This window comes from Streptomyces litchfieldiae (genome assembly GCF_031845365.1).
GTDB classification, from domain to species: Bacteria; Actinomycetota; Actinomycetes; order Streptomycetales; family Streptomycetaceae; genus Streptomyces; species Streptomyces litchfieldiae.
This window is the reverse complement of record NZ_JAVREL010000028.1, coordinates 1-84,048: the sequence shown is the minus strand read 5'-3', so window position 1 is coordinate 84,048 and position 84,048 is coordinate 1. Positions and strand designations below refer to the sequence as shown.

Below are 84,048 nucleotides of genomic sequence, written 5' to 3'. Positions count from 1 at the left end.
ACCTGATGCGCGAGTCCAGCGGTGACCCCCTCACCATCAACCTCTGGGACACCAACGCCGAGAAGAACATCCCCTCCAAGGGCCTCCTCCAGGTCATCGACCCCACCTTCGAGCAGTACCACGTCGACGGCACCAGCAAGAACATCTACGACCCCGTCGCCAACATCGTCGCCGCCTGCAACTACGCCGCCGACCGCTACGGCACCATGGACAACGTCGACAGCGCCTACTGACCCAGACAACCAAACAGCAACAACCACACACCAGCCCCGGGACCACCACCCGGGGCCCACCCACACCACCAATCAGCGCAGCAGCGCCGCCGTGAACGACTCGCGATGGGCCGCCTGCCAGGACTGCATGCGGTCCCAGCGCTCCCAGCCGCCGTTCTCCGCCATCGCCTGCACGTAGACGGGGTCGCCCGCGGCGATGCGTCCCGCCACGAAGGCCCGGCCGCGCTCGGTGGCCTCCTCGATCACCCGGGGCAGCACGGCGCGCTCGGACGTGGACAGACCGTAGCCGTCCGCGAGCAGCCGCAGCCGGGCCGGGGCGTCCAGCCCGGCCGGGTAGGAGCCGGACGCGGAAACGGGGTCCAGCATCGGCACCCAGTAGCGGGCGGTCATCGCCACGTCCCAGACGGGACGCCCGGGAGCCGCCAGGTCGAAGTCGATCAACGCGGCGGCCCGGCCGTCCCGGAAGACGACGTTCTCCGGGCAGACGTCGTTGTGGCACAGCACCTCCCCGCCCTCCGGATCCGCCAGTTCACGAGCCCAGCCCGCGTCGGCATCGACCGGAACGGCGGCGCCGGCCTCGTGCAGCCGCCGCAGCAGACTCCCCACCGACCTCAGGGCGGTGTCCGTCATCGCCCAGGCCGGGAACGGCGGCAGCGCCACCTCGCCCGGCAGATACGTCAGCTCCTCGCGTCCGCCGGCGAGAATCCGTACCGGAGCCGGGGCCGCGTCGAAGCCGCGCTGCCGCAGGGCGCCGAGAAAGGCGTGGATCGCGGGCGCGTTGCGTGGCGCGGGGCGTTCCACCAGCTCGCCCCGGCGCATCACCGCGCCCGCGTTCGCCATGCCGCCGGCCAGCACCTCAGGATCGGTCCTCATCTTGATCACGCTACCGCAGGGACCACCGGCGGCCGTCCGGCCCGGTCACTCGTCGACGCGGTCCAGCAGTTCGCCGAGGTCCACGAACTTGAAGCCGGTTGCGGCGCGTTCACCGTCGCCCGGGGTGTCGTGGCCGTCCTGGACGACGAGCAGCCCGTTCGGATACCTGCTGCCCAGCGGGGCGTTGAGCACGGCGGCGCCGTCGCATTCCTCGGAGCCGTCCAGCGTTCCGGGGGCGGTGACGCGGAAGCCGCCCTCGTAGGCGTTGCCGTCCTCCGGGTCGCGGTCGTAGAGGGCGAAGGTGTTGTCGCCCTGGCTGGAGGCCAGCAGGTATCCGTCGCCGCCGGGCTGGGTGAGCACGGTCAGGCCCTCGACGTCGGCCGCCAGCCGGGAGCCGCCGCTGCCGGGGTCGGTGCCCGCGACGCACTCCTCGGTCTCCTCGTCGTAGGTGCCGGGCACGCCGTACTCACGGACCCGGTCGATCAGCCGCGGCGTGGAGGTGAGATCCGCCCGCACGCGCCAGATGCCGACGTCCTCCTGCCCCATGTAGAGCATGCCGCTGGCCGGGTCGACGACCATGCCCTCCACCGCGGCAGCTCGCCCGGCTCGCCGCAGGGCGTCCATGTGGAGCCGTCGGGGAGCCGGAAGGCGGACGGCAGATCCACGCTGCGGATCGTGCGGTAGCCGACGGTGCCGTCGGCGGTAGGAAGCAGTTCCAGCAACGCCACGCTCGTCCGCTCCCGGCGGCTGACCAGGGCGAACGACCGGCCGCTGGCCCGGTCCGTCCAGGTCGCCAGGCCATAGGCGGTCCGCTGCTCGTTGATCTCCTCCTGATCGGCGGAGAACATGGGCGCCACCGCGGGGTCGGTGACATCGGTGAGCGGACCGTCGGCCGCGCCGGGGTCGATGCGGTAGAACCGTAGCCGGTCCTGGCCCCGGTCCGTCGTCACCGCCAGGTCGGCCCAGCCCGACGACAGCCGCACGCGACGCACGAGATCCACGTTGTTGAACCGGCCCGGGGCGTCGTCCGGCCGCCCGGGGGCGGGCGCGGCGATCGACTGGACCTCGCGGGCGTCGAGGTCGTAGACGCGCAGCCCGCCCTCCTTGGCCGTCGCGATCACCAGGCTGCGGTCGGGGTCGGCGGCGTTGCGCCAGATCGCGGGGGCGTCCGCGTCGGCGTTGCCACCCGCCTCGTCGTCGTACAGGGTGGCGGTCTCGGCCCGGGGGGTGATGGCGGGCAACGCCTCGGCGGTGTGGTGGTGGGCGGCGGCGGGACGGCGGCGAGCGCGGCGAGGGCGGTGACCAGCGGGAGCACGGCGGTGCGGGCGGTCCGGTTCCTGATCACGGGGCTGCTCCATCATGTCGGGAACATGGCGATGAACAGCCGTGAGCCTGGGGCGGCGGGGTGTCGGTGTCCCGCCCGGTGTGCGTGGGCCGGGTGTACGGGCCGTGAATTCACCGGCGGGTGGCGGCGCTTCCCCGGTGGCGCGGTCGCTAGGTGGTGGGGCGGAAGCCGGCGATCGTGGCCTCGACCATGCGCGCGACCGGTTCGAGCTGGGTACGCGTGGGGCGGCCGGGGACCTTGAGGTTCTGCCAGACGACCACGAAGTTCATGCCGCGGTTGATGTCGTGGACGATGAGGGCCTCCGAGACGGCCTGTTCGATGACGCCGGCGCTGTTCGGCTTGAAAGGGCCGATTCCCACCTTCGAGTGGCTGGCCTCCAGGCCGCCCCTGGGCCAGATGCCGCGGTCGTGGAACCAGCTCCGGGCGCCGCCCGCCAGCATCTGGAACAGATCGACGGGGCCGCTCTCCAGGCTCCCGTCGAACATGCGGGTGAAGAGCCGGGCCATGTCGATCGCCGTGGTGGCCTGGGCGACGGCGCCGTCGTTCGTGGAGGCGATCCGGACGGGTGTCCACTGGCCCTGGTAGTCGCCGGCCAGCCAGATGCCCCGCTCGTTCGTCTGGTCGAAGAATCCGTCGTCCCCGGCCTTGGCGTTCATGAAGCCGAACGCGACTCCGTGGACGCAGGCCGCCGCGGGGGCGTTCTCCTGGTGGATGAGCATGCCCGTCGAGTCGCCGTGGTAGCCGGGCGTGAAGTCGACATCGACCGGCTTTCCGGTGGCGTCGGTCGGGGCCTGGAGAACGGTCCGGTAGGCGGGGAGGATCTTGGTGTCGTCGGCGCCGTGCTGGGCCATGATCTTCACCGGGGTGTGGCTTTTGATGCCCGAGTCGAACGCGCCGGCGAGTTGCGCGAACAGGGCGTCGACCGAGGGCGGTTTGTTGTCCAGGCGGAGCTGTTTCGCGAAGAACCGCAGCGTGTGCGCGGCGTACACCGCCAGGAGCTTGACCAGGCTGGCCGAGTAGTGGACCTCGCCCGCGCGGTGGCCGGCCCAGGCGCGGGTCTCGATTCCCTCCTCCAGGGCGACGACCGTGAGCGCGGTCCGTTCCAGCGCGGTGACGTCGCCGCCCGTGAGGCCGCCGAGGAAGGCGTTGAGCGCGTCCTGCATGCTCCGGTTGCGGTCGGCGGCGCCCTCCGGCTGGAGGTTGTCCGCGTAGGCGCCGGTGAAGAGATCCACCACGGCGATCCACTCCTTCACGGCCGTTCCCTGCGCGGCACCGGGGCCGGTGGCCTGTGCCGATCACACCCGGGGTCCGCCGCGGCGGCCACCGGGAGAGGGCGAACGGATGACGGCCGCGACGGACACCCCAAAAGCATGAAAAGCGGATCATCCCGCTCTCAATGGGGGGCGGCACCGGGCATGCTGCCCGTAGGCGAAGGAGGCGCGACCTGCGCGCGGGCCGGGGGCTGGCGGCGGCCCGGCCGGTGGCGTGGCGTTACCTGGTCGAACGCGGCGGCACCGCCGTGGCGCTGGCCGACACCGTGGAACGGCCGCGGGACGTCGAGGGCGGCGGCGGCCATGTGCTGGCCCAGGTGAACTACGGGCCGTTCGTGTCGGGGATCGCCCGGGCGCTGGCGGCGGCGGAGCGGGCCGACGAGGCGGCGGAGGTGGAGCCCCGCGTGCTGCATGTGCCGGCGCTGCGCCTGGTGGCGGTGTGGCTGCACCAACTGGGCGGCGAGGACCGTCTCGTCCCGGCCGAGCCGTCCCCCGAGGGCATCGAGGCGAACGTGGCGCGGCCGGCCGGGGAGCTGCTGGCCCAACTCGCCGAACGGGCGCGGGCGGTGCCCGAACGTGCCCCCGACGACCAGCTCGGCGGCTGAGATCCGGGCGGGCGGCCGGTCAACTCACCGGCGCCGACCGCCGGTTGGGGGAGGGCCACGGCCCGGCGCACCCGGAATCCGGGGGCGTCCGCCCATCCCGGCGTGACAGCATGCGGGCCATGGCTCCCGATTCGCTGCCGGCCCGCGCCCGTTCTCTCTGGGAGACGGCGGCCGCCACGCCGGTGTCCTTTCCGCCGCGCGGTGGACTCGCCGTGGCCGTCTCGCCCGACTCGGGCCTGTGCCCGCCCTCCTGGGCCGGCATCGTGGTGCTGGACGGCGCGGCCATCGCCACCGCGCCGACCGCGCACGCCGCCGGGGTCCTGCGCGCGGCGCTGGGCGCGTTGCCCGTCGCGTCGCTCACCGACCTCGCGATGGTCCGGACCCGGGTGGCGGTCGCGGATGTCCTCGGCCCGGCCACCCTGGCCTATCTCTCCCCCGCCGCCTTCCGCCCGGCGGCCGGCGGGGAGAGTGCCGAGCACCTGGACCCCGGCCACCCGGAGGTGGCCGGGCTGCTGCGGGCCGCGGGGCGGGAAGACGCCGACGAGAGCGGACTGGCCGGGATCGACTCCCCCGCGTTCGTGCTGCGCGCGGGCGCGGAGGTGGTCGCCGCCGCCGGTTACGAGGTGTGGCCCACGTCCGTCGCGCACATCTCCGTGCTGACCGCACCCGGGTGGCGGGGCCGCGGTCTGGCCCGGCGGGCGGCGTCGGCGGCCACCGCCCACGCGCTGGCGGCCGGGCTGCTCCCCCAGTGGCGGGCCCGCCCGGCGGCCTCCCGCCGGGTGGCGCGGGCGCTGGGCTTCACCGAGCTGGGCGGTCAGTTGAGCCTGCGGCCGGGCGGCGGCCGGAACGGGTGACCGGGGGCCTCAGCGCCGGTCGACGCGCAGGAACAGCAGGTCGAGGAGGGTGTCGGCCTCCGCGGGCGGGCGGCGCATGGCCGGTGGCAGGGGGCAGGCGCCGGCGGCGGTGAGGTGGTGGGCGACGTCCCAGATGAACTCGTGGGCGATCACCACGGTGGCGATCCGGTGGTCCGGGGAGACCAGGGCCCCGGCCGCCGTGGCCTCGGGCCCGCTCAGCGCGTCGGCGGCGCGGTCGGCGAGCCGCCGGGCGTGCCGGTCCAGCGGGCCGCCGGTGCCGACGACCGGCAGCGCGGGCCGGCCGTCGGGGCGGCGCAGCCGCCATGTCCGGCCGTTCCGGTCGGTCACCCCGGCCGGGCGGTCCGGGTGGCCGTGCCCGGTCAGGCTCCGGGCGGCGGCGCGCAGGCCGGGCGCGTCGGCGAGGGCGGCCAGCCGGTCGGTGGTGGCGGGGGTCCACACCAGCGTGAGGGTCGCGCCGTCGCAGTCGACGAAGTTGGTGCCCGCGGCGCCCTCGCGCGCCGGGTGGAGTGCCCAGAACGCCCCGTTCCACCAGGGACGTTGGGGCGAGAGCGCCGTGTCGGGCACGGCGAGGCGGTCCCAGAGCAGCCCGTCGAGCGCGTGGCCGAAGACCACCGCGTAGGTGCTGTCGGCGAGGCCCTGGCGGGCCAGTTCGGCGCCGAGAGCGCGCGCCTCCGCCTCGGCGGACTCGGCGGTGCGGTGGGCGAGCGCGCCGAGGCGCTCCCGCAGGGCCCGCATGGTGGCGGGGCCGAGTACGGGGAAGGCGGTGCGGACGGTGTCGCCCCGTCGCTCCACCAGGCCGAATTCGGCGAGGAGTTGGAGCTGGTCGTCGGTGCAGCGCACGCCGCGCCGCGCCAGCTCCGTCACCGTTGTCCCGGCGCGGGCCTCGTACAGCAGGCGGCCGTTGTCACCCTCGGCGACCAGCGCGTGCGGGGTGCGGCGCGCGGTGGGCGCGAAGCAGTGCAGCGCCCAGCGCGCCAAGTCCCGTGGCGCGGCGTCTTCCTGGGGCGAGTGGTCCGAGGTCACGGCGTCACCGTACCCCGGCGGGGCGGAAGGGCGTGACCGGATCAGCCGCGGCCGCTGCCCAGGGAGGCCAGGTAGGCGTTGTAGTCGGCGAGGTCGCGGTCGCCGGTCCGGTCGGCGACGCGGTCGAGGCGGCGGGCCTTGCGCTGCTCGGAGAGGTACCACTGGATGACCAGCGCGACGAGGACGACGACGGTGGGGATCTCGCTGAACGCCCAGGCCATGCCGCCGGCCGCGGACTGGTCGCCCACCGCGTCGACGGCGAGCGAGGCGGGCGGGTCGGCGAAGGCGTCCACCATCGGCTCGGAGCCCATCATGAGCGCGATGCCGAAGAACGCGTGGAACGGCATCGTCGCGAACAGCTCCAGCATCCGCATGAGGTGGCCGGGGCGGTGCGGGCCGGGGTCGACGCCCATGATGGGCCAGAAGAACACCAGGCCAACGGCGAGGAAGTGCAGCATCATCGCCACGTGTCCGGCGCGCGAGCCCATCAGGAAGTCGAAGAGCGGGGTGAAGTACAGCCCGTAGAGGCTGGCGACGAACAGGGTGATGGTGAACAGCGGGCTGGTCATCAGCCGGATGTAGCGGCTGTGCAGCAGCGCGACGAGCAGCTCGCGGGGGCCGCGGCGGTCGCGGCCCGCCGCGGGCAGCGCGCGCAGCGCGAGGGTGACCGGGGCGCCGAGCAGCAGCAGGATCGGCGAGACCATGCTGATGATCATGTGCTGGGTCATGTGGGCGCTGAACAGGACCATGCCGTAGTCGTTCAGGCCGGTGCAGGTGACGGCGGCGATCGAGAGGACACCGAGGGCGAACGACAGCGCCCGCCCGAGGGACCAGGTGTCGCCGCGGCGGCGCAGGCGCACCACGCCCCAGGCGTAGAGGGCCAGGACGGCGAGGCAGCCGGTGAGGAAGACGCCGTCGGGGCTGAACTCCAGGGCCCGGCCGAAGGTGAACGGCGGCAGGTCGGTGCCGCCGCCGTGTCCGTCGTGGGGTGCCATGCGCATGATGTCGCTCCGGGACGTCTTTCAGGCTGCCTGGGTGGCCGCGGCGATCCGCTCGGCGCGCAGGGCCTCGTACCAGCGGTCGTCGACCGGGGGGAGGGCGTTGACGTCCAGGGTCAGCTTGAGGAGCAGGTCGGCGATGAGCGGGTTGCGGGCCAGGACGGGGCCGTGCATGTAGGTGCCGAAGACCGTGCCGGCCCAGGCGCCCTCGGTGCCGTCGCCGTTGCCGTTGCCGTTGCCCAGCCGGACGCGGGCGAACGGGCGGACGCCGGGGCCGAGTTGGGTGATGCCCTGGTGGTTCTCAAAGCCGGTGAGCTGCGGCAGGCGGAGCGTCTCGTCCACGTCGGCGAGGACGTCGCCGACGCAGCGTTCGCCGGTGCCGCGCACGCTGACGACGTCGAGCAGGCCGAGGCCGGGCTCGCGCTGGCCGAGGTCGTTGACGAACTCGTGGCCCAGGATCTGGTAGCCGGCGCAGACGGAGAAGATGATCGCCCCGTTGTCCACGGCGCGGTGCAGCCCGCCGTCGCGGCGCAGGCGCTCGGCGGCGAGGCGCTGGGGGCGGTCCTCGCCGCCGCCGATGAGGTAGATGTCGCCGGAGGTCGGGATGGGCTGGTCGGAGCGGACGTCCACGCGCTCGACGGTCAGGCCGCGCTGCTGGGCGCGGCGCTGGACGACCAGGACGTTGCCCTGGTCGCCGTAGGTGCTGAGCAGGTCGGGGTAGACCCAGACCACGCGCAGGCCGGAGGTGCTCATGAGGGGCCGTCCTTTCTCGGTTGGCGGGCCGGGGGTCAGTTGCCGACGGCGCGGCGGATGTCCTGGAACGCGGTGTAGTTGGCGATGGCCTCGATGCGGCCGGGCGGGGACTGCTCGACGGCCTCCTGGAGGGTGTCGTGGACCCGGAAGTCGACTCCGGCGACCTCGAGGCGGACGGCGAGGTCGAGGCGGCGGTCGCCGATGACGGCGATGGGGTGGCCGGCCAGCCGGCCGTAGTCGACGTCCCACAGCCAGGAGGTGTCGGTGCCGTCGGCGCTGCGGGCGTTGACAGAGAGGATGACGGGGGTGGGCGGCGGGTCGATCAGGGAGAACGTCTCCAGCCAGCCGGCCGGGTTCTTCGCGAGGAGGAGGCGGATGTCGCGGCCCAGGTGGTTGACCACGTCGTAGCGGCCGGCGACGGCGGTGACGGACTGCATCCGCTGGAGGGCGACCTGCGGGTGGATGCCGAAGGCGGCGGCGACGGCCGCGGCGGTGGCGGCGTTGGCGCGGTTGGCCCGGCCGGGGAGCTGGAGATGGATGGGCCAGGCGGAGCCGTGCGGGTCCAGGACGGTCTCGCCGGAGAGGATCCAGCTCGGCGCGGGGCGGCCGAAGCCGCATTCGCCGCAGCTCCAGGTGTCGTCGCCGGGGCGGTGGAGGACGCCGCCGCAGGAGGGGCAGGACCAGGCGTCGTCCTTCCACTCCTGGCCGGCGGCGACCCAGATGACGTTGGCGCTGGAGGACGCCGCCCAGACGACGAGCGGGTCGTCGGCGTTGGCGACGACGGTGGCCTTGCCGCCCTGGAGCCCCTCGCGCCAGCGCTCGGCGAGCATGCGGGTCTCGGCGGCGCGGTCGAGCTGGTCCCGGGAGAGGTTCAGCAGGGCGATGACCTTCGGCGAGACGTCGCGGGCCACGCCCGCGAGGTACTTCTCGTCGACCTCCAGCACGCCGAACCGGGCGCCGGCCCCGGCGGAGAGCGCGGAGGTGATGCCGGCCGGCATGTTGGCGCCCAGGGCGTTGGACACGACCTCGCCGCCGGCGCGCAGGGCCTCGGCGATCAGGCGGGTGGTGGTGGTCTTGCCGTTGGTGGCGGACACGAGGACCACTTCCAGGTGCCCGGCGAGACGGGACAGGAGATCGGGGTCGACCTTGAGGGCCACCTTGCCGCCGATCACGGATCCGCTGCCGCGGCCCGCCGCCCGGGATACGGCTGCCGCCGCCTTGCCGGCCGTCACGGCCAGCCTGGCCCGCGCCGACAGGGGCTGCGCGCTCTCTGTCATCGTCCTTGTTCCTCCTCGCCCTTGGCCTGTGGGCCAGCCTATCGAGGTCGCGGGCGGCTCCCGCACCGCATCGCCTCTTGTGACCGGGAGCGTTCCGGGTCGCTCGCCGGGACGGGTGTTTCCCCCATATGCACTTGTCAGTGGAAAAAATGCTCTTTGTGCGTCTTAGAGTGCTTGCGGGGAATGCCGCTCGGCCGCTCATCCGCATCGGGAGTGCTCATGATCTTGTCCATCTCGGGGGTCTTCCTCCTCGGCGTCGTCGTCTTCCTGTTCTTCCGCAAGGACGGGCTCAAGCTGTCCCACGCGGTGGTGTGTTCGCTGTTCGGGTTCTATCTGGCGGGCACGGCGGTCGCGCCCAGCATCCAGGCGGGCGGGGCCAGCCTGGCCAGCCTGCTGGGCGGGATCACGCTGTAGGCCCTGCCGATGAACGCGTTGCTGGTGGTGTTCCGGGGGCTGCGGCTGCTGGCGGCGGCGGGCCGCCGGCGGTGGTGCGGGCTGCCGCGGGAGCGGCGGGTGCCGGTGCTGCTGCCGGCCGTGGCCGTTCCGGTGCTGGTGGTGCTGCTGCTGCCGTTCGGGCCGGCGCTGGTCGCCGCCGCGGTGCTGGGCGCGGCGGCGTGGGCGGGGTGGCGGGCCGAACGGGCGGCGCGGGCGCTGCGGGCTGCGGTCGGGGAGCGGCTGGCGGTGCTGTATTCGGCGCTGGTGCCGTACTTCTCGCTGGCCGGCGACCCGTCCCCGGAGCCGCTGTACGCGCACGGCGGGGCGTGGCAGCGGTGTTTTCCGCAGGTGGAGACGGCGGACGACGGGCGGATCGTGCGGCTGCGGCTGCGGTATCCGGCGTTCTTCCCGGACGGGGACGCGAAGTGCCGGGCGCGGGTGGAGCGGACGCTGGCCGGAAAGGCGGGGCGGGGGCGGGAGTTCCGTTTCGGGTGGGACGAGGAGAGCGGGGAGCTGGAGATGGCGGCGGTGGATCCGCCGCCGACGGGGATCTGCGCGCAGCGGTTCGTGACGGGGCCCGGTGAGACGGTGCTGGGGTTCACGGACGCGGACGCGGTGGACCGCACGGTTCCGGTGCTGGGCGGGGTGGAGTACGCGGAGCGGGTGAACGCGGCGCCGGTGGTGTGGCGGCCGGGGGCGCGTTCGGGGGAGCCGCATCTGCTGGTGGTGGGGGTGCCGGGGTCGGGGGTGACGTCGTTGCTGCGCTCGGTGGCGCTCCAGGCGCTGCGGGAGGGGGATGTGCTGCTGGTGGAGGGTTCGGGGGCGGGCGAGTTCGCGTGTTTCGAGGGGCGGTCGGGGGTGGCGGCGGAGGCGGCGCCGGGGGGCGCGGTGGCGGCGCTGGAGTGGGCGGCGCGGGAGACGGAACGGCGGCTGCTGGCCGGTGGGGACAAGGGGGCGCGGGCGCTGTGGATCGTGGTGGACCGGCCGGCGCTGCTGCGGCACCTGGCGCGGGTGGAGGGGCTGGGTGATCCGCTGGATTCGCTGCTGGTGCCGCTGCGGTTCGGGCGGGCGGGTCGGGTGACGGTGGTTCTGGGCGAGCACTTCGAGGGGCTGGGTGAGCTGGGCGGCATGGCGCCGTCGTGCGCGCGGGCGCGGGTGGTGCTGGGGGCGGTGTCGGCGGAGCAGGCGGGGGCGGTGCTGGGGGTGCCCGTGGCGGGGCCGGCCGGGCGGGTGCCGCCGGGGCGGGGGCTGGCGCGGCTGGGGGCGGGGCCGGTGTATCGGTTGCAGGTTCCGGCGACGCCGGATCCGGCGGATGACACGGTGGACGAGCGGCTGCGGGGCGCGGTGCTGGCGCTGCTGCCGGACCGGGTGGGGCCGGTGGCGCGCAGCGGCATCTGAACGGCGGGCGGGAAACGGCCGGTTGGGCGGTGGCGGTCAGGCGGCGAGCGCGGCCAGGGGGTCGTCGAGGACGGGCTGCCAGGCGAGTTCGGCGGCGCCGACGAGGCTGTTGTGGTCGAGGGTGCACGGCAGGATGGGGACGCTGCCGCTCCTCCCCCACAGGCTGCGTTCCTCGACGACGGCGCGCAGGCGGTCGGGGTCGGCCTCCAGGAGGCGGCGGTGGAGGCCGCCGAGGATGATGCGGTCGGGGTTGAGGATGTTGACGAGGCCGGCCAGTCCGAGGCCGAGCCGGTCGATGACGGTGTCGGTGGCGGCGCGGGCGGCGGGGTCGGTGGCGTAGTCGGCGCGCAGCAGGTGGTGGGCCTGGTCGAGGAGGGAGCCGGCGGGGTCGGGGGTGCGGCCGGCCGCTTCGAGGAGGGCGAGGGGGTCGGTCTCGACGTCGAGGCAGCCGCGGCTGCCGCAGTGGCAGGGGCGGCCCTGCGGGTCGACGGTGAGGTGGCCGACCTCCAGGGCGAGGCCGGCGCTGCCGGTGTGCAGGCGGCCGTCGAGGACGAGCGCGCCGCCGACGCCGCGGTGGCCGGTGGCCACGCACAGCAGGTGCTGGGCGCCCTGGCCCGCGCCGTGGCGGTGTTCGGCGAGGGCGGCGAGGTTGACGTCGTTGCCGCAGAAGCCGGGGGCGGTGACGCCGGCCTCGGCCAGGCAGGTGGTGAAGATCTCGCGGACGGGGGCGCCGGCGGGCCAGGCGAGGTGGAGCGGGTTGAGGGCGGTGCCGTCGGGCTCGGCGACGGCGGAGGGGACGGCGAGGCCGGCGCCGATGCAGCGGCGGCCGCTGTCGCGCAGGAGTGCCGCCGCGGCGGCGACGACTTCGCCGAGGACCTGGGCGGGGTCGGCGTCCACGGTCATGCAGCCCGGCGCGGTGGCGACGATGCGGCCGCCGAGTCCGACGAGGGCGGCGCGGAAGCCGTCGGCGTGGACCTGGGCGGCGAGGGCGACGGGGCCGTTGTCGGCGATGGCCAGGCGGTGCGAGGGGCGGCCCTGGCTGCCGGGCGCGGCGCTGGGCCGGGAGTCGACGGTGATGAGGCCGAGCGTCTGCAGCTCACCGGCGACGGCGCCCGCGGTGGCGCGGGTGACGCCGAGCTCGGTGGTCAGCACGGCGCGGGTGGGGGCGCGGCCCGTGTGCACGAGTTCGAGCGCGGGGCCGAGGGCGTTCCGGCCTCTGTCGAGCCTGGTCCGGGTGTGGGTCACGCCCCTATTGTTTGCTTTGTGCCTCCGATAAACAAACTGCGGGCGGTTCTGGTGCCGCGGCCGCGCGCCTCGCCGGGGAACCGGCGCCCGGCGGATCCCGCTTTGCGTCAACTGCGCGTCGCGCTGACGGCGTTCTTCGCCCTGGACGGTTTCGTCTTCGCCGGGTGGGTGGTGCGGATCCCCGACATCAAGGACCAGACCGGGGCGTCGCCGAGCGCGCTGGGCGTGGCGCTGCTGGGGGTGTCGGCGGGCGCGGTGGTGACGATGACGCTGACCGGGCGGCTGTGCCAGCGGTTCGGGAACCACCCGGTGACCCTGGCCGCCGGGGTGCTGCTCGCGGTGAGCGTGGCGCTGCCGCCGCACACGCACTCGGCGGCGGCGCTGGGGGCGGTGCTGCTGGTCTTCGGCACGGCGTTCGGCGCGATCAACGTGGCGGCCAACAGCGCGGCGGTCGATCTGGTGGCGGCGCTCGGGCGTCCGGTGATGCCGAGCTTCCACGCGGCGTTCAGCCTGGGCGGGATGCTCGGCGCGGGTCTGGGCGGGCTGGTCGCGGGGCAGTTGAGCGCGGCCCGGCATCTGGCGCTGCTGGCCGGGCTCGGGCTGGTGATCGCGGCGGTGGCGGGGCGGGCGCTGCTGGCCGCCGGGGTACCGGCGCGGCCCGCGGCCGGGGCGGAGCCGGCGGCCGGGACGGGGGCGGCCGGGGCGATGCGGGGCCGGGTGCGCTGGCTGGTGGTGGTGCTCGGGTTCGTCGCGCTGTGCACCACGTACGGGGAGGGCGCGCTGGCGGACTGGAGCGCGCTGCATCTGCGGGAGTCGCTGGACGCGAGCACGGGCGTGGCCGCCGCGGGCTACTCGGTCTTCGCGCTGGCGATGACGGTGGGCCGGCTGACGGGGTCGGCGATGCTGCAACGGCTGGGCCAGGCACGGGCGTTGATCGCGGGCGGCGCGACGGCGGCGGCGGGGATGCTGCTGGCGTCGCTGGCGCCGACGGTGGGGCTGGCGCTGACCGGGTTCGTGATCACGGGCCTGGGGCTGGCGAACGTCTTCCCCATCACCATCGGGCAGGCCGGGGCGCTGGCGGGGCCGCGCGGGGTCGCCGCGGCGTCCACCCTGGGCTATGGCGGGATGCTGGCGGGGCCGGTGGCCATCGGGTTTCTGGCGGAGTGGTTCTCGCTGGCGACGGCGCTGACGACGGTGGCGCTGCTGTCGGCGGTGGCGGCGGTGACCGCGTACGGGCTGCGGCGGACCGTGCAGCCGGGGGTCTGACACAATTCCCGGGTGCGCATCGACGACTTTTTGAACGTGCTGGGCCGCGAGGGCGAGTTGCTGATCGCGGCGGCCGGGGAGGCGGGCTTCGACGCGCCGGTGCCGACGTGCCCGGAGTGGCGGGTCCGGGACCTGGTGCTGCACCAGGGCCAGATCCACCGCTGGGCGACCGGGTTCGTGGCGGAGCGGCTGACCGGGCCCCGGCCGCCGGCGGCGGAGGAGCTCCCGGACGCGGAACTCGGCGACTGGTTCCGGGCCGGGCACAAGGCGCTGCTGGCGGCGCTGACCGCGGCGCCGGACGACCTGGAGTGCTGGACGTTCCTACGGGGTTCGCCGACGCCCCGGCACTTCTGGGCCCGGCGGCAGGCGCACGAGACGGCGGTGCACCGCATGGACGCGGAGCTGGCGGCGCGGGGCCGGGTCACGCCGGTGGCCGCGGAGTTCGCGGCCGACGGCATCGGGGAACTGCTGACCGGCATCCACGGCCGGAGCGTGAGCCGGGTGCGCGGCGAGGAGCCGCGGACGCTGCGGATACGGGCGACGGACGCGCCGGCGGTGGACTGGACGATGCGGATCTCCAACGAGCCGCCGGTGACCGGCCGTTCGGTGCCGGACGCGGCGGTGGACTGCGAGATCAGCGGGCCGGTGGCGGTTCTGTACCCGGTCCTGTGGAACCGGCTCCCCTACGGTCCCGAGGTGGCCGTGACGGGTGACGCGGCGGTGGCGGAGCTGTGGCGCGCGGGGTCGGCCGTCGGCTGAGCGGCGGTGGCGTCGGCCGCGCGGCGGCGGCCGGACCCTGAACCTACCCGTCGGTAACCCGCGTGGTAGCTTCGCCGCATGGCACGTTCCGTCAGTCCCAGAACGCTGGGCCGGCTCATGCGCTGGTGGCCGCCGTACCGCTTCGCCGGCATCACGGTGCTGCACATCGCGGAGGACTGGAGCGCGGCGCGGGTGCGGCTGCGGCTCGGCCGGCTGAACCGCAACTTGTTCGGCACCCAGTTCGGCGGCTCGCTGTACTCGATGTGCGACCCGTTCTGGGCGCTGCTGGTGCTGCACCGGCTCGGCCGCGGCTATGTCGTGTGGGACAAGGCCGCCGAGATCGAGTACGTCTCGCCGGGCCGCAGCGACGTGTTCGCCGAGTTCCGGCTGACCGAGGACCGGGTGGCGGAGATACGGGCGGCGACCGCGGACGGGGCGAAGGCGCTGCCGTGGTTCGACTGCACGGTGGAGGCGGCCGACGGCACGGTGGTCGCCCGGGTGCGCAAGCAGCTCTATGTCCGGCGCAAGCCTCAGCCCAGCCAGCCGGGCCGGACCAGCCCCGACTCGTAGGCGAAGACGACGAGTTGGGCCCGGTCGCGGGCGCCGAGCTTGACCATGGCGCGGCTGACGTGCGTCTTCGCGGTGAGCGGGGAGACGACGAGCCGGCGGGCGATCTCCTCGTTGGACAGGCCGATGCCGACCAGCGCCATCACCTCGCGTTCGCGTTCGGTGAGGTCGGCGAGCCCGGCCGCGGCGGCGGGCTCCTTGGAGCGGGCCGCGAACTCGGCGATGAGGCGGCGGGTGACGCCGGGCGACAGGAGGGCGTCACCGGCGACCACGGCCCGTACGGCGCGCACCAGTTCGTCGGGCTCGGTGTCCTTGACGAGGAAGCCGGAGGCGCCGGAGCGGATGGCCTCGAAGACGTACTCGTCGAGCTCGAACGTGGTGAGCATCACGACCCGCACGCCGTCCAGGCCGGGGTCCTCGGTGATGCGGCGGGTGGCGGCGAGGCCGTCGAGCACCGGCATGCGGATGTCCATCAGCACCAGGTCGGGGCGCCGTTCCCGGACCAGGGCCAGGGCCTGATCCCCGTCGGCCGCCTCGCCCGTGACCTCGATGTCGGGCTGGGCGTCCAGCAGCGCGCGGAACCCGGCCCGCACAAGCATCTGGTCGTCGGCGAGCAGGACCTGGATCACGGGGTCTCCTTGTCGGTGAGGGGCAGCCGCGCCGTGACGCGGAAGCCGCCGCCGGGGCGGGGGCCGGCCTCGACGGTGCCGCCGAACGCGGCGGCGCGTTCCCGCATCCCGACCAGGCCGTTGCCGCCGCCGGAGCCCTCGCCGGTGGCGGGGCCGTCGTCGTCGACGCGCAGTTCCAGCAGGTCGGGACTGTAGCGCAGCAGCACGCGGGCGGTGCGGGAGCCGGAGTGCCGCACGATGTTGGTCAGCGCCTCCTGGACGATGCGGAACGCGGCCAGGTCGGCGCCGGGCGGCAGCGGCGCGGGCGTGCCCTGGGTGTGGGTGGTCACCGCCAGGCCCGCGCGCCCGGCCTGGTCGGCGAGTTCGGGGAGCCGGTCGAGGCCGGGGGCCGGGGCGCGGGGGGCGGCGCCGGGGGCGCGCAGGGTGTCCAGGACCTGCCGCACCTCGCCCAGGGCCTCCTTGCTGGCGGCCTTGATCGTGGTCAGGGCGGTGCGGGCCTGGTCGGGGTCGGTGTCCAGCAGGGCCAGGCCGACGCCGGCCTGGACGTTGATCACGGAGATGCTGTGGGCGAGGACGTCGTGCAACTCGCGGGCGATGCGCAGCCGTTCCTCGTCGGCGCGGCGCCGTTCCGCTTCCTCCTGGGCGGCGCGTTCCCGGGCCAGGCTCTCGCGGCGGATCCTGACCAGTTCGGCGACGGCGAGGACGGCGACCGCCCAGGCGGCCATCGCGGCGTCGGAGGCCCACTCCGTCGGCCCGTCGTCGCCGGGCGGCAGCCACCGGTAGAGCCAGTGGCCGACCAGCAGTTGGCCGGACCACAGCAGCCCCATGGCGGACCAGGCCGCCCTGCGGTGCCCGGTGGCGACCGCGCTGAACGCGCCGACGACCACGCTCAGGAAGACCGGCCCGTAGGGGTAGCCGGCGCCGAGGTAGAGCAGGACGACGGCCGCGACCGCGACGGCGACCTGGGGCGGGTGGCGGTGGCGCAGCAGCAGCAGGAGCGGGCCGAGAACGAGGAGCACGCGGGCGAACGGGTCCAGTTGGATCCGGTCGGGCTGGTTGTGCGCCGCGAACTGGGTGCCGACCATCTGCACGAACAGGACCGCACCGGAGGTCGGCCAGGGGAGCCGGGCCGCGCGGGGCGGCGCGGTCAGCCAGCGCTGCCAGGGCGGGCCGCCGGGGCGGCCCGGCCCAGGGGGGTGTGCGGTCATGCGGTCACGCTAGCCCGGGCGGGGGCGGGGCCGCGTCAGCCGGGTGTGGTCATCCCGCGTACTCCCGGGGCAGTACGGCGCCGGGTTCCCGCTCGGGGGCCGGGCCGGGCTCCTCGCGCAGCCCGAAGCGGTCGTGGAAGCGGCGCAGCGGCGCGGGCGCCCACCAGTTGGCGCGGCCGGCCAGCCGCATGGAGACGGGCAGCAGCACCATGCGGATGAGGGTGGCGTCGGCGAGGATCACCAGGGCAGTGCCGAGGCCCAGTTCCTTGAGGAAGACGACGCCGCTGGTGGCGTAGGTGGCGAAGGTGATCACGAGGATGCCGGCCGCGGCGGTGATGAGCGGGGCGGTGCGGCGGATACCGGAGGCGACGGCGCGTTCGGTGTCGCCGGTGCGTTCGTACTCCTCCTTGATGCGGGAGAGCAGGAACACCTCGTAGTCCATGGACAGTCCGTAGGTGACGCAGAACATCAGCATCGGGATGCTCGGCTCGATGGAGCCGGTCGGGGTGAAGCCCAGCGGTCCGGAGAGGTTGCCGTCCTGGAAGATCCACACCAGGGCGCCGAACATCACCGAGAGGCTGAGCAGGTTGAGCACGGTGGCCTTCAGCGGCAGCAGGAGGCTGCCGGTCATCAGGAACAGGACGCCGCAGGTGACGAGCAGGATGAGGGCGGCGACGACCGGGACCCGGGAGAGCAGGGTGGCGCGGAAGTCGGAGGTCTCGGCCGGATAGCCGCCGACGAGTGCCTCGTAGGGGGCGGGCACGTCCCGGATGTCGGCGACGAGGCCGGGCACGTCGCCCTCCATCGCCTCCTGGGTGGGCACCACGGAGATCCGCACGCCGTCCGCCGCGGAGGTCAGCGCGGCGGAGCCGGTGCCGGGCGGCAGCAGCAGTTCCCCACCGCGGTGGGTGCCGGCGGGCGAGACGGTCTGGTGGACGCCGGGCAGTTGGGAGAGTTCGGCCGCGTAGGCGGCGATCTCCCTGTCGCGGGCGCGGACGGGTCCGTCGCTGACGACGAACAGGGTGTCGGTGGGCTCGGCGGCGAAGTGCTCGCGGATCTCCTCGGAGGTCACGCGGCTGGAGGTGCCCTCGGGCAGGGTGCGCTGGTCGGGCAGGCCGAACCGCAGGCCGAGCACCGGGGAGGCGGCGATGAGCAGGACGGCGAGCGCGGCGACGCCGGCCGGCAGGGGCCGGCGCATCACGCCCAGCGCCGTGCGGTGCCAGAAGCCGCCGCCGGCCGGGACCGGCCGGTCCACGCGGTGGCCCCAGCGGGCCAGCGCCGCGGGCAGCACGACGACGGCGCCGAGCACCGCCGTGGCCACGACGAGGATCCCGGCGTAGGCGAAGGAGCTGAGGAAGAAGAACGGGAAGACCAGCAGCGTGGACAGCGAGACGGCGACGGTCACGCCGCTGAAGACGACCGTGCGGCCGGCCGTGGCCACCGCGCGGACCACGGCGTCCTCGCGGACCAGGCCGGCGGTGCGCTCCTCGCGGTACCGGTTGATCACGAAGAGGCAGTAGTCGATGCCCAGCCCCAGGCCGAGCACCAGGGCGAGGTTGGCGGCGAACGTGGACACCTGCGTGAACTGCGCCAGCAGCCGCAGCCCGGCCAGCGTGCCGAGCACCGACAGCAGGCCGACGCCGACGGTCAGCAGCGCGGGGACGGTGCGGCGGTAGACCAGGATCAGCAGGAGCAGGACGGTCGGCAGGACGATCACCTCGGCCGTGAGGAAGTCCCGCGCCGCCTGCTCGCCGACCTGGCGGGACACCTCCTCCTGGCCGCCGACGGCGACGTCGATGTCCTCGGTGCCGCGGGCCAGTCGCGGGGAGAGGTCGGCCAGTTCGGCGCGGGTGTCGGTGGCGCTGCCCTCCAGCCGGGCGAGCACCAGGGCGCGGCGGCCGTCGGTGCCGCGCAGCGCCTCGTCGCCCTCGTCCCAGTAGGAGGTGACGTCGGCCACCATGGGGTGGGCGGCCAGCTCGGCGGCCAGTTCGCGCCCGGCCGCGGCGGCGCCGGGGTCGTCCACATCGCCGTTCCTGGCGGTGACCAGCAGCGCGAGGTTCGGATTCCCGGTGCCGTACTCCTCACGCAGGATGTCCTGCACGCGCACCGACTCGGTGCCGGGCGAGTCCCAGCGGGCCAGTTCGAGGTCGTCCTGCGCTCCGGCGCCGTAGATGCCCAGTCCCAGGAACAGCACGACGGCGGCCAGCAGCACCGTTCCGCCGCGCCGCACCGTGAGTCGGCCGAGCCTGATCAGCGGCCCGTGCTCGCCGTCGTTTCGCTGTGCCATGAAGGGGTCCCTTTCCCGCGTGGGCGTGCGGCCCCACGCTCGCGCCCGGTGCTGACCGGCCGCTGGAACGCGCGCTGGAAGATCCGCTGGAACGGCCGCTGGAAGATCCGCCGGGCGGCGGTGGCCGCGTTACGCTCGCCCCATGGCTGAGGGCTTGCGTTTCGAACTGCTGGGGCCCCTGCGGGCGTTGTGCTCGGGGGTCGAGGTGCCGCTGGGGGCGCCGCGGCAGCGCGCCGTGCTGGCGGTGCTGCTGCTCCAGGAGGGGCGGCCCATGACCTATGAGGCGCTGGTGGACGCGGTGTGGGGCGATCGGCCGCCGGCGCACGTGCGCAATCTGGTGCAGAAGTACGTCTCCGGGCTGCGGCGCGCGTTCGCCACGGCCGGCGGCGAGCCAGGCGCGGAGCCGCGGCTGCGGTGGACCGGCAGCGGGTATCTGCTCACCGGCGCGGACATCGACGACCTGCGGGAGCGGCGGGCGCTGCTGGGCCGGGCGCTGGCCGCCCGGGACGGCGGCGCCGCGCGGGACGCGGTCACGCTGGCCAAGCAGGCCGAGGCGATGTGGCGGGGCGAGTTCGCCGAGGGCCTGGCCGGCCCGTATCTGGAGGGCGAGCGGCGCCGCTGGGCCGAGAAGCGGCTGATGGTGCTGGAGGCCCGGCTGGAGGCGGAGCTGGAGCTCGGGCGCTACCACGAGTGCGTGCACGAGCTGGTCCGCCAGGTGGCCGCGCATCCGCTGCGGGAGCGGCTGGTGTGGCTGCTGATGCTGGCGCTGTACCGCTCGGGGCAGGCCACGGCCGCCCTGCTGGCGTTCGAGGAGGCGCGGCGGCGGATCGCGGAGGAGATGGGCTCGGACCCGGGACCGGCGCTGCGCGCCCTGCACGAGCGGGTGCTGCGTCAGGACCCGGCGTTGCTCCCGGAGTCGGTGCTGGTCTCCTGACCGCTCGCTCCCGCGCGGTCCCCGGTCCCGTCGCGGGCGTCGTCCTTCGCGCCGTCCTTGGCCGGGGCCCGGTCGAGGGCGGCCAGGGTGCGGCGGGCGACCGGGTGGGTGCGGACCAGCCCGGCGAGCGTGGTCGACCCGCGAGTGATCTTGGCGAACGCTGCCCAGGCCGGGCGGAACCCGATCAGGGCGGCGTGCATCAGCCGGGGGCGGTGGGCGAAGACCGCGAGCAGGCGCCGCCCGACGCCCATTTCGACGCCCAGGCCGGACCGGATGGCGAAGGTGTAGTTCAGCGCCTGGCGGCGGGCGTCCACCGCGTCGCCCGCCTCGGCGATGCGGACCGCCCACTGGCCGGCCAGCCGCCCGGAGCGCAGCGCGAACGAGATGCCCTCGCGGGTCCACGGCTCCAGCAGCCCGGCCGCGTCCCCGCACACCAGGACCCGGCCGCGGGAGAGCGGCGAGTCGTCGGTGCGGCAGCGGGTGAGGTGGCCGGAGGAGATGGCCGGCTCGAACCCGGCCAGGCCCAGCCGCGCGATGAAGTCCTCCAGGTACCGCTTGGTGGCGGCGCCCTCGCCGCGCGCGGAGATCACGCCGACGGTGAGCGTGTCGCCCTTGGGGAAGACCCAGCCGTAGGAGCCGGGCAGCGGGCCCCAGTCGATGAGCGCCCGGCCCGTCCAGTCGCGCGCGACCTCGGGCGGCACCGGGATCTCCGCCTCCAGCCCCAGATCCACCTGGTCCAGCCGCACCCCGACGTGGGCCCCTATCCGGCTGGCGCTGCCGTCGGCGCCGACGACCGCGCGGGCCAGCAGCGTCTCGCCGCCGGCCAGCACGACGGCGACCGTGCGCCGGTCGGGAACGGCCGGTCCGTGCTGCTCCACGCGGGAGACCGTCGCCCCGGTGCGCAGCTCGGCGCCGGCCTTCACGGCGGCCTCGACGAGCCGCTGGTCGAACTCGGTGCGGTTGACCAGGCCGAAGAGCATCCGCTTGGACCGGCGGGTGCGGGCCAGCCGGCCGTTGAGCGAGAACGTGACGGCGTGCACGCGGTCGCGCAGCGGCAGCTCGAAGCCGGGGGGCAGGGCGTCGCGCGAGGGCCCGATGATGCCGCCGCCGCAGGTCTTGTAACGCGGCAACTCCGCCTTCTCCAGCAGCAGCACCCGGCGGCCGGCCTCCGCGGCGGCGCGGGCGGCGGACGATCCGCCCGGCCCGGCGCCGACCACGACGACGTCCCACACCTGTCCGGCCCCGCCTTCGTTCTCGCTGCTCACGATGTGCGCCGCTCCCCGCTGCGTCCTTACGTTTCGGTCACCGCAGGGCATCCTAGTTCGCCGCCGCGGCGGCACCCGGCTGTGGGATCATCGACGCCACCCCCGTTTTCGAACACACGTTGTCGGACGTGTGCCCCAATCGCGCACCCGCGAGGAGTTGTACCGATGGACCACAGCCCGCAGCACGCCACCATCTCCGCCGCCGTTGCCGCGCTCATGCCGCGGGCCAGGCAGGAGCTCGCGGAGTTGGTGGCCTTCCGCTCGGTGGCCGACCCGGAGCAGTTCCCGGCCGAGGAGTGCGACGCGGCCGCGGAGTGGATCGCGCGGGCGCTGCGGGCCGAGGGGTTCGGGGACGTGGCGCTGCTGGACACCCCCGACGGCACGCGTTCCGTCTACGGCCATCTGCCGGGCCCCGAGGGCGCGCCGACGGTGCTGCTGTACGCGCACTACGACGTGCAGCCGCCGCTGGACGAGGCGGCGTGGATTTCGCCGCCGTTCGAGCTGACCGAGCGGGACGGCCGCTGGTACGGGCGGGGCGCCGCGGACTGCAAGGGCGGTGTGCTGATGCACCTGCTGGCGCTGCGCGCGCTGCGGGTGGCGGGCGGCGTCCCGGTCGGCGTGAAGGTGATAGCCGAGGGCTCGGAGGAGCAGGGCACCGGCGGGCTGGAGCGGTACGCGGAGCAGCACCCCGAACTGCTGGCGGCGGACGCGGTGGTGATCGGCGACACGGGGAACGTCAGGGCCGGGCAGCCCACCGTGACGGCGATGCTGCGCGGCATGGTCCTGGTCCGCGTCCGGGTGGACACCCTGGCGGGCAACCTGCACTCCGGCTCCTTCGGCGGGGCCGCCCCCGACGCGCTGGCCGCGCTCGTCCGCATGCTGGGGTCGCTGCACGCCGAGGACGGCTCGACGACCGTCGACGGGCTGGCGGCGGACGGGGTGTGGGAGGGCACCGCGTACCCGGAGAAGGTGTTCCGGGAGGACGCCGAGGTGCTGGACGGGGTGGAGCTGATCGGTTCGGGTTCCGTCGCCGACCGGGTGTGGGCGCGGCCGTCCGCCACGGTGCTGGGCATCGACTGCCCGCCGGTGGTCGGGGCGACGCCGTCGGTGCAGGCGAGCGCGCGGGCCCTGGTGAGTCTGCGGGTGCCGCCGGGTGTGGTGGCGCGGGAGGCGGGCGAGTTGCTGGCCGAGCACCTGCGGGCGCGGGCCCCGTGGGGGGCACGGGTCGAGACGGAGGTGATCGGCGAAGGCCAGCCGTTCCGCGCGGACACCGGCAGCCCGGCCTATGTCTCGATGGCGGCGGCGATGCGCGAGGCGTACGACGGGGCGGAGATGGCGATGGTGGGCCAGGGCGGCTCCATCCCGCTGACCAGCACGCTGGCCGGGCTCTACCCGGAGGCGGAGATCCTGCTGATCGGCCTGAGCGACCCGGCGGCGCGGATCCACGCGGTGGACGAGAGCGTGTCCCCGGCGGAACTGGAGCGGATGTCGGTCACCGAGGCGCTGTTCCTCCAGCGCTACGCGGCCGCCGCCCGGGGCTGAGCCGGCTCCCGGGCCGGGCGGGTGAACGCCGGGGGCGGGCGGCGGAGTCCGGCCGCGGCGGCGGGCCGGAACGGTCCAGGCCCTCGCCGGGCGCGGCGAGGGCCTGGGGAGCGCGGGCGTTCAACCGTGTCGGCCCGAGCGGCGGCGGGCGAGCAGCACGGCGCCGATGACGGCGGCGGCGGTGAGCCCGGCGCCGGCCACCAGCATGGTGTCGTTGTTCGACTGGCTGCCGCCGACGCCCGCCTGGGCGCCGCGCGTCGGCAGCACGGTGGTCGTGGCGGTCGTGGTGGCGGTGGTCGTGGGCGTCGGGGAGGTGGTGCCGTTGATGATGGTCAGCGTCGCGACGCCCGTCTCGTTGCCGCAGGTGAACGTGACGTCGTACTTCTGGCCCACCCGGGCGTCGGCGTCGACGGTGGTCCGTGCGGTCTGGAGCTGCCCCGGCATGCCGAGGACGACTTCGTCGAACACCGCGGAGCTCGCGGTGGCCTCGAACCGGGTGCAGTTGGTGACCGTCAGGTCGACCGCGCCGCCCGGCCGCACGGAGGCCGGGGAGACGCTGAAGCCGAACGACGTGGTGCTCGTCTGGGCCGGTGCCCGGGCCGGGCCCTCCTCGGCGAGGGCGAGCGCGGCCGGGGCGCCCGCCGCGATTACCGTCGCACTCAGCCCGGCGGCGGCCAGTGCGGTACGCAGTGTGCTCATCGAAAGCTCCTCTGTCGGAAGTGCGCGTCACCCCGCACAGCGACAGTAAGCAGACAAAAGGCTACGTAACCCTCTGAATGGGACATATGGGGTACCGTGCGCTGCCGTTCGCGTTACCGGTAGTCCGTCATGCGCGCGAAGACGACGACGTTGTCCTCGTAGCCGGAGCCCTGGTCGAAGCTGCCGCCGCAGGTGATGACGCGGAGTTCGGCCTGCCCGGTGTCGCGGTAGACGTACTCCGGCAGGTGCTCCTTGTCGAAGACGGCGACGTCGTAGACGGAGAAGCGCACCGCGAGGCCGTCCTCGCGGATCACCTCCACCTCGTCGCCCGGCCGCAGCACGCCCAGGCCGTAGAAGACGGACGGGCCGGCCGCGTTGTCCACGTGCCCCACGATCACGGCGGTGCCCCTGGTGCCGGGCGAGGCGCCGCCCTCGTACCAGCCCGCCAGGTTCTGGATCTCCTGTGGCGGGGCCTCCATCCAGCCCTCGGGGTCCAGCCCGACGTTGGTCAGCGGGGCCTCGACGCCGATGGCGGGGATCGACACCCAGGTGGGCACGGCGAACGTCACCGGTTCGGCGGGTCCGCCGGGCTGTTGGGCGTGGGTGCCGTGGGCCTCCCGCCGGGCGCCCTCGGGCTGCGGCGGGCCGGCGCCGCCCCCGCCGCCGGCCAGCATGATGGTGACGCCGAGGACCATCGTGCCGGCCATCGCGGCCAGCGCGGCCCTGCCGCCCCAGCCCGCGCGGCCGCCGGCGGGATCGTCGTCGTAGTCGTAGGGGTCGTAATCCGTTATGTACTCCGGCAGGCGCATCGCGGTCACCGCTCCGGCGTGGTGCTCCCCTTCGGTCCGGGGCCTTCACCGACACGCTAAATCGGCGCCCGGCGCTCCGCGATTCGGCGGCCGGCGTCAGGCGCCCACCGGGACGCCCGCCTCCAGGTTGAGCGCGCGGCCCTCGGCGCGGGCCCGCAGCGCCCAGCGCAGCCGGGCGAACCGGCCCGGCGACAGCATCTGTTCGGCCTCGTCCTCGGCGGCGAAACGCCAGCCGCGCAGCTCGGCGCCCGGCAGCAGGAGGTCCCGCATCCGGTCGGCGTCCAGCCGGCCGCCGTCGAACAGCAGCCGCAGCCCGCCGAAGCGCGGCGGGTGCGGCGGCTCCCAGTCCACGATGAGCAGCGGCGGCTCGTGGCGGAGCTGGAGGCCGAGCTCCTCGGCGACCTCGCGGACGGCGGCGCGGGCGGGCGCCTCCCCCGCCTCCACGACGCCGCCGGGGAACTCCCAGCCCGGCTTGTAGGTGGGGTCGACGAGCAGCACCCGGTCCTGGTCGTCGAAGAACAGCACGCCCGCGGCCAGGGTCTCGGCGCTGGGCGGGGGCGTCTGCACGATCTCGCAGGTGCCGTCTCCGCGCCGGACGCCCTGGGCGAGGAGCTCGGCGGTCTGCCGGGGCGTCAGCCGGGAGGTCTCCAGGGTGTGCGCGTCGGCGGTCAGCCAGGGCAGGGCGGCGCCGTACCGGGGCAGGTGGCGCAGGCACCAGCCCCGCACGGCGTCGCCGTCGACCGCGGCCCGCTGGTCGATCCGGCCCCGAAGGAACGTTTCTTCAACGTGGAGCAGGAAGTGCTGGACGGGAATGCGGCGGGCGGCGAACCCGCCGAAGATCTCGTCCCGGTACTCCTGCTGGAGGAGGGTCATGGGCGCTATCAGCGGGCCCGGCAGCTCGGCGAGCAGGGCGGCCCCGGTGTCCACGACCAGCCGCCGCCAGGCCGGCAGGTCCTGGACGTCGTCGACCTGGGCCAGCCGCTCCTTGGGCAGCATGCTCCGCAGCCCGGCGGTGACCAGGTCCGGGTCGAAGAGCGTGCTGCCCGGCACGAGGTGGAGCAGCTCGTGCGCCGCCGTGGTCTTGCCGGCGCCGAACGCGCCGTTCAGCCAGATGATCACGTAACCCCCTTCTTCTTCGCCCCTGTGTCAGTTGCCCGCTGCACCCCGGGCCAAAAACGTGTCCGGGTCGCTCCAGCAGGCTGCCGCGGCGCCCACCAGACCCGCGTCCGTGCCGAGTTGGGCAGGTACGACCTCGATGTTCCGCACGAACGGCAGCGTGGCGTACTCCCCCAGCGCCCGGCGCAGCGGGGCGAAAAGCACCTCGCCGGACTGGCTGACTCCCCCGCCGATCACCACCGTCTCGAACTCCACGAGCGTCGCGGTGGCGGCGATTCCGGCGGCCAGCGCGCGGGCCGAACGGTCGAACGCCTCCAGCGCCACCGGGTCGCCCGCCGCCGCGGCCACCGCGACGCCGGCGGCCGTGGCGTCGCCGCCGGGCTCGGCCGGGCGCCAGCCGGCGGCGAGCGCGTACCGGGCGATGTTGGTGCCGCTGGCGATGCGCTCCACGCAGCCGCGGCCGCCGCAGGGGCACAGGTCGCCGTTGAAGTCGACGCTGATGTGGCCGATGTGGCCGGCGTTCCCGGTGGGGCCGGGGCGCAGCCGGCCGTCCAGGATCAGCCCGCCGCCGACGCCGGTGGACACCACCATGCACAGCGCGTTGGTGCGGCCCCGGGCCGCGCCCCGCCAGTGCTCCCCGGCGGCGATGGCCGCCCCGTCGCCGACCAGCGTCACCGGCAGCGCGCCGGTGGTCTTGCGGACGCCCTCGACGAGCGGGAAGTCCCGCCAGCCGGGGATGTTGACCGGGCTGACCGTGCCCAGGCGGGCGTCGACCGGGCCAGCGCTGCCGATGCCGACGGCGGCGACCCGCGGCCAGGCGTCGTGCTCGGTCAGTGCGGTGACCACGTCGGTGACGGCCCGCAGGACGTTCTCCGCCGGTTCCTTCGCCGGAGTGGGGCGCTGGACGCGGTGGAGGAGTTCGCCGGTGGCGTCGACGAGCGCGCCCGCGATTTTCGTACCGCCGATGTCCACGGCGGCGACAAGATCAGTGGTCATGGACAGGAAGCCTGATCCGTGGCGGGCCGGGTTGTCCAGTCCGGGTTTTTTGTGCTACGAGCCGGACCGGCCGGCGAGGGTGGCCAGCCGGGGTCGGGCGAGGCCCGTCAGCCCGGTGACCTCCGCCTCGTCGAGCGCGCCGCAGTCCAGGCCGCGCAGCAGGAAGCCGCTGAGCGCGCGGGCGGTCGCCGGTTCGTCGAGCACGCCGCCCCCGGTGCCCGCCGTGTAGGCGGCGAGGCGGGCGGCGGCGGCCGGCAGGCCCTCGCGGTAGAAGGCGTAGACGGCCGCGTAACGGGTGGGCAGCTGGCCCGGGTGCATGTCCCAGCCCTGGTAGAAGGCGCGTGCCAGGGCACGGCGCACCAGCCCGTGGTGGAGCCGCCAGGCGTGGTGGACCCGGTGGGCCGGGCCGACGGGCAGCACGTTGATGGAGCCGTCTGAGAGCCGGACGCCGGTGCCGGCCGCGGCGACCTGCATGACGGCCTTCGCGTGATCGGCCGCCGGGTGGTCGGGGGCCTGGTGGGCGGCGCTCACCTGGCAGGCGGCGCTGTAGTCGAACGTTCCGTAGTGCAGCCCGGTGACCCGGCCGCCGGCGGCGTCGATCATGCGGGCCACGGTGGCGCGGCCGTCGGCGCCCAGGACGGCCTGGGTGGTCTCGATCTGGATCTCGAACGTCAGCCGTCCGGGGGGCAGGCCGCCGGCCTTCTCGAACTCCTCGCACAACCGGGCCATGGCGGTGACCTGTTCGGCGTAGCCGACCTTGGGCAGCGTGATCACCAGGCCCTCGGGCAGCGGGCCTTCGGCCAGCAGCGTGGTGAGGAAGATGTCGAGGGTGCGGATGCCGCGGTCGCGGACGGGGGCCTCCAGGCACTTCATGCGCAGGCCGGCGAACGGCGGGGCGGTGCCCGCGGCGCGGGCGGCGGCGAGCAGGTGGGCGGCGCGGACGGCCGCGGTGTCCTCCTCGGCGTCCGGGCGGGGGCCGTAGCCGTCCTCGAAGTCGATCCGCAGGTCCTCGACGGGCTCGTGGGCGAGCTTGGCGAGGACCCGCTCGTGCACGGGGGCGGCGAGCGCGTCGGAGATACCGAGGACGGCGGCGAACGAGGCGGCGTCGGGGGCGTGTTCGGCGAGGAGGGCGCGGGCGGCGGCGCCCCAGGAGCGCACGGTGTCGGGGGCGAGCCGGTCGGCGGGGACGTAAACGGTGTGCACCGGCTGGCGGTTGGACGGATCGCCGGGGTAGCGGCGGGCCAGATCGGCGTCGACGGCGGCCAGCGAGGCGCCGATGCCGGCGCGCACGGCGGCGGTCAGACTGGTCGTCACCTGTTCCGGCTGCCCCATCCGCATCCTCCGCCCGGCCGCGTTCAACATTTCGTTGAAGGATTCCGTCCGGTGAAGCTATCCGGCGGCCGGACGAAACACAACAGGCCGTGCGTCATCCGGCGTTCACGGCACACCGTCGCATCGCCACGGAGGATTGACCACCGGGCAAAGGCCGCGTCACGTGCCTGCCGGACGCTGGTGACCAGCGGAGATTCCGCGGTGAGTCACCCTTCGGGAGGACGTCATGGAGTACTACCAACTGCTCGCCGGGCTGGCGCTCGGTCAACTTCGCGAGGACAACGGCAGCGGTCCGCCGCCCGCGGTGCCCGGGCACGAGGCGGACCGGCGGGCGGCCCGGGCCGCGGCACGCACCGCGGGTCCGGAGCCCGCCCCGCGCGTGCGGCGGCTCCGCGCGCCGGGCCGCCGGCGTGGGACGGCGCCCGCCACGGTCACCTGACGGCGAACGCGGCGGGCGCCGACGGCGGGCCCGCGGGGGCGTCAGCCCTTGCGGGCCCGCACCTCGTCGGTCAGGGCGGGGACCACGTCGAAGAGGTCGCCGACGACGCCGTAGTCGACGAGCTCGAAGATCGGGGCCTCCGCGTCCTTGTTGATGGCCACGATCGTCTTCGACGTCTGCATCCCGGCCCGGTGCTGGATGGCGCCGGAGATGCCCGCGGCGATGTAGAGCTGCGGGGAGACGGTCTTGCCGGTCTGGCCGACCTGGTGGGAGTGCGGGTACCAGCCGGCGTCCACGGCGGCGCGGGAGGCGCCCACGGCCGCGCCCAGGGAGTCGGCCAGCGCCTCGATCAGCGCGAAGTTCTCCGCGCCGTTCACGCCCCGGCCGCCGGAGACCACGATGGCGGCCTCGGTGAGCTCCGGGCGGCCGGTGGACTCCCGAGGGCTGCGGGAGACGACCTTGGTGCCGGTGGCCAGCGGGCCGAAGGACACCGCCAGCTCCTCGACGGTTCCCGCCGCCGGAGCCGCCTCGGGGGCGGCGGAGTTGGGCTTGACGGTGATGACGGGAACGCCGTGGGTTACGCGCGAGGCGGTGGTGAACGCCGCGGCGAAAACGGACTGGGTGACCACCGGGCCCTGGTCGCCGGGCTCCAGGTCGACGGCGTCGGTGATCAGCCCGGACTCCAGGCGCAGGGCCAGGCGCGCGGCGATCTCCTTGCCCTCGGCGGAGGAGGGCACCAGGACGGCGGCCGGGGAGACCGCCCGGGCGGCGGCCTCCAGCGCGTCCACCTTGGGCACCACCAGGTACTCGGCGAACTCCGGGGCGTCGGCGGCCAGCACGCGTGTGGCGCCGTGCTCGGCCAGCACCGCGGCGGCGGTGCCGGCGCCCGGGCCGAGGTGGACCGCGACGGGCTCGCCGAGGCGGCGGGCGAGGGTCAGCAGCTCCAGCGTGGGCTTGCGGACGGCGCCGTCCACGTGATCGACGTAAACAAGGACTTCGGCCATGGGAATCGTGCTCTCCAGCGGGATTCGTGCGGACGGGTGGGCTTGGGTGCGGGCCGGCCGGCCCGTCAGATGAACTTGCGCTCCGCGAGGAAGGCGGCCAGTCCCTTGGCGCCCTCGCCCTCGTCGGTGACGATCTCGCCGGCCGTGCGCGCCGGGCGCTCGGTGGCGGACTCCACGAGGGTCCACGCCCCGGCGAGGCCCACCTCCTCCGCCTCGATGCCGAGGTCCTCCAGGTCCAGCGACTCCACGGGCTTCTTCTTGGCGGCCATGATCCCCTTGAAGGAGGGGTAACGGGCCTCGCCCGACTGGTCGGTGACCGAGACGACCGCGGGAAGGTCGGCCTGGAGGCGTTCGGTCGCCGCGTCGCCGTCCCGGCGCCCGGTGACCTTGCCGTCGGCGACGGACAGCTCGGACAGCAGCGTCACCTGGGGCACGCCCAGCCGCTCGGCCAGGATCGCGGCCAGCACGCCCATGGAGCCGTCCGTCGAGGCCATGCCGCAGACCACCAGGTCGTAACCGGTGTGCTCGATGGCCTTGGCGAGCACCAGCGAGGTGCCCAGCACATCGGTGCCGTGCAGGTCGTCGTCCTCCACGTGCACGGCCTTGTCCGCGCCCATGGACAGCGCCTTGCGCAGCGCGTCCGCGGCGTCCTCCGGGCCGACGGTCAGCACGGTGACCTCGGCCTCGTCGGCGTCCTCGGCGATGCGCAGGGCCTGCTCGACGGCGTACTCGTCGAGCTCCGACAGCAGGCCGTCCGCGGCTTCCCGGTCGGTGGTCAGGTCCTCGGCGAAGCGCCGGTCACCCGCGGCATCGGGCACGTACTTCACACAGACAACGATCCTCAAGCTCACGCCGGCTCTCCTACTGCTATCGGTCCGCACTCGGGGGCACTCGGAAGATCACCCGGTTGTTACTCGTCAGTACATACAGGGTATCCCCCGCAGGCAAGAATGTCTCACTGTGACGTTGCCTACGTGCGGATTGCCAGATCGGGGCCCGTGTCAGCCGTCGATCGCCGCTCCCAGCGCCGCGATCACGTCCGCCTTCCTCGGCTGCCCGGCCGCACGGCGCACCACACCTCCCCCGGCGTCGAGCACCAGAACGGTCGGGGTGCGGTCGACGCCCAGCTCCCGCACCAGATCCAGCCGCGACTCGGCGTCGATCTCCACATGGGCGACGCCGTCCACCAGCGCGGCCACCTCCGCCAGCACCCGGCGGGTCGCGCGGCACGGCTGGCAGAACGCCGTGGAGAACTGCACCAGCGTGGCCCGCCGCCCCAGCGGCCCGGCGCCGAGCGCCGCCGCGTCCAGCCGGGGAGTTTCCCCGTGCCCGTGCCCGGTCATGCGCCGGCCTCCTCTCGCCATGGGTTCCCCCGAACACAGCGCGGCGCGGGTGGTGTTCATTCCCGGGCGCGGAACGCCGGGCGCGCGCCGCGCGCGTTCTCCCGCGGACGCGGTGGCCGTCCGGGCTAGCGCTTCCGGCCGGATTGGGGCACCATCGGGCGGCGTCGGAAGTTACGGAGGCGTAGGTTCCCACCGCTCGGAAGAAGGTCCCTCGCATGGCAGAGCTCGTTTATCCGCCGGTCATCGCCGTGGCCCGGACAATGTTCAAGGCGCTCGATCTGCGCTTCGACATCGCCGGCAGCGAGCATGTGCCGCGGCGGGGAGGTGCCGTGCTGGTCAGCAACCACATCGGCTATCTCGACTTCGTCTTCGCCGGGTTCGCCGCGCGGCCAGCCAAGCGGCTGGTGCGGTTCATGGCGAAGGAGTCGGTCTTCAAGCACCGGGTGTCCGGGCCGCTGATGCGGGCCATGAAGCACATCCCGGTGGACCGCGCGCAGGGCGAGGCCGCGTTCGGGCACGCGCTGAAGGCGCTGCGGGACGGGGAGATCGTGGGCGTCTTCCCCGAGGCGACGATCTCGCAGTCGTTCACGCTGAAGAAGTTCAAGTCGGGCGCCGCGCGCATGGCCCAGCAGGCCGGGGTGCCGCTGCTGCCGGTGGCGCTGTGGGGCACGCAGCGGCTGTGGACCAAGGGCCGCAAGCGGGACTTCAGCCGCAGCCATGTGCCGATCACCATCCGGGTGGGCGAGCCGATCACGCCCGACCCCGAGGAGTCGGCGGTCACGCTGACCGAGCGGCTGCGAGGGCGGGTCCAGGAGCTGCTGGACGCGGCGCAGCGCGCCTATCCGGCGAAGCCCAAGGGCCCGGAGGACTCCTGGTGGCTGCCGGCGCACCTGGGCGGCACGGCGCCCGCGCCGCCCGCGACGCAGGCTCCCTAGGGCCTGTATCGAGTTCCCGCCCGGGCCCGCGACGCCAGTCACGGCACCTCGCCGCTCCCCCAGACTCCGTCTGGGAGGTGCCCCCAGCCGAATCGCGCGAATACGGCCGGGTATGAGCTGCGATCCGGTGCCTTGCTGGGGGTACCTCCCAGGCCCCCAAGGGCCTGGGGGGGCACCGCGTCTGACGCCGCGGGCTGATCCGACCGGGAACTCGATACAGGCCCTAGCGCGGGCGCGGGCCACGGTTACCTGGCCATCTCCTCGGCGAGGGCGGCCAGGAAGCCGTCGACGTCCTCCTCGGTGGTGTCGAACGAGCACATCCAGCGGACGTCGCCGGCCGCCTCGTCCCAGTAGTAGAAGCGGTAGCGCTTGCGCAGGCGGTCGCTGACGTCGTGCGGCAGGCGGGCGAAGACCGCGTTCGCCTGGACCGGGTACAGGACGGTGACGCCCGCCACCTCGCGCACGCCCTCGGCCAGGCGGCGGGCCATGGCGTTGGCGTGCCGGGCCCCGCGCAACCACAGGTCGCCGGCGAGCAGCGCCTCGAACTGGGCGGAGACGAAGCGCATCTTGGCGGCGAGCTGCATGGACAGCTTCCGCAGGTGCGGCAGCGCGCGCACGGCGCCGGGGGTGAGGACGACGACGGCCTCGCCGAAGAGCATGCCGTTCTTGGTGCCCCCGAAGGACAGCACGTCCACCCCGGCGTCCGTGGTGAACGCGCGCAGCGGCAGGTCCAGGGCGGCGGCGGCGTTGGCGGCGCGGGCGCCGTCGAGGTGGACCGCCATGCCGCGCTCATGGGCGAAGTCGCTGACGGCGCGGATCTCCTCCGGCGTGTAGAGGGTGCCGAGCTCGGTGCTCTGAGTGAGGGAGACGACCTGCGGCATGGCGCGGTGCTCGTCGTCCCAGCCGAACGCCTCGCGCGCGACGAGCTCGGGGGTGAGCTTGCCGTCCGGGGTGGGCACGGTCAGCAGCTTCAGCCCGCCGACCCGTTCCGGGGCGCCGCACTCGTCGGTGTGTATGTGGGCGGTGTCGGAGGTGATGACGCCGCCCCAGCGGTCGGTGAGGCCCAGGAGGGCGACGACGTTGGCGCCGGTGCCGTTGAAGACGGGGAACGCCTCGGCCGAGGGGCCGAAGTGGGCGCGGAAGACGTCCTGGAGGTGGGCGGTGTAGTCGTCGGCGCCATAGGCGGGCTGGTGGCCGCCGTTGGCGAGGGCGAGGGCGGCGAGGACCTCCGGGTGGGCGCCCGCGTAGTTGTCGCTGGCGAAGCCGCGCACCGCGGGGTCGTGGCGGCGGCGGGCGTCGGTCGTCACTGCTGGGGGGTGAGCCACAGGCGGGTTCCGTTCACTTCTTCGGCGGGCCTGTCCCACAGGCCGCAGACGGCGTCGGCCAGGTCGCGGACATCGGTGAAGCCCGCGAACGCGGCGCCCGGCCGCGCGTCGCGCATGGCGTCGCTGACCAGGGCCTTGACGATCACGATCGTGGCGGCGGCGGAGGGCGGGCCGTCGGTGGCGGTCCGGCGGAAGGAGTCGCCGAGGGCCAGCGTCCAGGCCTCCGCGGCGGACTTGGCCGCGGCGTAGGCGGCGTTGCCCGCGGTGGGCCGGGACGCGCCGGCCGCGCTGATGAGCACGAAGCGGCCGTTGGGGCTGCGGGTCAGCGGCGCCTCGAAGGCCAGCGAGGTGTGCTGCACCGTGCGGATCAGCAGGTCGTGCAGCAAGGCCCAGTCGGCCAGGTCCGTCTCGGCGAAGGACGCCGAGCCGCGCCAGCCGCCGACGAGGTGGACCAGGCCGTCGACCCGCCCGAAGTCCTTCTCGGTCTTGGCCGCCCACTCCCGGGCCGCGGCCGGGTCGAGGAGGTCGATGGTGTCTCCGATGACGGTGGCGCCGCCGTGGGCGAAGCGTGCCGCGTCCACGCCCTCGGCGAGCCGCTCGGCGTCGGCGTCCGCCGCCACCACCGTGGCGCCCGCCTCGGCCAGGCGCAGCAGGGTCGCGTGGCCGGCCGGACCGCCGGCCCCGGCGACCGCGACGACCGCGCCCTCCAGGGCGCCGCCGTTCCGGTCGCCGCCCGGCGCGGGAGTGCTCGTGCTCATGGTCGTCGCCTCCGCTGGGGTCGATGGTGCCGCCGGTCCATGATGCCGCGCGAAGCGGCGAAGATCACGCCGCGCGGGCCGCCGGGGCGGTCGCGGTGATGCCCCGGGTGGAGGCGATGACCGTGCGCAGTTTCTTGGCCAGCGCCTCGTAGAACAGGCTGAGGGGGAACTCGTCCGGCAGCACCTCGTCCACCAGCTTGCGCGGCGGCAGGTCGAGGTCCAGCGCGTCGGGTCCCTTGGCCCAGCGGGAGCCGGGGTGCGGGGCGAGGTAGGCGGAGACCAGCTCGTACGCCTTCAGCCAGTGCACGATCTTGGGGCGGTCGATGCCCTTGCGGTAGAGCAGCTCGATCTCCTCGCGCAGCCGCACGGTGACCTGCCGGGCGCGGTCCCAGTCGATGCTGAGCCGGTTGTCCGTCCAGCGCAGCGCGTCGTGCTGGTGGAGGTAGGCGAACAGCAACTGGCCGCCGAGACCGTCGTAGTTCCGGTTGCGCTCACCGGTGACCGGGAAGCGGAACAGCCGCTCCAGCAGCACGGCGTACTGCACGTCGCGGCCCTGCGGGTAGCCGTCGGCGGCCAGTTGAACGGCCTCGTGGAAGGCGGTGAGGTCGCAGCGCAGCTCCTCCAGCCCGTACATCCAGAACGGCTGCCGCTGCTTGATCATGAACGGGTCGAACGGCAGGTCGCCGTGGCTGTGGGTGCGGTCGTGGATCATGTCCCACAGGACGAACGTCTGCTGGCAGCGCTCCTGGTCGGTGAGCAGGCCCGCGGCCTCCTCGGGCAGCTCCAGGCTGGTGACGTCGCAGGCCGCGCCGACGACGCGGCGGAAGCGGGCGGCCTCGCGGTCGCAGAAGATGCCGCCCCAGGAGAAGCGCTCGGGGGCCTCGCGCACGGCGATGGTCTCGGGGAAGAGCACGGCGGAGTTGGTGTCGTAGCCAGCCGTGAAGTCCTCGAAGGTGATGCCGAGGAACATCGGGTTGTCGTAGCGGGTGCGCTCCAGCTCGGCCAGCCAGTCGGGCCAGACCACGCGCAGCACGACCGCCTCCAGGTTCCGGTTCGGGTTGCCGTTCTGCGTGTACATCGGGAAGACGACGAGGTGCTGGAGGTCGTCGGCCCGGGTCGCGGCGGGCTGGAAGGCGAGCAGCGAGTCCAGGAAGTCGGGCACGCCGAAGCCCTCGTCCGCCCAGCGGCGCAGATCGGCGGCGAGCGCGCGGTGGTACGCCTCGTTGTGCGGGAGCAGGGGCGTGAGCTCGGTGACGGCGGCGATGACGCGGGCGACCTCGCGCTCGACGGCGGAACGGTCGGGCGCCTCCTGCGCCCCGAAGTCGATGGAACCGTCCTTGGACTGGGCCGGGCGGATGGCCTCGACGGCCTCCTTCAGCACCGGCCAGGCCGGATGCGCGATCACGTCCCGAGCCGCCGGACCATTGCCGACCGGGGTGCTGGACGCCACAGTTTCCGTCATGAGCCGCCCTCCACAGAAGATATTCGCGTGTAAACACGGTATCCGGCGCGAATCCTTCGATCAACCGGGGGTCGAATGCGCATTCGTACGCCATCGGCCCGGCGGCGTTCAACTGCCGGTCACCGGCGGCGTCTAGGGTGACCGGCATGCCGCTGCTGACCGTCGGACACCGTGGCCTGATGGGCGTGGAGCCGGAGAACACCCTGCGGTCGTTCGCCCGGGCCGACCGCGCCGGCGTGGACGTCATCGAGCTCGACCTGCACCTGAGCAAGGACGGCGAGCTGGTGGTGATCCACGACGCCGAGGTGGACCGCACCACGAACGGGTCGGGCGCGGTCGGCGACCTCACGCTCGCCGAGCTGCGCGAGCTGGACGCGGGCCTGGGGGAGCGGATCCCGCTGTTCACCGAGGTGATCGACGCGGTGGGCGCCCCGTTGCAGGCCGAGATCAAGGACCCGGAGGCCGCCGCGGTGCTGGCCGGGGTGATCGAGGAGCGCGCGCTGCACGGCCGCGTCACCGTGATCTCGTTCCACGACGACGCGCTGCGCGAGACCCGGCGGCGGCTGCCCGGCGCCGCGCTGGCGCTGGTCACCGGCGAGTCCACGCCGACCGCGCCGGAGCGCGCGACGGCGCTCGGCGCGGGCATGATCTCCTGCGGGCTGGCGAAGCTGAGCCCGGAGGTGGTCGGCCGCGCGCACGCGGCCGGGCTGCGGGTCATCAGTTGGACGGTGAACACTCACGACGAGCTGGGGCGCGCCCGCGCGCTGGGGCTGGACGGCGTGGTGACCGACGAGCCGGCGATCCTGGGAGCGGTCAGCCGAGGGGCTTGACCAGCACCTCGAAGCGCAGATCGGTCCGGCGCGGGACGCCGAAGCGCTCGTCGCCGTAGGGGAACGGGACCGTGCGGCCGGTGCGCACGTAGCCGCGGCGCTCGTACCAGGCGATCAGGTCGGTGCGGGCGGAGAGCACCTTCATCCGCATCCGGGGCGCGCCCCACTCCTCGCGCGCCCGGCGCTCGGCCTCGGCCAGCACCCGCCCGCCGACGCCACCGGCCTGGAGGAGCGGACTGACGGCGAACATCCCGAAGTAGGCGGCCGGTTCGGCCGTCTCCCCGTCGCTGCGCGCGAGATGGCAGCAGGCGACGAGCTCGCCGCCGCGCTCGGCTGTGAGCAGCACGCTGTCGGGGTCGGCCAGGACCGCCAGCACCTCGTCGGCGCCGGTGCGCCTGCCGTCCAGCAGGTCGGCCTCCGTGGTCCAGCCCGCGCGGCTCGGCTCGCCGCGGTAGGCCGATTCGACCAGCGCTACCAGGGCCGGGACATCGGCCTCGGTCGCCGTCCGGAAGGTCAGCTCGGTCTGCGTCGTCACCCGGGCATCTTAGTGCCTGTCCGGAGTCCCCGCCCGGGCCCACGACTCCCTCAGCCAACTCCCCCAGGCTTCGTCCGGGAGGTGCCCCCACCCCCGGCCTGGCGGCTGGGAGGTGCCCCCATGCGTATGAGCTGCGATCCGGCGCTTTGCGATGCGGGAACTCCGGACAGACCCTGGCGCCGCGCTCCCCCGTGCCCCCGTGCGCTCCCGTAGCGGCGGCGGCCCCGGGCAGCCTTCCCGATGGCGGCCGGGGAGGTGGGGCGATGCGGCACGGACCGGAGCTGGTGGGGTGGCTGGTGGCGGCGCTGTGCGGGACCGCGGGTGCGTACTGCCTGTGGCGCGCGCGGGCGCCGGCGGCGCGCGGGCGGCAGGCGGCGGCGGTCGAGGCGGTGATGGGGCTGGGCACGGCGCTGATGGCCGTGCCGGCGACGGCGGTGCCGGCCCCGCCCCCGGCGGCGTTCGCGGTGCTCTTCTCGGCGACGGCGCTGTGGTCCGCGGCGCTGCTGGCGGCCGGGGCCGCTCACCAGGCGCACCACGTCGTGGAGGGGCTGGCCATGGTCTACATGGCGGTGGCGATGGCGGGCGGCGCGCCGGCGCACGCCGAACACCCGCCGGGCGGCGTGCCGCTGCTGACCGGCGCGCTGCTGGCGTACTTCGCCGGGTACGCGCTGCGCAGCGGCCCCCGGCTGCTGCCCGCCGCCCCCGGCGGGGCGGGCGCGGGCCCGGCCGGCCACGCCGAGCCGCTGCCCGAGGTCGCCGTGGCGTGCCGACTGGCCCTGGCGCTCGGGATGTTCGCGATGCTGCTCATGCTGTGAGGGATGCGTCACGTGCCCGGCCACCCGGTTCCGGGCGCGCGCCGAGGGGCTCTAGGCTGGCCGCATGGTGATCGCCATCACGTTGCTCGTGCTGGGCGGGCTCACCGCGGCGACGGCGCCGCGCGTGCTGGCCCGTGGGTCCTGGCCGGACCGGGAGCCCGTGCTCGCGCTGTGGGTGTGGCAGTGCGTGGTCGCCGCGGTGCTGCTGTGCTGTGTGCTGGCCATGGCGCTCTCCGGGGCGGCGGCCTGGCACGGGGTGCGCGGGCAGGTGTTCCGGCCGGCGCCGAGCTCGGTCGTCGAGGCGTACGCGCTGCAGCCCGACGGACAGCGGTGGGCCGCCGCGGTGGCGCTGCTGCTGGCGGGCGGCGGCGCCTGGACGGCCGTGATGCTCACTCGCGAGGTGCGTGCCGCGCGGGCGGCGCGCCGGCGGCGCCGCGCCGAGCTTCTGACCCGCTCGCCCCGGCTGCCCTGGGAGCCGGCCGACGCCGGCGACCGGCTCGTGGTGCTGGAGGACGAGTGGCCCGACGCCTGGATGCTGCCCGGTCCCCAGCCGCGGCTGGTGATCACGACCGGCGCGCTGCGGCGGCTGAACCGGCGACAGCTCGACGCGGTCCTGGCTCATGAGCAGGGGCACGCGCGGGCCCGGCACCACTGGCTGCTGCACTGCTCGGGCGCGCTGGCCCACGGCTTCCCGCGGGTGCCGGTGTTCGCCGCGTTCCAGCACCAGGTGCACCGGCTGGTGGAGCTGGCCGCCGACGACGTCGCCTCCCGCCGCTTCGGCCGGCTGACCACCGCGCTGGCGCTGGTCGGGCTCAACGAGGACCGCGGCGTGTTCGGCCATCGCGGCCACCACGCCCATGTGCCGCACCGGGTCCACCGGCTGCTGGCCCCGGCCCAGCGGCTGACCGCGGCCCGCCGGCTGCGGCTGACGGCCGCCGCCGCGCTGGTTCCCGCGGTGCCGCTGCTGGTCGCGTTCGCCCCCGGACTCACCGCGCTGGGGCGCTGACCGGCTGGCATGCCGCCGAGGGGCCGGGGCAGGATCGTGCCATGGCGATCAAGGGCGTGCTCTTCGACTTCTCCGGAACGCTGATGCGCATCGAGTCCGCCGACTCCTGGCTGCGGGCCGCGGCGGAGCGGACCGGAACCGTGCTGGACGAGGCGGAGCTGGTCACCGTCGCGGCCGCCCTGGAGGCCGCCGGCGCGCTGCCCGGCGGCTCCGCGCCGACCTCGGTGCCGCCGGAGCTGGCGGAGCTGTGGCGGGTGCGGGACGTGGACGCCAGCCATCACCGGGACCTGTACACGGGGCTGGCCCGCCAAGTGGCGCTGCCGGACCCCGAGCTGTACGACGCGCTGTACGAACGGCACTGGCAGCCGGCCGCCTGGCACCCGTACCCGGACACCGCGGCGGTGCTGCGCGGGCTGTCGGAGCGGAACGTCGGCGTCGTCGTGGTGAGCAACATCGGCTGGGACGTGCGGCCGGTCTTCCGCGCGCACGGCCTGGCCGGGTGGGTGGACGCCTTCGTGCTGTCCTACGAGCACGGCGTCCAGAAGCCGGATCCCCGGCTGTTCCGCATTGCGTGCGACGCGCTGGGCCTGGCTCCCGAGCAGGTGCTGATGGTCGGGGACGACGCGCGGGCGGACGGCGGCGCCGCGGCGCTCGGCTGCGCGGTGCACCTGGTCGACCACCGGCCGGTGGATCAGCGGCCCGAGGGCCTGCTCCCGGTGCTGCGGCTGATCGGCTGAGCGGAGCGGGCTCCGCCGACCGGGTCGGCTGTCCGGGGCCGTGCTGAGTATATTGACTGTGAGCCAGTCAACGGGAGTCCAGCATGTCGCCTCGCAGCGCTTCGGTCAATGAAGAAATGCGCCGACGTTCCCGGCAGCGACTGCTCGACGCGACCGTGGAGCTGGTCTCGGAGCGCGGTTTCGAGGCCACAACGCTGGGCGACATCGCGGATCGGGCGGGTTCGGCCCGGGGGCTGGTCTCCTACTACTTTCCCGGCAAGCGCCAGCTTCTCCAGTCCGCGGTGCACCGGCTGATGCACCTCACCCTGGAGGAGGCCCTGGAGCGGCCGCCCCGGCCGGCCGGGGAGACGGCCGGGCAGGAGCTGCTGGCCCGGGCCATCGACGCGATCCTCGGGCTGGCCCGGGACCGGCCGGCGCTGATGCGCGCGCACATGGCGGGCCTGCTCCAGCAGGAGGGCTTCATCCAGTGCGCCGAGCAGCAGCGGCTGGCGCTGCTGCTGCGGGACACCGTGGCGCGCTTCGGGTCGCCGCACCCGGACACCGACTACCCGCTGCTGCGGGCCCAGTTGATGGGCGCGGTGGTGGCCCAGTTGCTGCCCGGGGCGCCGATGCCGCTGGCGCGGCTGCGCCTGGAGCTGTTCACGCGGTACGGGCTGCCGTGGGAGCTGGGGGTCCCGCCGGGCGAGAAGCCGTCCGCCGGGACCGCGCGGCAGTCGCCGCTCCCTCAGCGGTAATAGCCGGGCTGCGTTTGGGCGTTCAGCTCGTCCAGCCGCACACCGAACGCGCTGTTGGTGCGCGGGTCGTCGATGCGGAGCACATCGAGACCCTTCTGGTCGTTGGAGTAGATGTGGCCGTTGTAGTAGTAGGCCGACCAGGAGCCGCCGAAGGCCAGCATGTCCTCGGCGACCGGGCCGCGTTCGAAGTAGCCGATCTCGCGCGGGTGGTCGGAGTCGGTGAAGTCCCAGACGGACACGCCGCCCTGGTACCACGACTGGACCATGATGTCGCGGCCCCGGGCCGGGATCAGCGAGCCGTTGTGCGCGACGCAGTTCTCGGTGTCGGCCTGGTGGCGGGGGATCTTGAAGTAGCTCTGGAACTCGAGCTGCCGCTGGTCGCCGCGGCCGGTGATGTGGTAGATGCCGTTGGCGCCGAACTCGTCACCGACCTCGGCGTTGCAGGTGGCGGCCACGCCGCCGCCGAGTTCGTCGGTGAAGACGACCTTGGTGCCGTCCTGGCTGAACGTGGCCGAGTGCCAGAACGCGAAGTTGTCGGCGTCCTGCACCCGGTCGATCACCCGGGGGCGGCCGGGGCGGGAGATGTCCATCAGGATGCCGTCGCCCATGCAGGCGCCCGCGGCGAGGCGCAGCCGGGGGTAGGCGGTGATGTCGTGGCAGCCGCTGGTGACGGAGCTGTTGTCGTCACCGGGGAACCCGCCGTCGGGGAAGACGAGTTCGAAGCCGGAGAGCGCCGCGCGCTCGGGGGCGTCGCGGGGCACGCGCACGATGGAGATGCCGTCGTGCGGCGGCTGACAGTCGGGGAACGTGGCGCTGGGCGAGTACGAGGAGACATAGACGTACACGTCCTCGCGGTCGGGCACCAGGGTGTGGGTGTGCGAGCCGCAGGCCGTCTCGACGGCGGCGACGTAACGCGGGTTGCGCACGTCGCTGATGTCGAAGACGCGGATGCCCTCCCAGGAGTCGGGCTGCGTCGCGGACTGCGAAAAGCTGGCGCAGGAGTCGTCGTTGCGGGAGGAGTCGACGGACAGGATCAGCAGGTCCCCGGTGACGGAGATGTCGTTCTGGCCGCCGGGGCACAGGACTTGGCTGACGATCTCCGGTTCGGCGGGGCGGCTGATGTCGTAGACGACGAAGCCGTTGTAGTTCCCGGCGAAGGCGTAGTCGCCCTGGAAGGCGATGTCCGAGTTGGTGCCGGAAAGCCCGGCGCTTCTGGGGATGTTGGCCAGGTGCGTGACGTTGTCGCTGTGCACGATCTCGTCCACACCCGGTATGCCGCCGCTCTCGGTGGCGGCTTCGGTGCGCGCGCGTTCGCCCGCGGGGGCCTCCGTGCCGGCCGGCGGGGCGTCACCCGGATCGGGGGTGGCGGCCGCGGGGCCGGTCATGCAGAGGGTGGTGAGCAGGCCGGCCACGACGGCGGCCACGCCCAGCCGCCTGCGTCGAACGGGTTGTCTGTGCAACGATGTCACCGCGTCCTCCCTCAAATCCGCCTGGTCTCACGCGGAATTGGCCGGTTCTTGGATCCCACCAGTATCCGTTGAGGCATGTCCATATCAAAGTAGCCGATGACGCCGGAGCCCGTCCGCGATCTGAGGCGTTCGCACTCGTTTGCCGCACCCTGCCGAGGAGGCCCGTTGACGGTCCGTCGCGCACTCCGCGCCGTCGCCCTGGCAGCCGCCGTTCTGGCGCTGTCGCCGGCGGCCGGCTGCACCGGTGACCCCGCTCCCGCCGAGAGCGCGGACGACGCGCCGCCGGTGATCGCCCCGGGGCGGCCGGGCGAGCCCGCCGAGACGCTGTCGGCCGAGGAGGCCCGGGAGGCGGGCGGCGAGGGCGCCGAGCCGACCGCGACCGACTTCTCGTTCCTGCGGATGATGATCGAGCACCACGAGCAGGCCCTGGTGATGACCGACCTCGCGGACGAGCACGCGGACGACGACCGTGTCCGGCGGCTGTCGCAGCGGATCGCGGCGGCGCAGGGGCCGGAGATCGACGCGATGGACGCCTGGCTGACGCGCAACGCCGGGCACGCGGCGGACGAGGGCCACGAGGGGCACGCGGCCGGGGAGATGCCGGGGATGGCGACCGAGGAGGAGCTGGCCGAGCTGGCGGCGGCGCGGGGCGAGGACTTCGACGCGCTCTTCCTGGATCTGATGATCCGCCACCACGAGGGCGGCGTGGAGATGGCGGCGGAGGCGCTGGCCGGAGTGGGGGACATGACGGTGGAGCAGCTTGCCAATGACATCATCGCGACGCAGACGGCGGAGATCGGCCGGATGGCGGAGATGCGTTAACGCTTGATGTGGCGGGGCGTCAGATAGCCCTTGTCGCGGGCCGCCGCGATCAGCCGCAGCGCCCGGCGGCGGCTGCGGCCGGTGGCGCCCATCACGGCGAGCACGGGGTCGCGGCCCTCCTCCCGGGCGGCCAGATACGCCTCGGCGGCGGCGCGGCGGCAGTCCCGTCCGCCGCCGCGCCGCCGCCCGCCGCGGTGCCGGGCGCCCGGCCCGGCCGCCGGGGCGGCCTCCTCGGGCGCGGGCGGATCGGCGGGCTCGGCGTCCGCGGTCCCGTCCGCGACCTCTCCCGCGTCCGCCGCCTCGGGCCGCGTCTCCTCGGCGAGCGCGCCGTGCGGGCCGCCGATCGCCCGGCAGACGTCGCGCAGCGGCTGCCCGATGCGTTCGGTGAGCGTTCCGAAGCCGTCGACGGGCAGCGGCGGATCGGCGCGCATGTCCTCGATGAGCAGGCGGCCGCCGCTCATCTGGGCGAGCACGTCGATGCGCGCCCCGTCGGCGTAGACGAGCCCGACGGCGAACCACGGCGGCAGCTCTCCGGCGTCGCCGCCCGGCCCGGGGCCGGCGGAGCCGTGCCCCCGCAGCTCCCACACGGGCCCGGCCGGCTTTGGGCCACTCGGCTGATGACCGCCCGGAAAGCCCGAAAAGCTACTCTTCACCACGGAGGCAACCTAGACCGAAGCCACCGGCCGTGCCGGGCGGCACGCACGGGCCCGTCGCACTGCACCCCGTCAGCTCACTCCCGCAAGGTTGCCTTCAGTGGGATGCTGAAGTCTCCATCCTTACTCGGCGGTGTAAGGAGCCTTCGCATGCTTCGAATTGCGGTTGTCGGATCCGGGCCGAGCGGGGTGTACACCGCTCAGTCCGTGCTCGATCAGCAGGACGCCCAGCCGGTCCCGGTGGCGGTGGACGTGCTCGACCGGCTGCCCTGCCCGTACGGTCTGGTCCGCTACGGGGTGGCCCCGGACCACGAGAAGATCAAGTCGCTGCAGACCAACCTGCGCCAGGTGCTCGAACGGCCCGGTGTCCGTTTCATCGGCAACGTCCCGGTGGGCGAGGGCGGGGTGCCGACGCGCGAGCTGCTGTCGCACTACCACGCGGTCGTGTACTGCGTCGGCGCCGCCCGCGACCGGCGGCTGGGCATCCCCGGCGAGGACCTGGTGGGCAGTTGTTCGGCCACCGACTTCGTCTCCTGGTACAGCGCGCACCCCGACGCCACCGGCGACGGCTTCCCGCTCGGCGCGCGCAGCGCCGTGGTGATCGGCGTGGGCAACGTCGCGGTGGACGTCGCCCGCATCCTGGCGCGCGGCGTGGACGAGCTGCGCGCCACGGACATGCCGCAGGGGCCGCTGGACGCGCTGGCGGTCAGCGCGGTGCGGGACGTGTACATGGTGGGCCGGCGCGGGCCCTCGCAGGCGAAGTTCACCACCAAGGAGCTGCGCGAGCTGGGCACCCTGCCGGGCGCGGACGTCGTCGTGGACGAGAAGGAACTGGCGGCCGACCCCGGGTACGCCGACCCGGCCGGGCTGTCCGCCTCGGCCAAGCGGAACGTGGCGGCGCTGCGCGGCTGGGCGCAGGCGCCGGCCGGGCAGCGCGACCGGCGCATTCATCTGCGGTTCTTCCTGCGTCCGGTGGAGATCCTGGACGACGGGCAGGGCGCGGTGCGCGCCGTGCGGTTCGAACGGACCGCGCCCGACGCGGCGGGCGGTGTCCGCGGCACCGGCGAACTCATTGACGTGGAAGCCCAGATGGTGCTGCGCTCGGTGGGCTACCGCGGAGTGCCGCTGCCCGGGCTGCCGTTCGACGCCGGGAGCGGCACGGTGCCGCACGAGGGGGGCCGGGTGCTGCGGGACGGCGTCGCGTCGCCGGGCGAGTACGTGGCCGGCTGGATCAAGCGCGGGCCGAGCGGGGTCATCGGCACCAACCGCCCGTGCGCCAAGGAGACGGCCGGCTCGCTGCTGGCCGACCTCGGGGACCTCGCCGGGCGCGAGGTGAGCGGGGCGGATCCGCTGGACGCTCTGCGGGCGGCGGGGCTGGCCCCGGTGGAGTGGCCGGGCTGGCTGGGCATCGAGGCCGCGGAGCTCGCGCTCGGGCGGTCCCTGTCCCGGGGCACCGTGAAGATCGCCGACTGGGACGGGCTGCTGACCGCCGCGCGCGGCGTCTGAGGGGTTCGGGGCGTCCGGGATCCGGGGCGGCCGCGGGCACCCCGGACCCGGTTGTACGATCAGACTCGTACAAGACGCACATCGTGGCCCGGCCACGAGGAGGAGCCCCGCGTGAGCGCGCTGTTCGATCCCTACTCCCTGCGGTCCCTGACCGTTCCCAACCGCGCCTGGATGGCACCGATGTGCCAGTACTCCGCGGCCGCCTCCGGCCCGGACACCGGCGCCGCGAACGACTGGCACTTCGCCCACTACGCCGCCCGCGCGGTGGGCGGCGCCGGGCTGATCCTCACCGAGGCCACCGCCGTGTCCCCCGAGGGCCGGATCAGCCCCTGGGACCTGGGGCTGTGGAACGACCGGCAGGCCGCCGCGCTGCGCAGGATCACGGACTTCCTGGCGGAGCACGGCGCGGTCCCCGGCGTTCAGCTCGCCCACGCCGGGCGCAAGGCCGCGGTCGACGCGCCCTGGCGGGGCGGCGCGCCGCTGGGCACCGAGGAGCCGGGCTGGGTGGCCGTCGCGCCCAGCCCGCTCGCGTTCGCCCCCGACCACCGGGAGCCGGCCGAGCTGACGGTGGCGGACATCGCGGCCGTCACGGAGCAGTTCGCCGCGGCGGCCCGGCGGGCGCTGGACGCCGGCTTCCGGGTGGCCGAGGTGCACGGCGCCCACGGCTACCTCCTCGGCCAGTTCCTCTCCCCGCACAGCAACCGGCGCACTGACGGCTACGGCGGCGACTTCGCGGGCCGGACGCGGTTCGCCCTGGAGGTGGTGGACGCGGTGCGGGCCGTCTGGCCGGCGGAGCTGCCGGTGTTCTTCCGGATCTCCGCCACGGACTGGCTGCCGGACGGCGGCTGGACGGTGGACGACACCGTGCGCCTCGCCGGCGAGCTGCGCGACCACGGCGTGGACCTGCTGGACGTCTCCTCCGGCGGCAACGCCCCGGGCGTGCGCATCCCGACCGGTCCCGGCTATCAGGTGCCCTTCGCCGCCCGCGTCAGGGCGGAAACCGGGCTGCCGGTGGCCGCCGTCGGGCTGATCACCGAGCCGGAGCAGGCGGCGAAGATCGTCTCCGGCGGCGAGGCGGACGCGGTGCTGCTCGGCCGCCAGCTCCTGCGCGAGCCGTACTGGCCGCAGCGCGCCGCCCGCGAGCTGGGCCTGCCGCTCACCGGCGTCCCGGACCAGTACCGCAGGGCGCACTGAACGGGCCCGGCGGCGTGCGGGGACGGCCGGAGCGCCGCCGTTTTCCGGACCGGCGAGACCCGCGCGCCGCGCGGCCAGTAGGGTGACGGACCGTGGCAGCACGACCATTGAACGAAATCGTCGAGCCGGGCTGGGCGACCGCGCTAACCCCGGTGGCCGACCGGATCACCGCCATGGGCGCCTTCCTGCGGTCCGAGATCGCCGAGGGGCGCACCTATCTGCCCGCCGGACCGCATGTGCTGAGAGCGTTTCAGCAGCCCTTCGAGGAGGTGCGGGTGCTGATCGTCGGTCAGGACCCGTACCCCACGCCGGGACACGCCGTCGGGCTGAGCTTCTCGGTGGCGCCCGACGTCCGCCCCCTGCCGGGCAGCCTGGAGAACATCTTCCGCGAGCTCAACACGGACCTGGGGCTGCCCCGCCCGTCCAACGGCGACCTGACCCCGTGGACCGAGCAGGGGGTGCTCCTGCTCAACCGCGCGCTGACCACCGCGCCGCGCCGCCCGGGCGCCCACCGCGGCAAGGGCTGGGAAGAGGTCACGGAGCAGGCCATCCGCGCCCTGGCCGCCCGCGGCAAGCCGATGGTGGCGATCCTGTGGGGCCGGGACGCACGCGGGCTGCGGCCCATGCTCGGGCCGGTGCCCACGGTGGAGTCGGCGCACCCCTCCCCCATGTCCGCCGACCGCGGCTTCTTCGGCTCCCGGCCCTTCAGCCGGGCCAACGCCCTGCTGGAGGAGCAGGGCGTCGCCGCCGTGGACTGGAAGCTGCCGTGACGTCCGCGCCCGGGCCGGGGCCGGCCTGGGTGCTCGGAGTCGACTCCGGCGGCTCGGGACTGCGCGTCGCGCTGGCCCGCGCGGACGCCGGCGGCGCACCGGCGCGGCACTCCGAGGCGGCGGTGAACGAACCGGTGCGCACGGGGAGTTCGGGCATCGACGCCGGACACCTGCGGGAGCTGCTGATGCCCGCGGCCCGCGCCTTGCTGGCGGACGCCGGGGGCGGCCGGGTGGTGGCGGTGTGCGTGGGCGCGGCCGGCATGGCCACGCTCGGCGGCCAGTTGCGGGCCGAATTGCCCGACGCGGTGGCCGCCGACCTCGGCACGCGGCGCCTGGCGCTGGCCGCCGACGCGGTGACCGGCTACGCGGGCGCGCTGGGGAATCGGCCCGGCGCCGTCGTGGCGGCCGGCACGGGCATGATCGCGCTGGGCACGGACCTGTCCGGCTGGCGCCGCGCGGACGGCTGGGGCCACCTGCTGGGCGACTGCGGCGGCGGGGCCTGGATCGGCCGGGCCGGGCTGGAGGCGGCGCTGCGCGCCCACGACGGCCGCGAGGGCGGCTCGCCCGCCCTGCTGGCGCGCGCCGAGGCGGTGTTCGGGCCCGTGACCGGGCTCCCCCGGGCGCTGTATCCGCGCACCGACCGGCCCGCCGTGCTGGCGTCCTTCGCGCTCGAGGTGGCGCGTTGCGCGACGGACACGCCGGCCGATCCCGTGGCCGCCGGCATCCTGGCGGGCGCCGCCCGGGAGATCGCCCGGACCGCCGCGGCCGTCTGCCCGGCGGCGGCCGGCTCCGAAGTGGCGCTGACCGGCGGCCTGTTCCGGATGGGCGAACCGCTGCTGGCGCCGGTGCGCGCCGAGTTGGCCCGGCGCCTGCCGCACGCCGCCCTCGTGCCCGCCGCCGGCGAGCCGCTGGACGGCGCGCTGCTCATCGCGGCCGGGCTCGCCCGGGGCGCGCCCGGGCTGCCGCGCGACCCGGCGCTGCTGCACGTCGCGGAGGAAACGGCGCGTGGACCCGCGTAGCGCGGCGCGGACCGGCGTACGGACCGGCCCGGGCCCGCGTAAAGAGTCGGCCAAAGGGCTCACACCGACGCGCGGGATATTTCGGGACAGAAGCGGACTGTAGCCCCCCGGGCGAACAGCCAAGCACATCAAGGCATTAACATGCGGCGACATGAGCTCCCCCACTGGGCCCTCATCCGGCCTCCCCGTACGAATGCCGCGCCCCCGGCAGCCCGGCCGCCACCGTCGGCCGGAGCCCGTCTCCGCGCCCGAGGGCGCGCCCGCGCTGGTGCTCGCCGTGCCCGGGAGCCCCTCGGTGGAGAGCCGCGGGCTGGCCGAGGAAGTGGTCAGCATCGCGCGTTCCGAGCTGCCCGGGCTGGACGCGCGGGTGGGTTTCGTGGAGAGCGACGGCACGGACGAGGAATTCCCCTCCCTGGGCCAGGTGCTCGCCTCGGCCGAGGCCCAGGACGGCGACTCCGCGCCCGCCGAGGGCGGCCCCGCGGCGGTTGTGGTGCCCCTGCTGGCGAGCCCGGACAGCACTTACCTCGAGGTGATACGAGAGGCCGTGGGCGCCGGCGGCGCCACCGCCCGGCTGACCGATGTGCTGGGCCCGCACCCGCTGCTCGCCGAGGCCGTGCACGTGCGGCTGTCCGAGGCGGGCCTCGCCCGCGCGGACCGGGCGCGGCTGTTCACCGTCGCGACCGCCGCGGACGGGATCGTGCTGGCCACCGTCGGTGGCGCCGAGGCGGTGCAGGCCGCCGGGATCACCGGGATGCTCCTGTCCGCCCGGCTGGCCGTGCCGGTGCTGGCCGCGGCGCTCGACGAGGAGGACTCGATCGCCGAGACCGCCCGGCGGCTGACCGAGGCCGGCTCCCAGCAACTGGCGCTCGCGCCCTGCCTGATCGGCCCCGAGCTGCCCGAGGGGCTGCTGGTCGCGGGCGCCGAGGCGGCGGACTGCCCGGCCGCCGAGCCGCTGGGCGCGTACCCGGCCGTGGGCAGGCTGGTCCTCTCCGCGTACATGGCGGAGGTCGGCATCACCCCGCCGCGCTCCTCCCAGGGCACGCCCGTCCGCTGACCCCTTGGCCCGGCGCGGCGGAACGCGGCGGCGGGCCGGGCGCGGCAAGTCGTCGCCCTCCGCCGAGGGCCGCAGCGAAAGGCCGTCGATGACAGCGCGGTTGACCCTGGTGTGGGCCCGGGAGCCCCTGCCGGCCGACGGGCCGAGCGTCTTCCTGGCCGGGCCGACGCCGCGTTCCGCCGACGTGCCCTCGTGGCGCCCCGACGCGGTGGCGGAGCTGGACACGCGGTGGCCGGGGCCGACGCCGCTGACCGTGCTCCTCCCCGAGTCCCGGGAGGGCAGCCGGGCCGCGGACTACGACGACCAGTTCGCCTGGGAGATGTCGGCCCGCGCCGCCGCCACCGCGATCCTGTACTGGATCCCGCGCGACCTGCGCACGCTGCCGGGCTTCACGACCAACGTCGAGTTCGGCCAGGACGTCACCACCGGCCGCGCCGTGCTGGGCGCGCCACCCGACTGCCCCAACCCCGAGCGCAACCGCTACCTGATCCACCTCGCCCGGCACCACGGCGTCCCGGTGAGCGACACCCTCGCCGGCACCGTTACGGCGGCACTGGCGATCGTCGCCGCGGGCCGGGGCGAGCAAGCCGGATAACCTCGGTCGCCGGCGTGCGCAGCGCGCTGCCCGCCGGCCGAGGCAGGCGATGCCGGGCGTGAAGTACCGCCGCCGACAGCCGACTTGAGGTGGCTCGCCGGACGTTGGCCCCGGTCGCCGATGCCGTTGCCGCACCGAACTGACCTGCCGCGTGGACCCGTTGGGGCCACGCGCCGGGCGACGACACGAACCGGCACGTCCGCACCGGCCCGCCGCCGAGTCCCGTCGCGCACCTTCCCGAGCGGCCCGCCGGGCATTAGCATCTGCCGCGACGATTTGGGAGCGCTCCCATAAACCCGACTCGTCCGGCTCCACCGCTCGGACCGGGCGGGCGGAGCCCAGCCCCCCCCCATCGCAGGAAGGATCCCGACATGCGCGCGTCCCCCAGGCGTCCGGAGAGACGATCCCCGCTCTTGTTCGCGGTGTGCACGGTGGTGCTCGCGGTCGCGACCGCCCTCCTGCCGTCCGGCGCGGCGCTGGCCGGCACCACCACCGCCGCGTCGGCCGACCCGGTGACGGTGGTGTCCGGCACGTTCGAGGACGGGACCACGCAGGGCTGGGCGGCGCGCGGGGGTGAGACGGTCGAGGCCGGCACGACGGTGGCGCACGGCGGCACCGGCAGCCTCGCCGTGACGGGCCGCACCGGCACCTGGCAGGGGCCGATCCTGGACGTGACGGACACCCTCGCCGAGGGCACGCGGTACTCGGTCTCGGTCTGGGTGCGGCTGGCCGACGGCGCCACGCCGGACGTCGCCCGGCTCAGCGTCGAGCGCCGCCTCGACGGGGCCGCCTCCTACCAGACGCTCGGCAGCGCCCAGGCGACCGCCGACGGCTGGGTGGAGCTCACCGGCAGCTACCTGCGGACGAGCGAGGCGGACTATGTGGGCCTGTACGTGGAAACGGCCAGCGTCACGGCCGGGTTCTTCATCGACGACGTCATCGTCTCCCATGTCCCCGAGACGCCGATCCAGACCGACATCCCCTCGCTCAAGGAGGTGTTCACCGAGTTCCCGCTCGGCGTCGCCCTCTCTCCGGAAAGTCTGTACGGCGAGCGGGCCCGGCTGGCGGCCAAGCACTTCAACTCGGTGACGCCGGGCAACGCGCTCAAGTGGGACGCGACCGAGCCGAGGGAGGGCGCGTTCCAGTTCACCGACGCGGACCGGATCGTTCAGTTCGCCGCCGAGAACGGCATGGCCGTGCGCGGGCACACCCTCGTGTGGCACCAGCAGACGCCGGACTGGGTGTTCCGGGACGCGGCGGGCGACGTCATGACGCCGACGCCGGAGAACAAGGAACTGCTGCTGTCCCGCCTGGAGGCGCACATCCGCGGCGTCGCGGGCCGTTACGGCGACGACATCGGCGTGTGGGACGTGGTCAACGAGGTCATCGACGAGAACCAGGCGGACGGCATGCGGCGCAGCATGTGGTACCAGATCACCGGACTGGACTACATCCGCACCGCGTTCCGCGTGGCACACGAAGTGGCCCCGAACGCCCGGCTGTTCATCAACGACTACAACACCAACGTCCCCGCCAAGCGCGACGCGCTGTTCGGCCTGGTGAGCCAGTTGCGGAGCGAGGGGGTGCCCATTCACGGCGTCGGGCACCAGATGCACGTCAACGTCGAATGGCCGTCGGTCGCGGAGACCGAGGCGATGCTCCAGAAGTTCATCCCGCTGGGGGTGGAGCAGCAGATCACCGAACTGGACGTGTCCATCTACACCAACTCGGGCGAGTCGTTCCCGACCCCGCCGGCGGACCGCCTGCTGGCCCAGGCCCACAAGTACCGGGAGATGTTCGGGCTGTTCACCGAGTACGCGGAGCACATCACCTCGGTCACGGTGTGGGGACTCGACGACGACTCAACGTGGCTCGACGGGGGTTCGCTGGGGCGTGACGACGCGCCCATGCTGTTCGACGACCAGCTCCAGGCGAAGTCGGCCTACTGGGCCGTGGTCGATCCCAACTGGTCGGGCACGGCCGAACCGTCGAGCGGGTGCCGGGTCGCGTACCAGGTCGTCAACGAGTGGCCGGGCGGTTTCGAGGGCCGGGTCACGGTGACCAACACCTCGCCGTCCCCGCTCGCCGGCTGGAACCTGACCTGGTCGCTCGCCCAGGGGCAGGAGATCGCCCGGCTCTGGAACGGGGTGGTCAGCCGGAACGGCTCGGCGGTCTCCGTCCGCAACACCTCGTGGAACGGCACCCTGGCCGCGGACTCCGCCGTGACGTTCGGCTTCCTCGGGTCGTGGTCGGGAGCGAATCCGCGTCCCACCTACTTCACCCTGAACGGCGGCGCCTGCACGACGGCCTGAGCCGGCGGGCACGCGCCGAGGGGCCTTGGGGAGGGACGGAGCGGCAAATGCCGTGCCGTCCCTCCCGCGCTGTGTGGCACGGGCCGGGCCCCGGCGCGGGGCCGGGAGACCGCGAGCGCGGTCCTCAACGGGTGAGCACCGCAGCCGACGACGCCACCGTCCCGCTCGTGGAATCGCGGCGGAGTACGGAACTCCCTGACCATGGCGCGGACATGGCTCGCTAGCATGCAGGTGTGGCGTGATCTCCCGGCGGCCCCATGGGGCCGCGGCGCGAATCCGGCGTCGCCGTCGGCGTGCGGCGACGTGTCCGTCGTGTTCTCATCAGGAGATCCGTTCCCCATGACACCCGACATCGCTCCCGACTCGTTCTCCGGGGCCGACCGTAACGACGCGCGGACCGCCCGTCTGATCCTCGCCGACGCCCATCGGGCGCACGGCACCCGGTTCCGCCCGGTGCGTCCCCTGCGCGGCGGCTTCCAGTCCGGCGCATGGCTGGTGCGCGCGGCCGACGGCGCGGGCGGACTCGCCGTCCTCAAGTGGTCTCCCGACTCGAACGGGGCGGCGCGGATCCTGCGGGCCGCACGCGCGGTGGAGCGTGCCAGGGCGGCCGGCTACCCCACTCCCGGCTGGCTGGTCGCCGGTGTCGCCCAGTCGGGACTGCCGTACCACATCCAGCAGTTCGTTCCCGGGGCCTCGGCCGAACGGCTCACGGCGGAGGCCGCCGAACGGCTCGTCCCCGTGCTGGAGAGCCAGCGCGGCATCGACCCCGATCCGGGACACTGCTGGTCGCGCTACACCCGGGACCGGCTGGCCGGCGGCCTGGGCGGCATCCGGCAGGCGCTGGCCACGGGCCCCGAGGGGCGCCGGTTCGTCGCGGCCGTCGACGCGCTGCTGGCGGCCCACGAGGACTCCGGACTGCCGACGGGCGACCTGGTGCACGGTGACTTCCGGCTCCAGAACATCCTGTTCCGGTCCGGGCGGGTGGCCGCGGTCGTGGACGCGGAGGCGCTGGGCAGCGGCACACGCGCGTTCGACTACGCCACCCTGCTGACCGTGGACGATGTGGACCCGGCCGGCTGGGACATCATCCGCGCCGCCGGCGAACGGGTCGCCGGCCCGGGTGTCCTCGCGCGTTCCTTCGCGCTGGCCGCCGTGGAGCTCGCGGGTTTCGTCAGCGCCCGCGGGCCCGGACGGCTGCCCGTCATCATCGGCCCGCTGACGCGGCGGGCCATGGCACTCCGCCCCCGGGCCCCGGGGTGAACGGCCAGGTCACGCGGCCGGGGCGGCGGATCGCCGCCGGGGGGGGTCAGAGAACGACGTCGGGGAGCCAGTCCACCGTCAGGATGCGGGCGATCTGGTGTCGTCTCGACTCGATCATGTACTCGACGACGCCGTACACCTCGGCCTCGTCCTCGACGGCGGCCCGCCGCAGCGTGTCGGCCCACGGGTAGGACAAGGGCCAACCGGCCTGGTCGGCCTGCCACTTCAGGGTGCGGATCAGGGCGCGAAGCGCGTCCCACGGAGGGCCCTCGTGCTTGGCGAGCTGTTCTTCGAGGCCGGGGTCGCCGTAGACGTCCCAACGGGTCACGCGGCGTCCCCGATGCGCCGCCAGGGGCCCTCGCCGTACGCGGCTTCGGCGTACTGGTCGGCGCGGTCGGGGCGCCGGGAGAGCCGCCCGCACGACCACCATCTGCGCAGGACCCGCCGCCGCGTCTCCTCGTCCGGCGCCTGGTCGATCTCCTCCCGCGCACGGTCCCGGTCGCCCAGGTCCTGCATGGCGATGATCTCCTCGGCCGACGGCATCTCGACGGCCGGCTCGGGGCTCGGGCTCATCAGCGCCTCCTTCGACTGCGTCCTTCCGCAGCGTAGCGGTTCTCACGGCGGACGGCTGCCGCGCGCCCGAATCCGCCGCCCTCCGGCGGAGACCCGGGTGATACTCGGTCGGCACACCGTTCCGGACGTCTCAGTGAGGAGCAGCGCCCGAGGTGCGTCCCCCAGAAGCCGAGAACGTGACCTGCGTCACAGGAACCGATCAGGGTGTCGGGACACATCCGGGCGTGGAGACAACGCTGCACCAACGCGTGAGGTCGGGAGACCTCGACGCCTTCGACGAGATATACGACGCCAACGTGCGCGTCCTGTTCGCGCACGCCCTGCGCGCCACCGGTGACCGGCATCAGGCCGAGGACATCGTGTCGCTGACCTTTCTGGAGGCGTGGCGGCTGCGGGACAAGCTGCGCGGCGAGGTGCTCAGCGTACGGTCCTGGCTGCTCGGCATCGCGACCAACGTGCTGCGCAACACCGCCAGATCCGCCCGCCGGCACCGGGCCGCGCTCTCGCGCCTGCCGCCTCGCGCCGCGGCGCCCGACATCGCCGACGAGGTCGTCGGCCGTATTGCCGACACCGAGGAACTGGCCGCGGCGTTACGGGCGTTGGACAAGCTTCGCCGCAAGGAGCGTGAGGTGTTCGCGCTGTGCGTGTGGTCCGGGCTGAGCTACGCCGAGGCCGCCGCCGCACTCGGCGTGCCGGTCGGCACCGTGCGTTCCCGGTTGTCCCGGGCCCGCGCCCGCCTCCAGCAGCTCACGCGGCACGAGCTGCGGGAGGCCCGTTCCGGCGGTGGCGCGGCAACGGAACCCCCTGCCACGAAAGGACACATATCCGGCAGCCGCCCGCACGCGGCCCCGTCAACGGAGGGGAAGATCCGATGAGTTCGATGCCCAAGGACCGGCCCGACGTCGCGGAGCTGATCGGGCTGCTGCCGGATCCGGCTCCGGACGACGCCGGCCTGAACCCCGAGCGGCAGGCGCTGCTCAGGAGCGCCCTGCGGCAGGAGTACCGCCGCCCGACCCCGGCCCGGAGCCGTTCACGCCGGCGCCTGACGCTGGTCCTCGCGCCCTCGGCCGCCGCCTGCGCCTTGGCGATCACGGCGGGCCTGACCTCCATCGGCTCCCTCGGCGGCGATCCCCCCGGGAACGAGCAGGAGGCCGACCCGACCGCCGCGCAGCTCCTCGAACGGGCCGCGCTCACCGCCGCCCGCGCCCCGCAGGTGTCCCCGGCCGACGACCAGTACATCTATGGCGAGACCACCGGCTTCACCACCGGTCAGGTCCAGGACGGAGACTCGTTCACCACCGAGCGCCAGGAGGTCCACGGCGAGATGTGGGCCTCGGTGGACGGCAGCGGACCCACCCTGGAACGCGACGAGTACAGTGACGACTGGATACCGGCCCCGGACCCCCCTTCGTTGTCCAGGCCCACCTACCGGCTGCTGGAGACCCTGCCCACCGACCCCGACGTCCTGCTGGAGCAGATCTACGCCGAGGCCGGGCGCCAGTACGGCGAGGGCAGCGAGAACCCGCTGGAACCGGACCAGGGCGCCTTCGAGATCATCGGCCGTCTGCTGTCCGGCGGCGTGCTCCCCACGGAGACCGCCGCCACCCTCTACCGCGCCGCCGCCGACATCCCCGGCGTCGTCACGCTGCCGGACACCGAGGACGCGATGGGCCGCGAGGGAGTGGCCGTGGCCCGGGAGCACGCCGGCTGGCGCACGGAGTGGATCCTCGACGAGGACACCACCCGGCTGCTGGGGCTGCGCACCATCGTCACCGAGTCGGGCCCGTTCGGTGAGGCCGGCACGGTCTACGACTCCATCGCCATCTCCCGCGTCGGCATCGTCGACGAACCCGGCCGGCGCCCGACCGCGGCGGAGTCCGGTCCCGACACCGGCGCGGTCAGCGGCACCTGACCCTCACCCGTGTGGTGCCGGGCCCATTTCCCGGGCCCGGCACCGACGTTCACCCGCGCCTCCCCCGGCGTTGACCACCGATGCGTGGCCGTCGGCCACCATCCGCGTCATGAAACCCCCAAGACTCACGGTGCTCTCCGCCGCGACCGTGCTCGGCGTCACCGCCCTGGCCCCGGCCGCAGCCGAAGGGCGGCATCCCGGCCAGGACGGGCCCGCCGAGCTCGCCCTGACCCTGCTGGGCCGGTACGAGACGGGCGCCTTCGACGAGGGCGCGGCGGAGATCACCGCTCACGACCCCGACACCCAGCGGGTGTTCACCGTCAACGCCGAGCGCGGCACCGTCGACGTTCTCGACATCAGCCGCCCCGCCGAGCCGCGCGAGGTGGCCGAGCTGACCACGCCCGGCGCGAACAGCGTGGCGGTCAGCGGCGGCCTGGTGGCGGTGGCTCAGGAGGCGGCGGACAAGACGGCCCCCGGCACCGTCTCGGTCTTCCGCGCCACGAACGGCCGGCTGCTGGAGACCGTCACCGTGGGCGCGTTGCCGGACGCCCTCGCGTTCACCCCCGATGGCCGCCGGATCGTGGTGGTGAACGAGGGCGAGCCGTCCTCCTACTGCGCCGACGCGCCGGAGGGCGCGGACCCCGAGGGCGCGGTCAGCGTCATCACCCTCGACCGCGGCCGGGGCGACGGCACGCTGGACGGCGCCAGGGTGCGCACCGCGGACTTCCGCGCGTGGAACGGGCGCGAGGACGAACTGCGCGCCCTCGGCGGCCGTTCGCTCTCGGTCCTCGACAGCCGTGGCACCGTCGTGTGGGACTCCGGCGACGATCTGGAGCGGCTGATCGCCGAGCGCCACCCGGACGACTTCAACACGGACAACTCCGAGAACGCCCCCGACTCGCGCAGCGACAACAAGGGCCCGGAACCGGAAGGCGTCACCGTCGGCACGGTGGACGGCACCACCTACGCCTTCGCGGGCCTGGAACGCGTCGGCGGAGTCGTCGTCCACGACCTCACCGACCCGCGCGAGCCGCGGCTCGCCGGCTACGTCAACTCCCGTGATTTCGCGGGCGATCCGGAGACCGGCACCGCGGGCGACCTCGGGCCGGAGGGACTGACGTTCATACCGGCCGCCGACAGCCCGAACGGGGAGCCGCTGCTGGTTGTGGGCAACGAGGTCAGCGGCAGCACGGCCATTTACCGGATCGGCTGACGGCCACCGCGCCAACTCGCGCCCCGGGACCCGGGAACGCAAGCCGAATCGTCACTCACCCGTCATCGCGGGAACCTGCCCAGGGCCGCCCACGGCCACCCCGGGGTCGCATAGTCGTGCCGGTTTCCGCCCTCCGTCAGCAGCAGAAAGGCGTCACGTGCCGGGTCCCTCAAGATTCCCCCGATTCCTCAGGCCGCGACTGCGCGGGCCCGTGGCGGCCGTGCTCGCCGCGGCCTCGGTGGCGGCGCTCGCCGTCGCCTCGCCCGCGTCCGCCACCGGCAACGCGCACGGTCAGCACCGTTTCGATCTCCAGGCCCACCGCGGTGGCCTCGGACTCGTCGTGGAGTCCACGCTGCCCGCCTTCGCCAACGCGCTCGAACTGGGCGTCAGCACCCTCGAACTCGACGTGCAGATCACCCGGGACGGCGAGGCGGTCGTCACCCACGACCGGCGAATCTCCGCCGCCAAGTGCCGCGACACCGGACCGGCGTTCGCCGGCGACCCGCAGTATCCCTATGTCGGCAAGTACATCGTGGGCCTCACCCTCGCCCAGGTGCGCACCCTGGACTGCGGCTCCCAGACCCTGCCGCAGTACCCCGGTCAGCGGCCCAGCCCCGGCGAGCGGATGCCGCTGCTCTCCGAGGTGTTCGACCTCGTCGACCGATACCGGGCCCACGGCGTGCGGCTGAACATCGAGACCAAGGTCGAGGCCGGCGCGCCGCACGAGACGGCGCCGCGCGAGCAGTTCGTCCAGGTCGTGGCGCAGGAGGTCCGCCGGGCCCGGATGCTGCGCCAGGTCACGATCCAGAGCTTCGACTGGGGCGCGCTGATGCGGATGCGGGATGTAGAGCCGCGCCTGCCGATCGTCGCGCTGACCAACGGCCAGTCGTTCCTCCAGGTGGGCCAGCCCGGCGCGTCGCCCTGGCTGGGCGGCATCGACATCGACGACTTCGGCGGCAGCCTGGTGGCCGCGGCGCGGTCCTTCGGCGCGGACGCGATCTCCCCGGTCCACGGCGACCCGCAGAACGGCCAGGTGGGCGATCCGGGTTATGTGCCGTATGTCACCGAGGAGCTGGTCGACGAGGCGCACGCCGCCGGGATGCTGGTGATCCCCTGGACGGTCAACGACCGGGCGACGATGCACAAGCTGATCGACGACGGAGTGGACGGCATCATCACCGACTACCCGGACCGGCTGCGCACGGTCATGGCCGAGCGCGGCTTCCGGCTCCCCCGGGCCTACCAGGAGCGGCCCGGCCGCCCCGCCTGACGCGGCGAGGACCGGCCCCGCGGCACTCCGGCCCGGGGCCGGTCACCACGCCTCGCGACCACCGGCGGTAGGCTTCCCGGATCGCGGGCGGCGGCGATTCGTTCCGCGCGGGGACAAGGGCGGTGCATGGTGGCACGCACTCCGGCGGAACAGGCTCTGGCGCGCTCCTTCACCAGTGGCGGCACGAGATTCGACATCTCGGACCTGGTGATCGACCACCACCCGAACCGCGATGTGACGTTGACATACCGGCTGGCCGTCGTGCGCCCGGGCCTCCGGGAGGAACGGTGGGAAGTCACGCTTCCCTGGCGCGACAAGTCCTTTGTCGACGTGTTGACTTCCCCCGCTCCCGAGCCCGACCGGCTGAGCATGCTGGTGACCCTGGTCACCGGCCTGGTCGAGGAGTGGTGGGACACGAAGGGGCACAACCGGCGATCGGCGAAGATGGGCCGCCGCCTCCCCTGAACGACCGCGGCCGGCCCCTGGCCACGGGGCCATCTGCCGTCCGGTTGACTTGGAGCGCGCTCCAACGCCTAGCGTCCTGGGCAGACGGTTCCGAGCCCAGGAGGCAGCAGAATGACCAACATCCCCACCCGGCATCTCGGCGAACTGGCGGTCTCCGCCCAGGGTTTGGGGTGCATGGGCATGAGTCACGGCTACGGCGCCGCGGACGACACGGAGTCGATCGCGACGCTGCGGCACGCCCTCGATCTCGGGGTGACCTTCCTGGACACCTCCGACTTCTACGGCGCCGGACACAACGAGGAGCTGATCGGGCGGGCCATCGCGGGGCACCGCGACGAGGTGGTGCTGGCCACGAAGTTCGGCTTCGCCAACCGGCTGGGTGAGCCGACCCGGATCCGCGGCGACGCCGCCCATGTGCGGCAGGCGTGCGAGGCGTCGCTGCGCCGGCTCGGGGTCGACCACATCGACCTCTACTACCAGCACCGGGTCGATCCCCAGGTGCCGATCGAGGAGACCGTCGGCGCGATGGCCGAGCTGGTGCGGGCCGGGAAGGTCCGCCACCTCGGGCTGTCGGAGGCCGGCGCGGGGACCATCCGGCGGGCGCACGCGGTGCACCCGATCGCCGCGTTGCAGAGCGAGTGGTCGCTGTGGACCCGCGACCTGGAGGCGGAGATCGCCCCGGTCTGCCGCGAACTCGGCATCGGCCTGGTCCCGTTCTCCCCGCTCGGGCGCGGCTTCCTGACCGGCCGCTACAGCTCGGTCGAAGGGCTGGCGGAGACCGACATACGGCGGAGCCAGCCGCGTTTCGCCGACGGCAACCTCGAACGGAACCTGGCGATCGTCGCGAAGCTGAACGAGCTGGCCGCGGCGAAGGGCGTCACCGCCGGCCAGCTCGCCCTGGCCTGGGTGCAGCACCGGGGCGACGACGTGGTGCCGATCCCCGGCACCCGGCGGCAGCGGTACCTGGAGGAGAACGTCGCGGCCCTGGCCGTCGAGCTGTCACACGAGGACCTCGCCGCGATCGAGGCCGCCGCCCCGCCCGGGCAGATCGCCGGCACGCGCTACGACGCGACCAGCCTCATTTATGTCAACGGCTGACCCCGCCACCGGACCTGCCGGCGGCGCCGGTCTGGCTCGGTGAGAACGGGTAGATGTCCAGCCTTGGCGGCGCCGGAGGTCATGCTGCCGGAGTGGCCGAAGACGCGGCGGTCGGACACGACCGCGTCGACGAAGCCGTAGCCGTAGTGGCGGAGTCGGCTGGGCCGGGGGCGGGGACCTCGGCCATCTTGCCGCTGGTGACCAGGGCGGCCATCGCCGGGGGCAGCGGGGTGCCGCCGGTCAGGGTCCGCGCGAACCGCAGCAGGTCGGTGGCCGTGGCGCACAGGCCGCCGTCGGGTCCCCCGACGAACGGGGTGTGGCGGAACGCGTCGGTGGTGGTGTGCTCCACCCGCTCCCCGGTCGGGGTGGTCTGGTAGGGGCGGGCGATCGTGTCGTCGGACAGGCGTTCCGTCTTGGTGAAGAAGCCGCCGCCGGTCATCCCGGCCGGTTCCGGCACGTGCCGGCGCACCTACGATCGCGTCCAGGACCTAGAAGTTGTGGTTGCTGTAGCCGAAGCGGGCGCTGGGGGTGCACTCCTGCCGGGCGGCTGGGGCCTGGGCCAGTCCGTCGGCCCAGGCCGCCTCGACACTGTCCGGCGCGGGCGGCGCGCCGGGCGGCAGGGACTCGGGGGCGCCGCCGAACCTCGAGGTGTGGGTGAGCAGTTGGTGCACGGTGACCTGCTCGGCGGCCTCCGGCCGGAAGCCGTCCAGCCGGGTGCCGAGCGGCTGCCGTGCGAGCGGGCCAGCACGGTGTGCCCGTCGCGGGCGACGAGGACGGTGCCGGAGAACTCGTCCCGGGCGTGCTGGGCCACTCGGCTGTCAGGAACCTGGTGGAATCTGGGTCTCCGCCAAGAGGCCCCGCGCTCAAATTCAAGTGCTCCGCCGGGAGTTCGCCGATACGCTGGCGTAGCCGCGAAGCGAAGTCCGGGGTTACTTCTTCCCTGATAAGGAAACCAGCACCCTCGGGCACCGGGAACTCGCAGCACCTTGAGGAAAGTCAACTTCATACGGGTGGGACGCGAAGCGCAGCGCGGAGTTACTTCGACTGTGGATCGAGTGGATGCGGGTTCGAATCCCGCCGCCGGCTCCGGTGCCGGCGTAGCTCAACTGGCAGAGCACTTACGTGCCTTCGCGCGTCAGGTACTCGCGTTCCTCCCGTGTGAAGTTGATTCGACTCGCCCGGTCGCGCAGCGGTCGGGCCGACCACCGCAGCGGCGTCACGAAGCGAGATGCGAGGATACTTCGGGTTCGACTCCTGTTGGGCCCACCTCATGGGCCCAATCGCCTGAATGGGCAGGCGTTTCCCCGCATAACAGGTACTCGTGACGCCCGCGGTTCGCTCGTCGGCCCGAGAAGCATTCGTTTTTTCACGAGGGCAGATTCATGGGCAAGTTCACCTCCGGGACCACCGCGCCGACTTCTCCCGTGACAACGGCCGGGCTCACCACGACATTTGAGGGCGGCGCCGCGTTCACCCGCGATGCCAAGAGCGACCTCTTCCTTTTCGCCGCCGTCAACATGGTGGGCGAGGACACGTTCTACGAGGGCGCGAGCGGCCGCGACGCGCGATTCCGCGCGCTCGTGCACGCCGTGACGAAGGAAGACCCCGACTGGGTCGCGCGGTTCGTGCCGTACCTGCGCGGCGAGATGAACATGCGGTCGGCCGCGATCGTCATGGCCGCCGAGTCCGCGCTCGCCCGCCGGGGCGGCACCGACCGGCCCGCGGCCATTCCCGTGCGCGCCATGGTCGCCGGCGCCCTGCGGCGCGCCGACGAGCCCGCGGAGTTCATCGCCTACTGGAAGCACCGCACCGGAAAGACCACGCTGCCCGGCGGCGTTCAGCGAGGGGTTGGCGACGCGGTGGCCCGGCTGTACACCGAGCGGGCCGCGCTGAAGTACGACGGCGTGAACGCGGCGTGGCGCATGGCGGACGTGGTGGCCCTGGCCAAGCCGACCCCGGCGGGGCCGTGGCAGGCGGACCTGTTCGACTTCCTCGCCGACCGGCGGTGGAAGCGGGACACCGTTCGCGTCAGTGAGCGGCTGCCGGTGCTGACCGCCTACCAGGCGGCCAAGGCGATGCCGCCGGATCGGCGGCGCGCGTGGTTCCTGGCCGACCCGGCGCGGCTGGGCGCGGCGGGCATGACGTGGGAGGAGTTCTCCAGCCTCGGCGGGATGGACGCGGCGGCGTGGGCGGCGATGGTGCCGCACATGGGCCTGATGGCGCTGACCAGGAACCTGCGGAACTTCGACGAGGCGGGCGTGCCCGACTCCGTCGCGGCGCGGATCCGCGAGCGCCTGGCCGACCCCGCGGAGGTGCGCCGCTCGCGGCAGTTCCCGTACCGGTTCCTGTCGGCGTACCGGACCGCGCCGTCGCTGCGCTGGGGCCAGGCCCTGGAGCAGGCCCTGGCGGCGTCCACGGCGAACATCCCGGCGCTGCCGGGGCGCACGCTTGTCCTGGTGGACACCTCGGCGTCGATGACCAGCGCGGTGTCGGCGAAGAGCCGGGTGCGGCACGTGGACATCGGCGCGCTGTTCGGCGTGGCGCTGGCCGCGCGGGGCTGCGCGGTCGACCTGGTCGGCTACGCCGACGGCACCTTCCGGCACAAGCCGACCCGGGGCGGGAGCGTGCTGCGGCAGGCGGAGGCGTTCTGCGACCGGATCGGCGAGGTCGGGCACGGCACGCAGACCGTCGCGGCGCTCAAGTCGGCCTACCGGGGGCACGACCGAGTGGTGATCGTCTCCGACATGCAGGCGTTCCACTTCCCCGGCTACGGGACGTACGGGCGCGGGATGTCGGTGTCGGAGGCCGTACCGGCCACGGTGCCGATGTTCGGGGTGAACACCACCGGCTACGCGGCAGCGGCCATCGACACCGCCCAGCCGCACCGCTACGAGATCGCCGGGTTCAGCGACAAGCTGTTCACGATGGTCGACCTGCTCAGCCGGGGCCGGAACGCCCCCTGGCCCTGGGAGAGTTGAGGCACCACTCCCCTTCCCGTGACCGGGGATGGACCTCCTCGCGGCGACCGGCGCCCGGACGACGTCTCAGGAACCGCGCTCGCCGCGCGGAGGCGCGGTGCTGTCGCGGACGACGAGTTCGGTGGCGAGTTCCACCCGGCTCTGGGCCAGCGGCTGCCCCTGGGCCAGCTTGACCACCATGGTGGCGGCGGTGGCGGCCATCTCGGTGAGCGGCTGGTGAACCGTGGTCAGGGGCGGGACGGTCCACCGCGCCGGGCGCAGGTCGTCGAAGCCGACGACGCTCAGGTCGTCGGGTATTCGCAGTCCGGCCTCCGCCGCGGCCCGGTACACGCCGAGCGCCAGCGCGTCGTTGCAGGCGAACACGGCGGTGGGCGGGTCGGGCAGGCGCAGCAGCTCCCGCGCGTGCCTGAGGCCCTCCTCGGACCGGTAGTCACCGAGGCGGACGAGCACCGGGTCCACGGGCACGCCCGCGGTGTCCATCGCCGTCCGGTAGCCGTCCACCCGGGCGCGGCTGGCGAGGGCGTGTTCGGGGCCGGTGATGACGGCGATGCGCCGGTGCCCGAGTTGGAGAAGGTGCCGGGTGGCCGAGAGCCCGCCGCTCCAGTTGCTCGCGCCGACCGACGGGGAGGCGTGGGCCGGCTCCCCGTTGGGGTCGACGAGGACGAACGGGATGCCGCGGCTGCGCAGTTGACCGCTCTGGGTGTCGGTGAGGACGGAATACACCTCGATGATGCCGGTCGGGCGCCGGTAGAGGACGTCCTCGACCCAGCCGTGTCCGGGCGTGGGGCGGCCCTGCAACTCGGACAGCACCACGGCCAGCCGCTGTTCCCGCGCCACCCGCTGGACGCCCTTGATGATCTCGATGTGGTACGAGTCCCGGATCTGCCGGAAGACGAGCTCCAGCACGGCGGCCGGGCGGGCGGCCCGCTTCTGCCGCCGGTGCCCGTGCCTGCGGATGATGTCCTCGATGAGGGCGCGGGTCTCGGGGGCCACGTCCTCTCGGCCGTTGACCACCTTGGAGACCGTCGCGAGCGAGACGCCGGCGTGGGCGGCGATCTGCGCACTGGTCAACGGCCCGGCCGGCACGTCATCGGCGGGGAGGCTCCGGTCAGTTGAGGGCATGCCGAAAAGTCTAGTGTCCCCCGAAAATTTCGACGCAGCGAGGCCGCGGCAGCGAAAACCCTGCTTGGACAGAGGGCCCTGTCCTCCGATCCCGCCCTGTCGAATCCACCGGGAATGAACAGCGAAAATTTCGACCCCGTCAACGGGTGCCCGGGAGCCGGCCCGCTCCCGCGTGGGCGTCCACGAGGCGGGGAACGGCCCGCGGGTGGTCGACGCTGGGCCGCAATTCGGGTGTCCATCCGGCGTCATCGCCGAGCGGCGCGTCGGGGTTGGCCGCGTTGTAGGCGGCGAGCAGGTCCACGGGCCGACCGTTCACGATGTTGCCGTTCTCGGTCATCGACGTGCCGGGGGTCCAGCGGTGGATGACCGACGCCGGGTCGATGTCGCGCGGCAGCGTGATTGCGTTGTGCTCGGCGACCAGCGCGGATGCCGCGCCGATGCCCCATCTGTAGCCGAAGTGGTAGGAGGCGCCCGGCTCCTGGCGGTAGTGGTTGTTGTAGACGTCCACCTGGCCGAAGCGGACCCTCGGCACGCGCTCCCCCACGTTCTGGAAGAGGTTGTGGTGGAACGTCGTCCGCAGATGGCCGAGGTCCGTGCCCGCCGCTCCGTCGCTGTTGCCGATGAGGATGCTCTTGGCGTGGTCGGTGAAGACGTTCCAGGTCACGGTCGTCAGGTCCGCGCCCCGCACGATGTCGAGCAGGCCGTCGTGCTGCTGGTACAGGGCGCCGAAGTAGGACGGCTGCTCGCTGTCCGGGCGGCGGCCGTCGGTGAACGTGTTGTGGTCCACCCACACGTTGACCGAGCCGTCGATCACGACGTTGTCGTACTCGGAGTTCCACTCGCCCTCGTTCCTGCCGTCCCACTGCGGGAAGCAGTCGTAGGCGTCCTCGAAGGTGATGTTGCGGATGATGACGTTGTCCGCGCCCGTCACGTCCAGGCTGCCGCCCAGCAGCCGGGCGTCGTTCCCCACGCCGATGACGGTGGTGTTGGAGCCCACCGGCAGCACGACCCGTTCCGCCTGGTTGGCGGCCGAGGCGAGGCGGGCTTCCTCCAGGGGCCCGGACGGCATCACCTTGCCCCAGGTGGCAGGGTCGTACGCCGCCAGGTAGCCCTCCGGGGTGTACCCGTCGGTGGCGTAGTCCTGGCAGGTCAGGGGGTTGCCCTCGTCGTCGGTGTTGGCGTCGATGGTGCCCTCGATCCTGATGATCCTGGGCACGTCGCCGCCCGCTTCGAGCGCGGCGGCCAGCTCGGCGCGGGTGCTGACGGTGTAGACGTGGTCGGCGTCGGCCGCCGATCCGCCGGTGACCCCGGCGCCCGCCGAGCCCCAGCCGTCGCCGGCGGGCAGGACGGCGCGGGCCCGGTCGGCTCCGTGCCCGGCGGCCCCGGCGGCCCCCGGCAGCAGCGCGACGGCCAGGGCCGCGCACCCGGCCAGGGCCGCCGGGCGGCGCATGGGGCGACTCCGCGTGCGTTGGCGCATTCTGGGTCCTTCGTGGTGACGGTGGGCGGGTGGTGGGGTCAACGTCCGGGCGCACCGGCGGAGTTGAGCGGGTCGCCGCCGGTGCGCCCGGCGCGGGTTGCTGTCCCGGATCGGGGCCGGGGCCGGGGAACGGGGGTCAGCTGATGTCGGCCTGCGGCCCGGCGCCCGCCTCCAGCAGGGCGGGGACCTCGCTCGCGGGGTCGAGGGTGTAGTCGTAGAACGAGCCCGGGTCGAAGCCGTCGCCGCCCGTCTGCCGGTCGCCCTCGCTGTCCACCACGATGCTGCCGGACTCGACGAGTTGGGCGTCGTCGGTGATGTAGTACGGGTCGGTGACGCCCTCGAAGTAGCTGTTCTCGATGACGGTGTTCGACGAGCCCCGCGACCAGTTGCCGCTGCCGGTGTTCTGCAGGTAGTTGTTGTACAGGTGGGCGTTGGCCACGTTGTCGATGCTCGGGTTGCGCGCGTTGGTGTCCGTGAACCAGTTGTGGTGGATGGTGATGCGGGCGGTGACGTTGTCGGTCCAGCCGATGCCGAAGGTCTTGTTGTTCTCGTTGATGATGTTCCAGGACACGGTGAGGTTGGTGGTGTCCTCGCGGCTGTCGATCAGGCCGTCGTTCATCCGCTCCAGCCGGTTGTGGTCGATCCAGACGTGGTCCGCGCCGTCCATCTGGATGGCGTCGTAGTCGTAGTCGTCGTCGCCCGGGTCGTCGTCCGGCATGCGGGTGTCGCGGATGGTCAGATTGCGGACGATGACGTTCGAGACCTCGTTCAGGAAGAACCCGCCGCCGACGATCTCTCCCCCGGTGCCGACGCCGACGATGGTCTTGTTCGAGGCGACGCGCACTTCGTAGCCCATCTGCTCGTACTCGATCGTCCCGTCGACCCGGATGATGTAGGGCTCCTCGGCGGTGGCGTACTGGTTCAGCTCCTCGAAGGTGTCGACGGTGACGGTCTCGCCGCCGGCGCCGCCGGTGGTGCCTCCGTCGGTGGACGCGAACCCCTCGGGGGTGTTCGACCAGGCCGCCGGTGCGGCGGCGCCGCTGGCGGCCGCCTGAACGCCCAGCAGCGAGCCGCCCACGGCGACCGCCGACGCGGCGATCCACCACCGGCGCCGCGTCACGAATGTCTTGGTCATGGTGTGTGTCTCCAGACGTTGTGGGGGTTTCACCCGGCTCGCGAGGGGGGTTTGGCCTTTGTGGGAGCGCTTCCATTTCCTGCCGGGGAGGTGCTGAAGCGCCCGGAGGGACGCGTGGGGCTGTCCGTCCCGCCCCTCAGATGCCGGGTGCGTTCGCTCGCGTCACGCGCGGGGTGGCCGCCGGGGGCGGCCGAGCGCATGGGTCCGGTCGAACGGGGGGCGCGGCTCCATCTGCGCGACGGGCCCGACCCGGCATGCGTCACGGTGTGAGAGGTTCCTGATCACTGGCACGTCCCCGCCTTCGAAAATTTCGCAAGGTAGACCGGTAGTGAGCGGTTCGGAAACCGTAGAAGTAACCGAGAGGGTCGTCAAGTGCTCGGCGCGACGGGAACCCGGGCTTCGAAACTTTCGAAGTGTCCCGCGTCTTCCGGGACTTCGCTTTCCGATTGGTGGAACTCAGGTATGGGGGTCGCTGGTTGCCATCTACTTGGCCGTCTCAGTTCATCGAGCTTCGAGCAGCTCGGCCGACGGGTGGAATCCCGCGCGGCGGTAGAGGGGGGCGCTGCGCTCGGACGGCCAGACGATCAGGACGTCCATGCCTCGGCTCCGCGCGTGCAGCCTCAGCGCATCGAGCAGGGCGGTGCCGAACCCGCGGTTGCGCTGGGAGGGGACGACGTAGAAGTTCGTGACGTAGCCGACGGGGATGTTGTCCTCGTAGGGCTCCGGGATTCTCTCGACCAGGTGGAGGAAGACGTGGCCGCACAGTTCCTCTCCGATTTCCAGGACCCAGGCCAGCCAACGCCCGCCGCCCAGCCGTTCGCGGATCCACTGCTCCGCCTGGTCCATCGACCGGGCCGGCGCGGGAGGTTCTCCCTCGTGGTCCTCTTGTTTGAAGGCCCAGCGCAGTCGGGCGAGAGCGGGGGCGTCAGCTACGCGGGCCTGGCGCACGCGGGTGTCCGTGGTCATGGGCGGAAGTCTCGCGCACCTCGACTGGGACCGGCACGGCGCCGAGAGCGAGCCGCCACCGCCCGGGCATCGCGTACCGGGCCCCGAGCAGGGCTCGTTCCGGGTGAGGGGAGTTCGCCGGTCGCCGCCGTCAGCCGTGCGGTCCGGTCGGCCAACCCCTGAAGTGCTCGGTCACCTTGAGGTTCCCCAGTCACGAAAAAGTGCGTTCTTCCACGTCAGCGTTCGCTCTCCTACAGTTCCCGAGTAACCAGTAGAGAGCTGACAAGGAGACGAACGGCATGGCCATCACCCTGGTGAACCCGAGCGGATTGCCGGAAATCGACGCGTACCGGCAGGTGTCGATCGCGACCGGATCGAAACAGGTCTTCATCGCCGGGCAGGTGGCCTGGGACGCCGACGGGGTCACGGTCGGCGAGGGAGACCTCGCCGCCCAGGTCGAGCAGTGCTACCTCAACATCGGCACGGCCCTGGCGGGGGTCGGCGGCTCCTTCGATGACGTGGCGAAACTGACCGTGTACGTCGTCGACTGGACCCCCGACAAGATGCCCCTGTTCCTGGAGGGCGTCGCACGGGCGGCCGCGAAGCTGGGGGTCACCCCGGTGCCGCCGGGCACATTGCTGGGAGTCGCGGCGCTGGACGTACCGGACCATCTGGTGGAGGTGGAGGCCGTCGCGGTCCTCGACTGAACCCCGTGACCCGCCGCATCGTGCTCGTCACCGGGGCCCCAGGAGCCGGCAAGAGCACCCTGGCCGGGCCGCTTTCCGTGATGCTCGGTTTCCCGCTGCTGTCCAAGGACCTCATCAAGGAGAGCCTGCACGATTCCCTTGCTGCCCCCATCGGCGACCTGGCGTCCTCGCGTCGGCTGGGTGCCGCCGCCATGGACTTGATCTGGGCACTGGCCGCCCGCTGCCCAACAGCGGTGCTGGAAGCGAATTCCCTGCCCGGGCACCCCGACACACGTCCCCGGCTGGATTCCCTGGCGGCCGATGTCGTCGAGGTCAACTGCTGGTGTCCGCCCGCAGAGGCGGCCCGGCGCTACGCGGCCCGGGCGGCCGGCGGCCACCACCACCCGGTTCACGTGGTCCACGAACTCTCGCCCGACGTCCTGGCCCAGTACGACCGGCCCCTGGGGTACGGGCCCGTCATCACGGTGGACACGACGCGTCCCGCCGATCTGCCGGCCATCGCGTCACAGGTCCGCGAGGCGTTTCGGTAGAAGCGGTTTGAAGAGCGGAGTCCGGCCCGCACCAGTGCCGGGCTTCGCGCTCGATGGCGACTGCCAGGCGCGGCCTGCCCCGGCGGGCCGCCGTCCGGTGCGCGGACGGCGGCCCCGGTGGTCAGTAGACCTCCATGCCGTACCAGGCCAGCGCCTCGTTGACCGGCTGGCCGAGGCTGTCGCATCCGTCGTTCCACGTGAGCTTGCCGGAGTTGATTCCGAGCGCCGCGTCGCCGTGGAAGACGGGACCGCCGCTGTCACCGCCCTCGATACAGTTCGTCCATCTGAAGAGCCCGGTGACGTTCCCATCGCCGTAGTTGGCGGTGACGTTCTTCTGCAGCACGTAGCCGCAGATGTGGCCCGTCTTCCAGCCACTGGAGCAGAGATACTCATCGGCGAACGGGTCGCGCGAGTGCGTGATGTTCTGGTAGGTCCCGTCGTGCAGGTAGACGTTGCCCGGCTTGGTGACGTCGGCGTTGTAGTGCCGCACCAGGCCGAAGTCGGCCCCGGGGTAGAACGAGCCCACCTCATAGCCGATGTAGAGGCCGTTGCCATTGCGCCAGTCGGCGGCGCCATACGTCTTGTCGGTGCAGTGTCCGGCGGTGAGGAAGAACAGTGAGTTGGGGTTGCTCTTGTCCCGGACGTTGAAGCCCAGCGAGCAGGGCACAAGGCTCCCGCCCTCGATGTAGGCGCCGCCGCTGATGGTCTCCTGGAGTTCACCGTCGACCCGGGAAACGTGCACGGCCGACCCGAACGGCTCGGCGACGCGCAGCAGTTCCGCGTAGTCGGCGTCCGAAACGGTGCTGTCCGCCTGGACGTTGATCCGGTTCGCCTCGGTGTCGGTGCCCCAGGTGGTGCCGGGAACGCTGACCGACTCGTTGAACGCGTCGGTGACGGCATCCAGTTCGGCCGCGCCGTAGGTCACCTGCTCGGCGATGCCACCCGCCTCACGCACGGCGCTCGCGGCGGTTTCATCGGTGACCGTGACCACCAGCCGGTCACGGTCCTGGTCCAGATAGACGCCGCCGGTACGCGACGCGCCGAGCTCCTCGGCCAGGTCGGTCGCGTCCCGGCCGCTGATTCCCCCGGCAACGGGCACATCGTGAGGGGCAGTTGCCTGGGCGGGCTCTGCCTGCGCCCCGGACGGGCTGAGCAGAACGCCGGAGAGCAGGAGCGTTGCGGCTATCGGTATCAGTGCGGCACGCCGCGACCATGAAGATCTCAAGATCTGAATCTTTCTCGGTGCAGGAAGAACGATGCGCCGCACACACGGCCGTGCGGCGCCCGAAGTTAAACGCGCGCACCTCTCACCCAACTACCGCCGCAAGTTGACGATCAGATGACCAGTCGACTTCGCTACCGGCCGGCGCTTCACGCGCCGAGTGGCGCGTTCCCGTGGGGCCCCGGCGTGTGATCTGCGCCACTTTCGGCCGAGCGTCGGGGATATGCCGCCCGTGAAACGCGGGGACGGGCCGGCCGTCTCCGGCCCACCCGAGGCCGTTTCCACTGGTGAGGAACGCGGGATGCGGCCCGGCGGCGTCAACTCCCCATGTACGCCTGGCATATGCGCGGGCCCGGGATCGCGCGTTCCGAAAAAAGCCCACGAGCGCTTCAACGATGAGCTACCTCACACGGTTAGCTGATGGCTGAGAGCGACGACGCTTTCCAGTGCGGACCTGGGGTGGGGGTACCGAGGACCGGCTGTTCCTACGTACCGAAGGACCCAATCCGTTGAGCCACGATGTCGCGATCAGCGTCGTAACGCTGCTCCTGGTGCTGCGGGTGTTCGGCCCCGACCTGCTGTCCCTTCTCCGGCGGGTGCTGGGGGCGGGCGTACGGGTCGGCGCCGCCGCGCTGGCCGAACAGCACCACCGCTCCATGACCACCGCGCGCGGGACCGTGTCGCTGCGAGAAGGCGAGGAGCAGGCGTGAGCGATGTTCCCGATATGCCTCCCGGAGCCGATCGCGCTGTCCGGGAGCTGACCCGCCGCCTGCCGACCGCCTTCTGGGCGTTCCACGAGCAGTACTACCGGACCTACAAGGGATACGCCGAGCTGATGCTCGGCGACCCCCACGCCGCCAGCCGTCTGGTCCACCGCGTGATGATGGACCTGGCCGTCAACTGGAACCGCCTGATGCAGGAGGAGTCGCCCGGCGCGACCGCCTGGGCGATCCTGAAGATCAGCGTCGCCCAGGAACTCGACGCCCGCGACAGCGAGCCGGCCTTGACCGAGATCGCCGCCTTCCGCCGCGCCCTGCTGGATCCCTACCGGGAGAAGTTCGCCGCCCTGGAGAGCGGACTGGGCCTGTACGCCGCGATAGCCCGGCTTCCCGAGCGTCAGTACGACGTGATCGTGCTGCAGTACGTGTTGCAGCTTCCTCCCCACCGCGTCGCCAGCATCATGGGGGTCCGCCTGACCACAGTGCGTTCCCACCGCCGGATGGCCCGGGCCAAGCTCGCCCGCGACCTGGGCCTTGTCATCAACCCGGATCACGACGACGAGGATGAGTCACTATGAGCAGCCGCCCCAGCATCGACGACTATCTCCTCCACGCGGCCGTCCCCGCCCCCACACCCGACCCGCGATACGAGAACGAGGCGGCCGAACTCGCCGCGTCGCGCCGCCGGATCGAGGAAGAGATCGCCGACACCCTGTGGCAGGAAGCCCTCCACCGCGACTCCTACGCCCAGCAGTTCCTCACCGCCCGCCCCATCGCCAAGCCCGACGCGCCGTTCCCCAGACCGCCGGTGGCCCTCCAGGAACAGTCCGCACGCGACCTCGCCGAACTGTCCCGGATGGTCATCGCCACCTCCAACGCTGCGGCCGACATCGCCGGCCTGGTGAACTCCCAGTGCATCGAACCCGACGGCGCCCTGATCTTCGCCTGCCTGCTCCACCTCTCCGACCGCCACGACGGCGCCCAGTTCTGGTGGCAGTTCAGCGCCGGCGCCGGCAAGTCCACCGCCGCGCTGTGCCTGTACCTCCTCCACCTCCAGCGCGGCGAGATGCGCGACGCCGACCACTGGGCCAACGAAGCCACCACCCTCGAAGTCCTCGACCACCTCAGCGGACAGCACATGACCCGACCGGCACGCGTCTTCTACGCCTGGGAGGAACCCACCCTGTACGGCCGCGGATTCGCCACGGTCGAGTCCATGCTGCTGCGTACCGTCACGTCCCTGGGCGACGGCCCGGCGCCGAAGCACACCCGCCCCTGGCGCGACCTCACCGCGGCCGTCAAGCGCCTCAGCGTCGACCACGACCCGTGCTTCGGCGACATCCCCCGCCCCAGCCCGGACCTCGCGGCGCAACTGGAGGAAGCCATCGCGTCCTGAACGGTGGTGAGGTCCGTCCCGGCTCAGGAGCAGCAGCCCGAGCCGCCGCCCGTGCCGGACCGCTCGCCGTGGAGGTCGTCGTCGTGCCCGGCGGCGATCCGCGCCCACTGCGCGGTCGGCCGTCCGTCCTTGCGGAACTGCTGCCCGCGGGTCTCGTAGGGCTGCGGCCAGCCCGTGGGGGAGTCCTCCCACGTCTCCTGCCGTCCGTAGACGGTCATGTCGAGGATGCCGTAGGAGGGCTCCATGGGCTCGACGCCGCGAGAGGTGGTCCAGTAGGTCTCGAAGACGCGGTCCCCGTCGGTGAGATAGCACACCTTCATGCCGAAGTGGCGGCCGGCGACGAGCCGTTCGCGGGACGTGGCCGGCACGGAGTACCAGGGCGTGTCCCAGCCCATGAAGCGGCGATAGCGTTCGGACTCCTCGAAGGGGCCCTGGCAGAAGACGGCGAAGGTGACGTCGCGCTGGTGCAGATAGGACAGTTCGCGGACCTGACCGGAGAAGAAGGTGCACCCCTCGCACTGGTCGGCGGCGGCGCGCCCGTCGTGCCACATGTGAAACGACGCGAACAACTGGGCGCGGCCCTCGAAGGCGTCGATCAGGGGGACTTCCCCGCCGCCCCCGACGAGCGGCGTCGACGCGTCCACCTCGGTCATGGGCAGCCGTCGCCGTGCGGCGGCGATCACGTCGCCCTCCCGGGTGTGCGCCTTTTCCCGGGCGCGCAGGGAGTCGATGGCGGCCAGCCACTCCGAGCGGGAGACGACCGGCGGCTTGTTCATAGCTGTCATGCCGGTACTGACCCGGCAGCCGGCCGGAACTCATCGGCGGGGCCCGGAACAGCCTGCGGCGGGTATCCGCGCCTGCGTCATCTGCCGAGTCTCACACTCAGTCCCTCAACCTGGCGGAGGGCCGAATTTTTCAGTAAGCACACCAGGCCAGTCATGATGCGCGAGTCCCGCGTGCATCAGCAGATCTCTCCAATCGCGCTGCGCCACATTCATGATGACGTCGAGGTGGACCCCCTGCGCGAAGAGAAGGACCACAGCCGCTGCCATGCGTTCACGATCTTGCCCTCCGAAGACCGATCCATCAAAATCCGAAATAGCCTCCAAAAGCTTCACTCGACGAGGTTCATCGAATTCGCGCGCGATAAAAGCCGTGATCCGCTCGGACAAAGTCAGGCAACAGGCTCCAGAATTCGATTCATTGGCGGGCATGTGCATGCCGCCCGAAGTGTAGCCAGCTGGAGCGTCTGCACCAGGACCGGCGACCGGCCAGGGAAGCGGCGGCGAGCCCGCCGGAGAACGCCGTCCGCGGGACGGCAGGTTCACCCACATAGACAGCGTTCGCCCCACTGACAGTCTCCCGTCCCAGTGGTATGACGAACGCATGACATTGAGCCGACGTGTATTCATGGGCGCGGTCGCGGCGGGTGCGGCGCTGGGGCCGGGCGCAGGTGCGAGTGCGAGGGCGGCGGGCCGGGAGGGGACGGTCGCCGCTTCCGCCGTGGTGCGGGACGACAGCTACGACGGTTCCGCCCTGTGGCTGCGCTACGTGCCGATCAGCGATCCCCGTCTCCTCCGTCAGTACCGGGACCAGGTCACCACGGTCATCGTGGAGAACGCCGACCGGAACAAGGTGTACCGCCATACCCCGAACCTGAGCATGGCTCCGGGCTCGACCGAGAGGCTGATGGAGTCCACCCTGGAGGCGGCCCGGGAGGAACTGGTCAGAGGGCTGGGCGGGTTGCTGGACCGGGAGGTGCGGGTGAGCCCCGGCCCGGGCAGCCGGATCCCGCACGGTGCCGTGGTCGTGGGAACCCGGGAGAGTTCGCGGGTCGTTCGGCGCTACGTCGCACCCGATGAGCTGGAACCCGTCGGCGATGACGGCTACCTCATCCGGTCGCTCTCCAACGGCACGCGCCGGTTCACCGTCATCGCCGGCAACACGGACGTCGGGGCGCTCTACGGGACGTTCGCCTTCCTGCGGCGCCTCCAGACGCACAAGCCCCTGACGGAGCTGGACATCTCCGAGGCTCCCAGGGTCGCGAACCGCCACCTGAACTACTGGGACACCGAGCGCCTCTACGCCGGCAACAACGAATCCGGTACGGGCGGGCTGAACGGCGAGAACGGCGCGATCTTCAACTTCGCCGCCACCGGCGCCAGTGCCGCGCTGAACCTGCCGGTCGTCCTGGACCGTTACCTCGTGGCGGCGCGGGCGATGGCGTCCGTGGGCATCACCGGCATCACCATCAACAACGTCAACGCCAACAACGCGTACCTCACGCCGGAGTACATCGCGCAAGAGGCGGCGCTGGCCGACGCGTTGCGCCCCTACGGCATCAAGCTCGCCCTCTCCATCCGATACGCGGCGCCCGTGGACCCCAGGTTCGCGCCGGACACGCTGACGGAGGAGCAGATGGCCCCCAACGACCCCGCCTTCCAGGCGTGGTGGAACCGGAAGGCCAGGCAACTCCAGGAAGCCATACCGGACTTCATCGGCTTCACCGTGAAGGCCAACTCCGAGGGCCAGCCGGGCCCCCAGGACTTCGGGTACGACCACGGCGACGGCGCCAACGGCATGGCCGTGGCGGTGGCCCCGCTGGGCATGAAGATCTACTGGCGCACCTTCGTCTACAACCCCGACGTGGACAGTGACCGGTTGAAGCGGGCCTACCTGGAGTTCGGCCCGATCGACGACGAGGCCCAGCCCGACGGGACGAAGGGCCGCTTCCTGGACAACGTGTTCCTGCAGACCAAGAACGGGCCCCTGGACTTCCAGGCCAGGGAGCCCATTCATCCGATGTTCGGCCGCATGGAGAACACCAACCAGGCGCTGGAACTCCAGATCACGCAGGAGTACACCGGCCAGAACAGGATGCTCTGCTTCCTCGCCCCCATGTGGGAGGAGATCCTGAAGACCGACACGTACGCAACCGACGCGCGAGGGCAGTTGCTCGACAAGCGCCTGGTGGGCAACGTCGTGGACGGCACGGCCCAGAACCACTCGGACACCGCCATCGTCGGCGTGGCCAACCTGGGCAACGCCGACAACCTGACCGGGCACCACTTCTCCCAGGCGAACCTGTACGCCTTCGGCCGCCAGGCCTGGGACTGGACACTGGACTCGGCGGACATCGCCGACGACTGGGTCCGGATGACCTGGGGCAACGACCGGAACGTCGTCGACGCCGTCGTCGTCGCCATGATGATGGGCTCCTGGGAGGCGCTGGTGAGCTACCAGACCCCGCTCGGGATCGGCCACCAGTTCACCGCCGACGTGCACTACGGCCCGGGCCCCTCGGAGTCGCATCTGCCGCGGGAGGACTGGAACCCCACCTACTACAACCAGGCGGACAGCGTGGGCCTGGGCTACGACCGCTCCCCCACCGGAAGCAACCTCACCGCCCAGTACTTCCCCACCCTGGAGGCGCGATACGGAGACATCGACACCGTCCCGGAGAACCTGATGATGTGGTTCCACCACGTGCCCTGGGACCGCCCGATGAGCAGCGGCAGGATCTTCTGGGACGAGTTGGTCGACCGCTACTACTCGGGCGTCCGGTACGTCACCGGCATGCGGCGGACCTGGGACTCCCTGGAGGCCGACATCGACGCCCGCCGCTTCTCCGAGGTCCGGGCCAAGCTCGCGCTCCACGAAGCCGACGCGGCCGACTGGCGGGACACCTGCGTGAGCTACTGGCAGGAGTTCAGCGGCCGGGAGATCCGGGCGGAGGGCTGACCGCCGGGCGGCCCGGTCCGGTACGGGCCGCCCGGATCGCCGTCAACTCGCCACGTTCCGGGCCAGGTAGAGGCTTGTCGCGGTGGTGACGAATCGCGCGACGTGGTGCGCGCGCGAGTGCTCGGACCAGGCCACCGCGATGGTGTACGGGGTGGCGTCCGTGACAGGCCGGTAGACGACGTCCGCGCGCGGATTGCCGTCGGCCACCGACTCCGGGATCAGGGCCACGGCCTGTCCGAGCGCCACCACCTCGATCAACTGGCCGGGATCGCTGACGGCCGGCCCGGACACGTCCGCCCCGGCATCGGGCGCGCCGGACGGCGGCCGCGCCATGTCCCGGTCGCGCCCGGACCAGTAGGCGCGTTCCGCCGGTGTGGAACGCGGCCACTGCGGCACGGGCTCGCCCCGCAGATCGCGGCACCGCAACTCGCCCCGCCGGGTGAGCGGGTGGCCGGCCGGCAGGGCCGCCACCCGGCGCTCGGTGGTCAACGGCTCGACGTCGAGCCCGCGCGCGTCGAAGTAGGAGCCGAGCAGGGCCACATCCGCGCGCCCGTCCCGCACCATGTCCGCCTGCTCCCGGTAGCCGCCGACCGTGATCTCGACCCGGGCCGCGCCGGGCGATGCCGCGTAGGCGTCCACGACGCGTCGCAGCATGCCGGTGGCGATGCCCGGCTTGGCGGTCACGACCAGCGTGGGCGTGGAGTGCGCGGCACGGCGGGCCCGGCGGGTCACCGCGGTGAGCACGTCGAGCGCGAACCGCGCCTCGTCGAGCATGGTCCGCCCGAGGTCGGTCAGGGCGACATGCCGGGTGTCCCGGTGGAACAGGTCCGCGCCCAGGCGCCGTTCCATCTGCCGGATGGCCCTCGACAGCGGGGGCTGCGCCATCCCGAGCCGCTCGGCCGCGCGGGAGAAGTTGAGCTCCTCGGCGACCGTGACGAAGTAGCGCAGTTCGCGTGCTTCGAAGCCATCCATACCCGCCGAGTATAGGCAGGGACCGAATGGGTCTTTCCGCGCGGCAGGTCACGGGTGCTGGACTGGACGCACAGCGACGCAACCGCCGGGCCGGGCACCGCCGTTGCCCGCTGATTCAGCGACCCCGATCTGTCTCCGCGCACGCCGCCGCACACGTTCTCCGAAGCCACGGCCGACGGCGTGAGAGGAAGGAAACATCATGGACCTGTTGCCCCGTCGGCTTCTCGGCGACGACACGCGACGACTCGCCTCCGACACCGGCCTGCTGCTGCTCCGCTTCGCGGTCGGCGCCATCTTCATCGCGCACGGCTGGGGCGACGCGACCCAGGACGGCGGAGCCGGCGCGAACAGCGGGAACTACCGGGACGCCGGGATCCCGCTGCCCGAGCTGAGCGCCTGGTTCGGTGCCTATATGCAGCTCATCGGCGGCTGCGCGGTCATCGTCGGCGCGCTGACCCGGCTGGCCGCCGCCGGTCTCGCCGTCGTGATGGCCGGGGCGCTGCTCTACGTCCACTCCGGGGAGCCTCTGGTCATGGAGCAGGACGGCAGCGGCTCCGGGTTCGCGCTCAGCATGTTCGCGGCGTCGCTCGCGCTGCTCGGCACCGGTGCCGGCCGGTTCGGCGTCGACCGGGCGTTCACCGGCCGGCAGTCCCGCCCCACTCCCCCGGTCGGGATCGGGCAGCCCAGTGGCGCGTAGGCTCGCGGCCCCGCTCGCCGGTGCCGCGCTCCTGGCGGTGGTCGCGTGCACCGGCGGCGACACGAGCACGGCCGAGGGAGAGCCGCCGTCACCGCGCGGCGGTGGCCTGCTGGCGCGACTGCGGGAGGGCGGCCTCACCATCGTCATCCGGCACGCGGAGACCGACCGTTCGCAACCCGACGACCCCACCGTGGACCTCGACGACTGCGCCACGCAGCGCAACCTCTCCGAGGCGGGGCGCGCCGACGCCCGGTCGATCGGAACGGCCATCGACGCGCTGGACATCCCCGTCGGAGAGGTGTGGGCCAGCCCCTACTGCCGCAGCAGGGACACCGCCGAACTGGCCTTCGGCCGCTTCGAGGTGGTGAACGGTCTGGAACGGCTCTACCCCGAGCGCGACGAGCAGGCCGACCAGCGGCTGAGCCAACTGCTCCGGCAGCGGGCGCCCCGCGACGGCCAGCCGAACCTGATCGTCGCCAGTCACGGCGTCTACCCGAGCGCGCTCGCGCCACCGGCCGCGATCGGCGAGGGCGAGGCGGCCCTCTACGCCCGGGCCGGAAACGGGTTCGAGCTGGTCGACCGGCTCGAACCGGACGAGTGGGCCGGGCTCGACGCGGGCGCGGGCGCCGACGCGTTGAGCGGAGGCGCGGCACGGGTACCGGACAGCGTGGTCGCGGTGAACGGGCCGCGCGGCACCGGGTCGGCGTTCCGCGTCGCCGTGCCCGGCGTCCTCGTGACCAGCGCGCGGCTGGTGGGGAACGCGCCGGAGGTGGCCGTGATCCGGCCGGACGGCGGCCGGATCACCGCACGGGTGCTGGGCCTCCGGCACGACGTCGACATCGCGGCGCTGGTGATCGACGACGACTCCGGCCTGCCGCCCCTGCACTCCGCCTCCGGACTGGCCGAGGCGCGAGGCGGGGACCGTGCGTTCGCGATCGGGGGATCGGGCGCGGTGACCGAGGGCGCGCTCCGCGCGCTGGACGAAGCCGTAACGCTGGACGGCGGCGGCGAGTTGGCGGCGATCCGCCTCGACGCGGACGCGCCCCCGGCCAGCCTGGGCGGGCCGCTGGTCGACGAGGACGGTCACGTGCTCGGCGTCCTCACCGGGGCGGCCGGCGGGCGCGGCGGCGTCGCGATCCCGGTCGACGTGGCCCGGAGCGCCGCGCTGGGCATCGTCCGGGACAGTTCCTGAACCGGACCGGGACGCACCGGCCGTGGTTGACGGTCGCCTCGCTCCGGACCGTTTCGGTGGTGTGTCGCCGGGTAAAAATCCCGGGTAACTTGGGAGCGCTCCCACCCCGGAAAACAACATCACCCCCCACTCCCTTCCGGAAGACGGAGACCGCAACAATGTACGCAGACACCCCCATTCGCCGCTGGACGCTGCGGGTGATCACTCCGGTGATAGCCGGCGTTGTCGGCCTGCTCACCCTGTTCATGAGTCCGTGGACCGACTCGGCCAGCGCCCACGGCTCGATCGTGGACCCCGCCTCGCGCAGCTACGGCTGCTGGGAGCGCTGGGGCAGCGACCACCTGAACCCGGCCATGGAGCAGGAAGACCCCATGTGCTGGCAGGCCTTCCGGGCCAACCCGAACACCATGTGGAACTGGATGAGCCTGTTCCGGGAGAACCTGGCCGGCAACTGGCAGAGCGCGATCCCCAACGGGAAGCTGTGCAGCGCCGGCGATGCCCAGGGCGGCCTGGCCACCTCGCTCGACAACCCCGGCCCGTGGACCACGACGAACGTCGGCAGCAACTTCAGCGTCGAGCTGTATGACACGGCCCGCCACGGTGCCGACTTCTTCGAGGTGTATGTCACCAAGCAGGGCTTCGACCCCACCACCGAGGCCCTGGGCTGGGACGACCTGGAACTCGTGGAGGAGACCGGCAGCTACGCGCCGGCCGAGCGCATCTCCTTCGACGTCAGCGCCCCGGGGCGCAGCGGCCACCACATCGTGTACACGATCTGGCAGGCCTCGCACCTGGACCAGACGTACTTCATCTGCAGTGACGTCAACTTCACCTGAGGCCGTCGGCCGGTGAACTGACACCGCCCACCGGGTCCCTGCCGGGGCCCGGTGGGCTTCACCGGTCGGGCCGGGCCGCGCGGTCCTCGCCCCACGCGTTCGAGCTTGGTCCAGCCGGTCCAGCCCCGTTGCCTCAGCAGCTCGATCAGTCGGCGGGCCGGCGGCGCGGTGTCAAACGCCAGGGTGTCCAGCAGCTTGGCGAACGGCGGCTCGATGTCGGCGTCGTCGACGTAGTCCTCGCCCCGCTCGTCGGCCATCCGCGTGAGGTAGGCGGCCATCTTGTCGGCCAGTTCGACCAGCCCGGGGTCGTCGTCGGTCCGGTCGAGGGCCCGGCCCAGGGTGAGGTAGAAGTCGACGAGCTGCCGGTCGGCGAGCTGCCGCCGCTTGCGTGCCACCCACTCCGGGACCCGCTCGGGCGTGAGTGCGGCGAGCGGGATCCAGCCGTCGCGTTCGACCCGGACGATCCGCTCGTCGACGCCGAGCGCCCGCAGCCGGTCGAGGAACTCGACGACCTCCGGTGGCAGCGCCAGGTGGTCCCCGGCGGCGAGACGGGCGATCCGCTCGCGGTGCCGCTGCCGCTCCCGGATCTCCGCCCGCAGCCGCTTGTCGATGTCCGCGACCGCCGCGGCGAACTCCTCCTGGTCGGCCCGCAGCAGCTCCCGCACACGCGCCAGCGGGACCCCGGCCTCGGCGAGCGTCCGGATCCTGATCAGCTCGACCACGGCGCCGGCGTCGTACCTCCGATAGCCGGAGTGGTCCCGCTCGGGCTCCGGCAGCAGCCCCTTGACGTGGTAGTGCCGCACCGCGCACACCGTGACTCCGGCGTACGAGGCCAGCTCGCCGATGGTCAGCATCGGTCCAGTCTCCCAGGGCCGGTCACGAGTTCGCCCGGCCGTGTGGCCGCTGGGTGCCGCGGATGATCCGGGCGATGTCCGGGGCGTGTGTGAAGACCAGCCGGTGATCGGCGTCGAGCCAGGACGTGGCGATGTGCGGCCGTTCGCGGACGAGCCGTTCGATGCCGGCCCGCCAGAGCCGATTGTGCCGCGGCGCGCGGCCTGCGCCGCTGTCGCCTGCGATCGAGGTCGACATGATCACGCTGATGGGGTGGTCGATCCTCCGGTACCGGTCGAGGATGCCGGACCGAACCACATCCATCTCCAGGCCCAGGTCGAAGATCTCCCCGGCGGTGAGCGACACCTGACGCGCGGTGCCCCTGGCGGCCTCCTGTCCCGCCGCCTGGTCCGCCACCATCGCGCGGAACTCCGCCAGGCCGGCGTCGGTGATGAACGGTTCGGGCATCGGGTTCGCGCCGTCGATGAGAACGAGCTCGGCGACGGTGTCCGGACGCTCGGCGGCATGGTGGACGGCCAGGTCCGCGCCCAGCGAGTAGCCCACGAGCACGGGCGCCGAGGGCAGGCCGAGGCGTCCCAACCGCGCCATCACGGCGTTGAGATCGCCGAGGAACGCCTCGAAGGAGTACCGGTCGGCGGCCGGTGCGAGGCCATGCCCCCGGAGGTCGAAGGTCACCACGTCGTGGTCGCGCCGCAGCAACTCGGTCAGCTCGCGCAGATCGGCCTGTGTCGAGCACAGCCCGGGGCACAGGACCAGCGGCCGCCCCCGGCCGCCGCGGGACACCGGGATCGTGAGGCCGTCGTGGTGGACCGTGAAGTGCTCGGTGTCGCCGCCGGTCGGCGGGTCACTGATCGTCCGTTTCGTCGTCATGCCCGCATGCTGAGGGGTTGACCCTGCGGCAGGGTCAATCGGGTGTTCGCGGCGTTCCGGATGTCTGCGGGCCCCTGGCCGGTTCGGCGAGCCGCCGCCCGGCTAGGGTCGGCCCATGCGTTCCCCCACCCCGATCGAGCAACGACTGCTCACGGCCCAGCGGGAGTTGCGGGACTGCCCGCACCTGACCGTGGACCGATCGGTGACCGGCGAGCTGGGCCAGATCTTCGAGAAGACGCCGGCGATGTTCGGCTACCTGCCCGAGTGGGACGGCGTGGTGCTCAGCCCCCAACTGTGCGTGAACAGCCCACGCATCGGCGAGCTCGCCAACTGCTGGCGGAGCGCGCCGCATTCCGGCCTGCCGGAACTGGGCGGCGAGTTCCGCATCACCGATCTGTTCAGCGCGGTGAACAAGCGTCCGCCCGATCTGATCCCCGCCGGCTGGCCGGGGGCCCAGCTCTGCGCCGAGCTGCGCGTCATCGACGACACCCCGCTCACGGCGGCCGGGCGGCTCGCGGCGATCCGGATCCAGCGGCACACCGACCCGCTGGAAGTCTGGTACTACGACATGGACATGAACGAAATCGAGGGCTGGAACGGGCAATTGGTGCGGCTGGAGCTCACCTACCCGCAATACGTGGAGCAGTTGGCGCTGACCAGGGGAACGCACGGGTGGCAGTACCTGTTCACCGCCGAAGTGCCGTTCGGCGACCCGTACTTCAAGGACATCCGCACCGGCCTCGCGGCGATGCTGGACCACTTTCCCGGGCTCTTCCCCGCCTGGGACTTCACCGACCTGCGCCGGCGCTTCGCCGCCCGATTCGCCTGACGGCTCGCGCCGGTGCGGCGGTTGGAGTTCGGCCCGCGGCCGAGCCCTCGGTCAGCGCGTCCCTGAGGAGGAGGACATCGTCCGAGATGACGTCGGCGCGCAAGGTGCCGTCCCGGGCCCGGCCTTCAGGAGGGTGGCGACGGCGTCGGTGAGGAGTGCGCCGCTGACCCGAGGGGCCGGAAGCCGGGCGTCAACGCGCGCGATTTGAATCTGACGGGGTCGCGCTGCCCGGGGTCGTCTCGACCTTGGTGTAGAGGATGTCGCGGGCCTGCTCGGCAGCGCGTGCGATGCTCTCGCCGACGAAGTCGAGGAAGCGGGCGATGTTCTCCAGGCGGGTGGCGGCCGGGGTGTCGGGGCCGAGGACACCGACGCCTTGGCGTGCGGTCTCGGCGAGTTGGGCGTTGGACCGGGCGGCGGCGATCATCGACTGGTACCAGACGTCGTCGTCGACGCGGTAGCGCTCGCGGCGGCGTTCGTCGCGTTCGCGGCGGATGAGGCCCTGGTTCTCGAGGAACGCGATCGCCTTGGAGACCGAGGCCGGGCTGACCTGGAGACGCTGAACGAGCTCGGACGCGGTCAGGCTCCCCGCGTCGGTGGTGAACATGCAGGTCAGCACCCGGGCCATCATCTTGGGCAGGCCCTGTTGCATCAGGAGGGTGGTGAACGCCTCCTCGTACTCGCGCACGGCCTCGGCGTCGCGTCCGTGGGCCTGGTCGGGCGCCTGCGACCCGCGAGGCACGGCGGCCCGCCTGCGCCGGTGGGCGCGGCGCTCGGTGGCGCGCTGGGCCAGGTCGGCGCGGTAAGCGGTGGGGCCGCCGTTGCGCATCACCTCACGCGTGATCGTCGAGGTGGGGCGGTCGAGACGTCTGGCGATCTCCGCGTAGGCGTCGCCGTCGGCCAGCCCCAGCGCGATCTGCCGGCGTTCGGACTGGGTGAGCCTGCCTCCCGGCATCACGGCCTCCTTGGGGGTTCCCGTGTTGCCCGCAGCTTAGCGTTCACTCCTGAGTCAGTGCAACGAGCGGGCGTTGAGTCGTTGCATTGAATTCCAACCCATTGCAATGACTTATCTGCTCCCACGTGCGGCGATAACGATTTTGCGCAACAAGCTTGTTGCCCGATCCTCGAACGCAACGTAGCGTTTGCGACGTCAGAAACGACAAGCACAGGAGAGAAACCATGCAGACCTTCGACACCCCCGCCCCGATCTCCGCCGTCCTGGACATCCCCGCCGGGCGCATCCAGTTCATCGCCGCCGACCGGACCGACACCACCGTCGAGGTCCTGCCCGCCAACGCCTCCAAGGGCCGCGATGTGAAGGCGGCGGAACAGACCACGGTCGACTACCGCGACGGCGTCCTGCGGATCGACGCCCCGGCGGCGAAGAACCAGTACCTGGGCCCCTCCGGATCCATCGAGATCACCGTCCAACTGCCCGCCGGCTCCCGCATCGAGGCCAAGGCGGCCAGCGCCGAGTTCCGGTGCGTGGGACGGCTCGGCGACATCGTCTTCGAGGGCGCGCACGGCGCGGTCAAGATCGACGAAGCCGCGGGCATCCGCCTCACCGCCTCCGCCGGCGACGTCTCCATCGGCCGCCTGGCCGGCCCCGCACAGATCAGCACCCACCAGGGCGACATCCACATCGCCGAGGCCGCGCGCGGCACGCTCGTGGCCACCACCCAGATGGGCGACATCACCGTCGGCACCGCCCACGGAGTCTCCGCCACCCTGGACGCCAGCACCGGCTACGGCCGCATCCACAACGCCCTCACCAACACCGACGGCCCCACCGCCCCCCTCACCATCCGCGCCACCACCTCCCACGGCGACATCACCGCCCGCAGCCTGTAAGCAAAGGAGCGTCAGCCGTCGAAGAAATCCGGTCGACAAGCGAGCCCGCGAAGCACTGTGATGGCCCCGACTGCCCGCCAGCCGGAGCGGGCCGACCGCAGGAGCAGCTCTCTTGACGACAGGGAGAACCACGCAAGCCCGCCCCGCGATCGATACCGCACTGGTCAGACGCCTGGTCGACGCGCAGTTCCCGCAGTGGGCCGGGCTCCCCCTGGAGTTGCTCGACCCGGCCGGCTCGGACCATGTGATCCACCGGCTGGGCAAGGAACTGTCCGTCCGGCTGCCCCGCCACGCCGGCGCCATCGGGCAGGCGCGGAAGGAGTCGGAGTGGCTGTCCCGGCTCGCCCCGCACCTGCCCCTGGCCATCCCGGTCCCGGTGGCGGTGGGGGAACCGGACTTCGGCTATCCATGGCACTGGGCGGTGTCCCGCTGGCCGGAGGGCGAGGTGGCGACCGTTGAAGCACTGGCCGACTCAACCGAAACCGCCGTCGAACTGGCCGAGTTCCTGACCGCCCTGCAGCGGTTCGCGCCCGAGGACGTCGCGGCCCTGGGTGCCCGCGCCGACCTCGCCGCCCAGCCGCTCGCCGACAGGGACCGGGCGACAAGGGCCGCCATCGCGAAGGTCGGCGGCGTTTTCGACGCCCCGGCCATGACCGAGTTGCGGGACGCGGCGCTGAACGCCCCCGGTGGGATCGTCCCCCGGTCTGGTTCCACGGCGACTTCCACACCGGCAACCTGCTGACCACGGCCGGCCGCGTCAGCGCGGTCATCGACTTCGGCGGCCTCGGCATCGGCGACCCGGCCTGCGACCTGACCATCGCCTTCACCCTGATGTCGGCCAGTCCCGAGCGGCCTTCCGCTCCGCGCTCATGGCATCGACGACGCCACCTGGCTCCGTGGCCGCGGCTGGGCCCTGGCCACCGGATTGAACGCCTACACTTCCTACGCCGCCGTCAACTCCTGGATCGCCGCACAGACTTCCCGTCAGATCACCGAGGCGCTCGTCGGCTAGGCCCGTACTTCGCGGGTCGGTGAATCGGATGGTTCGGTGGCCGGTCCGGTGTCCGGTCGGGGGTCTGTCGCGTTGGAGCGGGTGTGTCGATGACTTCCCGGTCCCCGCGGCCACGGACGG

General features: G+C 73.2%; 82 protein-coding genes and 4 pseudogenes. 45 read left to right on the top strand and 41 right to left on the bottom strand.

Going from position 1 to position 84,048, the window contains the following annotated elements; translation table 11 throughout:
• Positions 1–233 (top strand): transglycosylase SLT domain-containing protein (locus RM590_RS32235; protein ID WP_311708333.1); only part of this gene is annotated, 233 nt, incomplete at its 5' end.
• A gap of 72 nt (positions 234–305) precedes the next feature.
• Here the strand turns inward: RM590_RS32235 and RM590_RS32230 are convergent.
• The 3 genes and pseudogenes from RM590_RS32230 to RM590_RS32220 form a co-directional block, all read right to left on the bottom strand.
• Entirely contained in the window at positions 306–1,106 is an 801-nt protein-coding gene (locus tag RM590_RS32230) for a phosphotransferase enzyme family protein (protein WP_311708332.1), read from the bottom strand.
• A 45-nt stretch (positions 1,107–1,151) separates the two neighbouring features.
• Positions 1,152–2,451, bottom strand: a pseudogene (locus tag RM590_RS32225) (phytase).
• A 149-nt stretch (positions 2,452–2,600) separates the two neighbouring features.
• Positions 2,601–3,704 carry a hypothetical protein gene (locus tag RM590_RS32220; RefSeq protein WP_311708331.1) on the bottom strand — a complete coding sequence of 368 codons (1,104 nt, stop codon included), beginning with the start codon at positions 3,702–3,704 and terminating at the stop codon, positions 2,601–2,603.
• Positions 3,705–3,847: 143 nt separating this feature from the next.
• Between RM590_RS32220 and RM590_RS32215 the strand changes: the two genes are divergently transcribed.
• A complete protein-coding gene (locus RM590_RS32215; RefSeq protein ID WP_311708330.1) occupies positions 3,848–4,327 on the top strand; it encodes a hypothetical protein in 480 nt (159 codons plus the stop codon).
• A 119-nt stretch (positions 4,328–4,446) separates the two neighbouring features.
• Positions 4,447–5,181, top strand: a complete 735-nt coding sequence (locus RM590_RS32210; protein ID WP_311708329.1) for a GNAT family N-acetyltransferase — start codon at positions 4,447–4,449, stop codon at positions 5,179–5,181.
• Between the two features lie 9 nt (positions 5,182–5,190).
• Here RM590_RS32210 and RM590_RS32205 read toward each other — a convergent pair whose 3' ends face one another.
• From RM590_RS32205 to RM590_RS32190, 4 genes are read right to left on the bottom strand one after another with little or no spacing between them, the layout of a single operon-like run.
• On the bottom strand, positions 5,191–6,225 hold the full coding sequence (locus tag RM590_RS32205) for a hypothetical protein (RefSeq protein ID WP_311708328.1): 1,035 nt from the start codon (positions 6,223–6,225) through the stop codon (positions 5,191–5,193).
• 41 nt (positions 6,226–6,266) lie between these two features.
• Positions 6,267–7,226 carry a cytochrome c oxidase assembly protein gene (locus RM590_RS32200; protein WP_311708327.1) on the bottom strand — a complete coding sequence of 320 codons (960 nt, stop codon included), beginning with the start codon at positions 7,224–7,226 and terminating at the stop codon, positions 6,267–6,269.
• A 21-nt stretch (positions 7,227–7,247) separates the two neighbouring features.
• Positions 7,248–7,976 carry a type 1 glutamine amidotransferase gene (locus RM590_RS32195; RefSeq protein ID WP_311708326.1) on the bottom strand — a complete coding sequence of 243 codons (729 nt, stop codon included), beginning with the start codon at positions 7,974–7,976 and terminating at the stop codon, positions 7,248–7,250.
• Between the two features lie 35 nt (positions 7,977–8,011).
• Positions 8,012–9,253, bottom strand: a complete 1,242-nt coding sequence (locus RM590_RS32190) for a MurT ligase domain-containing protein (protein ID WP_311708325.1) — start codon at positions 9,251–9,253, stop codon at positions 8,012–8,014.
• 219 nt (positions 9,254–9,472) lie between these two features.
• Here RM590_RS32190 and RM590_RS32185 point away from each other — a divergent pair, with 219 nt between their 5' ends.
• Together RM590_RS32185 and RM590_RS32180 are read left to right on the top strand one after the other, a co-directional pair.
• Complete coding sequence (locus RM590_RS32185; protein WP_311708324.1) at positions 9,473–9,667, top strand: hypothetical protein; 195 nt, start codon at positions 9,473–9,475, stop codon at positions 9,665–9,667.
• Positions 9,668–9,676: 9 nt separating this feature from the next.
• Positions 9,677–11,086, top strand: coding sequence for a hypothetical protein (locus RM590_RS32180; protein ID WP_311708323.1), 1,410 nt, complete (start codon positions 9,677–9,679; stop codon positions 11,084–11,086).
• A 36-nt stretch (positions 11,087–11,122) separates the two neighbouring features.
• Here the strand turns inward: RM590_RS32180 and RM590_RS32175 are convergent, their stop codons facing one another.
• Complete coding sequence (locus RM590_RS32175; RefSeq protein ID WP_311708322.1) at positions 11,123–12,331, bottom strand: ROK family protein; 1,209 nt, start codon at positions 12,329–12,331, stop codon at positions 11,123–11,125.
• A gap of 18 nt (positions 12,332–12,349) precedes the next feature.
• Between RM590_RS32175 and RM590_RS32170 the strand changes: the two genes are divergently transcribed.
• From RM590_RS32170 to RM590_RS32160, 3 genes are all read left to right on the top strand, one after another.
• Positions 12,350–13,597 carry an MFS transporter gene (locus tag RM590_RS32170; RefSeq protein WP_394814015.1) on the top strand — a complete coding sequence of 416 codons (1,248 nt, stop codon included), beginning with the start codon at positions 12,350–12,352 and terminating at the stop codon, positions 13,595–13,597.
• Positions 13,598–13,609: 12 nt separating this feature from the next.
• On the top strand, positions 13,610–14,356 hold the full coding sequence (locus tag RM590_RS32165) for a maleylpyruvate isomerase family mycothiol-dependent enzyme (protein ID WP_311708320.1): 747 nt from the start codon (positions 13,610–13,612) through the stop codon (positions 14,354–14,356).
• A gap of 78 nt (positions 14,357–14,434) precedes the next feature.
• Positions 14,435–14,926 carry a DUF4442 domain-containing protein gene (locus RM590_RS32160; RefSeq protein ID WP_311708319.1) on the top strand — a complete coding sequence of 164 codons (492 nt, stop codon included), beginning with the start codon at positions 14,435–14,437 and terminating at the stop codon, positions 14,924–14,926.
• Here RM590_RS32160 and RM590_RS32155 read toward each other — a convergent pair.
• Genes RM590_RS32155 through RM590_RS32145 form a run of 3 tightly spaced genes read right to left on the bottom strand, consistent with a single transcriptional unit; the run spans position 14,887 to position 19,047 of the window.
• Positions 14,887–15,552 carry a response regulator transcription factor gene (locus tag RM590_RS32155; protein WP_311708318.1) on the bottom strand — a complete coding sequence of 222 codons (666 nt, stop codon included), beginning with the start codon at positions 15,550–15,552 and terminating at the stop codon, positions 14,887–14,889. The two genes, RM590_RS32160 and RM590_RS32155, sit on opposite strands and share 40 nt — an antisense overlap.
• On the bottom strand, positions 15,549–16,760 hold the full coding sequence (locus RM590_RS32150) for a sensor histidine kinase (RefSeq protein ID WP_311708317.1): 1,212 nt from the start codon (positions 16,758–16,760) through the stop codon (positions 15,549–15,551). Before RM590_RS32150 ends, RM590_RS32155 begins: the two co-directional genes overlap by 4 nt.
• A 49-nt stretch (positions 16,761–16,809) precedes the next feature.
• Positions 16,810–19,047, bottom strand: a complete 2,238-nt coding sequence (locus RM590_RS32145; RefSeq protein ID WP_311708316.1) for an MMPL family transporter — start codon at positions 19,045–19,047, stop codon at positions 16,810–16,812.
• Between the two features lie 142 nt (positions 19,048–19,189).
• Between RM590_RS32145 and RM590_RS32140 the strand changes: the two genes are divergently transcribed.
• Positions 19,190–19,981 carry an AfsR/SARP family transcriptional regulator gene (locus tag RM590_RS32140; RefSeq protein WP_311708315.1) on the top strand — a complete coding sequence of 264 codons (792 nt, stop codon included), beginning with the start codon at positions 19,190–19,192 and terminating at the stop codon, positions 19,979–19,981.
• Here RM590_RS32140 and RM590_RS32135 read toward each other — a convergent pair.
• Positions 19,939–21,246: a geranylgeranyl reductase family protein gene (locus RM590_RS32135; RefSeq protein WP_311708314.1), complete on the bottom strand. Its 1,308-nt coding sequence runs from the start codon at positions 21,244–21,246 to the stop codon at positions 19,939–19,941. The genes RM590_RS32140 and RM590_RS32135 overlap by 43 nt on opposite strands.
• Before the next feature lie 165 nt (positions 21,247–21,411).
• Between RM590_RS32135 and RM590_RS32130 the strand changes: the two genes are divergently transcribed.
• A complete protein-coding gene (locus tag RM590_RS32130) occupies positions 21,412–22,788 on the top strand; it encodes a dipeptidase (protein ID WP_311708313.1) in 1,377 nt (458 codons plus the stop codon).
• 120 nt (positions 22,789–22,908) lie between these two features.
• Here the strand turns inward: RM590_RS32130 and RM590_RS32125 are convergent, their stop codons facing one another.
• The 5 genes from RM590_RS32125 to RM590_RS32105 all read right to left on the bottom strand — a co-directional run bounded on the left by RM590_RS32125 (position 22,909) and on the right by RM590_RS32105 (position 27,740).
• The gene (locus RM590_RS32125) at positions 22,909–23,487 is read right to left on the bottom strand and encodes a hypothetical protein (protein ID WP_311708312.1); all 579 of its coding nucleotides are present in this window, start codon (positions 23,485–23,487) and stop codon (positions 22,909–22,911) included.
• A gap of 113 nt (positions 23,488–23,600) precedes the next feature.
• Positions 23,601–24,296 (bottom strand): class F sortase, encoded by a 696-nt coding sequence (locus RM590_RS32120; RefSeq protein WP_311708336.1) that lies wholly within the window; start codon positions 24,294–24,296, stop codon positions 23,601–23,603.
• 96 nt (positions 24,297–24,392) lie between these two features.
• On the bottom strand, positions 24,393–25,415 hold the full coding sequence (locus RM590_RS32115) for an NUDIX hydrolase (RefSeq protein ID WP_311708311.1): 1,023 nt from the start codon (positions 25,413–25,415) through the stop codon (positions 24,393–24,395).
• A 27-nt stretch (positions 25,416–25,442) separates the two neighbouring features.
• Complete coding sequence (locus tag RM590_RS32110) at positions 25,443–26,408, bottom strand: ROK family protein (RefSeq protein WP_311708310.1); 966 nt, start codon at positions 26,406–26,408, stop codon at positions 25,443–25,445.
• 54 nt (positions 26,409–26,462) lie between these two features.
• The gene (locus RM590_RS32105) at positions 26,463–27,740 is read right to left on the bottom strand and encodes a DUF6986 family protein (protein ID WP_311708309.1); all 1,278 of its coding nucleotides are present in this window, start codon (positions 27,738–27,740) and stop codon (positions 26,463–26,465) included.
• A 226-nt stretch (positions 27,741–27,966) separates the two neighbouring features.
• On the opposite strand from RM590_RS32105, the gene RM590_RS32100 reads away from it, so the two are divergent.
• A complete protein-coding gene (locus RM590_RS32100; protein WP_311708308.1) occupies positions 27,967–28,179 on the top strand; it encodes a hypothetical protein in 213 nt (70 codons plus the stop codon).
• Positions 28,180–28,220: 41 nt separating this feature from the next.
• On the opposite strand, the gene RM590_RS32095 is transcribed toward RM590_RS32100, so the two are convergent.
• The 3 genes from RM590_RS32095 to RM590_RS32085 all read right to left on the bottom strand — a co-directional run bounded on the left by RM590_RS32095 (position 28,221) and on the right by RM590_RS32085 (position 30,526).
• On the bottom strand, positions 28,221–29,183 hold the full coding sequence (locus tag RM590_RS32095) for an electron transfer flavoprotein subunit alpha/FixB family protein (RefSeq protein WP_311708307.1): 963 nt from the start codon (positions 29,181–29,183) through the stop codon (positions 28,221–28,223).
• Positions 29,184–29,248: 65 nt separating this feature from the next.
• Positions 29,249–30,034, bottom strand: a complete 786-nt coding sequence (locus RM590_RS32090) for an electron transfer flavoprotein subunit beta/FixA family protein (RefSeq protein ID WP_311708306.1) — start codon at positions 30,032–30,034, stop codon at positions 29,249–29,251.
• Between the two features lie 150 nt (positions 30,035–30,184).
• On the bottom strand, positions 30,185–30,526 hold the full coding sequence (locus RM590_RS32085) for a thioredoxin family protein (protein WP_311708305.1): 342 nt from the start codon (positions 30,524–30,526) through the stop codon (positions 30,185–30,187).
• Between the two features lie 215 nt (positions 30,527–30,741).
• Here RM590_RS32085 and RM590_RS32080 point away from each other — a divergent pair, with 215 nt between their 5' ends.
• A complete protein-coding gene (locus RM590_RS32080) occupies positions 30,742–31,461 on the top strand; it encodes a lysophospholipid acyltransferase family protein (RefSeq protein WP_311708304.1) in 720 nt (239 codons plus the stop codon).
• 245 nt (positions 31,462–31,706) lie between these two features.
• Here RM590_RS32080 and RM590_RS32075 read toward each other — a convergent pair whose 3' ends face one another.
• From RM590_RS32075 to RM590_RS32065, 3 genes are all read right to left on the bottom strand, one after another.
• Positions 31,707–32,786, bottom strand: a complete 1,080-nt coding sequence (locus RM590_RS32075) for a threonine aldolase family protein (protein ID WP_394814014.1) — start codon at positions 32,784–32,786, stop codon at positions 31,707–31,709.
• Positions 32,765–33,544: an SDR family NAD(P)-dependent oxidoreductase gene (locus RM590_RS32070; protein WP_311708302.1), complete on the bottom strand. Its 780-nt coding sequence runs from the start codon at positions 33,542–33,544 to the stop codon at positions 32,765–32,767. The genes RM590_RS32075 and RM590_RS32070 overlap by 22 nt, the downstream gene beginning before the upstream one ends.
• A 64-nt stretch (positions 33,545–33,608) precedes the next feature.
• Positions 33,609–35,006 (bottom strand): DUF6421 family protein, encoded by a 1,398-nt coding sequence (locus tag RM590_RS32065; protein WP_311708301.1) that lies wholly within the window; start codon positions 35,004–35,006, stop codon positions 33,609–33,611.
• Between the two features lie 146 nt (positions 35,007–35,152).
• Between RM590_RS32065 and RM590_RS32060 the strand changes: the two genes are divergently transcribed.
• On the top strand, positions 35,153–35,836 hold the full coding sequence (locus RM590_RS32060) for a glycerophosphodiester phosphodiesterase (protein ID WP_311708300.1): 684 nt from the start codon (positions 35,153–35,155) through the stop codon (positions 35,834–35,836).
• On the opposite strand, the gene RM590_RS32055 is transcribed toward RM590_RS32060, so the two are convergent.
• Positions 35,820–36,371, bottom strand: a complete 552-nt coding sequence (locus tag RM590_RS32055; protein ID WP_311708299.1) for a GNAT family N-acetyltransferase — start codon at positions 36,369–36,371, stop codon at positions 35,820–35,822. The genes RM590_RS32060 and RM590_RS32055 overlap by 17 nt on opposite strands.
• Before the next feature lie 263 nt (positions 36,372–36,634).
• On the opposite strand from RM590_RS32055, the gene RM590_RS32050 reads away from it, so the two are divergent.
• The 4 genes from RM590_RS32050 to RM590_RS32035 all read left to right on the top strand — a co-directional run bounded on the left by RM590_RS32050 (position 36,635) and on the right by RM590_RS32035 (position 39,663).
• Positions 36,635–37,186 carry a DUF5134 domain-containing protein gene (locus tag RM590_RS32050; RefSeq protein WP_311708298.1) on the top strand — a complete coding sequence of 184 codons (552 nt, stop codon included), beginning with the start codon at positions 36,635–36,637 and terminating at the stop codon, positions 37,184–37,186.
• 64 nt (positions 37,187–37,250) lie between these two features.
• Positions 37,251–38,192: a M56 family metallopeptidase gene (locus RM590_RS32045; RefSeq protein ID WP_311708297.1), complete on the top strand. Its 942-nt coding sequence runs from the start codon at positions 37,251–37,253 to the stop codon at positions 38,190–38,192.
• Between the two features lie 41 nt (positions 38,193–38,233).
• A complete protein-coding gene (locus RM590_RS32040; protein WP_311708296.1) occupies positions 38,234–38,929 on the top strand; it encodes an HAD family hydrolase in 696 nt (231 codons plus the stop codon).
• 83 nt (positions 38,930–39,012) lie between these two features.
• The gene (locus RM590_RS32035; protein WP_311708295.1) at positions 39,013–39,663 is read left to right on the top strand and encodes a TetR/AcrR family transcriptional regulator; all 651 of its coding nucleotides are present in this window, start codon (positions 39,013–39,015) and stop codon (positions 39,661–39,663) included.
• Here RM590_RS32035 and RM590_RS32030 read toward each other — a convergent pair.
• The gene (locus RM590_RS32030; protein WP_394814013.1) at positions 39,654–41,132 is read right to left on the bottom strand and encodes an LVIVD repeat-containing protein; all 1,479 of its coding nucleotides are present in this window, start codon (positions 41,130–41,132) and stop codon (positions 39,654–39,656) included. The genes RM590_RS32035 and RM590_RS32030 overlap by 10 nt on opposite strands.
• A gap of 165 nt (positions 41,133–41,297) precedes the next feature.
• Here RM590_RS32030 and RM590_RS32025 point away from each other — a divergent pair, with 165 nt between their 5' ends.
• The gene (locus tag RM590_RS32025) at positions 41,298–41,954 is read left to right on the top strand and encodes a DUF305 domain-containing protein (protein WP_311708294.1); all 657 of its coding nucleotides are present in this window, start codon (positions 41,298–41,300) and stop codon (positions 41,952–41,954) included.
• Here the strand turns inward: RM590_RS32025 and RM590_RS32020 are convergent.
• Entirely contained in the window at positions 41,951–42,541 is a 591-nt protein-coding gene (locus RM590_RS32020) for a DUF6214 family protein (protein ID WP_311708293.1), read from the bottom strand. The two genes, RM590_RS32025 and RM590_RS32020, sit on opposite strands and share 4 nt — an antisense overlap.
• 216 nt (positions 42,542–42,757) lie before the next feature.
• Here RM590_RS32020 and RM590_RS32015 point away from each other — a divergent pair, with 216 nt between their 5' ends.
• The 8 genes from RM590_RS32015 to RM590_RS31980 all read left to right on the top strand — a co-directional run bounded on the left by RM590_RS32015 (position 42,758) and on the right by RM590_RS31980 (position 52,317).
• Positions 42,758–44,113: an FAD-dependent oxidoreductase gene (locus RM590_RS32015; protein WP_311708292.1), complete on the top strand. Its 1,356-nt coding sequence runs from the start codon at positions 42,758–42,760 to the stop codon at positions 44,111–44,113.
• 111 nt (positions 44,114–44,224) lie between these two features.
• Positions 44,225–45,307 carry an NADH:flavin oxidoreductase/NADH oxidase gene (locus RM590_RS32010; protein ID WP_311708291.1) on the top strand — a complete coding sequence of 361 codons (1,083 nt, stop codon included), beginning with the start codon at positions 44,225–44,227 and terminating at the stop codon, positions 45,305–45,307.
• Positions 45,308–45,399: 92 nt separating this feature from the next.
• Positions 45,400–46,077, top strand: a complete 678-nt coding sequence (locus RM590_RS32005; protein ID WP_311708290.1) for a uracil-DNA glycosylase — start codon at positions 45,400–45,402, stop codon at positions 46,075–46,077.
• Positions 46,074–47,096 (top strand): N-acetylglucosamine kinase, encoded by a 1,023-nt coding sequence (locus tag RM590_RS32000; RefSeq protein WP_311708289.1) that lies wholly within the window; start codon positions 46,074–46,076, stop codon positions 47,094–47,096. The genes RM590_RS32005 and RM590_RS32000 overlap by 4 nt, the downstream gene beginning before the upstream one ends.
• A 151-nt stretch (positions 47,097–47,247) precedes the next feature.
• Entirely contained in the window at positions 47,248–48,150 is a 903-nt protein-coding gene (locus RM590_RS31995) for a sirohydrochlorin chelatase (protein WP_311708288.1), read from the top strand.
• An 88-nt stretch (positions 48,151–48,238) separates the two neighbouring features.
• Positions 48,239–48,745 (top strand): nucleoside 2-deoxyribosyltransferase domain-containing protein, encoded by a 507-nt coding sequence (locus tag RM590_RS31990; protein ID WP_311708287.1) that lies wholly within the window; start codon positions 48,239–48,241, stop codon positions 48,743–48,745.
• Positions 48,746–49,176: 431 nt separating this feature from the next.
• Positions 49,177–51,057: an endo-1,4-beta-xylanase gene (locus RM590_RS31985; protein WP_311708286.1), complete on the top strand. Its 1,881-nt coding sequence runs from the start codon at positions 49,177–49,179 to the stop codon at positions 51,055–51,057.
• Positions 51,058–51,396: 339 nt separating this feature from the next.
• Positions 51,397–52,317: a phosphotransferase gene (locus RM590_RS31980; protein WP_311708285.1), complete on the top strand. Its 921-nt coding sequence runs from the start codon at positions 51,397–51,399 to the stop codon at positions 52,315–52,317.
• Positions 52,318–52,363: 46 nt separating this feature from the next.
• Here the strand turns inward: RM590_RS31980 and RM590_RS31975 are convergent, their stop codons facing one another.
• Together RM590_RS31975 and RM590_RS31970 are read right to left on the bottom strand one after the other, a co-directional pair.
• Complete coding sequence (locus RM590_RS31975; RefSeq protein ID WP_311708284.1) at positions 52,364–52,645, bottom strand: hypothetical protein; 282 nt, start codon at positions 52,643–52,645, stop codon at positions 52,364–52,366.
• Positions 52,642–52,890 carry a hypothetical protein gene (locus RM590_RS31970; RefSeq protein ID WP_311708283.1) on the bottom strand — a complete coding sequence of 83 codons (249 nt, stop codon included), beginning with the start codon at positions 52,888–52,890 and terminating at the stop codon, positions 52,642–52,644. Before RM590_RS31970 ends, RM590_RS31975 begins: the two co-directional genes overlap by 4 nt.
• Positions 52,891–53,138: 248 nt before the next feature.
• On the opposite strand from RM590_RS31970, the gene RM590_RS31965 reads away from it, so the two are divergent.
• The 6 genes from RM590_RS31965 to RM590_RS31940 all read left to right on the top strand — a co-directional run bounded on the left by RM590_RS31965 (position 53,139) and on the right by RM590_RS31940 (position 58,848).
• The gene (locus RM590_RS31965; protein WP_394814012.1) at positions 53,139–53,765 is read left to right on the top strand and encodes an RNA polymerase sigma factor; all 627 of its coding nucleotides are present in this window, start codon (positions 53,139–53,141) and stop codon (positions 53,763–53,765) included.
• Entirely contained in the window at positions 53,762–54,802 is a 1,041-nt protein-coding gene (locus tag RM590_RS31960) for a CU044_5270 family protein (RefSeq protein WP_311708281.1), read from the top strand. The genes RM590_RS31965 and RM590_RS31960 overlap by 4 nt, the downstream gene beginning before the upstream one ends.
• A 109-nt stretch (positions 54,803–54,911) precedes the next feature.
• Positions 54,912–56,015: a choice-of-anchor I domain-containing protein gene (locus tag RM590_RS31955; RefSeq protein WP_311708280.1), complete on the top strand. Its 1,104-nt coding sequence runs from the start codon at positions 54,912–54,914 to the stop codon at positions 56,013–56,015.
• 211 nt (positions 56,016–56,226) lie between these two features.
• The gene (locus RM590_RS31950; RefSeq protein ID WP_311708279.1) at positions 56,227–57,285 is read left to right on the top strand and encodes a glycerophosphodiester phosphodiesterase; all 1,059 of its coding nucleotides are present in this window, start codon (positions 56,227–56,229) and stop codon (positions 57,283–57,285) included.
• 126 nt (positions 57,286–57,411) lie between these two features.
• Positions 57,412–57,750, top strand: a complete 339-nt coding sequence (locus RM590_RS31945; RefSeq protein ID WP_311708278.1) for a hypothetical protein — start codon at positions 57,412–57,414, stop codon at positions 57,748–57,750.
• 111 nt (positions 57,751–57,861) lie between these two features.
• Positions 57,862–58,848, top strand: a complete 987-nt coding sequence (locus RM590_RS31940) for an aldo/keto reductase (protein ID WP_311708277.1) — start codon at positions 57,862–57,864, stop codon at positions 58,846–58,848.
• A 79-nt stretch (positions 58,849–58,927) separates the two neighbouring features.
• Here RM590_RS31940 and RM590_RS31935 read toward each other — a convergent pair whose 3' ends face one another.
• The gene (locus RM590_RS31935; RefSeq protein ID WP_311708276.1) at positions 58,928–59,305 is read right to left on the bottom strand and encodes a serine hydrolase domain-containing protein; all 378 of its coding nucleotides are present in this window, start codon (positions 59,303–59,305) and stop codon (positions 58,928–58,930) included.
• Positions 59,306–59,336: 31 nt separating this feature from the next.
• Positions 59,337–59,561 (bottom strand): annotated as a pseudogene (locus tag RM590_RS31930) (serine hydrolase); the annotation flags it as partial.
• Positions 59,562–60,230: 669 nt separating this feature from the next.
• On the opposite strand from RM590_RS31930, the gene RM590_RS31925 reads away from it, so the two are divergent.
• Positions 60,231–61,826, top strand: coding sequence for a TROVE domain-containing protein (locus RM590_RS31925; protein ID WP_311708275.1), 1,596 nt, complete (start codon positions 60,231–60,233; stop codon positions 61,824–61,826).
• Positions 61,827–61,892: 66 nt separating this feature from the next.
• Here the strand turns inward: RM590_RS31925 and RM590_RS31920 are convergent, their stop codons facing one another.
• The 4 genes from RM590_RS31920 to RM590_RS31905 form a co-directional block, all read right to left on the bottom strand.
• On the bottom strand, positions 61,893–62,948 hold the full coding sequence (locus tag RM590_RS31920) for a LacI family DNA-binding transcriptional regulator (protein WP_311708274.1): 1,056 nt from the start codon (positions 62,946–62,948) through the stop codon (positions 61,893–61,895).
• Between the two features lie 139 nt (positions 62,949–63,087).
• Positions 63,088–64,398, bottom strand: coding sequence for a pectate lyase family protein (locus RM590_RS31915; RefSeq protein WP_311708273.1), 1,311 nt, complete (start codon positions 64,396–64,398; stop codon positions 63,088–63,090).
• A gap of 163 nt (positions 64,399–64,561) precedes the next feature.
• Complete coding sequence (locus tag RM590_RS31910; protein ID WP_311708272.1) at positions 64,562–65,560, bottom strand: pectate lyase family protein; 999 nt, start codon at positions 65,558–65,560, stop codon at positions 64,562–64,564.
• 501 nt (positions 65,561–66,061) lie between these two features.
• A complete protein-coding gene (locus RM590_RS31905; RefSeq protein WP_311708271.1) occupies positions 66,062–66,526 on the bottom strand; it encodes a GNAT family N-acetyltransferase in 465 nt (154 codons plus the stop codon).
• A gap of 278 nt (positions 66,527–66,804) precedes the next feature.
• On the opposite strand from RM590_RS31905, the gene RM590_RS31900 reads away from it, so the two are divergent.
• Positions 66,805–67,212, top strand: coding sequence for a RidA family protein (locus RM590_RS31900; RefSeq protein ID WP_311708270.1), 408 nt, complete (start codon positions 66,805–66,807; stop codon positions 67,210–67,212).
• A 5-nt stretch (positions 67,213–67,217) separates the two neighbouring features.
• A complete protein-coding gene (locus RM590_RS31895) occupies positions 67,218–67,742 on the top strand; it encodes an AAA family ATPase (RefSeq protein ID WP_311708269.1) in 525 nt (174 codons plus the stop codon).
• Between the two features lie 121 nt (positions 67,743–67,863).
• Here RM590_RS31895 and RM590_RS31890 read toward each other — a convergent pair whose 3' ends face one another.
• Positions 67,864–68,841: a S1 family peptidase gene (locus RM590_RS31890; protein WP_311708268.1), complete on the bottom strand. Its 978-nt coding sequence runs from the start codon at positions 68,839–68,841 to the stop codon at positions 67,864–67,866.
• A gap of 632 nt (positions 68,842–69,473) precedes the next feature.
• On the opposite strand from RM590_RS31890, the gene RM590_RS31885 reads away from it, so the two are divergent.
• The 3 genes from RM590_RS31885 to RM590_RS31875 are packed head-to-tail and all read left to right on the top strand — an operon-like array spanning position 69,474 to position 71,079.
• Positions 69,474–69,674: a hypothetical protein gene (locus tag RM590_RS31885; protein WP_311708267.1), complete on the top strand. Its 201-nt coding sequence runs from the start codon at positions 69,474–69,476 to the stop codon at positions 69,672–69,674.
• A complete protein-coding gene (locus RM590_RS31880) occupies positions 69,671–70,261 on the top strand; it encodes a sigma-70 family RNA polymerase sigma factor (RefSeq protein WP_311708266.1) in 591 nt (196 codons plus the stop codon). The genes RM590_RS31885 and RM590_RS31880 overlap by 4 nt, the downstream gene beginning before the upstream one ends.
• Positions 70,258–71,079 carry a hypothetical protein gene (locus RM590_RS31875; protein WP_311708265.1) on the top strand — a complete coding sequence of 274 codons (822 nt, stop codon included), beginning with the start codon at positions 70,258–70,260 and terminating at the stop codon, positions 71,077–71,079. The genes RM590_RS31880 and RM590_RS31875 overlap by 4 nt, the downstream gene beginning before the upstream one ends.
• Positions 71,080–71,102: 23 nt before the next feature.
• On the opposite strand, the gene RM590_RS31870 is transcribed toward RM590_RS31875, so the two are convergent.
• Both RM590_RS31870 and RM590_RS31865 read right to left on the bottom strand, forming a co-directional pair.
• Positions 71,103–71,864, bottom strand: coding sequence for a DUF899 family protein (locus RM590_RS31870; protein WP_311708264.1), 762 nt, complete (start codon positions 71,862–71,864; stop codon positions 71,103–71,105).
• Positions 71,865–71,969: 105 nt separating this feature from the next.
• Positions 71,970–72,299 (bottom strand): hypothetical protein, encoded by a 330-nt coding sequence (locus RM590_RS31865; protein WP_311708263.1) that lies wholly within the window; start codon positions 72,297–72,299, stop codon positions 71,970–71,972.
• A 166-nt stretch (positions 72,300–72,465) separates the two neighbouring features.
• Here RM590_RS31865 and RM590_RS31860 point away from each other — a divergent pair, with 166 nt between their 5' ends.
• Positions 72,466–74,820 (top strand): alpha-glucuronidase family glycosyl hydrolase, encoded by a 2,355-nt coding sequence (locus RM590_RS31860; protein ID WP_311708262.1) that lies wholly within the window; start codon positions 72,466–72,468, stop codon positions 74,818–74,820.
• A 42-nt stretch (positions 74,821–74,862) separates the two neighbouring features.
• On the opposite strand, the gene RM590_RS31855 is transcribed toward RM590_RS31860, so the two are convergent.
• On the bottom strand, positions 74,863–75,792 hold the full coding sequence (locus RM590_RS31855) for a LysR family transcriptional regulator (protein WP_311708261.1): 930 nt from the start codon (positions 75,790–75,792) through the stop codon (positions 74,863–74,865).
• A 199-nt stretch (positions 75,793–75,991) separates the two neighbouring features.
• On the opposite strand from RM590_RS31855, the gene RM590_RS31850 reads away from it, so the two are divergent.
• The 3 genes from RM590_RS31850 (at position 75,992) to RM590_RS31840 (ending at position 78,517) form a co-directional block, all read left to right on the top strand.
• On the top strand, positions 75,992–76,489 hold the full coding sequence (locus RM590_RS31850; RefSeq protein ID WP_311708260.1) for a DoxX family protein: 498 nt from the start codon (positions 75,992–75,994) through the stop codon (positions 76,487–76,489).
• Positions 76,479–77,681 (top strand): trypsin-like peptidase domain-containing protein, encoded by a 1,203-nt coding sequence (locus RM590_RS31845; protein ID WP_311708259.1) that lies wholly within the window; start codon positions 76,479–76,481, stop codon positions 77,679–77,681. The genes RM590_RS31850 and RM590_RS31845 overlap by 11 nt, the downstream gene beginning before the upstream one ends.
• A 158-nt stretch (positions 77,682–77,839) precedes the next feature.
• A complete protein-coding gene (locus RM590_RS31840) occupies positions 77,840–78,517 on the top strand; it encodes a lytic polysaccharide monooxygenase auxiliary activity family 9 protein (RefSeq protein ID WP_394814011.1) in 678 nt (225 codons plus the stop codon).
• A gap of 86 nt (positions 78,518–78,603) precedes the next feature.
• On the opposite strand, the pseudogene RM590_RS31835 reads toward RM590_RS31840, so the two are convergent.
• Both RM590_RS31835 and RM590_RS31830 read right to left on the bottom strand, forming a co-directional pair.
• Positions 78,604–79,371: pseudogene (locus tag RM590_RS31835) on the bottom strand (MerR family transcriptional regulator); the annotation flags it as partial.
• A gap of 22 nt (positions 79,372–79,393) precedes the next feature.
• Complete coding sequence (locus RM590_RS31830; protein ID WP_311708258.1) at positions 79,394–80,239, bottom strand: alpha/beta fold hydrolase; 846 nt, start codon at positions 80,237–80,239, stop codon at positions 79,394–79,396.
• Between the two features lie 115 nt (positions 80,240–80,354).
• Here RM590_RS31830 and RM590_RS31825 point away from each other — a divergent pair, with 115 nt between their 5' ends.
• A complete protein-coding gene (locus RM590_RS31825; RefSeq protein WP_311708257.1) occupies positions 80,355–81,068 on the top strand; it encodes a hypothetical protein in 714 nt (237 codons plus the stop codon).
• Positions 81,069–81,258: 190 nt separating this feature from the next.
• Here RM590_RS31825 and RM590_RS31820 read toward each other — a convergent pair whose 3' ends face one another.
• Positions 81,259–82,020, bottom strand: a complete 762-nt coding sequence (locus RM590_RS31820) for a helix-turn-helix domain-containing protein (protein ID WP_311708256.1) — start codon at positions 82,018–82,020, stop codon at positions 81,259–81,261.
• A gap of 224 nt (positions 82,021–82,244) precedes the next feature.
• On the opposite strand from RM590_RS31820, the gene RM590_RS31815 reads away from it, so the two are divergent.
• Positions 82,245–82,916, top strand: a complete 672-nt coding sequence (locus RM590_RS31815; RefSeq protein ID WP_311708255.1) for a DUF4097 family beta strand repeat-containing protein — start codon at positions 82,245–82,247, stop codon at positions 82,914–82,916.
• A gap of 244 nt (positions 82,917–83,160) precedes the next feature.
• Positions 83,161–83,951 (top strand): annotated as a pseudogene (locus RM590_RS31810) (aminoglycoside phosphotransferase family protein).
• Positions 83,952–84,048: the final 97 nt, after the last annotated feature.

Coding starts and splice junctions, on each gene's coding strand:
- RM590_RS32040 (WP_311708296.1), top strand. CDS start 38,234: ATGGCGATCAAGGGCGTGCTCTTCGACTTCTCCGGAACGCTGATGCGC.
- RM590_RS31815 (WP_311708255.1), top strand. CDS start 82,245: ATGCAGACCTTCGACACCCCCGCCCCGATCTCCGCCGTCCTGGACATC.
- RM590_RS32065 (WP_311708301.1), bottom strand. CDS start 35,006: ATGACGGAAACTGTGGCGTCCAGCACCCCGGTCGGCAATGGTCCGGCG.
- RM590_RS31825 (WP_311708257.1), top strand. CDS start 80,355: ATGCGTTCCCCCACCCCGATCGAGCAACGACTGCTCACGGCCCAGCGG.
- RM590_RS32070 (WP_311708302.1), bottom strand. CDS start 33,544: ATGAGCACGAGCACTCCCGCGCCGGGCGGCGACCGGAACGGCGGCGCC.
- RM590_RS32180 (WP_311708323.1), top strand. CDS start 9,677: ATGAACGCGTTGCTGGTGGTGTTCCGGGGGCTGCGGCTGCTGGCGGCG.
- RM590_RS32060 (WP_311708300.1), top strand. CDS start 35,153: ATGCCGCTGCTGACCGTCGGACACCGTGGCCTGATGGGCGTGGAGCCG.
- RM590_RS31820 (WP_311708256.1), bottom strand. CDS start 82,020: ATGCCGGGAGGCAGGCTCACCCAGTCCGAACGCCGGCAGATCGCGCTG.
- RM590_RS32185 (WP_311708324.1), top strand. CDS start 9,473: ATGATCTTGTCCATCTCGGGGGTCTTCCTCCTCGGCGTCGTCGTCTTC.
- RM590_RS31915 (WP_311708273.1), bottom strand. CDS start 64,398: ATGCGCCGCCCGGCGGCCCTGGCCGGGTGCGCGGCCCTGGCCGTCGCG.
- RM590_RS32150 (WP_311708317.1), bottom strand. CDS start 16,760: ATGACCGCACACCCCCCTGGGCCGGGCCGCCCCGGCGGCCCGCCCTGG.
- RM590_RS32100 (WP_311708308.1), top strand. CDS start 27,967: ATGGAGTACTACCAACTGCTCGCCGGGCTGGCGCTCGGTCAACTTCGC.
- RM590_RS32015 (WP_311708292.1), top strand. CDS start 42,758: ATGCTTCGAATTGCGGTTGTCGGATCCGGGCCGAGCGGGGTGTACACC.
- RM590_RS32195 (WP_311708326.1), bottom strand. CDS start 7,976: ATGAGCACCTCCGGCCTGCGCGTGGTCTGGGTCTACCCCGACCTGCTC.
- RM590_RS31960 (WP_311708281.1), top strand. CDS start 53,762: ATGAGTTCGATGCCCAAGGACCGGCCCGACGTCGCGGAGCTGATCGGG.
- RM590_RS32085 (WP_311708305.1), bottom strand. CDS start 30,526: ATGACCGGGCACGGGCACGGGGAAACTCCCCGGCTGGACGCGGCGGCG.
- RM590_RS32045 (WP_311708297.1), top strand. CDS start 37,251: ATGGTGATCGCCATCACGTTGCTCGTGCTGGGCGGGCTCACCGCGGCG.
- RM590_RS31855 (WP_311708261.1), bottom strand. CDS start 75,792: ATGGATGGCTTCGAAGCACGCGAACTGCGCTACTTCGTCACGGTCGCC.
- RM590_RS31850 (WP_311708260.1), top strand. CDS start 75,992: ATGGACCTGTTGCCCCGTCGGCTTCTCGGCGACGACACGCGACGACTC.
- RM590_RS32215 (WP_311708330.1), top strand. CDS start 3,848: ATGGGGGGCGGCACCGGGCATGCTGCCCGTAGGCGAAGGAGGCGCGAC.
- RM590_RS32190 (WP_311708325.1), bottom strand. CDS start 9,253: ATGACAGAGAGCGCGCAGCCCCTGTCGGCGCGGGCCAGGCTGGCCGTG.
- RM590_RS32120 (WP_311708336.1), bottom strand. CDS start 24,296: ATGCGCCTGCCGGAGTACATAACGGATTACGACCCCTACGACTACGAC.
- RM590_RS31980 (WP_311708285.1), top strand. CDS start 51,397: ATGACACCCGACATCGCTCCCGACTCGTTCTCCGGGGCCGACCGTAAC.
- RM590_RS32210 (WP_311708329.1), top strand. CDS start 4,447: ATGGCTCCCGATTCGCTGCCGGCCCGCGCCCGTTCTCTCTGGGAGACG.
- RM590_RS31860 (WP_311708262.1), top strand. CDS start 72,466: ATGACATTGAGCCGACGTGTATTCATGGGCGCGGTCGCGGCGGGTGCG.
- RM590_RS31925 (WP_311708275.1), top strand. CDS start 60,231: ATGGGCAAGTTCACCTCCGGGACCACCGCGCCGACTTCTCCCGTGACA.
- RM590_RS31955 (WP_311708280.1), top strand. CDS start 54,912: ATGAAACCCCCAAGACTCACGGTGCTCTCCGCCGCGACCGTGCTCGGC.
- RM590_RS31920 (WP_311708274.1), bottom strand. CDS start 62,948: ATGCCCTCAACTGACCGGAGCCTCCCCGCCGATGACGTGCCGGCCGGG.
- RM590_RS32145 (WP_311708316.1), bottom strand. CDS start 19,047: ATGGCACAGCGAAACGACGGCGAGCACGGGCCGCTGATCAGGCTCGGC.
- RM590_RS32035 (WP_311708295.1), top strand. CDS start 39,013: ATGTCGCCTCGCAGCGCTTCGGTCAATGAAGAAATGCGCCGACGTTCC.
- RM590_RS31905 (WP_311708271.1), bottom strand. CDS start 66,526: ATGACCACGGACACCCGCGTGCGCCAGGCCCGCGTAGCTGACGCCCCC.
- RM590_RS31870 (WP_311708264.1), bottom strand. CDS start 71,864: ATGACAGCTATGAACAAGCCGCCGGTCGTCTCCCGCTCGGAGTGGCTG.
- RM590_RS31840 (WP_394814011.1), top strand. CDS start 77,840: ATGTACGCAGACACCCCCATTCGCCGCTGGACGCTGCGGGTGATCACT.
- RM590_RS31995 (WP_311708288.1), top strand. CDS start 47,248: ATGAGCTCCCCCACTGGGCCCTCATCCGGCCTCCCCGTACGAATGCCG.
- RM590_RS31875 (WP_311708265.1), top strand. CDS start 70,258: ATGAGCAGCCGCCCCAGCATCGACGACTATCTCCTCCACGCGGCCGTC.
- RM590_RS32105 (WP_311708309.1), bottom strand. CDS start 27,740: ATGGGGCAGCCGGAACAGGTGACGACCAGTCTGACCGCCGCCGTGCGC.
- RM590_RS32160 (WP_311708319.1), top strand. CDS start 14,435: ATGGCACGTTCCGTCAGTCCCAGAACGCTGGGCCGGCTCATGCGCTGG.
- RM590_RS31970 (WP_311708283.1), bottom strand. CDS start 52,890: ATGAGCCCGAGCCCCGAGCCGGCCGTCGAGATGCCGTCGGCCGAGGAG.
- RM590_RS31945 (WP_311708278.1), top strand. CDS start 57,412: ATGGTGGCACGCACTCCGGCGGAACAGGCTCTGGCGCGCTCCTTCACC.
- RM590_RS32110 (WP_311708310.1), bottom strand. CDS start 26,408: ATGACCACTGATCTTGTCGCCGCCGTGGACATCGGCGGTACGAAAATC.
- RM590_RS32230 (WP_311708332.1), bottom strand. CDS start 1,106: ATGAGGACCGATCCTGAGGTGCTGGCCGGCGGCATGGCGAACGCGGGC.
- RM590_RS32130 (WP_311708313.1), top strand. CDS start 21,412: ATGGACCACAGCCCGCAGCACGCCACCATCTCCGCCGCCGTTGCCGCG.
- RM590_RS31940 (WP_311708277.1), top strand. CDS start 57,862: ATGACCAACATCCCCACCCGGCATCTCGGCGAACTGGCGGTCTCCGCC.
- RM590_RS32050 (WP_311708298.1), top strand. CDS start 36,635: ATGCGGCACGGACCGGAGCTGGTGGGGTGGCTGGTGGCGGCGCTGTGC.
- RM590_RS32080 (WP_311708304.1), top strand. CDS start 30,742: ATGGCAGAGCTCGTTTATCCGCCGGTCATCGCCGTGGCCCGGACAATG.
- RM590_RS31910 (WP_311708272.1), bottom strand. CDS start 65,560: ATGACCAAGACATTCGTGACGCGGCGCCGGTGGTGGATCGCCGCGTCG.
- RM590_RS31865 (WP_311708263.1), bottom strand. CDS start 72,299: ATGCACATGCCCGCCAATGAATCGAATTCTGGAGCCTGTTGCCTGACT.
- RM590_RS32140 (WP_311708315.1), top strand. CDS start 19,190: ATGGCTGAGGGCTTGCGTTTCGAACTGCTGGGGCCCCTGCGGGCGTTG.
- RM590_RS31990 (WP_311708287.1), top strand. CDS start 48,239: ATGACAGCGCGGTTGACCCTGGTGTGGGCCCGGGAGCCCCTGCCGGCC.
- RM590_RS32095 (WP_311708307.1), bottom strand. CDS start 29,183: ATGGCCGAAGTCCTTGTTTACGTCGATCACGTGGACGGCGCCGTCCGC.
- RM590_RS31900 (WP_311708270.1), top strand. CDS start 66,805: ATGGCCATCACCCTGGTGAACCCGAGCGGATTGCCGGAAATCGACGCG.
- RM590_RS32200 (WP_311708327.1), bottom strand. CDS start 7,226: ATGCGCATGGCACCCCACGACGGACACGGCGGCGGCACCGACCTGCCG.
- RM590_RS31830 (WP_311708258.1), bottom strand. CDS start 80,239: ATGACGACGAAACGGACGATCAGTGACCCGCCGACCGGCGGCGACACC.
- RM590_RS32125 (WP_311708312.1), bottom strand. CDS start 23,487: ATGAGCACACTGCGTACCGCACTGGCCGCCGCCGGGCTGAGTGCGACG.